General features: G+C 63.9%; 114 protein-coding genes, 1 pseudogene and 1 riboswitch (2 of these 116 only partly in view). Of the genes and pseudogenes, 59 read left to right on the top strand and 56 right to left on the bottom strand.

All coding sequences use genetic code 11. From position 1 onward, the window contains the following. A protein-coding gene (locus tag HU738_RS09860) for an asparaginase (RefSeq protein WP_176507002.1) crosses the window boundary here: on the bottom strand, positions 1-458 show its start. It extends 529 nt beyond the left edge of the window; only the first 458 of its 987 coding nucleotides appear in the window; its start codon is at positions 456-458; its stop codon lies beyond the left edge, outside the window. Positions 459-530: 72 nt separating this feature from the next. After that, a complete protein-coding gene (locus HU738_RS09865; protein ID WP_176507004.1) occupies positions 531-1,973 on the bottom strand; it encodes an alanine/glycine:cation symporter family protein in 1,443 nt (480 codons plus the stop codon). 179 nt (positions 1,974-2,152) lie between these two features. Between HU738_RS09865 and HU738_RS09870 the strand changes: the two genes are divergently transcribed. Further along, positions 2,153-2,962: a helix-turn-helix domain-containing protein gene (locus HU738_RS09870; protein WP_176507006.1), complete on the top strand. Its 810-nt coding sequence runs from the start codon at positions 2,153-2,155 to the stop codon at positions 2,960-2,962. A 5-nt stretch (positions 2,963-2,967) separates the two neighbouring features. Here HU738_RS09870 and HU738_RS09875 read toward each other — a convergent pair. Continuing rightward, a pseudogene (locus HU738_RS09875) lies at positions 2,968-3,765 on the bottom strand (TSUP family transporter). A gap of 415 nt (positions 3,766-4,180) precedes the next feature. Between HU738_RS09875 and HU738_RS09880 the strand changes: the two are divergent. Together HU738_RS09880 and HU738_RS09885 are read left to right on the top strand one after the other, a co-directional pair. Further along, positions 4,181-5,065, top strand: a complete 885-nt coding sequence (locus HU738_RS09880) for a sugar nucleotide-binding protein (protein ID WP_176507009.1) — start codon at positions 4,181-4,183, stop codon at positions 5,063-5,065. After that, positions 5,058-5,990 (top strand): NAD-dependent epimerase/dehydratase family protein, encoded by a 933-nt coding sequence (locus tag HU738_RS09885; RefSeq protein WP_176507011.1) that lies wholly within the window; start codon positions 5,058-5,060, stop codon positions 5,988-5,990. Before HU738_RS09880 ends, HU738_RS09885 begins: the two co-directional genes overlap by 8 nt. Before the next feature lie 29 nt (positions 5,991-6,019). Here the strand turns inward: HU738_RS09885 and HU738_RS09890 are convergent, their stop codons facing one another. Continuing rightward, a complete protein-coding gene (locus tag HU738_RS09890; protein WP_186603354.1) occupies positions 6,020-6,463 on the bottom strand; it encodes a winged helix-turn-helix transcriptional regulator in 444 nt (147 codons plus the stop codon). Between the two features lie 102 nt (positions 6,464-6,565). On the opposite strand from HU738_RS09890, the gene HU738_RS09895 reads away from it, so the two are divergent. Then, the gene (locus HU738_RS09895) at positions 6,566-7,759 is read left to right on the top strand and encodes an MFS transporter (RefSeq protein ID WP_186603355.1); all 1,194 of its coding nucleotides are present in this window, start codon (positions 6,566-6,568) and stop codon (positions 7,757-7,759) included. On the opposite strand, the gene HU738_RS09900 is transcribed toward HU738_RS09895, so the two are convergent. The 5 genes from HU738_RS09900 to HU738_RS09920 all read right to left on the bottom strand — a co-directional run bounded on the left by HU738_RS09900 (position 7,747) and on the right by HU738_RS09920 (position 11,616). Next, entirely contained in the window at positions 7,747-8,430 is a 684-nt protein-coding gene (locus HU738_RS09900) for an OmpW/AlkL family protein (protein WP_054886541.1), read from the bottom strand. The genes HU738_RS09895 and HU738_RS09900 overlap by 13 nt on opposite strands. Positions 8,431-8,539: 109 nt before the next feature. Then, positions 8,540-9,055: a DUF3299 domain-containing protein gene (locus HU738_RS09905; RefSeq protein ID WP_186603356.1), complete on the bottom strand. Its 516-nt coding sequence runs from the start codon at positions 9,053-9,055 to the stop codon at positions 8,540-8,542. Between the two features lie 8 nt (positions 9,056-9,063). Continuing rightward, a complete protein-coding gene (locus HU738_RS09910; protein ID WP_186603357.1) occupies positions 9,064-10,329 on the bottom strand; it encodes an ABC transporter permease in 1,266 nt (421 codons plus the stop codon). Next, the gene (locus tag HU738_RS09915) at positions 10,329-11,039 is read right to left on the bottom strand and encodes an ABC transporter ATP-binding protein (RefSeq protein WP_176507018.1); all 711 of its coding nucleotides are present in this window, start codon (positions 11,037-11,039) and stop codon (positions 10,329-10,331) included. The genes HU738_RS09910 and HU738_RS09915 overlap by 1 nt, the downstream gene beginning before the upstream one ends. 1 nt (position 11,040) lies before the next feature. After that, positions 11,041-11,616 (bottom strand): DUF2796 domain-containing protein, encoded by a 576-nt coding sequence (locus HU738_RS09920; RefSeq protein ID WP_186603358.1) that lies wholly within the window; start codon positions 11,614-11,616, stop codon positions 11,041-11,043. Positions 11,617-11,747: 131 nt separating this feature from the next. Between HU738_RS09920 and HU738_RS09925 the strand changes: the two genes are divergently transcribed. Next, entirely contained in the window at positions 11,748-12,083 is a 336-nt protein-coding gene (locus HU738_RS09925; protein ID WP_186603359.1) for a hypothetical protein, read from the top strand. 132 nt (positions 12,084-12,215) lie between these two features. Here HU738_RS09925 and trxA read toward each other — a convergent pair whose 3' ends face one another. Genes trxA through HU738_RS09940 form a run of 3 tightly spaced genes read right to left on the bottom strand, consistent with a single transcriptional unit; the run spans position 12,216 to position 14,232 of the window. Beyond that, positions 12,216-13,088 carry a thioredoxin gene (trxA, locus tag HU738_RS09930; RefSeq protein ID WP_176507023.1) on the bottom strand — a complete coding sequence of 291 codons (873 nt, stop codon included), beginning with the start codon at positions 13,086-13,088 and terminating at the stop codon, positions 12,216-12,218. Between the two features lie 31 nt (positions 13,089-13,119). Beyond that, on the bottom strand, positions 13,120-13,779 hold the full coding sequence (locus HU738_RS09935) for a class I SAM-dependent methyltransferase (RefSeq protein ID WP_186603360.1): 660 nt from the start codon (positions 13,777-13,779) through the stop codon (positions 13,120-13,122). Continuing rightward, complete coding sequence (locus HU738_RS09940; RefSeq protein ID WP_186603362.1) at positions 13,780-14,232, bottom strand: YbaY family lipoprotein; 453 nt, start codon at positions 14,230-14,232, stop codon at positions 13,780-13,782. 106 nt (positions 14,233-14,338) lie between these two features. On the opposite strand from HU738_RS09940, the gene nrdR reads away from it, so the two are divergent. The 12 genes from nrdR (at position 14,339) to HU738_RS10000 (ending at position 23,034) form a co-directional block, all read left to right on the top strand. Continuing rightward, a complete protein-coding gene (gene nrdR / locus HU738_RS09945; RefSeq protein ID WP_054886565.1) occupies positions 14,339-14,803 on the top strand; it encodes a transcriptional regulator NrdR in 465 nt (154 codons plus the stop codon). 2 nt (positions 14,804-14,805) lie between these two features. Continuing rightward, positions 14,806-15,936 carry a bifunctional diaminohydroxyphosphoribosylaminopyrimidine deaminase/5-amino-6-(5-phosphoribosylamino)uracil reductase RibD gene (gene ribD / locus HU738_RS09950; RefSeq protein ID WP_176507028.1) on the top strand — a complete coding sequence of 377 codons (1,131 nt, stop codon included), beginning with the start codon at positions 14,806-14,808 and terminating at the stop codon, positions 15,934-15,936. 42 nt (positions 15,937-15,978) lie between these two features. After that, on the top strand, positions 15,979-16,644 hold the full coding sequence (locus HU738_RS09955; RefSeq protein WP_176507029.1) for a riboflavin synthase: 666 nt from the start codon (positions 15,979-15,981) through the stop codon (positions 16,642-16,644). Positions 16,645-16,662: 18 nt separating this feature from the next. Next, the gene (gene ribBA / locus HU738_RS09960) at positions 16,663-17,754 is read left to right on the top strand and encodes a bifunctional 3,4-dihydroxy-2-butanone-4-phosphate synthase/GTP cyclohydrolase II (RefSeq protein ID WP_054886550.1); all 1,092 of its coding nucleotides are present in this window, start codon (positions 16,663-16,665) and stop codon (positions 17,752-17,754) included. 91 nt (positions 17,755-17,845) lie between these two features. Further along, a complete protein-coding gene (ribH, locus tag HU738_RS09965; protein ID WP_027917814.1) occupies positions 17,846-18,322 on the top strand; it encodes a 6,7-dimethyl-8-ribityllumazine synthase in 477 nt (158 codons plus the stop codon). Continuing rightward, positions 18,319-18,819 carry a transcription antitermination factor NusB gene (gene nusB, locus HU738_RS09970; RefSeq protein ID WP_054886551.1) on the top strand — a complete coding sequence of 167 codons (501 nt, stop codon included), beginning with the start codon at positions 18,319-18,321 and terminating at the stop codon, positions 18,817-18,819. Before ribH ends, nusB begins: the two co-directional genes overlap by 4 nt. A gap of 18 nt (positions 18,820-18,837) precedes the next feature. Further along, positions 18,838-19,806 carry a thiamine-phosphate kinase gene (gene thiL / locus HU738_RS09975; RefSeq protein ID WP_186603364.1) on the top strand — a complete coding sequence of 323 codons (969 nt, stop codon included), beginning with the start codon at positions 18,838-18,840 and terminating at the stop codon, positions 19,804-19,806. Then, positions 19,803-20,306, top strand: a complete 504-nt coding sequence (locus HU738_RS09980) for a phosphatidylglycerophosphatase A family protein (RefSeq protein WP_054886553.1) — start codon at positions 19,803-19,805, stop codon at positions 20,304-20,306. The genes thiL and HU738_RS09980 overlap by 4 nt, the downstream gene beginning before the upstream one ends. A gap of 16 nt (positions 20,307-20,322) precedes the next feature. Then, a complete protein-coding gene (locus HU738_RS09985) occupies positions 20,323-21,066 on the top strand; it encodes a substrate-binding periplasmic protein (RefSeq protein ID WP_186603365.1) in 744 nt (247 codons plus the stop codon). A 122-nt stretch (positions 21,067-21,188) separates the two neighbouring features. Then, positions 21,189-21,806, top strand: a complete 618-nt coding sequence (gene ribA / locus HU738_RS09990; protein ID WP_054886555.1) for a GTP cyclohydrolase II — start codon at positions 21,189-21,191, stop codon at positions 21,804-21,806. Beyond that, positions 21,803-22,222: an MFS transporter gene (locus tag HU738_RS09995; RefSeq protein WP_186603366.1), complete on the top strand. Its 420-nt coding sequence runs from the start codon at positions 21,803-21,805 to the stop codon at positions 22,220-22,222. The genes ribA and HU738_RS09995 overlap by 4 nt, the downstream gene beginning before the upstream one ends. Continuing rightward, positions 22,222-23,034: a cobalamin-binding protein gene (locus HU738_RS10000; RefSeq protein WP_186603367.1), complete on the top strand. Its 813-nt coding sequence runs from the start codon at positions 22,222-22,224 to the stop codon at positions 23,032-23,034. Before HU738_RS09995 ends, HU738_RS10000 begins: the two co-directional genes overlap by 1 nt. Here the strand turns inward: HU738_RS10000 and HU738_RS10005 are convergent. The 8 genes from HU738_RS10005 to HU738_RS10040 all read right to left on the bottom strand — a co-directional run bounded on the left by HU738_RS10005 (position 23,012) and on the right by HU738_RS10040 (position 32,374). After that, positions 23,012-24,853 (bottom strand): TonB-dependent receptor plug domain-containing protein, encoded by a 1,842-nt coding sequence (locus HU738_RS10005; protein ID WP_186603368.1) that lies wholly within the window; start codon positions 24,851-24,853, stop codon positions 23,012-23,014. The genes HU738_RS10000 and HU738_RS10005 overlap by 23 nt on opposite strands. A 56-nt stretch (positions 24,854-24,909) precedes the next feature. Next, positions 24,910-26,805, bottom strand: a complete 1,896-nt coding sequence (dxs, locus tag HU738_RS10010) for a 1-deoxy-D-xylulose-5-phosphate synthase (RefSeq protein WP_176507035.1) — start codon at positions 26,803-26,805, stop codon at positions 24,910-24,912. Positions 26,806-26,960: 155 nt separating this feature from the next. Next, positions 26,961-27,848, bottom strand: coding sequence for a (2E,6E)-farnesyl diphosphate synthase (gene ispA, locus HU738_RS10015; RefSeq protein ID WP_186603369.1), 888 nt, complete (start codon positions 27,846-27,848; stop codon positions 26,961-26,963). Further along, the gene (locus HU738_RS10020) at positions 27,845-28,087 is read right to left on the bottom strand and encodes an exodeoxyribonuclease VII small subunit (protein WP_008092375.1); all 243 of its coding nucleotides are present in this window, start codon (positions 28,085-28,087) and stop codon (positions 27,845-27,847) included. Before HU738_RS10020 ends, ispA begins: the two co-directional genes overlap by 4 nt. A gap of 213 nt (positions 28,088-28,300) precedes the next feature. Then, on the bottom strand, positions 28,301-28,951 hold the full coding sequence (ribB, locus tag HU738_RS10025) for a 3,4-dihydroxy-2-butanone-4-phosphate synthase (RefSeq protein ID WP_186603370.1): 651 nt from the start codon (positions 28,949-28,951) through the stop codon (positions 28,301-28,303). An 80-nt stretch (positions 28,952-29,031) separates the two neighbouring features. After that, a riboswitch (FMN riboswitch) is annotated at positions 29,032-29,173 on the bottom strand. A 190-nt stretch (positions 29,174-29,363) separates the two neighbouring features. Beyond that, positions 29,364-30,254, bottom strand: coding sequence for an alpha/beta hydrolase (locus HU738_RS10030; protein WP_186603372.1), 891 nt, complete (start codon positions 30,252-30,254; stop codon positions 29,364-29,366). A gap of 81 nt (positions 30,255-30,335) precedes the next feature. After that, positions 30,336-31,682, bottom strand: a complete 1,347-nt coding sequence (locus HU738_RS10035; protein ID WP_186603373.1) for a HAMP domain-containing sensor histidine kinase — start codon at positions 31,680-31,682, stop codon at positions 30,336-30,338. After that, entirely contained in the window at positions 31,682-32,374 is a 693-nt protein-coding gene (locus HU738_RS10040; protein ID WP_186603374.1) for a response regulator transcription factor, read from the bottom strand. Before HU738_RS10040 ends, HU738_RS10035 begins: the two co-directional genes overlap by 1 nt. A 193-nt stretch (positions 32,375-32,567) precedes the next feature. Between HU738_RS10040 and HU738_RS10045 the strand changes: the two genes are divergently transcribed. The 3 genes from HU738_RS10045 (at position 32,568) to HU738_RS10055 (ending at position 35,735) form a co-directional block, all read left to right on the top strand. Beyond that, the gene (locus tag HU738_RS10045; RefSeq protein WP_186603375.1) at positions 32,568-34,745 is read left to right on the top strand and encodes a TonB-dependent siderophore receptor; all 2,178 of its coding nucleotides are present in this window, start codon (positions 32,568-32,570) and stop codon (positions 34,743-34,745) included. A gap of 321 nt (positions 34,746-35,066) precedes the next feature. Next, complete coding sequence (locus HU738_RS10050) at positions 35,067-35,309, top strand: hypothetical protein (RefSeq protein WP_186603376.1); 243 nt, start codon at positions 35,067-35,069, stop codon at positions 35,307-35,309. A gap of 162 nt (positions 35,310-35,471) precedes the next feature. Then, entirely contained in the window at positions 35,472-35,735 is a 264-nt protein-coding gene (locus HU738_RS10055; RefSeq protein ID WP_186603377.1) for a DUF3077 domain-containing protein, read from the top strand. Between the two features lie 238 nt (positions 35,736-35,973). On the opposite strand, the gene HU738_RS10060 is transcribed toward HU738_RS10055, so the two are convergent. The 9 genes from HU738_RS10060 to exaC all read right to left on the bottom strand — a co-directional run bounded on the left by HU738_RS10060 (position 35,974) and on the right by exaC (position 45,093). After that, positions 35,974-36,672, bottom strand: coding sequence for a LexA family transcriptional regulator (locus HU738_RS10060; RefSeq protein WP_186603378.1), 699 nt, complete (start codon positions 36,670-36,672; stop codon positions 35,974-35,976). A gap of 177 nt (positions 36,673-36,849) precedes the next feature. Continuing rightward, on the bottom strand, positions 36,850-37,377 hold the full coding sequence (ppa, locus tag HU738_RS10065; protein ID WP_003255365.1) for an inorganic diphosphatase: 528 nt from the start codon (positions 37,375-37,377) through the stop codon (positions 36,850-36,852). A gap of 93 nt (positions 37,378-37,470) precedes the next feature. Then, entirely contained in the window at positions 37,471-38,286 is an 816-nt protein-coding gene (locus HU738_RS10070) for a M90 family metallopeptidase (RefSeq protein WP_054886185.1), read from the bottom strand. Positions 38,287-38,294: 8 nt separating this feature from the next. Beyond that, complete coding sequence (locus HU738_RS10075; protein WP_186603379.1) at positions 38,295-38,942, bottom strand: DedA family protein; 648 nt, start codon at positions 38,940-38,942, stop codon at positions 38,295-38,297. 228 nt (positions 38,943-39,170) lie between these two features. Beyond that, positions 39,171-39,629, bottom strand: a complete 459-nt coding sequence (locus HU738_RS10080) for a GNAT family N-acetyltransferase (RefSeq protein ID WP_054886183.1) — start codon at positions 39,627-39,629, stop codon at positions 39,171-39,173. 109 nt (positions 39,630-39,738) lie between these two features. Further along, positions 39,739-40,557, bottom strand: coding sequence for an ethanolamine ammonia-lyase subunit EutC (eutC, locus tag HU738_RS10085; RefSeq protein ID WP_186603380.1), 819 nt, complete (start codon positions 40,555-40,557; stop codon positions 39,739-39,741). 8 nt (positions 40,558-40,565) lie between these two features. Then, a complete protein-coding gene (locus tag HU738_RS10090) occupies positions 40,566-41,960 on the bottom strand; it encodes an ethanolamine ammonia-lyase subunit EutB (RefSeq protein WP_186603381.1) in 1,395 nt (464 codons plus the stop codon). Between the two features lie 46 nt (positions 41,961-42,006). Next, positions 42,007-43,455: an ethanolamine permease gene (gene eat, locus HU738_RS10095; protein WP_176507053.1), complete on the bottom strand. Its 1,449-nt coding sequence runs from the start codon at positions 43,453-43,455 to the stop codon at positions 42,007-42,009. Positions 43,456-43,572: 117 nt separating this feature from the next. Beyond that, positions 43,573-45,093 carry an acetaldehyde dehydrogenase ExaC gene (gene exaC, locus HU738_RS10100; protein WP_186603382.1) on the bottom strand — a complete coding sequence of 507 codons (1,521 nt, stop codon included), beginning with the start codon at positions 45,091-45,093 and terminating at the stop codon, positions 43,573-43,575. A 256-nt stretch (positions 45,094-45,349) separates the two neighbouring features. Between exaC and HU738_RS10105 the strand changes: the two genes are divergently transcribed. The 4 genes from HU738_RS10105 (at position 45,350) to HU738_RS10120 (ending at position 49,589) form a co-directional block, all read left to right on the top strand. Continuing rightward, the gene (locus HU738_RS10105; protein ID WP_186603383.1) at positions 45,350-47,260 is read left to right on the top strand and encodes a sigma-54-dependent Fis family transcriptional regulator; all 1,911 of its coding nucleotides are present in this window, start codon (positions 45,350-45,352) and stop codon (positions 47,258-47,260) included. A 69-nt stretch (positions 47,261-47,329) separates the two neighbouring features. Beyond that, positions 47,330-48,679 carry a UDP-N-acetylmuramate:L-alanyl-gamma-D-glutamyl-meso-diaminopimelate ligase gene (gene mpl, locus HU738_RS10110; RefSeq protein ID WP_186603384.1) on the top strand — a complete coding sequence of 450 codons (1,350 nt, stop codon included), beginning with the start codon at positions 47,330-47,332 and terminating at the stop codon, positions 48,677-48,679. Beyond that, a complete protein-coding gene (gene ubiX / locus HU738_RS10115) occupies positions 48,676-49,305 on the top strand; it encodes a flavin prenyltransferase UbiX (RefSeq protein WP_176507059.1) in 630 nt (209 codons plus the stop codon). Before mpl ends, ubiX begins: the two co-directional genes overlap by 4 nt. Beyond that, on the top strand, positions 49,302-49,589 hold the full coding sequence (locus tag HU738_RS10120; protein ID WP_186603385.1) for a YceK/YidQ family lipoprotein: 288 nt from the start codon (positions 49,302-49,304) through the stop codon (positions 49,587-49,589). Before ubiX ends, HU738_RS10120 begins: the two co-directional genes overlap by 4 nt. 3 nt (positions 49,590-49,592) lie before the next feature. Here the strand turns inward: HU738_RS10120 and HU738_RS10125 are convergent, their stop codons facing one another. The 3 genes from HU738_RS10125 to HU738_RS10135 form a co-directional block, all read right to left on the bottom strand. Further along, positions 49,593-50,237 (bottom strand): oxidoreductase, encoded by a 645-nt coding sequence (locus tag HU738_RS10125; protein ID WP_176507061.1) that lies wholly within the window; start codon positions 50,235-50,237, stop codon positions 49,593-49,595. A gap of 27 nt (positions 50,238-50,264) precedes the next feature. Further along, positions 50,265-51,998, bottom strand: coding sequence for a C13 family peptidase (locus tag HU738_RS10130; RefSeq protein ID WP_176507062.1), 1,734 nt, complete (start codon positions 51,996-51,998; stop codon positions 50,265-50,267). A gap of 178 nt (positions 51,999-52,176) precedes the next feature. Beyond that, positions 52,177-52,632, bottom strand: a complete 456-nt coding sequence (locus HU738_RS10135; protein ID WP_186603386.1) for a MaoC family dehydratase — start codon at positions 52,630-52,632, stop codon at positions 52,177-52,179. Positions 52,633-52,776: 144 nt separating this feature from the next. On the opposite strand from HU738_RS10135, the gene HU738_RS10140 reads away from it, so the two are divergent. From HU738_RS10140 to HU738_RS10150, 3 genes are read left to right on the top strand one after another with little or no spacing between them, the layout of a single operon-like run. Beyond that, positions 52,777-53,142: a CidA/LrgA family protein gene (locus tag HU738_RS10140; RefSeq protein WP_176507063.1), complete on the top strand. Its 366-nt coding sequence runs from the start codon at positions 52,777-52,779 to the stop codon at positions 53,140-53,142. Continuing rightward, positions 53,139-53,855 (top strand): LrgB family protein, encoded by a 717-nt coding sequence (locus tag HU738_RS10145; protein ID WP_176507064.1) that lies wholly within the window; start codon positions 53,139-53,141, stop codon positions 53,853-53,855. The genes HU738_RS10140 and HU738_RS10145 overlap by 4 nt, the downstream gene beginning before the upstream one ends. Positions 53,856-53,864: 9 nt before the next feature. After that, positions 53,865-54,455 (top strand): LON peptidase substrate-binding domain-containing protein, encoded by a 591-nt coding sequence (locus tag HU738_RS10150; RefSeq protein ID WP_054886169.1) that lies wholly within the window; start codon positions 53,865-53,867, stop codon positions 54,453-54,455. A 96-nt stretch (positions 54,456-54,551) separates the two neighbouring features. Here the strand turns inward: HU738_RS10150 and HU738_RS10155 are convergent, their stop codons facing one another. After that, entirely contained in the window at positions 54,552-55,868 is a 1,317-nt protein-coding gene (locus tag HU738_RS10155) for a bifunctional DedA family/phosphatase PAP2 family protein (RefSeq protein WP_176507065.1), read from the bottom strand. Positions 55,869-55,871: 3 nt separating this feature from the next. Continuing rightward, positions 55,872-56,564 carry a DNA-3-methyladenine glycosylase gene (locus HU738_RS10160; protein WP_186603387.1) on the bottom strand — a complete coding sequence of 231 codons (693 nt, stop codon included), beginning with the start codon at positions 56,562-56,564 and terminating at the stop codon, positions 55,872-55,874. 204 nt (positions 56,565-56,768) lie between these two features. Between HU738_RS10160 and HU738_RS10165 the strand changes: the two genes are divergently transcribed. The 13 genes from HU738_RS10165 to HU738_RS10225 all read left to right on the top strand — a co-directional run bounded on the left by HU738_RS10165 (position 56,769) and on the right by HU738_RS10225 (position 69,130). Beyond that, positions 56,769-58,040: a glutamate-5-semialdehyde dehydrogenase gene (locus HU738_RS10165; protein WP_176507067.1), complete on the top strand. Its 1,272-nt coding sequence runs from the start codon at positions 56,769-56,771 to the stop codon at positions 58,038-58,040. A gap of 1 nt (position 58,041) precedes the next feature. Beyond that, a complete protein-coding gene (nadD, locus tag HU738_RS10170; RefSeq protein ID WP_176507068.1) occupies positions 58,042-58,701 on the top strand; it encodes a nicotinate-nucleotide adenylyltransferase in 660 nt (219 codons plus the stop codon). 45 nt (positions 58,702-58,746) lie between these two features. Continuing rightward, positions 58,747-59,169, top strand: a complete 423-nt coding sequence (gene rsfS / locus HU738_RS10175; RefSeq protein ID WP_176507069.1) for a ribosome silencing factor — start codon at positions 58,747-58,749, stop codon at positions 59,167-59,169. Between the two features lie 9 nt (positions 59,170-59,178). After that, entirely contained in the window at positions 59,179-59,646 is a 468-nt protein-coding gene (gene rlmH / locus HU738_RS10180) for a 23S rRNA (pseudouridine(1915)-N(3))-methyltransferase RlmH (RefSeq protein WP_008090421.1), read from the top strand. 16 nt (positions 59,647-59,662) lie between these two features. Then, the gene (mrdA, locus tag HU738_RS10185; RefSeq protein ID WP_054886163.1) at positions 59,663-61,552 is read left to right on the top strand and encodes a penicillin-binding protein 2; all 1,890 of its coding nucleotides are present in this window, start codon (positions 59,663-59,665) and stop codon (positions 61,550-61,552) included. Between the two features lie 38 nt (positions 61,553-61,590). Beyond that, a complete protein-coding gene (rodA, locus tag HU738_RS10190) occupies positions 61,591-62,694 on the top strand; it encodes a rod shape-determining protein RodA (protein WP_054886191.1) in 1,104 nt (367 codons plus the stop codon). A 17-nt stretch (positions 62,695-62,711) separates the two neighbouring features. Then, positions 62,712-63,722: a lytic murein transglycosylase B gene (mltB, locus tag HU738_RS10195; protein WP_186603388.1), complete on the top strand. Its 1,011-nt coding sequence runs from the start codon at positions 62,712-62,714 to the stop codon at positions 63,720-63,722. Further along, positions 63,722-64,723 (top strand): septal ring lytic transglycosylase RlpA family protein, encoded by a 1,002-nt coding sequence (locus HU738_RS10200; protein ID WP_054886162.1) that lies wholly within the window; start codon positions 63,722-63,724, stop codon positions 64,721-64,723. The genes mltB and HU738_RS10200 overlap by 1 nt, the downstream gene beginning before the upstream one ends. A gap of 209 nt (positions 64,724-64,932) precedes the next feature. Further along, positions 64,933-66,093, top strand: a complete 1,161-nt coding sequence (locus HU738_RS10205; RefSeq protein WP_176507072.1) for a D-alanyl-D-alanine carboxypeptidase family protein — start codon at positions 64,933-64,935, stop codon at positions 66,091-66,093. 74 nt (positions 66,094-66,167) lie between these two features. Continuing rightward, positions 66,168-66,443, top strand: a complete 276-nt coding sequence (locus tag HU738_RS10210) for a DUF493 domain-containing protein (RefSeq protein WP_003249736.1) — start codon at positions 66,168-66,170, stop codon at positions 66,441-66,443. Beyond that, positions 66,443-67,090: a lipoyl(octanoyl) transferase LipB gene (gene lipB, locus HU738_RS10215; RefSeq protein WP_176507073.1), complete on the top strand. Its 648-nt coding sequence runs from the start codon at positions 66,443-66,445 to the stop codon at positions 67,088-67,090. Before HU738_RS10210 ends, lipB begins: the two co-directional genes overlap by 1 nt. A 2-nt stretch (positions 67,091-67,092) precedes the next feature. After that, positions 67,093-68,109 (top strand): lipoyl synthase, encoded by a 1,017-nt coding sequence (gene lipA / locus HU738_RS10220; protein WP_054886158.1) that lies wholly within the window; start codon positions 67,093-67,095, stop codon positions 68,107-68,109. Between the two features lie 82 nt (positions 68,110-68,191). Then, the gene (locus HU738_RS10225; protein ID WP_186603389.1) at positions 68,192-69,130 is read left to right on the top strand and encodes a S66 peptidase family protein; all 939 of its coding nucleotides are present in this window, start codon (positions 68,192-68,194) and stop codon (positions 69,128-69,130) included. A 33-nt stretch (positions 69,131-69,163) separates the two neighbouring features. Here HU738_RS10225 and HU738_RS10230 read toward each other — a convergent pair whose 3' ends face one another. The 5 genes from HU738_RS10230 to leuS form a co-directional block, all read right to left on the bottom strand. Next, complete coding sequence (locus HU738_RS10230) at positions 69,164-70,480, bottom strand: lytic murein transglycosylase (protein WP_186603390.1); 1,317 nt, start codon at positions 70,478-70,480, stop codon at positions 69,164-69,166. Between the two features lie 60 nt (positions 70,481-70,540). Next, positions 70,541-70,705 carry an alternative ribosome rescue factor ArfA gene (gene arfA, locus HU738_RS10235; RefSeq protein WP_186603391.1) on the bottom strand — a complete coding sequence of 55 codons (165 nt, stop codon included), beginning with the start codon at positions 70,703-70,705 and terminating at the stop codon, positions 70,541-70,543. 113 nt (positions 70,706-70,818) lie between these two features. Then, the gene (gene holA / locus HU738_RS10240) at positions 70,819-71,856 is read right to left on the bottom strand and encodes a DNA polymerase III subunit delta (protein ID WP_186603392.1); all 1,038 of its coding nucleotides are present in this window, start codon (positions 71,854-71,856) and stop codon (positions 70,819-70,821) included. A 36-nt stretch (positions 71,857-71,892) separates the two neighbouring features. After that, positions 71,893-72,498, bottom strand: coding sequence for an LPS-assembly lipoprotein LptE (locus HU738_RS10245; RefSeq protein WP_054886153.1), 606 nt, complete (start codon positions 72,496-72,498; stop codon positions 71,893-71,895). Positions 72,499-72,559: 61 nt separating this feature from the next. Further along, positions 72,560-75,166 (bottom strand): leucine--tRNA ligase, encoded by a 2,607-nt coding sequence (gene leuS, locus HU738_RS10250; RefSeq protein ID WP_186603393.1) that lies wholly within the window; start codon positions 75,164-75,166, stop codon positions 72,560-72,562. 229 nt (positions 75,167-75,395) lie between these two features. On the opposite strand from leuS, the gene HU738_RS10255 reads away from it, so the two are divergent. Together HU738_RS10255 and HU738_RS10260 are read left to right on the top strand one after the other, a co-directional pair. After that, positions 75,396-75,710, top strand: coding sequence for a hypothetical protein (locus HU738_RS10255; protein WP_085677143.1), 315 nt, complete (start codon positions 75,396-75,398; stop codon positions 75,708-75,710). Between the two features lie 131 nt (positions 75,711-75,841). Continuing rightward, positions 75,842-76,603 (top strand): YdcF family protein, encoded by a 762-nt coding sequence (locus HU738_RS10260; RefSeq protein WP_186603394.1) that lies wholly within the window; start codon positions 75,842-75,844, stop codon positions 76,601-76,603. 126 nt (positions 76,604-76,729) lie between these two features. Here HU738_RS10260 and lnt read toward each other — a convergent pair whose 3' ends face one another. The 4 genes from lnt to HU738_RS10280 are packed head-to-tail and all read right to left on the bottom strand — an operon-like array spanning position 76,730 to position 80,585. Continuing rightward, the gene (lnt, locus tag HU738_RS10265; protein ID WP_186603395.1) at positions 76,730-78,247 is read right to left on the bottom strand and encodes an apolipoprotein N-acyltransferase; all 1,518 of its coding nucleotides are present in this window, start codon (positions 78,245-78,247) and stop codon (positions 76,730-76,732) included. Between the two features lie 8 nt (positions 78,248-78,255). Further along, positions 78,256-79,095 (bottom strand): CorC family transporter, encoded by an 840-nt coding sequence (locus HU738_RS10270; protein WP_027917759.1) that lies wholly within the window; start codon positions 79,093-79,095, stop codon positions 78,256-78,258. Between the two features lie 25 nt (positions 79,096-79,120). Beyond that, positions 79,121-79,594, bottom strand: coding sequence for an rRNA maturation RNase YbeY (ybeY, locus tag HU738_RS10275; RefSeq protein ID WP_176507082.1), 474 nt, complete (start codon positions 79,592-79,594; stop codon positions 79,121-79,123). Then, positions 79,587-80,585 carry a PhoH family protein gene (locus tag HU738_RS10280; RefSeq protein ID WP_054886147.1) on the bottom strand — a complete coding sequence of 333 codons (999 nt, stop codon included), beginning with the start codon at positions 80,583-80,585 and terminating at the stop codon, positions 79,587-79,589. Before HU738_RS10280 ends, ybeY begins: the two co-directional genes overlap by 8 nt. 174 nt (positions 80,586-80,759) lie before the next feature. Between HU738_RS10280 and HU738_RS10285 the strand changes: the two genes are divergently transcribed. Then, positions 80,760-81,086, top strand: coding sequence for a DUF1820 family protein (locus HU738_RS10285; RefSeq protein WP_176507084.1), 327 nt, complete (start codon positions 80,760-80,762; stop codon positions 81,084-81,086). A 3-nt stretch (positions 81,087-81,089) separates the two neighbouring features. Here the strand turns inward: HU738_RS10285 and HU738_RS10290 are convergent, their stop codons facing one another. The 4 genes from HU738_RS10290 to HU738_RS10305 form a co-directional block, all read right to left on the bottom strand. After that, positions 81,090-81,635: a tetratricopeptide repeat protein gene (locus tag HU738_RS10290; RefSeq protein ID WP_176507085.1), complete on the bottom strand. Its 546-nt coding sequence runs from the start codon at positions 81,633-81,635 to the stop codon at positions 81,090-81,092. A 236-nt stretch (positions 81,636-81,871) separates the two neighbouring features. Then, positions 81,872-83,155 carry a glutamate-1-semialdehyde 2,1-aminomutase gene (gene hemL / locus HU738_RS10295; protein WP_176507086.1) on the bottom strand — a complete coding sequence of 428 codons (1,284 nt, stop codon included), beginning with the start codon at positions 83,153-83,155 and terminating at the stop codon, positions 81,872-81,874. Between the two features lie 16 nt (positions 83,156-83,171). Then, entirely contained in the window at positions 83,172-83,795 is a 624-nt protein-coding gene (thiE, locus tag HU738_RS10300) for a thiamine phosphate synthase (protein WP_176507087.1), read from the bottom strand. A 13-nt stretch (positions 83,796-83,808) separates the two neighbouring features. Then, complete coding sequence (locus HU738_RS10305; RefSeq protein ID WP_186601092.1) at positions 83,809-84,606, bottom strand: hydroxymethylpyrimidine/phosphomethylpyrimidine kinase; 798 nt, start codon at positions 84,604-84,606, stop codon at positions 83,809-83,811. Positions 84,607-84,871: 265 nt separating this feature from the next. On the opposite strand from HU738_RS10305, the gene HU738_RS10310 reads away from it, so the two are divergent. The 4 genes from HU738_RS10310 (at position 84,872) to HU738_RS10325 (ending at position 90,842) form a co-directional block, all read left to right on the top strand. Continuing rightward, complete coding sequence (locus HU738_RS10310) at positions 84,872-86,863, top strand: sensor histidine kinase (RefSeq protein ID WP_186601093.1); 1,992 nt, start codon at positions 84,872-84,874, stop codon at positions 86,861-86,863. A gap of 142 nt (positions 86,864-87,005) precedes the next feature. Continuing rightward, complete coding sequence (locus HU738_RS10315; RefSeq protein ID WP_186601094.1) at positions 87,006-88,658, top strand: acyl-CoA dehydrogenase family protein; 1,653 nt, start codon at positions 87,006-87,008, stop codon at positions 88,656-88,658. 84 nt (positions 88,659-88,742) lie between these two features. Then, positions 88,743-90,206 carry an AMP nucleosidase gene (amn, locus tag HU738_RS10320; protein ID WP_176507091.1) on the top strand — a complete coding sequence of 488 codons (1,464 nt, stop codon included), beginning with the start codon at positions 88,743-88,745 and terminating at the stop codon, positions 90,204-90,206. Positions 90,207-90,212: 6 nt separating this feature from the next. After that, complete coding sequence (locus HU738_RS10325) at positions 90,213-90,842, top strand: pseudouridine synthase (RefSeq protein WP_225923426.1); 630 nt, start codon at positions 90,213-90,215, stop codon at positions 90,840-90,842. Between the two features lie 102 nt (positions 90,843-90,944). Here the strand turns inward: HU738_RS10325 and HU738_RS10330 are convergent, their stop codons facing one another. Then, positions 90,945-91,148 carry a DUF2788 domain-containing protein gene (locus HU738_RS10330; protein ID WP_027917747.1) on the bottom strand — a complete coding sequence of 68 codons (204 nt, stop codon included), beginning with the start codon at positions 91,146-91,148 and terminating at the stop codon, positions 90,945-90,947. Between the two features lie 52 nt (positions 91,149-91,200). Continuing rightward, on the bottom strand, positions 91,201-91,677 hold the full coding sequence (locus tag HU738_RS10335) for an Lrp/AsnC family transcriptional regulator (protein ID WP_003249795.1): 477 nt from the start codon (positions 91,675-91,677) through the stop codon (positions 91,201-91,203). Between the two features lie 391 nt (positions 91,678-92,068). Here HU738_RS10335 and HU738_RS10340 point away from each other — a divergent pair, with 391 nt between their 5' ends. Continuing rightward, positions 92,069-92,887: a DUF6515 family protein gene (locus HU738_RS10340; protein ID WP_186601095.1), complete on the top strand. Its 819-nt coding sequence runs from the start codon at positions 92,069-92,071 to the stop codon at positions 92,885-92,887. Between the two features lies 1 nt (position 92,888). On the opposite strand, the gene HU738_RS10345 is transcribed toward HU738_RS10340, so the two are convergent. Continuing rightward, positions 92,889-93,758 (bottom strand): cation diffusion facilitator family transporter, encoded by an 870-nt coding sequence (locus HU738_RS10345; RefSeq protein ID WP_186601096.1) that lies wholly within the window; start codon positions 93,756-93,758, stop codon positions 92,889-92,891. A 25-nt stretch (positions 93,759-93,783) separates the two neighbouring features. Then, positions 93,784-94,203, bottom strand: coding sequence for a periplasmic Zn2+ metallochaperone PmcY (gene pmcY / locus HU738_RS10350; RefSeq protein WP_060509604.1), 420 nt, complete (start codon positions 94,201-94,203; stop codon positions 93,784-93,786). Between the two features lie 115 nt (positions 94,204-94,318). Between pmcY and hrpB the strand changes: the two genes are divergently transcribed. Then, on the top strand, positions 94,319-96,847 hold the full coding sequence (hrpB, locus tag HU738_RS10355; RefSeq protein WP_186601097.1) for an ATP-dependent helicase HrpB: 2,529 nt from the start codon (positions 94,319-94,321) through the stop codon (positions 96,845-96,847). 16 nt (positions 96,848-96,863) lie between these two features. On the opposite strand, the gene HU738_RS10360 is transcribed toward hrpB, so the two are convergent. Next, positions 96,864-97,514, bottom strand: coding sequence for a YciC family protein (locus HU738_RS10360; RefSeq protein WP_176507095.1), 651 nt, complete (start codon positions 97,512-97,514; stop codon positions 96,864-96,866). A 155-nt stretch (positions 97,515-97,669) separates the two neighbouring features. On the opposite strand from HU738_RS10360, the gene HU738_RS10365 reads away from it, so the two are divergent. From HU738_RS10365 to rhlE1, 5 genes are all read left to right on the top strand, one after another. Beyond that, a complete protein-coding gene (locus HU738_RS10365) occupies positions 97,670-98,437 on the top strand; it encodes a DUF2076 domain-containing protein (RefSeq protein WP_186601098.1) in 768 nt (255 codons plus the stop codon). Between the two features lie 67 nt (positions 98,438-98,504). Beyond that, complete coding sequence (locus HU738_RS10370; protein WP_176507097.1) at positions 98,505-98,984, top strand: LabA-like NYN domain-containing protein; 480 nt, start codon at positions 98,505-98,507, stop codon at positions 98,982-98,984. 8 nt (positions 98,985-98,992) lie between these two features. Further along, the gene (locus tag HU738_RS10375) at positions 98,993-99,598 is read left to right on the top strand and encodes a 3'-5' exonuclease (RefSeq protein WP_186601099.1); all 606 of its coding nucleotides are present in this window, start codon (positions 98,993-98,995) and stop codon (positions 99,596-99,598) included. A 109-nt stretch (positions 99,599-99,707) separates the two neighbouring features. Beyond that, the gene (yedA, locus tag HU738_RS10380) at positions 99,708-100,625 is read left to right on the top strand and encodes a drug/metabolite exporter YedA (RefSeq protein WP_176507099.1); all 918 of its coding nucleotides are present in this window, start codon (positions 99,708-99,710) and stop codon (positions 100,623-100,625) included. A 55-nt stretch (positions 100,626-100,680) separates the two neighbouring features. Then, a complete protein-coding gene (gene rhlE1, locus HU738_RS10385) occupies positions 100,681-102,012 on the top strand; it encodes an RNA helicase RhlE1 (protein ID WP_186601100.1) in 1,332 nt (443 codons plus the stop codon). Positions 102,013-102,033: 21 nt separating this feature from the next. Here rhlE1 and HU738_RS10390 read toward each other — a convergent pair whose 3' ends face one another. From HU738_RS10390 to pmrG, 3 genes are all read right to left on the bottom strand, one after another. Next, positions 102,034-103,275 carry a TIGR03862 family flavoprotein gene (locus HU738_RS10390; protein WP_186601101.1) on the bottom strand — a complete coding sequence of 414 codons (1,242 nt, stop codon included), beginning with the start codon at positions 103,273-103,275 and terminating at the stop codon, positions 102,034-102,036. A gap of 149 nt (positions 103,276-103,424) precedes the next feature. Then, positions 103,425-104,339: a histone deacetylase family protein gene (locus HU738_RS10395; protein ID WP_176507102.1), complete on the bottom strand. Its 915-nt coding sequence runs from the start codon at positions 104,337-104,339 to the stop codon at positions 103,425-103,427. A 38-nt stretch (positions 104,340-104,377) separates the two neighbouring features. After that, positions 104,378-105,064, bottom strand: a complete 687-nt coding sequence (gene pmrG / locus HU738_RS10400; RefSeq protein WP_176507103.1) for a lipopolysaccharide core heptose(II)-phosphate phosphatase PmrG — start codon at positions 105,062-105,064, stop codon at positions 104,378-104,380. A 167-nt stretch (positions 105,065-105,231) separates the two neighbouring features. Between pmrG and HU738_RS10405 the strand changes: the two genes are divergently transcribed. From HU738_RS10405 to HU738_RS10420, 4 genes are all read left to right on the top strand, one after another. After that, entirely contained in the window at positions 105,232-105,804 is a 573-nt protein-coding gene (locus HU738_RS10405) for a GNAT family N-acetyltransferase (protein WP_186601102.1), read from the top strand. Between the two features lie 146 nt (positions 105,805-105,950). Beyond that, positions 105,951-106,820: an acyl-CoA thioesterase II gene (gene tesB, locus HU738_RS10410; RefSeq protein WP_176507105.1), complete on the top strand. Its 870-nt coding sequence runs from the start codon at positions 105,951-105,953 to the stop codon at positions 106,818-106,820. Then, a complete protein-coding gene (locus HU738_RS10415; protein ID WP_186601103.1) occupies positions 106,817-107,407 on the top strand; it encodes an HAD family hydrolase in 591 nt (196 codons plus the stop codon). Before tesB ends, HU738_RS10415 begins: the two co-directional genes overlap by 4 nt. A 100-nt stretch (positions 107,408-107,507) precedes the next feature. After that, entirely contained in the window at positions 107,508-108,518 is a 1,011-nt protein-coding gene (locus HU738_RS10420) for a zinc-dependent alcohol dehydrogenase family protein (protein ID WP_186601104.1), read from the top strand. A 149-nt stretch (positions 108,519-108,667) separates the two neighbouring features. Here HU738_RS10420 and HU738_RS10425 read toward each other — a convergent pair whose 3' ends face one another. Further along, positions 108,668-109,363: a FadR/GntR family transcriptional regulator gene (locus HU738_RS10425; protein WP_186601105.1), complete on the bottom strand. Its 696-nt coding sequence runs from the start codon at positions 109,361-109,363 to the stop codon at positions 108,668-108,670. Between the two features lie 259 nt (positions 109,364-109,622). Between HU738_RS10425 and HU738_RS10430 the strand changes: the two genes are divergently transcribed. Continuing rightward, positions 109,623-110,645, top strand: the 5' portion of a protein-coding gene (locus HU738_RS10430; RefSeq protein ID WP_186601106.1) for an MFS transporter. 330 nt of this gene lie beyond the right edge of the window; the window shows 1,023 of its 1,353 coding nt (coding positions 1-1,023); the start codon lies at positions 109,623-109,625; the stop codon falls past the right edge of the window.

Here is a 110,645-nt window from a genome sequence, read left to right on the forward strand (position 1 = left end):
AAGTACAGCTGCACGCCAGCCTCCAGGCCCTGTTCGAGCAAGCGCAAGGCCCCGCACAGGTTGCCCCAGGCATCGCTGCCCGGCGCGCCAGCCGGCAGCATCGAGCCGGTCAGCAGTACCGGCACCGGCAGGCCCAGCAACAGGAACGACAGCGCTGCGGCGCTATAGGCCAGGCTGTCGGTACCGTGCAGCAGCAGCACGCCGTCATGGCCGGCGTCCACCGCCGCGACGATGGCATCGCGCATCGCCAGCCAGTTGTGCTGCTGCATGTTGGCGCTATCGAGCAGCGGGTTCATTTCCTGCAGTGTCCATTGCACCTGGGGTGCGTCGGTCAACTGGGCCAGGTGTTCGCGCATCCGCGCGTCGAAGCCGCCAGCCGGCGCCAGGCCCTCGGCGGTTTCGAGCATGCCGATGGTGCCACCGGTGTAGAGCACGAGAAGATTCTTGACAGCACGCATGGAAAGCATCCGTAGCGGTGAGCGGAGGTGAAGCAGCCGCCCACGGACGGGGCGGCCAGGCAGGGGAGGATATCAGCGCTGCGTCTGAACTTGGCCAGCGGCCGCGTCAGTGGCGGTTTCCGCCTGCGGATTGGCAGGCCAGGCGTTACGGTCCAAATCCAGGTCGGCGAATTTCGACGAATCGAACACCGGCTGCTGGATACCAGCCTTGCGCTGTTCGTCGTAGTCGCGCATTACCCGCAGGCCGACTTTGAACAGCAGCGCCAGGGCCACCAGGTTGACGAAGGCCAGGCAGGTCATGGTGATGTCGGCGAAGGCGAATACGGTCGACAGGTCCTGCATCGAACCCCATACCACCAGCGCCAGCACCAGGGCGCGGAATACCAGCAGCACTACGCGGTTGCGGCTGAGGAACTGCAGGCTGTTTTCACCCAGGTAGTAGTTGTAGAGGATGCAGGTGAACACGAACAGCGACAGTGCCACGCTGACGAACAGGCGGCCCCAGTCACCGACCACGGCGGCCAGCGAGTTCTGGGTCAGGACGATGCCGTCACCTTCGAAGCCCGGGGTGTAGAAGCCCGACAGCAGGATCAGCAGCGCGGTGCAGGTGCAGATCACAAAGGTGTCGAGGAACACGCTGAACGCCTGGACCACGCCCTGGGCGCCCGGGTGTTTCACGGCCGCCACGGCAGCCACGTTTGGCGCACTGCCCAGGCCCGCTTCGTTGGCGAACACGCCACGCTTGACGCCCATGACGATGGCGCTGCCGAGCAGGCCACCGAACGCCGGGTCGAGGCCGAATGCGCTCTTGAAGATGGTTTCCAGCATGGCCGGCACGTGTTCGATCTGGGTGCCGATCACGTACAGGGTCACGCCGATGTAGGCCAGGGTCTTGACCGGTACCAGCAGGTCGGACACTGCGGCAATGCGCTTGATGCCACCGATGAAGGTGATGGCCAGCAGCACGGCAAGGACGATGCCGGTGTGCTTGGGGTCGAAGGCGAAGGCATTCTGCAGCGAGTGGGTCACGGTGTACGACTGCAGGCCGATGAAGGCGAAGCCATAGGTGACCAGCAGCAGGATCGAGAACACGATGGCCATGCTCTTGAGCTTCAGGCCGTGCTGGATGTAGTAGGCCGGGCCGCCACGGTACAAGCCGTCGCCGTCAGCGCGCTTGTAGACCTGGGCCAGGGTGCATTCGAAGAAACTGCTGGCCATGCCGACCAGGGCAGTGACCCACATCCAGAACACCGCGCCTGGGCCACCCAGGGTCACGGCGATACCGACACCGGCGATGTTACCGGCGCCAACGCGGCCGGCGAGGCTCAGCATCAGGGCCTGGAAGGAGCTCAGCTGGCCTGCCTGGCCACGCAGCGATTCCTTGAATACAGCAAACATGTGGCCGAAGTGGCGGAACTGGACGAACCGCGAACGGATGGTGAAGTAACCGCCGAGACCGACGATCAGCACGATGAGGAGTTTTCCCGAAAGGAAATCGTTAAGTGCTTCGAGCATTGGAAAATGACCTCGATTCTTATTCTTCGCATGGAATGAACAGCGGACGGCAGGCGTATCGCTATTCGTTGGCGCGCATGGTTGGCCATGACAAAGGTGGTTACAATTTCGCGGGTTGCTCTAATTTGGTGCGACTTGATGCTACACTGGCGTCAATCGCGTCACCCGAGCCTCTAAGCATGAGCGATCATTTCGCTACCAACCTCAAACTGGCCTGCAGCCATTACCGCTCTATCTCCGAAGTTTGCCGCCAGCTTTCGATAAACCGCGCGCAATTCAACAAGTACCTGAGCGGGCAGAGCCGTCCGACGGCTTACAACCTCAAGCGCATCGGTGATTTCTTCGGCGTTGAAGATTACGAGCTGAACTTGCCGCCTGAGCAGTTCAGCCGCCTGATCGGTGCGCGTGCGGCGACACCGGCCGAGCAGAGCGGTGACCCGATCAGCGAACTGTTCCGCCCGCTGCACGATCACGCGGGTAACCTGTCGCGTTATTGCGGCTACTACCTGGAATACTCCAACTGCATGTCCGTCCCGGGCACCATCCTGGTCTCGTTGGTGCACCTGTGGGAGGAGCGTGGCCGCTATCTGTTCGAGCGCCAGGAACGCCAGGAGCGCTCCAGTGCCACCGACCCCCATGCCGAGGTGCGTTGCCGCTACCTGGGGGCGGCGTTCCAGTTGCAGGACCGAATGTTCCTGGTCGACTACGAATCCTTGACCTTCAACGAGATGAGCCAGACCATCCTCATCCCCAGCTTCAAGAGCCGCATCACCCGCCTGAACGGCCTGAAGGCCGGGGTCTCCAGCGGCGACCGGCGCAACCCGGCCTGCACCCGGGTGGTGTGGGAGTATCTGGGGGAGGAGATCAACCGCATCAATGCCTATCGGCAGGTGAGGTTGTACCAGCCGGATGATCCACGGATCGATGACGATGTGCGTGAGCGGTTGAGTGTGGGGCCGTTGCGTAACAGCTTGTTTGAGATTGAGTGAAACATCTAGCGCAGCGCTGTGTAAGTGCGCAGCCATTCAGCTACCGGATGACCATCACCCAGCAACAACTTCACTGCCATCAGGCAACACACTGTGATCAGCAGTGGTTTGATCAGTTGCGGCCCGAAGTAGAGGGCGCAACGAGCGCCGAGTTAAGCGCCGAGGATGGCGCAGGCTGCCATGGCCAGCGCCAAAGGCCATATGATGGCCCCACCGAAGGCAAACACCGACAACGCTCCAAGGTTGCAAGATGCATTGAGCAGTTTGCTGCTGCAGATTGCCTGCATGAGAGGCTGCCCCAGCAGCAGTGTGAAGGCGACCATGAAGAATGAACCGGTACCCGGGCCAAAGATCCCGTCATAGAACCCAATGCCTGGAGCAACCACGAGCGTAAAGTAGAAATACGACAGCCGCCGCTTGCGGTCCTGATCTTCAAGCTTGGGGCTGAGTGCAAAGTAGGCAGCGACTGCTATCAGCAAGAACGGTGCAGTTGCTTCCAGGACCGCTCTGTCGAGCAAGCTGATCGACAAGGCCCCTGCCGCACCACCTGCGAATGACAGCAAAGCTATTGGCCAGTCTGTTCGCCATTGGATCATTCGCTTGCGGGCGAACGCCCAGACTGCTGAAGAACTGGCCGAGGAGGCCTGGAACTTGTTGGTAGCCATTGCTGCCAGCGGATCGACTCCAGCAATGAATAACGCCGGAAGCGTGAGTAAACCACCGCCGCCTGCGATGGCGTCGAAGAAGCCTGCCAGCAATGCAGTGGCGGCAAGGATCAACAAAGTTGAAGTTTCGATTTCCATACTTGGTTATCCAGCCTTGTCCGCGAATGACGAGTGGGTCTGATTGAAGCACCAGAGGCTCCGTGTGTGGTGCATATGCAAACAGCCGAACCAGAACTCCTGTGATCAAGAATGGTGTCCCGAGAATGCAAGCTGAAATGAGCAACATCGTTTAATGCTTCGCTATAGCTCCCTGTCATTGTTATGTCCTTGTCTGCAGGGATTCGGTGAAACTTTCGAAGATACGGAAGCTATTTAGGCAACTTTTTTTGATGTTGGATGCAGGACCTGGCCACTCGAAGGTGTAGGAACTTTCCTGCGAGGTGGTGGCTCCGAGGCGCATTAGTAGCAGCGCACCCTGGGGTTGGACTTCCCCGCCCGGAAACCGCAAAATGACTCCTTTCCTTCTATCAACCTGTTCGGATCTGCTGACTCTATGCGTATGCGCCTGATGCTGTTGGGTGGTGGCAATGCCCTTGGGCAAGCGCTGATTCGTCTCGGGGCCGAGGAGGACATCGCATTCCTGGCACCGCGCCCGCCGGAGAGCGGCTGGGCGCCAGCCAGCCTCACTCAGCTGCTTGACGATCATCGCCCCGATGCCTTGGTCAACCTGGCCTATTACTTCGACTGGTTCCAGGCCGAGTCGGTCAGCGACCAGCGCCTGGCCCAGCAGGAGCGGGCGGTAGAGCGGCTGGCGGAGTTGTGCCAGCACCACCAGATCACCCTGGTGCAGCCTTCCAGCTACCGGGTGTTCGACGGTTCGCGGGCCACGGCCTACAGCGAAAAGGACGAACCGGTCCCCCTGGGCCAGCGGGGCCAGGCCTTGTGGCGTATCGAGCAGAGCGTGCGTGCGGCGTGCCCGCAGCATGTGCTGCTGCGCTTCGGCTGGTTGCTGGACGAAAGCATTGACGGTGCCTTGGGCCGCTTCCTGACCCGCGCCGAGCAACCCCAGGAACTGCTGCTGGCCGATGACCGCCGCGGCAACCCGACACCGGTCGACGACGCCGCGCGGGTGATCCTGTCGGTGCTCAAGCAGCTCGATTGCAGCGCGCCGCTGTGGGGCACCTACCACTACGCCGGCAACGAGGCGACCACGCCGCTGGCACTGGGCCAGGCGATTCTCAGCGAGGCCGGGCAGTACCGTCAGCTGGCCGTGCAGGCCCCGACCGCGCAGGCTCATGCCGCACGGCCGGATGCCAGCGAGGAGCCGCAGCACGCGGTACTGGCCTGCAAGAAAATTCTTCACACCTTCGGCATCAAGCCGCGTGCCTGGCGCGCTGGCTTGCCGCCACTATTGGATCGATTCTACCGCCATGGCTGATGCCCCCATCCTGATCACCGGCGGTGCCGGCTTCATTGGCTCCCACCTGTGCGATGCGTTGCTGGCCAAGGGCTATGCCGTACGTATTCTCGACGACCTTTCCACCGGCAAGCGCGAAAACCTGCAACTGGGCAACCCGCGCCTCGAGCTGATCGAAGGTGATGTGGCAGACGCCGCGCTGGTTCAGCGTGCCGCCGCCGGTTGCCGGGCCGTGGTTCACCTGGCCGCGGTGGCGTCGGTGCAGGCCTCGGTCGAAGATCCGGTGAAGACCCACCAGAGCAACTTCATCGGCACGCTCAACGTCGCCGAGGCCATGCGCGTGCATGGCGTGCGCCGCGTGCTTTTTGCATCGAGCGCAGCGGTATATGGCAACAATGGCGAAGGCGAGTCGATTGCCGAGGACACGCCCAAGGCGCCGCTGACGCCCTATGCCGTGGACAAGCTGGCCAGCGAGCAGTACCTGGATTTCTACCGCCGCCAGCATGGCCTGGAACCGGTGATTTTCCGCTTCTTCAACATCTTCGGCCCGCGCCAGGACCCTTCCTCGCCGTATTCCGGGGTGATCAGCATCTTCAGCGAGCGGGCGGCCCAAGGCTTGCCGATCACTGTGTTCGGTGATGGCGAGCAGACCCGTGACTTCCTCTACGTCGGCGACCTGGTGCAGGTGATGGTGCAGGCGCTGGAGCAGCCGCAGGTGGAAGAGGGCGCGGTGAATGTCGGCCTGAACCAGGCGACTTCGCTGAACCAGATGCTCAAGGCGCTGGAGCAGGTGGTGGGCAGCTTGCCGGCGATCAGCTACGGCCAGGCGCGTTCGGGTGACATTCGCCATTCCCGGGCGGACAACCAGCGTTTGCTGGCGCGCTTCGACTTCCCGCAGCCGACCCCGATGGTCCAGGGCTTGGCCAAGCTGCTCGGCAAGGCCTGAGAGAGCCGGGGCCGCAGAGCGGCCCCAGCCTACGTATGCCGGACAACCTTGCGTAGGCAATCCTCCGCCGTGAGCAGCCGGCCATCTTCTGCTCGCACCTGCAGAATCCCGACTGGCCGCCCCTTGGCACTGTCCACCAGTTCAGACCGCGCTTCCCCCGGCTCGAACAGAAAGCGCTCCCCCCACTGGCGCAACCCCACCACGATCGGAAACACCGAGCGCCCTTTCTCGGTCAGCACATATTCCTTGTAGGCACTGCCATCCGACGCCGGCTGCAAAGCCAACAGCCCACTCTCCACCAGCCATTTCAGCCGTGACGCCAGGATGTTCTTCGCCAGCCCCAGGTTCTTCTGGAACTCGCTGAAACGGCGAAGGCCATCGAAGGCATCGCGCAGGATCATCAGCGCCCAGCGGTCACCCAGCACTTCCAGCGCCCGGGCCACGGGGCATTGAGCGTTCACTTCATCGAGCATGGCGGCACCTGCGTTGTTTATCTGGTTGCAGATTAAAACCACATTTGCTAAATATCCATCATGTGGTTTCAATTTGAAACCAGGCATGAAGGAGTCAGCCTGATGAATCGCTGGATAACCCTGTTGCTTGCCGCCACCTGTGCCATGGCCGTGGCCACGGTCTATTTCGCCCAACCTTTGCTCGATTCGATAGCCAGTGATCTGGGTGTGGCGCAGCAGCAGATCGGTTGGGTGGTCGGCGCAACGCAGGTGGGTTATGCCCTTGGGCTGATCCTGATCGTGCCCCTTGGCGACCTTGTCGAACGCAAGCGCCTGCTGCTGGGGCAGCTGCTGGTTGCAGCCCTGGCCCTGATCGGTGTCAGCCTGGCGCAGCAATGGCTGATTCTGCTGGCTGCTCTGGCCTTGGTCGGGCTTATGGCCGTCATGGTGCAAGTGATGGTCGCCCACGCCGCCACCCTGGCCACCCCGGCCAGTCAGGGGCAAGTGGTGGGCACGGTCACCAGCGGGGTGGTGCTGGGCATTCTGCTCGCGCGTCTGGTTTCCGGCGCACTCGCCGACCTGGCCGGATGGCGCAACGTGTACTTCGTGGCAGCAGCTGTGCTCACGCTGATGGCCGTGGTCCTCTGGCGCTGCCTGCCAGCCAGCCGGGTACCCGGGCAACGGCCAGGCTACCGGCAAGTGCTCGGTTCGTTGTTCACCTTGTACCGGCACGACAGCTTGCTGCGTCGGCGCGGCTTGTTCGGTTTGTTGATCTTCGCTGCCTTCAGTGTGCTGTGGAGTGCCATGGTGCTGCCCCTGAGTGCACCACCCAGGGCGCTCAGCCATACCGAGATCGGCCTCTTCGGCCTGGCAGGTATCGCCGGCACCCTGGCAGCGTCGAGGGCCGGGCGGCTGGCTGATCTAGGGCAGGGCGAGCGCACCACTGGCCTGGCGCTGGCCTTGTTGACGCTGTCATGGCTGCCGACAGCCTTTCTCGGGCAATCGCTGACGGCGTTCGTGCTGGGTGTGCTGATGCTGGATTTCGCCGTGCAGGCGGTGCATGTCACCAACCAGAGCCTGTTGCTGGCGGGGCGTGGCGCGATGGCCAGCCGCTTGATCGGCGCTTACATGTGTTGCTACTCGGTCGGCAGCGGTTCAGGGGCGGTGCTGGCGAGCTGGGTGTATGCGCGCTGGGGCTGGACGGCGGTATGCGGGCTGGGGATGGTGATCAGTGCGCTGGCGCTGGGGTACTGGGCGTGGGGGCAACGAAGAAGGGCGACCGAAGCCGCCCTGCCGTGTTCAGGTCAGAATTTGTAGCCAAGGCCGACCATGTACACCCATGGGTCGACATCGACGTCGACCTTGGTCTTGCTGTAGCCCAATGCGGTTGGGCCGTTGACGCTGGCTTTGGTGTCGATGTCGACGTACCAGACCGAGGCGTTCACCAGCAGGTTGTCGGTGATCATGTAGTCCATGCCCAACTGGCCGGCGATACCGACCGAATCCTGCAGCTTGAGGTTGCTGAAGCCCTGCTGCTTGCGTTCACTGGTCAGGTCTTCGTCGAAGAACAGGGTGTAGTTGATGCCGACGCCGGCATAGGGCTGGAACTTGGAGTTAGGCTCCATCGGGTAGTACTGCACGGACAGGGTCGGTGGCAGCTGCTTGATGTCGGCCAGTTTACCGTCCAGCCCACCGCCCAGGCCCTTGACGCCTACGCTGTGCTTGAACGGGGTGGCGGCCAGCAGCTCCAGGCCGATGTGGTCGGTGAGCATGTAGGCGAAAGTCAGGCCCAGCTGGGTGTCACTGTCCAGGGTCGCCTTGGTGCCCGACACCTTGTTGCCGTCGAATTTCAGGTCGCCGCTGCTCTCGTTCGGTGCGGTGGTGATGGCACCGGCGCGGACGATGACATCACCCGCCTGGTGGGCGTGGGCAACAGGGGCGGCGAGCGCAAGGGCCACAAGCGAGGCGCCGAGCAAGGACTTGTTCATGGAAGCTCCCAAAGGACGTGAGTAATCGAGTAGTCCAATGGTACGGAGCTGGCTAAACGGAATGTTTGACCCAGCTCAAAGAAGCGTCGTCATGAATCCGACACAGTTCTCACTTGAGAACATAAGCGTATATTTTCTCCGCTTCCATCTGGTATCCGGCGTCGGCCAATTCGCTGCTGGAGGCTCTAACCTGCATCTTTCCCTCGATCCAGTAGGGCTGATAGAGGTCCTCCACGCGCACACCCATTTCGCTGAAAATGTGCACGATCTGGTTCGACGGTGGGGGAGGCACATGGATGCAGGCGCCGTAGTAAGGCACCAGCAAGAATTCCGTGGTGCGGCCTTCTTCACTCACCTCCAGCGGGACGATGTAGCCCGGGATCTTCACCTGCTGGCCATCGAGGCTTTTCACCACCGGGGCGTCGGGCGCCTGCTGGCGTGCCGGCGGGGCCGATTCGGCTGATAGCGCATTGCTCAGCTGCGACATGTCGTGCAGCGGTGCCAGTTGTGGCGGGATGACGGGTGCGCCTTCGGGGATCAGCGCAGGCCAGTCCAGTTCGCGCACCTCGTCCGCCCACACAGGGGCGGCGAGGAACAGGATCGATAACAGCAGTACGCGGAGCATGATGCCTCTCACAGATGAATGGACAGGCCATCGGCCAGCGACTGCCGATAGGCGCGCCAGGCCGGCACGCTGCCCATCAGCAGCGCTGCGCCAAGTATGATAGCCAGCAGCGTCCATTCATGTGCGCTGGGCAAGGCGAGTGGCAGGTACAGGCCGTAGTTGGCCTGGACGTAGCCCTGGGCCAGCGCGATGCCCGCATACAGCAACCCAAGCCCCGCCGCGATACCCGTCACCGCCAGCGCCAGCGCTTCGAGCACCAGCAGCCCGGCGATATGCCACGGCCGTGCGCCCACCGAGCGCAGGATCGCCATTTCCCGGCGGCGTTCGTTGAGGCTGGTGAGAATCGCCGTGAGCATGCCGATCAGGCCGGTCAGCACCACGAACAACGAGACCACGAACAACGCCTGCTCGGCAGTGCCCATCAGGCTCCACAGCTCCTGCAAGGCCACCCCGGGCAGGATCGCCAGCAACGGTTCGCTGCGGTACTCGTTGATCTCGCGCTGCAGGCTGAAGGTGGCGATCTTGTTGTTGAGCCCGAGCATGAAGGCGGTGATGGCTGCTGGCTGCAGGTCCATGGTTCGCGCCTGTTCGGCACTGATACGCCCGGCACCACGAGCCGGCACGCCGTTGTGCCAGTCGATGTGGATGGCCTCCATGCCGCCGAGGCTGATGTGCAGGGTGCGGTCGACCGGCGTGCCGGTGCGCTTGAGCACGCCGACCACGGTGAACGGCTTGTCGTCATGCTTGACCAGGCTGATCGCGGCGACACCGTGCGCCAATACCAGCTTGTCACCGAGCTTGTAGTGCAGCGCGTCGGCCACTTCCGCGCCGAGTACCACTTCGAACGGGTCGCTGGCGAATTCACGGCCCTGGCTCAGCTCCAGGTGCTGCTTGCGGCCGTACTGGTAATGGCTGAAGTAATCGGTGGTGGTACCCATCACCCGATAGCCACGGTGCGAATCACCCAGCGAGATAGGGATTGCCCACTTGACCCGTGGGTCCTGGGCGTAGTGCTGGAAGCTGTCCCAGCGGATGTTGTTGGTGGCGTTGCCGATGCGGAACACCGAGTACAGCAGCAGGTTCACCGACCCCGAGCGGGCACCGACGATCAGGTCGGTGCCGCTGATGGTGCTGGCGAAGCTGGCGCGCGCTTCGGTGCGCACCCGTTCGACCGCCAGCAGCAGGCATACCGACAGGGCGATGGCGAAGGCGGTGAGGAAGGCGGTGAAGCGGCGGTTGGCCAGGCTGGCCAGGGCAAGGCGGAGCAGGTACATCAGGCCTCCCGGGGCTTGGCGGCGCGGTTGAGTTCGGCCAGGGACAGGTGACGGTCGAACAGCGGTGCCAGGCTCTGGTCATGGCTGACGAACAGCAGGCTGGAACCGGCCGCGCGGCATTCGTCGAACAGCAGGCGGATGAAGGCCTCACGGGTGTCGGCATCCAGTGCCGAGGTCGGCTCGTCGGCGATCACCAGTTCCGGCTGGCCGATCAGTGCGCGAGCAGCCGCAACGCGCTGCTGCTGGCCGATCGACAGGCTGTCGGCACGCCGTGCGAGCAGTGCCGGGTCACCCAGGCCCAGGTGCGCGAGCAGCTCGCTGGCGGCCTGGTCGACGCTGCCGTGGCGCTGAATGGCTCGTTCGGCGCGGCTGCGCGAAAAGCGGCAGGGCAGCTCGACATTCTCGCGCACCGAGAGGAACGGCAGCAGGTTGAACTGCTGGAAGATGTAGCCGGTGTGGTCGACCCGGAAGCGGTCACGCGCGCCCTGGCCGAGCACGGCGAGGTCCTGCCCGAGCAACTGGATGCGCCCCTGTCCCGGCCGGTTGACCCCGCCGAGCAGGCCCAGCAGGGTGGTCTTGCCACTGCCGCTGGGGCCTTTGAGGAACAGTGCTTCGCCGGCTTCCAGGCGGAATGCCGGGATATCCAGCAGTGGCGCCTGGCCAGGCCAGGCGAACACCAGGCCTTGCAGATCAATCAACGCCTGGCGCATTTCAGAATGCGACCACGGCCTTGGCGGGCGAAGTCTCGACGCCTTTCTGGCCGTTCGGGCCGATCAGTTGCACGTTGATCTTCTGGGTGGCCGGGAAGGCCTTGTACAGCGGGGCAAGGTCGATCTGGGCCAGTTTTTCCGGGGTGGCGCAGGTCAGTTGGTAGTGGGCATTGATGTCGCTGTGCACGTGGCCTTTCTCATGCTCGTCACCGTCGTCGTCAGCTTTGGCTGCGTCGCCGAACAGTGGGCTTTCCAGCTCTTGCTGGTCTTCCTTGCAGCCGGCGGCCGAGGCCAGAGCGAACAGCTTCAGCGGCTGTTCGAGCTGCTGGCGCACGGCGGCGACCTTGGCCTTGTCAGCATCGCTGCTCGCCATGTGCTCGAAACCGACCAGGTTCATTGCCGGGCTGTCCAGCTCCAGCTCCAGGGTGTTGCCATCGAGCACGGCATTGAGCTTGGCCACGCCATGCTCGTGGGCGGCGAGAGTGCCGTGGGCGTGATCATGGTCGTGATCGTCGTGGGCATGGGCCACGGCCAGGGGCAGCAGGGCGAAGGGCAGGGCGAGCAGCAGACGACGCATGGACGACTCCGGGGGCGGGCTGGAATATTCGGTTATGTTATAACAACTTTTCTTCGCGCCGCCAGCCTGAGTGGCGCAGGTTTCATGTTGCGGTAGCATGGCGGCATTGACCTGAGCTCAAGGAACGCATCGTGAGAATTCGTGGACAGATTGGTGACTGGCCGGTGGACCTGACCATCGAGCTGGAGCCGCAGGAGTGGGCGCAGTTGGGGCGGCAGATCGAGGTGCCGGCGGTTCAGCCGGTAGCCACGGCAGCGGCAACGCGCCAGGACGATGGGCAATGGAATGCGGCGCGTGAGGTGTTGCGCCTGGCAGGGCGGATGAACGGGCCGGAATTGCTCGACCGGCTGGAAGGGCTGGCCGGCAGTACGGTGGCGGGCAAGCGGCTGCTGGTGCGCTTGCGGCACAGCAGTGAGGTGAAGGTAGAGAGTGGCGTGGATGCGCCGGTGTATCACTGGGTAGGGTGAGGTTACCCATGCGGGCATCCTCGCGGGTAAACCCGCTTCCACAGCTACTGCACAGCGCTCAAGTGCTGCGCGATCCCTGTAGGAGCGGGTTTACCCGCGAACGAGGGCGAAGCCCTCGCAAAGATTGGCAGGTCAGAACATGGCCGAAGACAGCCGGCGGCGGTAAACACCTACCAGCGGGTGATCACTGCCCAGCAGTTCGAACACCTGCAGCATCGCCTTCTGCGGCAACCCGTTCTCATAGCCACGATTGCGCTGGAACAGCTTCAGCAACCCGTCCAGCGCCGCTTCATACTGCTGACGCGCCAGCTGCTGAACGCTCAGCTGGTAAGCCGCCTCATCATCCTGCGGGTTCTGCGCCAGGCGGCTCTTCAGGTCGGCAACTTCCGGCAGGCTGGCGGCCTGGCGCAGGAAGGTCAGCTGGGCCTTGGCGCCGGCCAGTGCCGCCTTGTGCTCGTCGGTCTTGACCGCATCCAGCACCACTTGGGCCTCGCCCAGTTCGCCACGTTCGGCCAGGCAACGGGCATAGAAGATCAGCGCTTCAGCATTGCTGTTGTCTTCACCCAGCAGTGCCTTCAGCGCAGCCTCGGCCTCGGCGAAGCGGCTTTCGCTGAACAGTACCTTGGCCTGCTCCAGCGGCGAAGCGGTTGGGGCGGGCGGCAATTGCACATGCGGCTCGAGCATGGCACGGATCGCCGACTCCGGCTGCGCACCGGCAAAGCCGTCAACCGGCTGGCCATCCTTGAACAGCACCACGGTCGGCAGGCTGCGGATGCCGAATTGGGCGACTACCTGCTGTTCGACGTCGCAGTTGATCTTGGCCAGCAGCAGTTCGCCCTGGTAACCCTCGGCGATCTTTGCCAGCAGCGGCATCAGCGCCTTGCATGGCGCGCACCACTCGGCCCAGAAGTCCACCAGCACCGGCTTGTGGAAGGAGTTCTCGATCACCAGTTGCTGGAAGGTGGCATCGGTGGCATCGAAGATATAGGGGGTGTCCTGGCTCATCGCGACTCTCGCAAATCCGTGAATGGCACCACTATAAAGGCTCGCGGCTGGCGTGGTACAGGCTGACCCGGCGGAATTCGTGCGGTTCGGCCAGGTCTGGCAGGGTCAGGGCTTCCAGCACGCCAAGCTGCTGGTACAGCGGGTGACTGAAATCACGGACACGTGAGTCGGCCACCAGTGCCTGGCGGCCACGGCCAAGGAAGGCATCGAGCAGCGGCAGGTTGGCGCGGTCATAGAGCACGTCGGCGACCAGGATCAGGTCGAAGCGGTCGGCTTCGGCGAAGAAATCGCTGCTATAGCCCAGCTCGACATGGTTGAGCATGGCGTTGGCACGGCAGGCTTCCAAGGCCAGCGGGTCAAGGTCACAAGCGACCACTTCCAGCGCCCCGGCCCGGGCTGCCGCGATCCCGGCAATGCCGGAGCCGGCACCGAAGTCCAGCACGCGCTTGCCGGCGACCCACTCGGGGTGCGCCGCCAGGTAGCGGGCCATGGCCAGGCCGCTGGCCCAGCAGAAGCTCCAGTACGGTGGTTCTTCGAGGATGCGCCGGGTTTCTTCGCTGCTGAAGGCGCGGTCCATGTTCTGATCATCGATCAGCCACAGCTTCAGCGCACACTCAGGCAGATGGCTGACGACCAGCCGCGCTTCACCGATCAGGCCGCTGAGGGCCTGTTGCAGGGCAAGCGGCGCCACTTACGGCATCTTCTCGAAACGCAGCGGGCCGGTGGCCTGGGTCTGGGCCTGGAGGATCCGCACGGGGGACAGATGCATGATCAACTGGCCGGAACTGCTGGCGCGGCCGCGCAGCTCGACGCGGGCGCCGGCCGGGAAGGCCTCGGGGTTGAAACGCAGGTGATAGGGCAGGGCCTGGCCGGTGCCGGTCAGGTTGCTGCTGGCCAACAGCTGTTGCGGGCGGTCGCGGTCGTCGATGACCAGCAGCGCCAGCTCCACGTCGGCGCCGGCGGGGATTTCCAGCAAGGTGCCGCTCAATTCACGCTGATAGGCCGGCAGCGGCCCAAGCGGTTCGGCGTTTTTCGCCACCTTGGCCGCTGCTGGTGCGGGGGCTGCTTCAGGCTTGGGGCGGTCACTGCCGCAGGCGGCGAGCAGGGAAGCGCAGCACAGCACGACGAGCGCACGAAAATGCATGGGTGGGGTCCTTCACGGGCAGAATTGTATGGATGTTAACCCCTTTGGCTTGTCTTGCCAGTGCAATGCGCTACCATGGCCCTCCCTTTTTTTGTTGCCTGCCACCATGCACTGTCCCTTTTGCGGTGCCAACGACACCAAGGTCATCGACTCGCGTCTGGTCGCCGAGGGCGAACAGGTGCGCCGCCGCCGCGAATGCGTCGCCTGCGGCGAGCGCTTCACCACCTTCGAAACCGCCGAGCTGGTGCTGCCCCGGCTGATCAAGCAGGACGGCACGCGCCAGCCTTTCGATGAAGAGAAGCTGCGTGCCGGCATGCAGCGAGCGCTGGAGAAGCGCCCGGTCAGCATCGAGCGCCTGGAAGCGGCGCTGGCGCATATCAAGAGCCGCCTGCGCGCCACCGGCGAGCGCGAGGTCAAGTCCCTGGTGGTAGGCGAAATGGTCATGGCCGAGCTGCGCAAGCTCGACGAAGTGGCCTATATCCGCTTTGCCTCGGTGTACCGGCGCTTCCAGGACCTCGACGAATTCCGCGAAGAAATCGACCGCCTGGCCCGCGAGCCGGCTAAAGAGTGAGCATGCCCAGCCAGACCGCGATCCTCGACGCCCATTACATGGCCCGCGCGCTGGAGCTGGCGCGCAAGGGTGTGTACACCACCCACCCCAACCCGCGAGTGGGTTGCGTGATCGTCCGCGATGGCGAGGTGGTCGGTGAAGGCTGGCACGTGCGTGCCGGCGAGCCGCATGCCGAAGTGCATGCCCTGCGTCAGGCCGGCGAACGGGCCCGTGGCGCCTGCGCCTACGTGACCCTGGAGCCGTGCAGCCACCATGGCCGCACGCCGCCGTGCGCCGAGGCGCTGGTCAAGGCCGGCGTAGCCCGGGTGGTCGCGGCCATGCAGGACCCCAATCCGCAAGTCGCAGGGCAAGGCCTGCGGCGCCTGGCAGAAGCCGGCATCATCGTGGCCAGCGGCGTGCTCGAAGCCGAAGCCCGCGCCCTCAACCCTGGCTTCCTCAAACGCATGGAACACGGCCTGCCATTCGTCCGCGCCAAGCTGGCCATGAGCCTGGATGGCCGCACCGCCATGGCCAGCGGCGAAAGCCAGTGGATCACCGGGCCGGCTGCCCGCTCGGCAGTGCAGCGCCTGCGCGCCCGTTCCAGCGTGGTGCTGACCAGTGCGGCCAGCGTGCTGGCCGATAACGCGCGGATGACCGTGCGGGGCAGCGAACTGGGGCTGGACGCCGAAACCACCGCCCTGGCACTGAGCCGCACGCCGTTGCGCGTTTTGGTCGACGGCCGGCTGCGTTTGCCGCTGGACGCGCCGTTCTTCCAGGCCGGCCCGGCGCTGGTGGTCACTGCCGTCGCAGATGACGTGCGCTATGCCGCTGCCGGCCATGAGCTGCTCAGCCTGCCGGGCGACAATGGCCAGGTAGACTTGCCGGCGCTGCTACAGGCGCTGGCCGCCCGCGGCGTCAATGAGATCCTCCTGGAGGCCGGTGCCAGCCTGGTCGGCGCCTTTGCCCAGCGGGGCCTGATCGACGAATACCAGCTGTTCGTCGCCGGCACGTTCCTCGGTTCCCAGGCCCGGCCGTTGCTGGACTGGCCGCTGCAGAAGATGAGCCAGGCACCACGGCTGAAAATCACCGAAATGCGCGCAGTGGGCGATGACTGGCGGGTCACGGCCATCCCTCTGCCGGCGCCCGGCGTATAATGCCGGGCTTGCCCCGCGCGACCCGTTTCTGAGGAAGTCCCCATGTTCACCGGCATCATCGAATCCATCGGCACCATCCGCAGCCTGACCCCCAAGGGCGGTGACGTGCGCGTCTACGTCGAAACCGGCAAGCTCGACCTGGGTGACGTCAAGCTCGGCGACAGCATCGCCGTCAATGGCGTGTGCCTGACCGCCGTCGAACTGCCGGGCAACGGGTTCTGGGCCGACGTCAGTGTCGAGACCCTCAAGCGCACCGCGTTCATCGACCTCAAGAGCGGCAGCAAGGTCAACCTGGAAAAAGCCCTGACCCCGACCACCCGCCTGGGCGGCCACCTGGTCAGCGGCCACGTCGACGGCGTCGGCGAAATCATCTCGCGCAGCGATAGCGCCCGCGCCATCCAGTTCCGGGTGCGTGCGCCCAGGGAGCTGGCCAAGTACATCGCCCACAAGGGTTCGATCACCGTCGACGGCACCAGCCTGACGGTCAACGAGGTCAATGGCGCCGAATTCGAGCTGACCATTGTCCCGCACACCCTGTCCGAAACCATCATGGCCGACTACCGAGCAGGGCGTCGGGTCAACCTTGAGGTCGACTTGCTGGCCCGTTACCTGGAGCGTCTGCTGCTGGGCGACAAGGCTGCCGAACCGAGCAAGGGCAGTGGCATCACCGAAAGCTTCCTGGCCGCCAACGGCTTCTTGAAATCCTGATTGAGAAGGGGGTGCCGAGTGGCGCTCAACAGCATCGAAGAACTGGTCGAAGACATCCGCCAGGGCAAAATGGTCATCCTCATGGATGACGAAGACCGCGAGAACGAAGGCGACATCATCATGGCGGCCGAGTGCTGCCTGCCTGAGCACATCAACTTCATGGCCAAGCACGCCCGCGGCCTGATCTGCATGCCGATGACCCGCGAGCGCTGCGAAACCCTGAAACTGCCGCTGATGGCGCCGCGCAACGGTTCAGGCTTCGGCACCAAGTTCACCGTGTCGATCGAAGCCGCCGAAGGCGTCACCACCGGCATCTCCGCTGCTGACCGCGCACGTACCGTGCAGGCGGCCGCTGCCAAGGACGCCAAGGCCGAAGACATCGTCAGCCCAGGCCACATCTTCCCGCTGATGGCCCAGCCAGGTGGCACCCTGGCCCGCGCCGGCCATACCGAAGCGGCTTGCGACCTGGCGCGCATGGCCGGCTTCGAGCCGAGCGGCGTGATCTGCGAAGTGATGAACGACGATGGCACCATGTCGCGTCGCGCCGAACTGGAAGTGTTCGCCGCTGAACACGGCCTGAAGATCGGCACCATCGCCGACCTGATCCATTACCGCATGATCCACGAACGCACCGTGCAGCGCGTCTCCGAGCAGCCGATCGAGAGCGAGCTGGGCGAGTTCAACCTGGTCACCTACCGTGACTCGGTGGAAGGCGACGTGCACATGGCCCTGACCCTGGGGAACATCTGCGCCGAAGAGCCGACCCTGGTGCGCGTGCACAACATGGACCCACTGCGCGACCTGCTGCTGGTCAAGCAGCCTGGCCGCTGGAGCCTGCGCGCGGCCATGGCCGCCGTGGCCGAGGCGGGCAGCGGCGTGGTGCTGCTGCTGGGCCACCCGCTGGACGGTGACGTGCTGCTGGCGCACATCCGCGAAAGTGCGGGTGATGCACCGACCAAGGCGCCGACTACTTACAGCACCGTCGGTGCCGGTTCGCAGATCCTGCGCGACCTTGGCGTGCGCAAGATGCGCCTGATGAGTTCGCCGATGAAGTTCAATGCGATATCCGGATTCGATCTGGAAGTTGTAGAATACGTGCCCTCCGAGTGACTTGAGGCGGCATTGACGCCCAGAGCTCGAGTCCAGACCCCTGTCGAGGCCGCTTGCAAGCGGCCTCGCTCTTGAAGATGAGAATATCGGAATGACCCTGAAGACCATCGAAGGTACCTTCATCGCCCCCAAAGGTCGCTATGCTTTGGTGGTTGGCCGCTTCAACAGCTTCGTTGTCGAAAGCCTGGTGAGCGGCGCTGTTGATACCCTGGTACGCCACGGTGTCAGCGAAAGCGACATCACCATCATCCGTGCCCCGGGCGCCTTCGAAATCCCGCTGGTGGCACAGAAAGTCGCCCAGCAAGGCGAATACGACGCGATCATCGCCCTGGGCGCCGTGATCCGTGGCGGTACCCCGCACTTCGAATACGTGGCGGGCGAATGCACCAAGGGCCTGGCCCAGGTGTCCATGGAGTTCGGCGTACCGGTGGCCTTCGGCGTTCTGACCGTCGACTCCATCGAACAAGCCATCGAACGCTCCGGCACCAAGGCTGGCAACAAAGGCGGTGAAGCTGCCCTGTCCGCTCTGGAAATGGTCAGCCTGCTGGCGCAGTTGGAGGCCAAGTGATTAGCGACGAAAGCGATCGTTTCAACCCGCGCGATCCAAAACCTGCGGATGCCGGCAAGCCCTCGAAAAGCGCCAAGCGCCGCGAAGCCCGCAAGCTCGCGACCCAGGCCCTGTATCAGTGGCACATGGCCCAGCATTCGCTGAACGAGATCGAAGCGCAGTTCCGGGTCGATAACGATTTTACCGATGTCGACGGTGCCTATTTCCGCGAGATCCTCCACGGGGTCCCGGCGATCAAGGGCGAAATCGACAAGGCGCTGGTGCCATGCATGGCCATCGCCCTGGAAGAGCTCGACCCGGTCGAGCTGGCAGTGCTGCGCCTGTCCACCTGGGAACTGATCAAGCGCGTCGACGTACCGTACCGCGTGGTGATCAACGAAGGCGTGGAACTGGCCAAGGTCTTCGGCGCCACCGATGGCCACAAGTTCGTCAACGGTGTGCTGGACAAGCTCGCCCCGGCCCTGCGTGAAGCAGAAGTCAAGGCGAACAAGCGCTGATCCTGGCGCTGCCTGCCCATGGGTGAGTTCGAGCTGATCAACCATTACTTCGCCGCCGCGCCTTGTGCGCAGGGCGGCGAGGGCGTGGCCCTGGGTATCGGCGACGACTGTGCCCTGCTGGACCTTCCACCCGGTGAACAACTGGCGGTGTCGACCGACACCCTGGTCGCCGGGGTGCATTTCCCTGCTGTCTGCGATCCGCTGCTGCTTGGCCAGCGCTCGTTGGCTGTGGCGGCCAGTGACCTGGCAGCCATGGGCGCGACCGCGATCGGCTTTACCCTCGCCCTGACCCTGCCTGATGTCGGCGCCGACTGGCTGGCGGCCTATGCCGACGGCCTCAGCCGCATGGCCCAGCGTTGCCGCATGAGCCTGATCGGCGGTGACACCACCCGTGGTCCGCTGAGCATCACCATCACCGTGTTCGGCCGCGTGCCGGCCGGGCAGGCGTTGCGCCGCAACGGCGCACGGCCGGGCGACCTGCTTTGTGTCGGCGGTTTGCTGGGCAATGCCGCAGGGGCATTGCCGCTGGTACTGGGTGAGCGCGAGGCAGCGGCCGAACTGGGCAAACCACTGCTCGACCACTACTGGTCACCGATGCCTCAGCTCCACCTTGGCCAACGCTTGCGTGGCCGGGCTACCGCGGCGCTGGATATTTCCGATGGCCTGCTCGCTGACTGTGGGCATATCGCCAAGGCATCCGGGGTCGCACTCGAGGTGAACCTGGCCCAGGTGCCAGTGTCTGCTGCTCTGGAAGCCTTCCTTGGCCACGATGCGGCTCGGCAGGCAGCGTTGACCGGCGGCGACGACTACGTACTGGTTTTCACCCTGCCGCCTGCCGCGCTCGCTCCGCTGGCCGACCTCGATCTTGCCGAGGTGCACGTCATCGGCCGCGTACTCGAAGGCCAGGGTGTGACCCTGCGCGACCCGCAGGGCCAGGACATCACCCCGGTTGAACGGGGCTATCAACACTTTAGGGAGACACCGTGACCGACCACCCCAACCAGGTGCCTGCGGAGTTCGTTCCGCCATCGGTCTGGCGCAACCCGTGGCACTTCATCGCTTTCGGCTTCGGCTCCGGCACCCTGCCCAAGGCGCCTGGCACCTGGGGCTCGATGGTAGCGATCCCGTTCATCCCGCTGTGGCAGATGCTGCCTGACTGGGGCTACTGGCTGTTGCTGGGCGTGACCATGCTGTTCGGCTTCTGGCTGTGCGGCAAGGTCGCCAACGACTTGCGTGTGCACGACCATGAAGGCATTGTCTGGGACGAAATGGTCGGCATGTGGATCACCCTGTGGCTGGTGCCGGAAGGGTGGCAGTGGCTTCTCGCGGGGTTCCTGATGTTCCGCTTCTTCGACATCCTCAAGCCATGGCCGATTCGCTGGATCGATCGCCATGTGCACGGGGGTGTCGGGATCATGCTCGACGATATCCTGGCCGGTGTATTTGCCTGGCTGGGCATGCAGATTCTGGTGTGGGCGGTGGGCTGAAGCAGGGAGCGTTTCGATGGCCATAAGGACTGTGCTGCTGGCAATGATGCTGTGCTTCGCCCCCTGGGCGGTGGCGGCCGATGCATTACCCAAGCAGATTCATCTGGTCAGCGAAGAGTGGATCGACTACACCAATGCCGATGGCAGCGGTATGGCCTGGGATGTGTTGCGCAAGGTGTTCGAGCCTGCAGGGGTCAAGGTGTTGACCCAGAGTGCGCCGTACAGCCGTGCGGTTGGCCTGGTCAAACGTGGCGAGGCGGACGCCTGGGTCGGGTCTTACAAGGAAGAAATCGACGACAACCTGTACCCGCGCTGGCATTTCGACATGGACCACATCTATGCCCTGGGCCTGGCCAGCAAGCCGGTGCCGACCTTGGCCACTGTCGGCCGTTACCGCCTGGCCTGGGTGCGCGGCTATGACTACGGCAGTTACCTGCCCAACGCGCACAACTTCCGCGAAATCCAGCGCCGCGAAGGCATCCTGCCGATGCTCGAGCACGGGCGGGTGGATTTCTACATCGATGCGCAGACCGAAGTCGATTATGTGCTCGGGCAGACCTCGCAGCCGGAGCGTTTTCGCAGCACCCATGTGGCCGAACTGCCCTTGTACCTGGCGTTTGCCAAGACCGAACACGCCAAGGCGTTGCGCGACCTGTTCGATAAACGTATGGCCGAGCTGGTGCACAGCGGCGAGCTGAAGCCGATCTTCGAGCACTGGAAGCAACCCTATCCCTTCACTGCGGACAGTAAACCGCAGTAGGTCCGTATGACTAAGCATCGAACTTTTCGATCTTAAGCCACGGTATTCAACGAGCGCACACGCAGCGACCTGCTGATACAATCGGCTCACGAGAAATTTCCTACTTAATCCAGGAGCACAACGTGCCCGTCGTCTTTGTTGCCGCCTCGAAACTCCCGACTCCCTTTGCGATCTTCACCATGCATGGCTTCCTCGACGAAGCCACAGGCCGTGAGCACGTCGTGCTCAGCCTGGGTGATATCGCCGACGGCGAGCCGGTGCTGGGGCGCCTGCACTCCGAGTGCCTGACCGGCGATGCCCTGTTCAGCCAGCGCTGCGACTGCGGTTCGCAGCTGGAAGCCGCGCTGCAGGCGATCGCCCGGGAAGGCCGTGGCGTGCTGCTGTACCTGCGTCAGGAAGGCCGCGGCATCGGCCTTCTGAACAAGATCCGTGCCTATGAGCTGCAGGATGGTGGTGCCGACACCGTCGAGGCCAACGAGCGCCTGGGCTTTGCCGCGGACCAGCGCGACTACGCCATGTGCCTGCCGATGCTGGAGCACCTGGGTGTGAAATCGCTGCGCCTGATGACCAACAACCCGCGCAAGGTCAAAGCGCTGACCGACATGGGTATCAAGGTCGCCGAGCGCGTGCCGCTGCACACCGGGCACAACCCGCACAACCGTTACTACCTGGCGACCAAGGCCGGCAAGCTTGGCCACATGCTCGGTAATGAACACCAGGGCGAGGCGCCCCAGGCGTGACCCGGAGTGAGGTCAAGCGGCGCCTGGCGCTGGCCTGGTGGCAATACCTGGCAGTCGGCCTGGTGCCGCTGCCAGTGATGGCCTGGGCCTTTGGCGGTGGTGATGCTTTGATTCCGGTGCTGGCGATGCCCCTGTTCATCGCCGGCGCCGCAACCATGTTCCTCAGCCTGCCGCGCTTTGGCGCCTACAAGCGGGCACTGATCGCCACCTCCAAGGTGCTGGGCACGGCTGAAGAGCCGGCCGCCTGGATCGCCCTGGCGCGAGTGCGGCGCATGGCCATGCTGTTCGCCTGCTTCCCGGCCTGGGTTGCTGCGCTGTCCGTGCTGGTCGGGTTGGAGGCAGTGCCGCAGATTCTTCTGGCGCTGTCGACCGTGGTGCTGCTTTACCTCTACCGTATTCCGCGTCAGCTGGGCTGATGCGCGTCCTGCTCTGGCTGATGGCGCTGCTCGCCCTTGCCGCAAGGGCAGACGAGCCTTTGCGCGTGGTCAGCCTTGCGCCGTCGATGAGCGAAATCATGCTCGAATTGCACGCCGATGACCTGCTGGTGGGGGTGCTCGATGGCGGCGAGCGGCCGCCAGCCTTGCAGCGGCTGCCTTCGGTCGGCCGCCAGGGCCAGCTGGACGTGGAAACCCTGCTCAGCCTCAAGCCCGACCTGCTACTGCTCTGGCCCGGCAGCGTGGCGCCGGCCCAGCGCGACCAGCTCAAGCGCCTGGGCATTGCCACTTACAGCGCCGAACCCCGCGACCTGAACCAGCTGCTCGACCAGCTCGAGGCCATTGCCATGCGCATCGGGCGGGGTGGGCAAGGCCGGCCCTACGTGCAAGCCCTGCGCGCGCGCCTGCAGCAACTGCGCCAGCAATACCGGCGCGAGCAACCACTGCGGGTGTTCTACCAGGTATGGGACCGGCCGCTGTACACACTGGGCGGACGGCAGGTGGTCAGCGATGCCCTGGCAGTGTGTGGGGCGCGCAATGTCTTTGCCGATCTGGACCAGCCGGCACCGCAGGTGAATGTCGAGTCGGTACTGATCCGCGACCCACAAGTGATCCTGGCGGGTGACGAGGCGCAGCTGGCGAGCTGGAAGGCCTGGCCACGGCTGAGCGCGGTGGCAGGCAAGGGCTTGCTGGTCGTGCCGGACAAGGGCCTGGAGCGGCCCAGCGGGCAAATGATCGAGGCTACTGCCCGCCTGTGCGCGTTGCTGGCGGCTAGTGTGCCGGCGTCCAGGTGACGCTGAACAGCGCGGTGCGGCCTTCTTCGCGGTAGCCGTAATTGTTACCCAGGTAGCTGTAATAGGTGCGGCTGTACTGTCGGTCCAATAAGTTATCCAGTTTCAAATCGAATTTCAGTTCTTGGCTTGCAGCCCAGCTGCCACGGAGGCCGATGACGCCGTAGCCACCGATTGGGTCGGTATTAGCTTCGTCGTTGTAGCTGCTGCTGGCGGCCTGCCAACTAGCCCCTAGGCTGAAACGGTCGAACTGACGGTCGATATCAAGGCTCAAGGTGCGTCTGGCCCGTCGAGAAAGGGTGTGGCCGTTTTCGCGGTTGCGTGGATCGATCAGTGCCATGCCCAGTCGCGACATCCAACCGTTCCACTCCTGGCTCAGCGCTACTTCAACGCCGTTGATTCGGGCGGAGCCGACGTTCTCAGGCTGATCGCTGTATTCGATCGCGTCACGCAGATCTGTGCGATAAAGCGATGTTTCCAACCTGCTGCTTTCGCTCAACTGGCTGCGCCACTGCAGCTCGTAGCTTTTCGAGTGTTCAGGCTTCAAATCCGGGTTGTTGTAACCGGGGAAGTACAAGTCGTTGAAAGTGGGGGCGCGGAAACCTTCGCTGTACGACAGCAGTACATCGTTGGCCTGGTTGAGCGGTACAGTCAGGCTGCCGCTCCAAGTGGTCTGTCCGCCGAACTGCTGGTTCTTGTCGTGGCGCAGGCCAAGTTCGGTGGAGAAATGCTCCCCACGGAAGCGATGCTGGGCGAATACCGCGCGATTCCAGCGGCTGTCTTCGGTGAAATCGGTGCTCGCGTGGACGCGGTCTTCATACCAGTCGCCGCCGAGCATCAAACTGTTGCTGTCGTCCAGTGTGAGGGTGTTCTGCCAGGTTGCCTGGTCACGGTATGTCGTGAACGGAAAGCTTGAATGGCTGATTTTGTCTCGGCTTTCATCGCGATTCTCACTGTGGGCCAGCTCGAGGCGAGTGTTCCATTGCTCGGCTACTTGCGCATCCAGATAACTGCCTAGGCTGCTGACAGCGAAGTTCGAATAGGGTTCTTGTGGGCTGGATCCTCGTGGTTCGTCGTACTCGTGTCGCCCGCGGCTGTCGAGCAGGTTCAGGCCGGCTTCGAAGCGCTCGCCAAAGGTATGGCTCAGGCTCAGGTTGAGCGACTTGTTGCGGTAGGCGTCGTGGTCGCCGTCACTGGCGAACGACGGACCCGTCGAGTCGATACCCGCTGTTTCATCCAGGCTGGCGCCGAGATTGAAGCGGGTGGCATCGTCACCGCCAGACAGCCCGAGGCTGCGCTGGAACGTCTGGTTGCTGCCCGCAGCTAGGCGCAGGCGGGGTTGCAGGCCGGCACCGCTGCTGCGGCGGGTGAAGATCTGGATCACCCCGCCAATGGCATCGCTGCCATACACGGCCGAGCGCGAACCGCGCAGCACTTCGACGCGTTCGATCTGGTCGACATCAAGAAACTGCAGGCCGCTGTCGCCGGAGGTGGCATTGGCGATACGCACGCCATCGACCAGCACCAGGCTCTGGGCGGCCTTGGTGCCGCGGATGAAGATGCCAGGCAGGCTGCCGCGGCCTCCGGTGGGCGCGACTTGCACGCCCGGCACACGGGTGAGCAGGTCGGTGACGCTGCTGGGTTGCAGGCGGTCGATGTCGGCGCGGGTGAAGACGGTATTGGCGGCGCTGGTGGCGCTGCGCGATTCGACCTGGCGGTTGGCGCTGATCAGGATGTCGGGGAGCTTGAGGGCGTCGTCGCGTTCAGCAGCCAGAAGGGGCAGAGGGAGGCAGAGCAGCGGTGCAAAGGTCGGGATTCTCATGGGCAACACACTCGTATTCGCGGCGGTTCGGGGCGCCGAACCGCCGCGAACAGGCCCTAGAGGCCGAGCCTGGCCATGCGGGCTTTCACCGAGGCCTCGATGCCAGCGGCATCCAGCCCGCACTCGGCCAGCATCTGCGCCGGTTTGGCATGCTCGACATAGATATCCGGCAACCCCAGGTGCAGCAGCGGCTTGACCACGCCTGCATGGGCCAGGAACTCGCCCACGGCCGCTCCGGCGCCGCCCATGATGCTGTTCTCTTCAACGGTCACCAGCAGCTCATGGCTGGCAGCCAGTTCCAGCACCAGGGCCTCGTCCAGCGGTTTGACGAAGCGCATGTCGACCACGGTGGCATTGATTTGCTCGGCCACTTGCAGCGCCTCGGCCAACTGCACGCCGAACACCAGCAGGGCGACTTTCTCGCCACGGCGGCGCACCACGCCTTTGCCGATTTCCAACGGTTCGAGGTCGCCACTGATCGGTGCATTCGGGCCGGTGCCGCGCGGGTAGCGCACAGCGGCCGGGCCGTTGTACAGGTGGCCGGTGCTGAGCATCTTGCGCAGTTCGTTCTCGTCGCTCGGGGCCATCACCAGCATGCCGGGGATGCAGCGCAGGTACGACAGGTCGTAGGCGCCAGCGTGAGTCGGGCCGTCTTCGCCGACCAGGCCGGCACGGTCGATGGCGAACAGCACGTCGAGGTTCTGCACCGCCACGTCGTGGATCAGCTGATCGTAACCGCGCTGCAGGAAGGTGGAGTAGATCGCCACCACTGGCTTGCTGCCTTCGCAGGCCATGCCTGCGGCCAGGGTGACCGCGTGCTGTTCGGCGATCGCCACGTCGAAGTAGCGCTCGGGGTAGCGTTCGCTGAAATCGACCAGGTCGGAGCCTTCCTTCATCGCCGGGGTGATGCCCACCAGGCGGTTGTCGGCGGCGGCCATGTCGCACAGCCACTGGCCGAACACTGCAGAGTACTTCGGCCCGCTGACCTTTTTCGGCGCAGCCGGCTTGTCGGCGGGTTCGAGCTTGGTGATGGCGTGGTAGCCGATCGGATCGACCTCGGCCGGGGCGAAGCCTTTGCCCTTCTTGGTCACCACGTGCAGGAACTGCGGGCCCTTGAGGTCACGCATGTTGCGCAGGGTGGCGATCATGGTCGGCAGGTCATGGCCGTCGATCGGGCCGATGTAGTTCCAGCCCAGCTCTTCGAACAGCGTGCCCGGCACCAGCATGCCTTTGGCGTATTCCTCGGTGCGACGGGCGATTTCCCAGGCACCGGGCAGGCGCGACAGCACCTTCTTGCTGCCCTCGCGCATGCTCGCGTAGGTGCGGCTGGAGAGGATCTTGGCCAGGTAGTTGGACAGGCCACCGACATTGCGCGAAATCGACATGTCGTTGTCGTTGAGGATCACCAGCATGTCGGCGTTGACTTCCTGGGCGTGGTTCAACGCTTCGAAGGCCATGCCGGCAGTAAGGGCACCATCGCCGATCACGGCGATCGACTTGCGGGCGCTGTTTTGCAGACGGGCGGCTATGGCCATGCCCAGCGCAGCGCTGATCGACGTGCTCGAGTGGCCGACGCCAAAGGTGTCGTATTCGCTTTCGCTGCGACGCGGGAAGGCGGCGATGCCGTCTTTCTGGCGCAGGCTGAGCATGCGGTTGCGGCGCCCAGTGAGGATCTTGTGCGGGTAGGCCTGATGGCCGACGTCCCACACCAGCCGGTCATCCGGGGTGTCGAAGACGTAATGCAGCGCGATCGTCAGCTCGATGACGCCCAGGCCGGCGCCAAAATGCCCACCGGTCTGACCAACGGTATAGAGCAACTCCTGGCGCAACTCGTCGGCCAGGGTCTCCAGGTCGGCTTCGGCCAGCCGGCGCAGGCCGGCAGGCGTGTCAGCGCGGTCGAGCAACGGCGTGACCGGGCGTTCGCGGGGGATCTCTTGAAACGTCGTGGGCATCAGGCGAGTCGTTATAGGTGTGTGAAGACGCGGCAGTTTACCCCATTGTGGGAAAAGTGCCCATTCGACCACGGGTTACGCGGACCCTGTGGAAGCGGGTTTACCCGCGAATGCTCGCGGGTAAACCCGCTCCCACAGGGCATTGGTATCAAGCCTTAATGGCGGCGTTCGACGATATAGCGCGCCAACGCCCGCAGCGGTTCGGCGGCTTCGCCAAAGCCTTGCAAGGCGATCAGCGCCTGGTCGCGCAGTTCGAATGCGTAGGCCTTGGCCGCTTCCAGCCCCAGCAGCGCCGGGTAGGTCGGTTTGTCCCGGGCGATATCGGCACCTTGGCGCTTGCCGAGGGTCGCGGTATCGCTTTCCACGTCAAGGATATCGTCCTGCACCTGAAATGCCAGGCCGATCGCCTGTGCATAAGTCTGCAGCGCATCCAGTTGTGCCTGCTCGGCGCGGGCACTGGCCAGGGCGCCGAGGCGCACGCTGGCTTCGATCAGGGCGCCGGTCTTGTGCCGGTGCATGAATTCCAGGGCCTGCTGGTCCAGCTTCAGGCCGACCGAGCCGAGGTCGATGGCCTGGCCGCCGACCATGCCCGCAGGGCCTGCTGCCTTGGCCAGGGCCTGGACCATGGCCAGGCGGGTGCTGTCGGCTTGCGGGCTCAGGCGTGGGTCGAGCAGGGCGCTGAACGCCAGGCTCTGCAAACCGTCACCGGCAAGAATCGCGCAGGCTTCGTCGAAGGCCTTGTGGGTAGTCGGCTGGCCACGGCGCAAGTCGTCGTCGTCCATGGCCGGCAGGTCGTCATGCACCAGCGAATAGGCGTGGATCAGTTCCACCGCACAGGCCGCACCGTTGGCGTGCTCGGCTGGGGCGCCAAGGGCTTCGCAGGCGGCATAGGCGAGCAGCGGGCGCACGCGCTTGCCGCCGTTCATCACGCTGTAGCGCATGGCGGCGTAAAGCCGCTCCAGCTCCTTGGTCGGGGCGACGAACAGCGGTTCGAGGGCGGCGTCGACACGGGCCTGGCAGCTGGCCTGGTAAGCAGTGATCATGCCTCTGGCTCCGCATCGAATGGCTGCGCGGCCAGTTCGCCGTCACGTTCCAGCAGGATCTGCACTTTCTGTTCGGCCTGGGCCAGGGCGCCCTGGCAGTCGCGGGTCAGGGCGATGCCTTGCTCGAACGCGGCCAGCGAGTCTTCCAGCGACAGTTCGCCGTTCTCCAGGCGCTCAACCAGGGCTTGCAGGTCGGCGAGGGATTGTTCGAAATCGATGGAGGCTTTTTTGCGGGCCATGGCGACAGTCTCGTTGGCGGGTCAGAACCGCGCGACGTTAGCAGAGCGGGGCTAGGGGAGCAAACTTCCGCTGGGTTCACTGGCTTTTTCGCGGGTGCACTCGCGCCTACAGGTTGTGCACCGGGTTCAGCATTGGCGCCGTCATTGTGGGAGCGGGTTCATCGGGGCGCCGAACCGCCGCGAATGGGCCGCAAAGCGGCCCGGTGCGATGGCTCAGGCGAGCTCGGCTTCCAGCTCGACCATGGCCTCACGGCACCGCGCCAGCTCTTCGATCGTCAGCACCGGCAGGTTGTACTGCCGCGCATACACTGCCACCTGTTCACCCCGCGCCATGCTGCCATCAGGGTTCATCAGTTCGCACAGCACCGCCGCCGGCCGCAGCCCGGCCAGGCGCGCCAGGTCCACCGAGCCTTCGGTGTGGCCACGACGGGTCAGCACGCCACCCTCACGCGCGCGCAGCGGGAACACATGGCCCGGGCTGACGATATGGCGCTGCTCGGCGGTCGAGCGTAGCGCCGCTTCGATGGTGGTGATGCGGTCCTGGGCGGAAACGCCGGTGCTCACGCCTTCGGCTGCCTCGATGGTGACGGTGAAGCCGGTGCCGTGACGAGCCTGATTGTTTTGCACCATCGGCGCCAGTTGCAGGGCATCGACAGTGGCTTCGTCCAGGCACAGGCAGACGATGCCGCTGCAATCGCGGATCATCATGGCCATGGTCTGCAGCGACAGGTTTTCGGCGGCGGCGACGATATCGGCTTCGTCCTCGCGGTCGTCATCGTCGAGCAGCAGCACAGGGCGCCCGGCCTGGAAGGCGGCGATGGCGGCGGACACATTGGGAAATTGTTTTTGCAGCAAAGGGGACATGAAACGCTCCTCGTGATTGATCGATGAACGTCTCGGGGCGAACAAAATGCGCGCACAGGGGCGCCCGAATGGCCCCTGCCTGACGCCTTCTTTCATCCGGACTATGACCGTCGGCTCTGGAGTCGCACCAGATCTGCTGACCCCCGGCATGGCCGGGGCGCTCGCGGGCTCATCTTTCGATTTACCGCCGGTGGGGACTTTCACCCCGCCCTGAAGACCGGCCAAGCATACAGCACTGTGCCACCTTGCTGGCAAGCCGCCGTTCTACGACCTTCGGCGATAGGTTGTGTGCATGTCTTGGGATGTTTGGCGCTTGAGAGATCGAGCGCCGCGCGGGCGGCGCTCGGTCACATAGGCGCTGAAAAATGTTGCGACGAACCCCGCTTCGCCCCGACCCGGCCTTGAAAAAATCCTACCGCGACATTTCTTCAATCACCTTACCCAGCGAAGCTGGCAGCATCTGCCCATGCCCCAACCCTTCGAATCGCTCGTAACGCACCTGCAACCCCTGCACCTTTGCCAGATCAGCTGCCAACTCCCTAGCTGGCCGCTCCACATCGCCCTTCACCGGCATCCGCGGATTCGCCGGTTCCTCACTCCCGCGCATCAGCAACAACCGCGGCCGGCTGTCACCCAGGCGCTGCTGCAACCCCTGCGCCTCACGCACGATCGCCCCATCGTTCCACCACAGCGATGGGCTGGCCGCCGCATAGTCACTGAACGCTGCCGGCCGGGTGAACAGTGCATGCAACACCGCCAGGCCACCATAGGAATGCCCCCACAACGTCTGCCGCTGCGGGTTGATCGGCGCCACACCCGCCACCAGCGGGCGCATCTTCTGGGTCAGCAGATCAAGGAACGCATCTACCCCACCGCTGGGCTCGCCGGTCAGCGGATCACGCTGCGCGGCCTGCCCTGGCACTGCCGGGGTGTAGTCGAAGGTGCGCCCGGCTCGCTCGATGCGATGGTCAGTCTGGTAGCCCACGGCCACCAGCAGCGGCGCCTGGCCGGCGGCGAGCTGGCTCAGTTGCTGGCTATTCAGTGCGCCCAGCGCGGCATTGCCGTCGAGCATCCACAGCACCGGATAACCGGCGGCAGGCGCCGGGCGATCAGGTTTGCCGACCCACAGGCGGTAGTGGCGCTGGCCGTCGGCCGAGTCCAGGTCGAGGTGGCTGAAGCGGTAGGCCAGGTCCTGGCGCTGCAGCAGCGAGGTGTCCATCTTCTGCTCACGCGCTGGCTGCGCCACGGCAACCGGGGCGGCCAGCGCCAGCGCCATGATCAGGGGCAGGGTCATCTTGCTCATCAGGCGTCTCGTCAGGGCTTTGCGAGGCGCGCAAAGCTGAAAGACCAGATGATAATCAGTGCTGTTTGGGCGTAAAGCGCATTAACTTTCTAAACATTCCTCGCCGATCGGCAGCACCACGTGCAGGCACAAGCCAGGGTGACCATTGCTGGCCCACAACCGACCGCCTTGCAGTTCGACGGCGCGGCGGGCGATAGCCAGCCCCAGGCCAAAGCCTTCGCCACTGTCGGGCAAGCGTTGGTAAGGCTTGAAGATGCGTTCGAGGTCAGCTTGCGGCACACCGGGGCCCTGGTCGCTCAGGCGCAGGTGCCAGCAGTCGTCCTCACGCCATCCATCAAGGCTGACCCGGCCGTCGTCGGGCGAATGGCGGATGGCATTGCGCATCAGGTTTTCCAGGGCCTGGGCCAGGCTGTCCAGATGCACCTGCACCCGGCAATCGGTGCCCAGCGAGCAGGGCAGGCGCGAGCGATCCCAGCCACTTTCGAAGCAGATGTCCTGGCACAGCGCTTCCCACACGGAGAGCATCAGCACCGGCTCGGTGGGTAACTGCGGCTGTTCGGTGTCCATCCAGGCCAGGTCCAGGGTGTCCTCTAACAGCTTCTGCATGACGTTGACCTCGTGCTCCAAGCGCTCACGCAGTTGCGCCGGCGGCAAGTCGCTGTCGTGGGCGATGCGTAGCCGCGCCAGAGGGGTGCGCAATTCGTGGGACAGCGTGCGCAGCAGCAGGCGCTGCTGCTCCAGGCTTTGCCGCAAGCGCCCGGCCATGTGTTCGAAGGCCTGCGCCAGTTCGCCCAGTTCATCGCGCCGTTCCTGCAGGGGCAGACCAGGGCTTTCCAGATCGTCGGCGCGCAGGGCATCGGCACGGTCGCGCAGGCGGTTGAGCGGCACCACCAGCTGTCGATAGATCGCCAGGCCCAGCAGCAGGGCGAGCAGTGTGGGCGCGACGCCATGGGTGATGACATGGGTCCAGGGTGTGAGGCCGGTGGGCAGCAGGCGTTCCGGCAGTTGCATCACCAGGCGGCCGTTCGCGGGGTGTTGCGGGAACTCGATGCTGACATAGGGCAGTTCATCCTGCAGGCGCCGGCTCATCGGCCAGTCGAGCTTGCGCATGAAGGTCAGGTGGCTGGCCTCTTCGGCGTCCAGCGGCGTGGTGCCAAGGCTTTGCAGGTGCGGCCCGAGCAGTACCGCCCAGGTGTCTTCGGCGTGTTCGAGCTGACGACGGAAGGCCTCGGCGCCTGTCGCCCCCGTTTGCTGCCAGGCCTGTTCGGCCTGCTGCGCGTAGCGGGCGAGGTAGGCCTGGTCGGCCTGGGAGAGAAAATAGGTGCTGCGCTCCACCGACAGGCCCCAGGTCCAGATCAGCCAGGTCAGCAACAGGCAGAAGCTGACCTGCATGGCGGCCAGCTTCCACAGCAAGGGGTGTCGGCGCATCAGGCGTGTTCCGTGTCGACCAGCAGGTAACCTTGGCCGCGCACGGCCTGGATCTGCAGGTGCTGGGCACCGATATCGGCCAGCTTGCGGCGCAGGTTGCACACGTGCACATCGAGGCCGCGGTCCAGGCGGGTGTAGGCCCGGTGTAGCACGGCCTGGTACAGGAACGGCTTGCTCAGGGCCTCGCCGGGGTGGGCGTTCAACGTGGCCAGCAAGCGGAATTCAGAGGCAGTCAGGCCGGCGGCCTTGCCGTGGTGAAGTACGTCCTGCAGGTACTGGTCGTAGACCAGCGGGCCGGCTTCGCTGGGCGGCAGCGAATTACGGCCGAACGCCACGCGCCGCAGCAGGGCATCCACCCGTGCGTCCAGCTCGGCCAGGCTGAAGGGCTTGGGCAGGTAATCGTCTGCGCCCCGGGTAAAGCCGCTGATACGGTCCTGCTCGGCGCCCAGCGCCGACATCAGCATCACCGGCACGGCCTGCTGGCGGCGCAGTTCGTCGAGCAGGCTGAGGCCATCGATGCCTGGCAGCATGATGTCCAGCAGCACCAGGTCGAATCGGCTGTGCTGCACGGCATTCAGCGCCTGGGTGCCGCTGGCGCAGGCGTTGACCTGGAAACCGCGGTTGAGAAAGTGGCGCTGCAGATCCTCACGCAGGCGTGCGTCATCTTCGGCGAGGAGGAGTGTGGTGGGCATCGGTTGTCTTTAATGAGAATTCATATCAGTTAGCAATCATCCCACTGCCAGCAGGCAAAGGGCAATCATCCCGTGATGCCGTCATGTGTTAAGAAGGTTAATCCTGCTGCACCTCGGTTTTTCGTCCGGTATCGTTCGCAAAAAGCAAATTTTTTCATTTGCGATTAAATATCAATTGGGCGAAGGGTGTGTCATGAGCGGTTTCAAAGGTGTGGGGAGCCCACGACGGGTGCGGGGATGGCTGGTGCTGGGGCTGCTGGCGCCGTTTTCGTTGTCGGCACTGGCTGAAACAGTGGCAAACCAGGCGGTTGCGGACGACACGTCGCTCGACCTGCCGGCCCTGACCATCGAAGGCAACCGCCTCTACGACATGCTGCCCTCGGAACAGACTGGTGGTTACAGCGTCGATGCCGCCACCGTGGGCACCAAGACCCCGGCGGCACTCAAGGACATCCCGCAATCAATTACCGTGTACACCCAGGACTACGTCAAGGACCGCCAGTTCGTGCACCTGGATGACCTGGCCAAGTACACCGCAGGCCTGCGCACCCTGACCAACGACAGCGGCCGTTCGTCTATCTACGCCCGTGGCTACGAGTACAGCGAATTCAACATCGACGGACTGCCGGCGCCCATGGCCAGCATCTTCGGCACCGTGCCGTCGCTGGCGGCCTTCGACCGGGTCGAGATCATGCGCGGCCCGGCCGGCCTGTTCAGCAGCACCAGCGAGCTGGGCGGCATCGTCAACATGGTGCGCAAGCGCCCGACCGCCGAATTCCAGGGCCATGTCGAAGGCAGTTATGGCACCTGGGACACCAACCACGAAGAAATCGACCTGAGCGGGCCGCTGGATGAGGCCGGCCGGGTGCGTGGGCGCTTCATTGCCTCGCGTGACGACACCAACGGTGAAGTCGATTACAACGCCAACACCAGCAACAGCTACTACGGCGCGCTGGACATCGACCTGGACGACGACACCACACTGTCGTTCGGCCTGATCCACGAAGTGAAGAACATCACGCCGCACAACGGCTACCCGGCGACGCTGTCGGGCGAGGTGCCTGATTTCAGCCATTCGAAGTTCCTCGGCGCCGACTGGAACTACTTCGACGGCAAAACCACCGACCTGGTCGCCGAGCTGACCCACCACTTCGACAACGGTGGCTATGGCCGCGTCGCCGCCCGCGGCTCGCACCGCGACACCAACTACCTGTATGCCTTCACCGCGACCAACGCGACCACCGGGGCCAACTCCGAACGTGCCAGCGCCCGCGACTTCACCCAGGACACCTACTCGCTGGACGCCAGCTACAGCCAGCCGTTCGAAACCTTCGGCCAGGTCAGCGAATTCGTGGTCGGCACCGACTACAAGAACTACGACACCGAGTACCTCAACGGCACCACCAATCTGGGTAGCATCAACGTCAACACCTACACACCGACGCGCTTCGCCAAGCCGTCGCCGAACTACAGCACCGAGACCGGCATGCAGGAAGAGGAATACGGCCTGTATTCCAAGGTCACCTTCCGCCCGGTCGAGCGCCTGGCGCTGATTGCCGGTGGCCGCTTCAGCTGGTATCGCGGTGATTTCTACACCACCACCCTGAACAGCGGCTCGACAGTCGACGACAACAAGCGCGTCGATGGCCGCTTCACGCCCTATGGCGGCCTGGTCTACGACCTCACCGAAAACCACGCGCTGTACGCCAGCTATTCGCAGGTGTTCAAGCCCCAGTCGGACACCGACGGCAACGGCCGGGTGCTCAAGCCGCGCCAGGGCGAGCAGTACGAATTCGGCCTGAAAAGCAGCTACTTCGGTGGCGACCTGAATACCCGCTTCTCGGTGTTCCGCCTGACCGACAAGAACCGCGCCAGCACCGAGTACGATGCCGATGGCGTGGACACCGGGTTCTCGGTCGCCTCCGGCAAGACCCGGGTCAAGGGCGCGGAAGTGGAAGTCAGCGGCAAGCTCACGCCGAACTGGGAGCTGCTGGCGGGCTACACCTGGATGGAAACCGACACTGTCAAGGGCGATGCCGAAACCACCTTCTTCATCATGCCGCGTAATCAGGCGTCGCTGTGGAGCAAGTACACCATCAGCCAAGGCCCGTTGAACGGGCTGGCCATTGGTGGCGGCGTGTCGGCGATGAGCAACTTCTACTCCGAGAACGGCGGCGTGCGCATTGATGCGCCGGGCTATGCCACAGTGGATGCGATGCTGTCGTACCCGGTGACCTCGAAGCTGACGGCGACCTTCAACGTCAACAACCTGTTCGACCGGGATTACCTGTCGCGGGTGGGCTCGACCTCGACGTTCAACTTCTATGGGCCATCGCGGAGCATGATGGTCGGGGCGCGATATGACTTCTGAAGTTCAGAAAATTCCCGTTGTTTGTAGTCCATTTCTGAATTAGCTTCCTAGCGCCCTTGGGCCATTGCGGTGGTGTTTCTGGCGGCTTAGTGTGGCCCAGTCGTTGTCAACGCAGCGACCGGGCCTGCAAGCCCGTACAGACATCAGTACCGCTTTCCGAATTGCTGCTTGCCAGCACATTCGGTCAATGGTGGCTGCGTGCGGGAGATCTTCGGATCTGCCGGTTCTCGTCTGTCCGGTCTTGCAGACCCGTGCGTAGCCGCCACCCATCAAATGCAAGTGATGACGTGGTGGTCCCTTCGAATACAGACGAGGTTCACCATGCTTAAGATTGTCCCTGATCCACCCCACGATATTCACTCCCTCGAAGACACCCTGATCCAGGCCACCGACTACGCGCTGTGCGCGACTACCGTGGTGCATCAGGCGTTGCTGCTGCAGCCCAAGTCACCAGCGTCGATCCTGATGATGGCCTCGATGCATGAGCTGGAGGCGCTGCGGGCTTTGCTCGAATCCGCTTTGATCCAGGTGCAGATGCCTACTGGGCCTCGGACATTACACTAAGACGCAGGTGATGCGTTGCCTGAGCCTGCCAAACGCGGATAAATCCGCTCCTACAGGTTGAGGTGCGTCACAGACCTCGGGTAATGCGCGGTCTTTGTAGGAGCGGATTTATCCGCGATGAGGCCCGCCCAGGCATTCGAGAATTTTCAGGGAGATTGACCAGTGACCACAGACAACACCCAATGCACCGTCGGCAAGACGACCTTCTTCCAAGGTGAAAACCAGACCCACCCATTGTTCCGCATCGAACCCGGCATCCCTTGTCGCGATGCCCGCGAACAGGCCTCTGAACTGATGGGCTACGTGCGCGAACTGACCATACTCGGCCTGATGGAAGAGAAACCGATGATGATCTGGGCCTCGCATTACCTGAGCGCGATGGCCAAGGCGCTGATGGATGATGCCGAGTTGGGCATGTTGCATTGACAGCGGGCATTAAAAAGCCGGCTTGTGGCCGGCTTCTCGGGGACGCTTCCGACTAATTTATGGTAAGTCGCAACCGCCTTAACTGTGTGGCCAGCAAGGGCCTGAAAGAGATGGCAAACGGTCGTGTGGAGCGTCGCCGAGCCCTCTGCAACGCGGCTTGCGCCGGCCGGGGCTGAATGTGCCGCGTAGCATACAAGGGCTGGCGCAGTATGCCCAGCAAAAAATGGCATAGCGTGTGTCAGTCGGGGCGTCGCTGGCGGTAATGCGACCAGTGGAACACCCAGCCCAGTACCTCAAGCTTCTGCGCCTTGCATTGTAGCGGTGTATAGCGCTCCACCACCTCGCGCCGATTGTGGCTATGGAGGCACAGCGTGCCTTGATGGCCGAGGCTCAGGCTGTTCACCCTGAGCCTGCCGTTGTGCAGCAGGGCATAGATCTCGCCATCCACCACCCGGGTGTAGCTGAGGTCGATCGCCAGGATGGCATCGCGCGGGATCCACGGCGCCATGTTGGCGGCAGGCATGGTCATGCAGATGGCTTGGTCCACGGGCACGGCCAATGCCTCCAGCGCAGGTGCCGGCATTGCCATGTGGTGGCCGTCGAGCGCTATGAGCTGGCCGTTGCGCAGTTCGTGAAAGGGCACGTGCACCAAGGCAGCAGGCGACTCCGATGGCAAACCGGCATTGTGCGTCGGAATGGTCTGGGGCGCGTACATGCGCAGCAACGAATGCGGGTGCTTGGGGCCTTCGCCGGTTTGCAACCAGCGGCGCTGCACACAGAACAACTCGGCCATTTCATCGAGCCGGGCAATCGGGATGCCCCGGGTGAACCAGTTGTTGATGTGCTGCGACGAGACGCGGCGTTGGGCAGCGAATTCTGAAGGGGTCAGGCCACATTCCCGAAGGAGTGCCTTGAGGCGGTCACCGGATCTGTTCATAGCGCCGAGTGTAGCGGCCGATTGCTAGTAGCGAAATGAACGTGATGTTGATGTGAACGGTGTGAAAAATGCCGGGATGTAGGGCAAAGGCGTAGGACAGGGTAGGATTTTTTACCGACCTCCAGCGTGACCCATAAAAAAACCCCGCCGAGGCGGGGTTTTTTCAGTAAAGCGGTATCAGCCTTTGTAGGCAGCGACCGATTTGGTGATCGCGGCGCGGGCGGCGTCGGCGCCTTCCCAGCCTTCGATCTTGACCCACTTGCCCTTCTCCAGATCCTTGTAGTTGGCGAAGAAGTGCTCGATCTGCTGGATCAGCAGGGCTGGCAGGTCGGTGTATTCCTTCACGTCGACGTACAGCTGGCTCAGCTTGTCGTGAGGCACGGCGATGACCTTGGCGTCGCCGCCGCCGTCGTCGGTCATGTTCAGCACGCCGACCGGACGGGCACGGATAACCGAGCCAGGAGCAACCGGGTATGGGGTTACGACCAGCACGTCCAGCGGATCACCGTCGTCGGCCAGGGTGTTCGGGATGAAACCGTAGTTGGCCGGGTAGAACATCGGGGTGGCCATGAAGCGATCGACGAACAGGGTGTCGCTGTCCTTGTCGATTTCGTACTTGATCGGCGCGTGGTTGGCCGGGATCTCGATGGCGACGTAGATGTCGTTCGGCAGGTCTTTGCCAGCCGGAATCTTGCTGTAGCTCATTGGGCAGTGCCCCCGTGTTTGATCAAAAAAGTGGCGGCGATTATAGGCACATTCTGCCAGGCCATGCCACGTGTGGACGGATGTGCGGCCGCATCAGGCGTGGCTTTCGCGGTAATCCGGGTGACCGGCCTGCAGCTTCAGCAGGCGCTCGAGCGGGTTCTGCCGGTAGAACAGCGACAGCTGCTGGTACACCTGTGGATAAGCCTGCTGCAGCAGGTCGGGAGCGCTGAAGAAATACTCACTGGTGACGGCGAAGAATTCCGCCGGGTTTTCCGCCGCGTAGGGGTCGATGGCGGTTTCAGCGTCGGGGTCGGCGTCGAGCTGGCGGTTGAGGTCGTCGTAGGCCTGCTGCATGGCCGCTGCCCAGTCTTCCACGCGCATGCCGGGGTGCAGCGGCGGCAGGCCGTTGGCATCGCCATTGAGCATGTCGAGCTTGTGTGCCAGCTCGTGAATCACCAGGTTGTAGGCCTCCCAGCCGCCACTGGCCAGCACCCCGGCCCAGGCCAGGATGATCGGCCCTTGCTGCCAGGCTTCGCCGCTGTGTTCGGCATCCCACGCGTGCTCCACGCCAGTGGCATCGCGGTGGCGCTGCGGGCTCTTGAAGTCATCGGGGTAGAGAATGATCTCGTGGAAGCCCTGGTACCAGTTCAACTCGCCCAGGTGCAGCAGTGGTAGCTGTGCCTGGGCGGCGAGAAACAGGCGCTGCTCGTCGTCCAGCTCGACCCCGGGGAGGGTGGTCAGGTGCTTGTCGAGCAGGAACAGGATGCAGGCTTCGCGCAGCCACTGGTCTTCGGCATCGGTGATGCCATCGAGCATCGGCAGGCGATCACGGATCACCTGCCATTGCTGTGGGTCGATCGGGTAGCGTGCGAGTGTGCGCTTGCGCCGCCAGGCGCTGAAGGACCACATGCCTGCTGTCAGTGGGCCTTGGCGGTGCGGCCCAGGCGGCTGCGCAGCAGGCCGAGGATCATCGGTACCAGCGACAGCAGGATGATAGCGACCACCATCAGCGACAGGTGCTGCTTGATGAACGGCACATTGCCGAAGAAGTAGCCCAGGGTCACCAGGCCACCGACCCACAGCAGCGAACCGGCCACGCTGAAGCCCAGGAAACGCGGGTAGTGCATGTGCGCGATACCGGCCACGAACGGCGCGAAGGTGCGCAGGATCGGCAGGAAGCGCGCCATGGTTACGGTCTTGCCGCCATGGCGTTCATAGAAGTCGTGGGTCCGCTGCAGGTAGTCGCGGCGGAAGATCTTCGAATTGGGGTTGCTGAACAGTTTTTCGCCTGTGGTGCGACCGATGATGTAGTTGGTGCTGTCGCCGAGGATGGCCGCGGCCATCAGCAGGCCTGCCAGCAGGACCGGGTCCATGCCGCCCCCTGCGGCTACGGCGCCGGCGATGAACAGCAGCGAGTCGCCCGGCAGGAACGGCATTACCACCAGGCCGGTTTCGCAGAAGATCACAGCAAACAGGATCGCGTAGATCCAGGGGCCGTAGTTGGTGACCAGCAGATCGAGGTAGGTATCGAGATGCAGGATTAAGTCCAGCGGGTTGAATTCCATGTACAGCACCTGTGTTCTTGACCCGCCTATACGGGCACGCGATGACGGACAATGCCCTGGGCGTCGGCATGACTACCTGTGAGTGGGTAAAATTTCACACATGACAGGTCGAAGCATTATACGGCCAAGTAGGAAACCTGCCCGTAGAGTTTGTAGCGAGGGGTTACCGTGCAAGCCTGTCCGGGCCTCTCCGTGGGAGCGGGTTTACCCGCGAAGAGGCCGGTATGGTCAGTCCTGGCTGATCGGCAAGATGTAGTTCTCGAACTCGGTGTCCTTGCGAAAGCCGATCGACTCATAGGTCTTGCGCGCCACCTCGTTGTTGGCGCTGGTCGATACCCGCATGCGCACGGCCTGGGTCTGCTTGGCCATTTTCTTGGCCTCGCGCATCAGATGGTCGGCCACCAGCATGCGCCGCGAGTCTTCGGCGACAAAGATGTCGTTGAGGATCCATACGCGTTTCAGCGAAAGCGATGAAAAGCTCGGGTACAGTTGACAGAAACCGAGCAATTTACCGTCATCGTCATCCGCCAAGGCCAGGTAGATCACCGATTCGTCGCGTTTGAGGCGTTTCTCGAGAAAGGCACGCGAGCTGTCGGGGAAAGGGAGCTGCCCGTAGAACTCGCGGTATCTGACGAACAGCGGGGTGAGCAGGTCGAGGTGTTCCAGGGTTGCCTTGATGATGCGCATGTGCGGCCCTCAGAGTCCATTTGGGGAAACGGCGGAATGCCTGCAGCTTTCATGGGCATGCTGCCCCAATGCTGGCCGTCAGTGCAATCCGCCTTCCGTTACAGGTTCTTTAACCTTCACCGAGCAGAAAGTTGCCGCGCTGGTTGGGGGTATTTTCACTGTCGATGCTATGGACCTCGGCTTCGTCCTTCAGATTCACACCGGAAAGCTGCCGCCGGCAGGCTTCGCGCATCAGGTATAGCAGGCGGTGGGCCGCCATGCCGTAACTCAGGCCCTCCAGGCGGATGTTGGAGATGCAGTTGCGGTAGGCATCGGTCAGGCCGACCTTTGGGGCGTAGGTGAAATACAGGCCCAGGCTGTCTGGCGAGCTCAGCCCTGGGCGCTCGCCGATCAGCATCACGGTCATGCGTGCCCCGAGCAACTGGCCCACTTCGTCCGCCACGGCAACCCGGCCTTGCTCGACCAGCACCACCGGGGCGCTGGTCCAGCCATCGGCTGCGGCCTGCTCTTCGAAGCGGGCCAGGAATGGCAGGGTATGGCGGTGCACGGCCAGGGCCGAAAGGCCGTCGGCGACCACGATGGCCAGGTCGACGCCTTCAGGGTTGGTCTGGGCATGCTGGCGCAAGCGCTCGGCCGAGTCTTGGTTCAGCCGCCGACCCAGGTCGGGGCGTTGCAGGTATTGGTGGCGGTCAGTGGCGGCGCTGTGCAGCACCAGGCAATCGCGGCCACGGTCCTTGAGCTGTTCACTCAGGGTGGCGTGGTCGAAGGCCAGGTGCACGGCGTCGCGGGCCTGGGCGTGGGCGAACTGGAAGTCCAGTTGCGCACCGGTGGGCAGGCTGGTACCGCAACGGCCCAGGGCGATGCGTGCCGGGGTCAGGTTGCGCAGGGCCAGCCAAGGGTTGTCCGGGGTGGGGGATCGGTCTGCCATGGTCACCTCTAAGCCAGCTGTGCCAAGGCCTGGCGGAATGCCGGCGGCAGGTTGTCGCCAAAGCGCACGCGGCCATCGGCCTGGGTGAAGATGCCGGTGCGTTGCAGCCAGGCTTCGAATTCCGGCCCGGGCTTCAGGCCCAGGGTCTGGCGCGCATACAGCGCATCGTGGAACGACGTGGTCTGGTAGTTGAGCATGATGTCGTCGGAGCCTGGGATGCCCATGATGAAATTGATCCCGGCCACGCCCAGCAGGGTCAGTAGGGTGTCCATGTCGTCCTGGTCGGCTTCGGCGTGGTTGGTGTAGCAGATGTCGCAGCCCATCGGCACGCCGAGCAGCTTGCCGCAGAAGTGGTCTTCGAGGCCGGCGCGGATGATCTGCTTGCCGTTGTACAGGTATTCGGGGCCGATGAAGCCGACCACGGTGTTGACCAGGAACGGCTTGAAGTGGCGGGCCACGGCGTAGGCGCGGGTCTCACAGGTTTGCTGGTCGACGCCGTGGTGGGCATTGGCCGACAGCGCGCTGCCTTGGCCGGTTTCGAAGTACATCAGGTTCTGCCCGAGGGTGCCGCGCTTGAGCGACAGGCCGGCCTCGTAGCCTTCCTGCAGCACGTTAAGGTTGATGCCGAAGCCGGCGTTGGCCGCCTCGGTGCCAGCGATCGACTGGAACACCAGGTCCAGCGGCACGCCGCGGTTGATCGCTTCGATCGAGGTGGTGACGTGGGTCAGCACGCAGGCCTGGGTGGGAATGTCATAGCGCTGGATGATGGCGTCGAGCATTTCCAGCAGGGCGCAGATCGAGGCGATGCTGTCGGTGGCCGGGTTGATGCCGATCATGGCGTCGCCGTTGCCGTAGAGCAGGCCGTCGAGGATGCTGGCGGCGATACCGGCCGGCTCGTCGGTCGGGTGGTTGGGTTGCAGGCGGGTCGACAGGCGCCCGCGCAGGCCCATGGTGCCGCGGAACCGGGTGACCACGCGGATCTTCTGCGCCACCAGCACCAGGTCCTGCACACGCATGATCTTCGACACGGCGGCGGCCATTTCCGGGGTCAGCCCCGGGGCGAGGGCGCTCAGGCTCCGCTCATCAGCTTCTTCGCTGAGCAGCCAGTCGCGCAGGCCGCCAACGGTCAGGTGGCTGACCGGGGCGAAGGCCTGGGCGTCGTGGGTGTCGACGATCAGCCGGGTGATCTCGTCCTGTTCATAGGGGATCAAAGCTTCATTCAGAAAATGCGTCAGCGGGATGTTGGCCAAGGCCATCTGCGCGGCCACCCGTTCGCCGTCGTTGCTGGCGGCGACGCCGGCCAGAAAGTCTCCGGAACGGGCCGGGCTGGCCTTGGCCATCACGTCCTTGAGGCTGTCGAAGCGATAGACCAGGTGGCCCACCGTGTGTACGAAACTTGCCATACAGAATCTCCAGAGCCGCGGGCTGGCCCGCGGCAGGTGGCGGCGATCAGTGCAGTGCCTCTTCGGCCTTCTGGATCGCGGCGAATTCCTCTTCCGGTGTGCCGGCAACCAGGTGGTGGCGGCTGTACAACGCAAAATAGGCGATGAATACCGCGTAGATCACGGCAGCGCCAATCACCACCCGTGGGTCGACCAGGAAGCCCGCGACCACGGCGATACAGGCCAGCACCAGGGCCAGGCCCGAGGTGAAGATGCCGCCGGGGGTGCGGTAAGGGCGTTCCATTTTTGGCCGACGGATACGCAGGGTGATGTGCGCGGCCATCATCAGCACATACGACAGTGTGGCACCGAATACCGCCACCAGGATCAGCAGGTCACCCTGGCCGGTCAGCGACAGGGCGAAACCGATGATCCCGGGGATCACCAGCGCCATGACCGGGGCCTTGCTCTGGTTGGTTTCCGACAGCTTGCGCGGCAGGTAGCCCGCGCGAGAAAGGGCGAAGATCTGCCGCGAATAGGCGTAGATGATCGAGAAGAAACTGGCGATCAGGCCGGCCAGGCCTACCAGGTTGACGAAACTGCCCATCCAGGTGGAGCCGCCGTAGGCCTTGGCCAGTGCTTCGACCAGCGGGTTGCCCGAGGCCTTCAGGGCTTCGGAGCCTGCGCCGCCAGGGCCGACCACCAGGATCAGCAGGGCGAACGCCAGCAGTACCAGCATTGCGCCGATCAGGCCGCGTGGCAGGTCGCGCTTGGGGTTCTTGGTTTCTTCAGCGGCCAGTGGCACCCCTTCGACGGCGAGGAAGAACCAGATGGCATAGGGGATCGCGGCCCACACGCCGACATAGCCGAATGGCAGGAAGCTGCTGGCGCCCGCGGCGTCCGTTTTGGCGATGTCGAACAGGTTGGCTGCATCAAAATGGGGCACCATGGCCACCAGGAATACGGCCAGGGCAATGGCTGCGACTGCGGTGATGATGAACATCAGTTTCAGCGCTTCACCCACGCCGAAGATGTGAATGCCGATAAACACCACATAGAAGGCCAGGTAAATCATCCAGCCGCCGATGCCGAACAATGACTGGCAGTAGGCGCCGATGAACGTGGCGATGGCGGCAGGGGCGATGGCGTACTCGATGAGGATCGCCGTGCCGGTCAAAAAGCCGCCCCACGGGCCGAAGGCGCTGCGGGCAAAACCGTAGCCGCCGCCAGCGGTGGGGATCATCGAGGAGAGCTCGGCCAGCGAGAAGCACATGCACAGGTACATGGTCGCCATCAGCAAGGTGGCGAGGAACATGCCGCCCCAGCCGCCCTGAGCGAGGCCGAAGTTCCAGCCGGCGTAGTCGCCGGAAATCACGTAAGCAACGCCCAGGCCCACCAGCAGTACCCAGCCGGCGGCGCCTTTTTTCAGTTCACGTTGCTGGAAATAGTCCGAACCGACTTTTTCGAAGTCGACGGAAGAACCTGCCGGCACGCCGGCGGAATGATCGCTTGGCATAGATTCACCTGTTCTTTTTCTTGATGGCCGGAAGGGCTCCGGGCCGATGGTGATAGGTACTGCAGGAAGCGAGCCAGAGCGGTTGGGGCCGCCAGTCGGCGGCCCCAGTGCACTGTTTTAGAAGAAGCCCAGCGGGTTGATGTCGTAGCTCACCAGCAGGTTCTTGGTCTGCTGATAGTGGTCGAGCATCATCTTGTGGGTTTCACGGCCGACGCCGGACTTCTTGTAGCCACCGAATGCAGCATGCGCCGGGTACAGGTGGTAGCAGTTGGTCCACACGCGGCCCGCCTTGATGCCACGGCCCATGCGGTAGGCGCGGTTGATGTCGCGGGTCCACACGCCGGCACCGAGGCCGAACTCGGTGTCGTTGGCAATGGCCAGGGCTTCGGCTTCGTCCTTGAAGGTGGTGACGCTGACCACCGGGCCGAAGATTTCTTCCTGGAACACGCGCATGCGGTTGTTGCCTTTGAGCAGGGTCGGCTGGATGTAGTAACCGGTGGCCAGCGAGCCTTCGAGTTTTTCCACCTTGCCGCCGGTCAGCAGCTCGGCGCCTTCCTGCTGGGCGATGTCGAGGTACGAGAGGATCTTCTCGAACTGCTGCTGGGAGGCCTGGGCGCCGACCATGGTGTCGGTGTCGAGCGGGTCGCCGCGCTTGATTTGCAGGACCTTCTTCATCACCACTTCCATGAACTGCGGGTAGATCGACTCCTGCACCAGCGCGCGCGATGGGCAGGTGCACACCTCGCCCTGGTTGAAGAACGCCAGCACCATGCCTTCGGCGGCCTTGTCGATGAAGCTCGGCTCGGCCTGCATGATGTCTTCGAAGTACACGTTCGGCGACTTGCCACCCAGCTCGACGGTGGACGGGATGATGTTCTCGGCCGCGCATTTCATGATGTGCGAGCCGACCGGGGTGGAGCCGGTGAAGGCGATCTTGGCGATACGCTTGCTGGTGGCCAGTGCTTCACCGGCCTCGCGGCCATAGCCTTGCACCACGTTGAGCACGCCTTTGGGCAGCAGGTCGCCAATCAGCTCGACCAGCACGGTGATGCCCAGTGGTGTCTGTTCGGCCGGCTTGAGCACCACGCAGTTGCCGGCGGCCAGGGCTGGGGCAAGCTTCCAGGCGGCCATCAGGATCGGGAAGTTCCACGGGATGATCTGCCCGACCACACCCAGTGGCTCATGGATGTGATAGGCCACGGTGTTTTCGTTGATTTCGGCAGCGCCGCCTTCCTGGGCGCGGATGCAGCCGGCAAAGTAGCGGAAGTGGTCGACGGCCAGCGGGATATCGGCGTTGAGGGTTTCGCGGATCGGCTTGCCGTTGTCCCAGGTTTCGGTAATGGCCAGGATTTCCAGGTTCTGCTCGATACGGTCGGCAATCTTCAGCAGGATGTTGGAGCGGTCCTGTACCGAGGTGCGGCCCCAGGCGTCGGCGGCGGCATGGGCGGCATCCAGGGCTTTCTCGATGTCTTCGGCAGTGGAACGCGGGAATTCGGCGATCAGCTGGCCGTTCACCGGGGAAGTGTTGTCGAAGTACTGGCCTTTGACGGGGGCCACGAATTCGCCACCGATGAAGTTGCCGTAGCGCTTCTTGAAGGAAACCTTCGCGCCCTCGGTACCGGGATGTGCGTAACGCATGGTGTGTCTCCTGGCTGTTATGTTTGTTGAGGAGTTGGAAAGCGTAGAGCAAAGGTTGGGCCAGCGTGGTGCAAGCCAGTGGAATCAATGACTTGGGTCAAGCTGCAATGCGGGCGGGAAGCGGCCCTGTGCCAAGCCTGGCACGCCCGGGGTGACACTTTGTACCGTTTGCGACACGTTGCCGGTGGGCACGTTGCAAACCCTGCCCGGGTGGAGGATGCTGGCGTGAATCTCTATCTGCGGAGAACAACAACAAATGCAGAGCAACTCATTCAGCCGCCATGCCCAGCAGGTGCATACCGTCGCCCGTGGTGAAGCTGGCAGCGACCCGTCGATTGCCCGCTCCTGGTTGCGCTGCCTGGACGACTATCATCTCGACCCGTCAGTGATCGAGGCGCCGGTGGTGCTGGAACACGGCCGCCTGCTCGAGAGCCGCGAGCGCCTGCGCCAGGTGCTGAAGATCGCCGACAGCGAGATGAACAGCCTGCACCAGCAGCTCTCCGGTGCCGGCCATGCGGTGCTGCTGACCGATGCCCGAGGGGTGATCCTCAACTGTGTCACCGCGCCCAGCGAGCGGCGCAACTTCGAGCGTGCCGGGCTGTGGCTGGGCGCGGACTGGAGCGAGGCGCGCGAGGGTACCAATGGCATCGGCACCTGCCTGGTCGAGCGCCAGGCCCTGACCATTCACCAGAATGAACACTTTCGCGGCCGCCATACCGGGCTGACCTGCTCGGCGAGCCCGGTGTTCGACCCGCACGGTGAGCTGCTGGCGGTGCTCGATGTGTCCTCGGCGCGGCCGGACGTGTCGCGCCAGAGCCAGTTCCACACCATGGCGCTGGTCAACCTTTCGGCGAAGATGATCGAGAGCTGCTATTTCCTGCGTCATTTCGAGCAGCAGTGGTTGCTGCGCATCCACGTGCAGGCGGAGTCGGTCGGCCAGTTCAGTGAAGGGTTGCTGGCGTTCGACGGCGATGGTCGGATCTGCGCCGCCAACCAGAGTGCCCTGAACCTGCTCGGCACCATTCGCGGGGGCGTGTTGGGCAAACCGCTGGAGATGTTCTTCGCCTGCAGCCACGACGAGCTGTTCAGCCGCGCTACGCCAGGCGGCGGTACGGTCTGGCCGTTGCGCACCCGTGATGGACGCCAGGTGTTCGCCAGCCTGCGCGGCCAGGCGCAGGCGCCGCGATGGACGGTGCCGGCCAGCCTGCCCCAGGCCAGGCCTGCCGCAGCGCCGGGCATCTGCCTGCTGGACCCGGCCCTGCAACACGATTTTCAACGTGCCGTGCGCGTGTTCGAGCGCGATGTGCCGCTGCTGCTGCGCGGCGAGACCGGTTGCGGTAAAGAAGCCTTTGCCCAGGCCGTGCACCAGGCCAGCCAGCGCCGTGGCAAGCCGTTCGTGGCGGTCAACTGTGCGTCGATCCCCGAGAGCCTGATCGAAAGTGAGCTGTTCGGCTACCGCGGTGGCAGCTTTACCGGAGCACGCAAAGAGGGCATGCGTGGCAAGCTGCTGCAGGCTGATGGCGGTACCTTGTTGCTGGACGAGATAGGCGACATGCCGCTGGCGTTGCAGACCCGCCTGTTGCGGGTGCTGGAAGAGCGCCAGGTGGTGCCGATTGGTGGTGAGCCGCAGGCGGTGGATGTGCGGATCGTCAGCGCCACCCACCGCGACTTGCTGGAACGGGTGGAGCAGGGCAGTTTCCGCGAAGACCTGTACTACCGGCTCAATGGCCTGGAGGTGGCGCTGCCAGCGGTGCGCGAGCGTAGTGACAAGGAGCAGTTGCTGGATTTCCTGCTGCATCAAGAGGCACAGGGGCAGGTGGTCCGATTGGCGCCCGAGGCGCGTCAGGCACTGCTTGGCTTTGCCTGGCCGGGGAACGTCCGGCAGATGCGCAACGTGCTACGGACCTTGGTGGCGCTGTGCGAAGACACCATCATCCACTTCCTGGACCTTCCCGCCATCATCAAGACGTACGCGCCCTCTGTGGGAGCGGCTGTCGAGCCTGAAGTTTCGGAGGGCGTCGATGTATTGCAGAGTGCTGAACATCAGGCGCTGATGGAAGTGCTGGAAGCAAAACACTGGCACCTGACCCGGGTCGCCGAGCACCTGGGCATCAGCCGCAATACCTTATATCGAAAACTTCGAAAACACGGCATCAGCCGCGTGTAATAACCGAAACAGCGTGTGCGATTTTTCTCGCCCTAGGCTACCCTGCCTCGAAGTTTTGCGAGGTCGACCATGCATATTCATATTCTCGGTATTTGCGGCACTTTCATGGGTTCGCTGGCCGTGCTGGCCAAAGAGCTCGGCCACCGCGTCACCGGCTCCGACGCCAACGTCTATCCGCCCATGAGCACCCAGCTCGAAGCCCAGGGCATCGAGCTGACCCAGGGCTACGACCCGGCTCAGCTGGACCCTGCACCAGACCTGGTAGTGATCGGCAACGCCATGTCGCGGGGCAACCCGGCGGTGGAGTATGTGCTGAACAAGGGCTTGCCTTATGTGTCCGGCCCGCAGTGGCTGGCCGACCATGTGCTGCAGGGCCGCTGGGTGCTGGCCGTGGCGGGCACCCACGGCAAGACCACCACCAGCAGCATGCTGGCCTGGGTGCTGGAGCACGCCGGCATGAGCCCGGGCTTCCTGATCGGCGGCGTGCCGCAGAACTTCTCGGTGTCGGCGCGCCTGGGCGGCACACCGTTCTTCGTGGTCGAGGCCGACGAATACGACAGCGCCTTCTTCGACAAGCGTTCGAAGTTTGTGCATTACCACCCGCGCACCGCGATCCTCAACAACCTTGAGTTCGACCACGCGGACATCTTTCCTGACCTGGCGTCCATCGAGCGGCAGTTCCATCACCTGGTACGGACCATCCCGAGCGAAGGCCTGGTCATTCACCCGACCACCGAGCAGGCGCTGGAGCGGGTGATCGGCATGGGCTGCTGGACCCCGGTGCAGACCACCGGTGAAGGTGGCGAGTGGCAGGCTCGCCTGCTCAGTGCCGACGGATCGCGTTTCGAGGTGCTGTTCGAGGGTGAGGTGCAGGGTGTGGTGGACTGGGCACTGACCGGTCAGCACAACGTCGCCAACGCCCTCGCCACGCTGGCCGCCGCCCGTCATGTTGGCGTTGTGCCGGCAATGGGTATCGAAGGCCTGAGTGCGTTCAAGAGCGTCAAGCGGCGCATGGAAAAGGTGGCTGAGGTCCAGGGCGTGACCATCTACGATGATTTCGCCCACCATCCGACGGCCATTGCCACCACACTCGACGGCTTGCGCAAGCGGGTGGGTGAAGCGCCGGTCATCGCCATCATCGAGCCGCGCTCCAACTCCATGAAGCTGGGCGCCCATCGAGATGGCCTGCCGGAAAGCGTCAATGACGCCGACCAGGTGATCTGGTACGCGCCCGCCAACCTGGGTTGGGACCTGGCCGGCACTGCCGCGCAATGCAAGGTGCCCAGTGTGGTGGCCGACAGCCTTGACGCGATCATCGACCGGGTCAAGGGCCAGGCTCGCCCGGGTACCCATGTGGTGATCATGAGCAATGGCGGCTTCGGCGGCCTGCATGGCAAGTTGGCCGAGGCACTGCAGTGAGCGGCCCGGAACGCATCACCCTGGCCATGACTGGCGCCTCCGGCGTGCAATATGGCCTGCGCCTGCTCGATTGCCTGGTGCGCGAGGACCGCGAGGTGCATTTCCTCATCTCCAAGGCTGCGCAACTGGTGATGGCCACCGAGACCGACGTGCTCCTGCCGGCCAAGCCGCAGGCCATGCAGGCGTTTCTCACCGAATACACGGGTGCTGCCGATGGGCAGATCCGTGTCTATGGCAAGGAAGACTGGATGTCGCCGGTGGCTTCGGGCTCTGGGGCGCCAGCGGCGATGGTGGTGGTGCCGTGTTCAACCGGTACCTTGTCGGCAATCGCCACCGGCGCCTGCAACAACCTGATCGAGCGAGCCGCCGACGTCACCCTCAAGGAGCGTCGGCAGCTGATCCTGGTGCCACGCGAGGCACCGTTGTCGACCATTCACCTGGAGAACATGCTCAAGTTGTCACAGATGGGGGCAGTGATCCTGCCGGCGGCACCGGGGTTCTATCATCAGCCGCAGACCATCGATGACCTGATCGACTTCGTCGTGGCGCGCATTCTCAACCTGTTGAACATTCCACAGGACATGTTGCCGCGCTGGGGCGAGCATCACTTCGGGGCTGATGAGTGAGGCGCTTTCTGGCCGGCTTGCTGGCGGCAAGCCTGCTTGGCGGCTGCGCCACGGTGCGTACGCTGGACGCCAACAAGCCTGGGGCGCCAGTGGTGTATGCCGGGACCCGGCTGGATCTGTACGTGATCAAGGGTGGCTGCTGCCCCAAGGATCGCTTCGGGGCCGAGGCACCGGCGTATCCTCACCTGGACCTGCCTGGCAGCATGCTGCTGGACACGCTGTTCCTGCCGCTGTCATTGCTGACGGCGGCAGGCATAGGGTTTCAGGCTACGGGTGGCCTGTAGCGGCTAATTCTTGCCGAGCCTGCGTAACTCGTCGGACTCGACCACGCGGATTCCGTCCTCTTCTTCCAGCGCCAGGCGCCACAACGCCCGTGCCAGTGTGCATGCCTCGATCCCGCGATATTTACCTGGCATCAACTTCGAGAACGGCGAGGCCAGCTTCTCACCCAGGCGGGGTTCCACCCGTTCACCGAGCAGCAACGATGGCCGTACGATGGTCAGTTGTGGCCAGTCCTGCGCTTTGAGCGCTTCTTCCATTTCGCCTTTGACCCGGTTGTAGAAGATCGACGACTTGGGGTCTGCTCCAAGGGCGCTGACTACCAGCAGGTGACGCGCACCCATTTCCCGTGCGCGCTTGCTGAAGGCTACGACCATGTCCAGATCGACGGCGCGAAACGCTTGCTCAGAGCCCGCCTGCTTGAGGGTGGTGCCCAGGCAGCAATAGGCAATATCGACCCGGCCGGCCAGTTGCGGGAGAAACACTGCGGGGTCGCCCACCGGGTTTTCCAGGTGGGGGTGCTCGGCCAGTGGCCGACGGGTCGGGGCCAGCACGCGACTGATGGTGGGTTCGTTGAGCAGGCGGTCGAGCAGGTGCTCACCAGTAAGGCCGGTGGCACCGGCAAGCAGGACATGCTGAGGCGTCAAATACATGATGTCTCTCCCTTGTTACACACAAGCTTAGCGGCTGGCAGGCGTTTTTGCCTGTTCCTCCGGCTTGGCCTGTGCCGCATTACGCAAGGCTTCCTCGGCCTGGTGCTTACGCAGTTGTTGCCAGTGTGCCAGTACTGCGGGCGGCGCCCAGATCTGGGGTTCGGAGGCCTCGAAACCTTCCCTCCGTTCTCTTTCGGCAACACTGGCGCGCGCCAGTTCAAACGCTTGTTTCAGGTCATCGGTCTGGTTCAAGGCCTCGGCGAACAAGGCATCGCCGAAGTAGGTGAAGTCAGCTTCTTCCGAGCACCCGAACGACACCCGGTCGGCACGGGCGGCCGTCATGATCAGCGTACGGTCATCCTTGAGCGGGGGGATATAGCCACCTGAATAACAGGCGGAGATGACAATGATCTTGTCGCGGTCCTTGAGCGGGGCCAGGGCGCTGGCCAATTCGTCGGCGGACAGGTCGGCCAGCTGCAGGCGCGGTTGGTCGAGCACCAGCTGGTGGTCCTGGCTGCCGTGGCTGGTCAGGTAGATGAAGATCAAGTCTTCCGGGCCGCTGCGTTCGGCCAGGGTGCGGGCGGCGCGGCTGAGATTCTCGCGGGTGGCCATGGGGCGGGTGGTCATCTGGTCGCGGTGGTTGACCAAGGTGACCTGGCCACGGGCACCGAAACGCACATTGAGCATGTTGCTGACATAGTCGGCTTCGCGCAGGAACACGCTCTGCTGGCCATCACCGGCCACTACGAGGCTGTACAGCTGGACGGGCGGCGCCGAGCGCGGTACCCGCGCCAGGGCTTCATCGAGCAGGCGGCCCTGATTGAGCAGGGCCAGGTCCAGCGGGTCGGGCAGTAGCTTGCCTTTCTGGTCACGTACGCGCACACCATTGACCCAGAAGCCGCTTTCGACCTGGCCGCTGGCCAGCGTCAGCTTGCCGTGGCCCTGGTAGGCGTCGTTGTCGAAACCGCCGACGTACTGGCTGCCATCCGGCAACTGCAGGCTGCCTTGGCCAGACAGGTGCCAGTCGACGAAGGTGCCTTTGTAGTGGCTGCCGTCGCTGCCGAGCAATTCGCCTTCCCCGGTCAGCGAACCGTCCTTGAACTCGCCGATCCAGACGTCGCCGTCGGCGTTCTCGTAGCGGCCACGACCCTCCAGGCGGTTGTCCTTGAACTCACCGATGTATTGCTCGCCATCGACGCTGTCGTAGGTGCCGCTGCCCTGCAACTGGCCATCGACGAAGCGGCCGCTGAACTGGTTGCCGCTGGCATCGCTGCGCACGCCAGCGCCATTGGGTTTGCCTTTGGCGAACAAGCCTTGGTAGCGGCTGCCGTCGGCCATTTCCAGTTCGCCTGCGCCTTCGTACTGGTCATCCTTGAATTGGCCGCGGTAGGTCAGGTCGGCCTGCTTGAGCGTACCTTCACCGTCACGTCGGCCGTGGCTGAAGGTGCCGGCATAGTGGCTGCCGGGGGTGGTCAGGTCGCCCAGGCCGTGGAACAGCCCCTTGTCGAACTGGCCTCGGTAGATCTCGCCATTGCTGCCGTGCCACTCGCCCTGGCCGTGCCACTGGCCGTCCTTGAAGCTGCCGGCGTACCAGCTGCCGTTGGGGTAGTCGATGCGCCCCTCGCCCTGCAGCAACCCATCGACCACCTGCCCACGGTAGCGGCCACCGTCGGGCAGGCGCGCGTCAGGCGGGGACAACGATTCACCATCGCCACAGGCTGCGAGCATCAGGGTCAGTGCGAGGGGGAGCAGTGGACGCATGGCGGAATCCGGGCAAAAGGTCTGCCGAGTATGCCGCAGAATACGGGGCGCAGGTATCTGTGATCCAATCGGAATCGGTGTTGGATTGTTCGCGGGTGAGTCCGCTCGCGCAGGTACGGCACAAGGCCTTGCCGTGTGGCGATCCTATGGGAGCGGGTTCACCCGCAAATCGGCCCTGTCAGACGAAGCAGAGCGAGAGGGGTTCAGCGATATAGGCCGGCTTCTCTTCGCCTTCGATCTCCAGGGTAGCGGTCGCCTTGAGCAGCCACTGCCCGGGCTTCTTCTCGGTCACCTCACCCAGGTCCACCTTCAGTCGAACCTTGCTGTCGACCTTTACCGGCTGGATGAAACGCACGCTGTCGAGTCCATAATTGACCACCATCCTCAACCCCTCAGGCAGTACCAGGATGTCCATCATCAGCATGGGGATCAGCGACAAGGTCAGGAAACCGTGCGCGATGGTGGTGCCGAACGGGGTTTTCGCCGCTTTTTCAGGGTCGACATGGATGAACTGGAAATCGCCGGTGGCTTCGGCGAACAGGTTGATGCGCTGCTGGTCGATCTTCAGCCAGTCGGAACGTCCCAGCTCCTTTCCAACGTACTGCGATAGCTCGTTTACCGGTACATAGGGCATCGCGACTCTCCAGGTTGTCTTTTGGTACGAAAGTGCAAGATCAGCACGGCGAACCGTTTCAGTCAAGAAGCCCGCATTTCGGCGAATATCGGCTTATACGCAGCGCGTGCTTATAATGACGCGGCGTGCCTGAAGGAGATCCTTATGCTGTTGCGTGGTTTGACCTGGCTGGTGCTGTTTCAGCTGCTGGGTACGGCGCTCAATCACTTGTGTGTGCCGATTCTGCCGGGCCCGATCATCGGCCTGTTGTTGCTGCTGTTTTTCCTCATGGCTCGCGGCGAGGTCGGCAAGCCGCTGAGCGAGGCCGCCGGTAGCCTGCTGCGTTACCTGCCATTGCTGCTGGTGCCACCGGCGGTGGGGGTGATGGTCTACGCCAAGGACATTGCCGCAGACTTCTGGGCGATTGCCGGTGCGTTGCTGATTTCCTGCCTGGTCACCCTGGTGTTCGTCGGCCTGCTGATGCAGAAGCTCATCGACCGCCAACACGGCAAGCACGAGGAGTCGCCATGATCTTTGATTGGCAGGGCGCGCTCGACGCGGTCATCCACCATCCCTTGTTCGGTATCGGCATCACGTTGGGCGCGTACCAGATAGTGCTGGCCGCCTACGAAAAGACCCGCTGGCTGTTCCTGCAACCGGTATTGGTGTCGATGCTGCTGGTGATCGGCGTGCTGCTGACCTGCGGCATTGGCTACGCCGAATACCGCAAAAGCACCGAAATCATGAACATCCTCCTCGGCCCCGCCACCGTGGCCCTGGCGGTGCCGCTCTATCTCAACCTTCGGCGCATCCGGCAGCTGTTCTGGCCGACTTTTACTACGCTGGTAATCGGAGGCCTGTTCGCCACGGTCTGCTGCTTGCTGCTGGGCTGGTGGTTCGGTGCCGAACACATGATCCTGATGACCATGGCGCCGAAATCGGTCACTTCGCCGATCGCCATGCTGGTGGCGGAACAGATTGGTGGCGTGGCGGCGCTGGCGGCCGTGTTCGTGTTGATTACCGGGGTGATCGGGGCAATCTTCGGCCCGGCATTGCTGACCCGGCTGGGTGTGCACAGCCCGGAGGCGCGTGGCATGTCGCTAGGTGTGACGGCTCATGCCGTGGGCACTTCGGTGGCCTTGCAGGAAAGTGACGAGTGCGGCGCTTTTGCCGCACTGGCGATGAGCCTGATGGGGGTGGCCACGGCGGTGTTCCTGCCGTTGGCGGTCAGCCTGGTGGCTTGAGGAGTTGTGATGACGCTACCGCTGTTTCCCCTCAATACCGTGTTGTTTCCCGGTTGCCTGCTGGATCTGCAGATCTTCGAGGCGCGTTACCTGGACATGATTGGCCGCTGCATGAAGCAGGGCACTGGCTTTGGCGTGGTGTGCATCGTCGAAGGCGAGCAGGTCGGCAAGGCGCCGCCGGTGGTGGCTTCGATCGGTTGCGAGGCGATGATTCGTGACTTCGTCCAGCAGGACAACGGTTTGCTGGGTATTCGCGTGGAAGGTGTACGGCGCTTCGAGTTGAGCCAGACCGAAGTGCAGAAGGACCAATTGCTGGTCGGCGAGGTGCATTGGCTGGCGGAGCAACCGGACAGCCCGCTCACCGATCACGACGATGACTTGCTGGCGCTGTTGGTGGCCCTGGGCGAGCATCCGATGGTCGAGGCGCTGGACATGCCGCGGGACGTCGACGGGCGCCAGGCCCTGGCCAACCAACTGGCGTACCTGTTGCCGTTCATGGAAGAGGACAAGCTGGACTTGCTGGCGATCGACTCGCCGGCGCAGCGGCTGGAAGAGATCCAGAAGCTGCTGGAGCGCATTCAGGGTGAGTTGTTCGCCTGATTGAGCTCAGGCCTCTTCGCGGCTGAAGCCGTTCCCACAGGACCGAACAATACCTGTAGGTGCGGCTTGAGCCGCGAGAGGCCGGTGAAGGCAACATCAGTACTGGTAGCGAAGCAGGGCATGAGGCAGCGCGTGCATGGCAAAGAACGCCAGCAGCGCGATACACGCCGGCAGCACCAGCCACCAGACTTTTTGCGGCAGTGCTGTCAGCGGCTGCCGATGCTGTACCAGGGTCAGGCTCAGAGCGCACACGCAACAGGCCAGCAGGGCACCGGCCATGATGTCGGTCGGCCAATGGGCACCCAGGTACACCCGCGACAAGGCAATCGCCAGCGCCGGGATGCAGCCCAGCATCACCCAGGTCAGGCGCATGCGCGGCGGCATGCCGCGCCCGGCCAGCACCGCCAGGGTCAGGAAGAATGCGAACGATGCCGAACTGTGCCCGCTGGGCATGCTGTAGCTGGTCAACGGGTCGCTGAGTACTTCAGGGCGGGCTCGGGCGAACAGCCATTTGAGCGTGCCATTGGCCAGCGCCGTGCCAATCAGCGTACCGCCCGCGAACAGGGCATGGCGCCACTGACGCGCCAGGAGCAGCAAGCCGGTCAGCAAACCGCCCAGGAAAAACTGGGTCTTGAAGTCGCCCAAGCGGGTCACCAGCACCACGGTGCCGTCAATGGCTTTGCTACGGTGCTCCTGCACCAGCGTCATCACGCCTTGATCGAAGGCCTGCAGGTAGGGCCAGCCAAGAAACACCGCCGTCAGGGCGATGAAGCTGAGGCCGGCGATCAGCCGGGTACCATGACGCTGATCGCGCAGGCTGCTGTTCAGGCTCAGGCCGATCAGTACCGCCAGGGTCCCGGCGATGATGCCGGCATCCAGCCAGAAACCTTCCGGCAAGGGCAGGCGCATGGCCGCACCGGTGGCCCAGCCGGGCAGCAGATAGGCCACCGACCAACCGGCACCCGCCACAAGGCTGACGGCGATGAAGCGCGGCAGCGGCATATCGAACATCCCGGCCACCATGGGCAGCATCGGCCGCAGCGGGCCGATGAAGCGGCCGACCAGCAGGCTGGCGATGCCGTAGCGCTGGAAGTAGGCCTCGGCGCTGCCGATCCATTCGGGGTGATGGCGAAGCAGCGGCAGGCGGCGGATGTTCTGGTGGAAGTACTTGCCGACAGTGTATGACAGCGCGTCACCGAGCAGGCCGCCGAGGAACCCCAGCAGCAGGGTTTCACCCAGGCTGAATGCACCACTGCCGGCCAGCACGGCAACGGCAAACAGCAGTACCGTGCCCGGCACGATGATGCCGGCAATGGCCAGGCACTCGACGCACGCCACCAAAAAAATCGCCAGGCCAAGCCACTGGGGGTTGGCGCTGAGCCAGCCTGTCAGGCTGTCGAGCCATTGGCCCATGTTTCAGCTTCCTTGTTTGAGGGTGAAAAAGTCTTGCCCTTCGACTTGGCCCCGGCGCAGCGGGTTCCGGGTGCAGAAACGGGCGTATTCGGCATCGACGAAGCGGTACGGCAGGTGCTCGTCGCGCCCGTGGGGAATGCCCAACCGTGCCGTTTGGATCACCCTTGGCACGGCGATGCCGCAGTCTTCGACGTACAGGCGCTCGGGGTCGAAACGTTGTGCGTCCCAGTGCGGCACTTTCAGGCCCATGGCCTTGCACAACAGGGTCTGCCCGGCGCACAGGCGTTCAGGTGGGCGCAGGTTGCCGCTGGCGTCGGGGTTGTTCAGTTGCATCTGCGCCAGGCTGTTGGCATCGGAGACGGCGTCGATCCAGGGATAGGCGGACTTGATCAGCACGGCGTTGCCTGGGCCCTGGGCACTGAAGTTGAGCGAGTCGCCGCCGCGGGCGTAATACATGTAGATGTGCCCGCCGTCGAGGAACAGCGCCTTGCGTTTTTCGGTGTAGCCGAGCGACGCGTGGCTGCCTTTGTCGGTCAGGTAGTAGGCCTCGGTCTCGATGATCCGCGCGGCCAGCCACAGGTCGCCTTGGCGATGACGGATGACTTTGCCCAGCAACGCCTTGGCCAAGGTCTGGGCGTCGCGGTCGAAAAAGCTGTCAGGGAGGGTGCGTGCAGGGCAGGGGGCTGAGGCTGGCATGCTGGCGGTTCGTGGCAGTAAAGGCGGGGATGATAGCAATGAATAGCTTAATCGAGGCTGAACCGGGACAGTTCGATAAGCGCGGTTACATCTTTCCTATGGATTCTGCCGAGCCATTTTCGACCATCCGCCACCCGCCGCTGGGCGTATACCTGCGCGACAGTTATAATCAGCCGATTTCCCCTTCGCCAAGACACCGAACCCATGACTGAGTCCGTTCTTGACTACATGACCCGCCTGGGTCGCGCCGCACGCCAGGCTTCCCGCGTCATCGCACGTGCCAGCACCGCGCAGAAGAACCGCGCCCTGCAGGCCGCCGCCGATGCGCTGGATGCTGCGCGCGCCGAGCTTGCCGCAGCCAACGAGCTGGACCTGGCCGCCGGCCGTGCCAATGGCCTGGAGGCGGCGCTGCTTGACCGCCTGGCGCTGACCCCGGCGCGTATCGACGGCATGATCACCGGCCTGCGCCAGGTGGCAAGCCTGCCAGACCCGGTCGGCGCCATCCGCGACATGAGCTACCGGCCGTCGGGCATTCAGGTCGGCAAGATGCGCGTGCCGTTGGGGGTTATCGGGATCATCTACGAGTCGCGCCCGAACGTGACCATCGATGCCGCCAGCCTGTGCCTGAAATCGGGCAACGCCACCATTCTGCGTGGCGGTTCCGAGGCCATTCACTCCAACCGTGCCATCGCCACCTGCATCCAGCGTGGCCTGGCTGCGGCCGGCTTGCCGGCTGCCGTGGTGCAGGTGGTCGAGACCACCGACCGCGAGGCCGTTGGCGCGCTGATCAGCATGCCCGAGTTCGTCGACGTCATCGTGCCGCGCGGTGGCCGTGGCCTGATCGAGCGCATCAGCCGCGATGCCCGGGTGCCGGTCATCAAGCACCTGGACGGTATCTGCCACGTCTATGTGGCCGAGCACGCCGACCTGGACAAGGCCTGGCGAGTGGCATTCAACGCCAAGACCTACCGCTACGGCATCTGTGGTGCGATGGAAACCCTGCTGGTCGACCAGCGCGTGGCCGAAGGCTTCCTGCCGGAAATGGCCCGCCGCTTCCAGGAGAAGGGCGTCGAACTGCGTGGCTGCGAGCGTACCCGCGGGTTGATCGAGGCCAGGCCGGCCACTGAAGACGACTGGCACACCGAGTACCTCGACGCGATCCTGTCGATCCGCGTCGTCGACGGCCTGGACCAGGCCATCGAGCACATCAACCAGTACGGCTCGCACCACACCGACTCGATCATTACCGAACATCAAGGCCAGGCCCGCCAGTTCATGGCCGAGGTCGATTCGGCATCGGTGATGCTCAACACCCCGACCTGTTTCGCCGATGGCTTCGAGTACGGCCTGGGCGCTGAAATCGGCATTTCCACCGACAAGCTGCATGCCCGCGGCCCGGTCGGCCTGGAAGGCCTGACCTGCGAGAAGTATGTGGTGATCGGTGACGGCCAACTGCGCGGCCAGGAGTCCTGCTGAGTTGAGCAAGGCCCAGGCAGTCCGGCGCATCGGCATTCTTGGCGGTACCTTCGACCCCGTGCACATCGGCCACCTGCGCAGCGCGCTGGAAGTGGCCGAGTTCATGGCGCTCGATGAGCTGCGCCTGTTGCCCAATGCCCGCCCGCCACACCGCGATACCCCGCAGGTGGCGGCGCAGGACCGCCTGGCCATGGTTCGTCAAGCGGTGCAGGGCGTCGACTGCCTCAGCGTCGATGCCCGCGAACTCGAACGCGACAAACCGTCGTACACCATCGACACGCTGGAATCGATCCGCGCCGAGCTGGGCGTCGACGACCAGCTGTTCCTGGTGCTCGGCTGGGATGCCTTCTGTGGCCTGCCCACCTGGCACCGCTGGGAAGAACTGCTGCAACACTGTCACATCCTGGTGCTGCAACGCCCGGATGCGGACGTTGAACCCCCTGACGAGTTGCGCAACCTGCTGGCTGCGCGCTCGGAGAGCGATCCCACCGCCATGTCCGGCCCGGCGGGGAATATTTCGTTCGTCTGGCAGACGCCGCTTGCGGTGTCGGCTACACAGATCCGACAGCTGCTGGCCAGCGGCAAATCGGTGAGGTTCCTGGTGCCGGACGCCGTACTGGCCTACATCGAGGCGCACGAACTGTATCGTGCCCCTCACTGACGGTGCCCCCAGGGCGCCTCATCCAAACGAGTTGAAGAGTTTTTTATGAGCAAGCAGAAAATCAATGGCGAAGAACTGGTCAAGCTGACCATCAGCGCCCTGGAAGACGTCAAGGCCCAGGATATCCAGGTCATCGACGTGCGCGAAAAGCACAGCCTGACCGACTACATGATCATTGCCACCGGTACTTCCAACCGCCAGATCAACGCGATGCTGGAAAAGGTCCGTGAAGCGGTCAAGGCCAAGGGCGCACAGCCGCTGGGTGAAGAAGGCAAGGGCGACAGCGACTGGGTACTGCTGGACCTGAACGACGTCATCGTGCACATGATGACCGCCGCTGCCCGCCAGTTCTATGACCTGGAGCGCCTGTGGATGGGCGCCGAGCAGAGCCGTGCGGCCGATGCCAAGCACCACAGCCCGGAAAACGCCAGCGACTACTTCACCGACAAGCTGAAAGACCGTGAATAAGGAAGCGTCGTGCGCCTGCGTCTGATCGCGGTCGGCTCGCGTATGCCCAAGTGGGTCGAGGAAGGCTGGCATGAATATGCCAAGCGCCTGCCCCAGGAGCTGTCGCTGGAGCTGGTGGAAATCCCGCTGAACACCCGTGGCAAGAATGCCGACGTCGCCCGCCTGATCCGTCAGGAGGGCGAGGCCATGCTGAGCAAGGTTCAGCCTGGGGAACGCATTGTCACCCTCGAGGTCCATGGCAAGCCCTGGAGTACCGAGCAGCTGGCGACCGAGCTGGACCGCTGGCGCCTGGACTCGCGCACGGTGAATTTGATGGTGGGCGGTCCGGAGGGGCTGGCGCCTGAGGTCTGCGCACGCGCCGAGCAGCGCTGGTCGCTGTCGCCGCTGACCCTGCCGCACCCGTTGGTAAGGATACTCATCGGCGAACAGATCTACCGCGCCTGGACGGTATTGTCCGGGCACCCTTACCACAAATGAGCCTGTAAGCAGTCCGATGTCGCAGCCGATCCGTCTCAAGGACCACGAGAAAGACGCCCGCCTGGTGCGCAACCGCGTCGTTGTCGGCGCGGTGGCGGTCATGCTGCTCATTTGCGTGTTGGTCGCGCGGCTGTATTACCTGCAGATCATCCAGTACGACTATCACTCGACGCTTTCGGAAAACAACCGGGTGCATGTGCAGCCGATTCCGCCGACGCGCGGGTTGATCTTCGACCGCAACGGGGTGATCGTTGCCGACAACCGGCCCAGTTTCAGCCTGTCGATGACCCGTGAACGTGCGGGGAACTGGCAGGAAGTGCTGGATACGATCGTCGAAGTGCTGGACCTGACGGCGGACGACCGGGCGCTGTTCGAAAAGCGCATGAAGCAGGGGCGTCGGCCGTTCGAGCCGGTGCCGATCCTGTTCGAACTCAACGAAGAGCAGATCGCCCGCGTGGCGGTCAACCAGTTCCGCCTGCCTGGCGTCGAGGTCGTCGCCCAGCTGGTGCGCCATTACCCACAGGGTGCGCATTTCGCTCATTCGGTCGGTTATGTCGGGCGGATCAACGAAAAAGAGCTGAAAACCCTCGACCCGGTGAACTACAGCGGCACTCACCATATCGGCAAGACCGGCATCGAGCGCTTCTACGAGCCCGAGCTGCACGGCCAGGTCGGTTACGAGGAAGTCGAGACCAACGCGCGGGGCCGTGTGCTGCGGGTGCTCAAGCGCACCGACCCGAAGCCGGGCAAGGACATCGTGCTGAGCCTCGACATCAAGCTGCAGGAAGCTGCGGAGGCCGCCCTGGGTGGCCGGCGCGGCGCGGTGGTGGCGCTCGACCCGCGTACCGGCGAGGTGCTGGCGATGGTCAGCCAGCCGAGCTTCGACCCCAACCTGTTCGTCACCGGCATCAGCTTCAAGGCCTACGCCGAACTGCGCGACTCGATCGACCGGCCCCTGTTCAACCGCGTTCTGCGCGGCCTGTATCCGCCGGGTTCGACCATCAAGCCGGCGGTGGCCATTGCCGGCCTCGACAGTGGGGTGGTCAACGCCAGCAGCCGGGTGTTCGACCCGGGCTACTACCAGTTGCCCAATTACGATCACAAGTACCGTAACTGGAACCGCACCGGTGACGGCTGGGTCGACCTGGACACCGCGATCATGCGCTCCAACGACACCTACTTCTACGACCTTGCCCACAAGATGGGTATTGATCGGCTGTCCAGCTACATGAACAAGTTCGGCATCGGCCAGAAGGTCGCCCTCGACATGTTCGAGGAATCGCCCGGGCTGATGCCGTCGCGCGAATGGAAGCGCGCCACCCGCCGCCAGGCCTGGTTCCCGGGTGAAACGCTGATTCTCGGCATTGGCCAGGGCTACATGCAGGCCACGCCGCTGCAGTTGGCCCAGGCCACTGCATTGATCGCCAACAAGGGCGTGTGGAACCGTCCACACCTGGCCAAGACCATCGAAGGCCAGCCGCCGGTGGACCCTAACCCGATGGAAGACATCGTCCTGCGCGACAAGTCCGATTGGGCCAAGGTCACCCACGGCATGGAGCAGGTGATGCACAACGCCCGCGGTACCGCGCGCAAGGCGGCGACCGGCGCCCAGTACCGCATCGCCGGCAAGAGCGGTACCGCCCAGGTGGTGGCGATCAAGCAGGGCGAGAAATACGACCGCAACAAACTCCAGGAGCGCCACCGCGACCACGCGCTGTTCGTGGCCTTTGCCCCGGCCGACGACCCAAGGATCGTGGTCTCGGTGATGGTCGAGAACGGTGAGTCCGGCTCCGGCGTTGCCGCGCCCGTGGTGCGGCAGATCATGGATGCCTGGCTGCTCGACGAGAGCGGCCGGCTGAAAAGCGAATTCGCACCTGCCACCGTCGCCCAGGAAACGGCCCAGTGAAGAACAATTTCGATCGCATGCTCTCCAGCGAGGACGTGATGCGTCGACGCGCCAGCTTCCTGCAGCGCATCCACATCGACGGCCCCTTGCTGATCATCCTGCTGACCCTCGCTGCCGGCAGCCTGTTCGTCCTCTATTCGGCCAGCGGCAAGAACTGGGACCTGCTGCTCAAGCAGGCCACCTCGTTCGGTATTGGCCTGGTCTCGATGTTCGTCATCGCCCAGCTTGAGCCGCGCTTCATGGCCCGCTGGGTGCCACTGGCGTATCTGGTAGGGGTGTGCCTGCTGGTGGTGGTCGATGTCATGGGCCACAACGCCATGGGGGCCACGCGCTGGATCAATATCCCCGGGGTGATCCGTTTCCAGCCCTCGGAATTCCTCAAGATCATCATGCCGGCGACCATCGCCTGGTACCTCTCCAAGCGCACCTTGCCGCCGCACCTGAAACACGTGGCAATAAGCCTGGTGTTGATTGGCGTACCGTTCATTCTTATCGTCCGTCAGCCTGACCTGGGCACGGCGTTGCTGATTCTTGCCTCCGGCGCATTCGTGCTGTTCATGGGTGGGCTGCGCTGGCGCTGGATCCTCAGCGTGCTTGCAGCGACGGTACCGGTAGCGGTGGCGATGTGGTTCTTCGTGATGCACGACTACCAGAAGCAGCGCGTACTGACCTTCCTCGACCCGGAAAGCGATCCGCTGGGTACCGGCTGGAACATCATCCAGTCGAAGGCTGCCATCGGTTCTGGTGGTGTGTTCGGCAAGGGTTGGCTATTGGGTACCCAGTCGCACCTGGACTTCCTGCCGGAAAGCCACACCGACTTCATCATCGCGGTGCTTGGCGAGGAGTTCGGCCTGGTCGGCATCTGCCTGCTGCTGATCGTCTACCTGCTGCTGATCGGCCGCGGGCTGATGATCACCGCTCAGGCGCAGACCCTGTTCGGCAAGTTGCTGGCAGGCAGCCTGACCATGACCTTCTTTGTCTATGTGTTCGTCAATATCGGTATGGTCAGCGGCCTGTTGCCCGTGGTGGGGGTGCCGCTGCCCTTCATCAGCTATGGCGGAACTTCGTTGGTGACGCTGCTGTCAGCGTTTGGCGTTCTGATGTCGATCCACACGCACCGCAAATGGATCGCGCAAGTTTGAATAAGGTGAACAATTTCATGCAAGCAGTGCGTAACTGGGCTGCCCGTTGTGCGCCGTGGATCGGCGCGGTGGGCCTGTTCGGCGCTGTACAGCTGGCTCATGCCGGTGACTACGACGGCTCCCCGCAGGTGACCGAGTTCGTTCTCCAGATGAGCCGCGACTACGGGTTTGCTCCCGAGCAATTGAACGGTATGTTCCGCGAGGTGCAGCGCAAGCAGTCGATTCTCGACGCCATCTCGCGCCCGGCCGAACGGGTCAAGCCGTGGAAGGAATACCGGCCGATGTTCATCACCGACGCCCGCATTGCCCGGGGTGTGGACTTCTGGCGTCAGCACGAGGCGGTGCTGGCCCGGGCCGAGCAAACTTATGGTGTGCCGGCGCAATACATCGTCGCGATCATCGGGGTGGAGACCTTCTTTGGCCGCAACACCGGCAACTACCGGGTGATCGATGCCTTGTCCACCCTGGCCTTCGACTACCCGCCGCGAGCCGAATTCTTCCGCAAGGAGCTGCGCGAGTTCCTGCTGCTGGCCCGCGACGAACAGATCGACCCGCTCAACCTCAAGGGCTCCTACGCCGGCGCGATGGGCTTGCCGCAGTTCATGCCGAGCAGCTTCCGCAACTACGCGGTGGACTTCGACGGCGACGGCCACATCAACATCTGGAACAACCCCGACGATGCCATCGGCAGCGTGGCCAGCTACTTCAAGCGCCATGGCTGGGTGGCCGGCGAAGGCGTGGTCAGCCGCGCCCGGGTCAGTGGTACGCGGGTCGACGAAGGCGTCACCACGGGCATCGAGCCGGTCAAGACGGTCGGGGAGTTGCGGGCGTTGGGCTGGTCGAGCCATGATGCGCTGCGCGATGATCTGCCGGTGACGGCTTTCCGCCTGGAAGGCGAGAACGGCCCCGAGTACTGGATGGGCCTGAAGAACTTCTACGCGATCACTCGCTACAACCGCAGCGTGATGTATGCCATGGCGGTGCATCAGCTTGCGGAACAGCTGGTCCAAGTACGGGGCGTCAAGTAATGCGCGCAATCATCTCTGCCAATACCTTCAAGCTGCTGACCTGCATGACCGTCGGCATGTTGCTGGTCAGCTGTTCCTCCAGCCGCCCGACCTCCCAGGGCAGTGGCAATGTCGTCCGTTCGCAGCCTGGCCTGGATATCAACCGTGCCCACAAGGACGGTGCGCCGTGGTGGGATGTGGATGTCAACAAGATCCCTGATGCCACCCCGACCGTGCATACCGGTGCCTACAAGGCCAACCCGTATACCGTGCTGGGCAAGACCTACTACCCGATGCAGGACGCGCGCAACTACCGCGCCGAGGGCACTGCATCGTGGTATGGCACCAAGTTCCACGGCCAGAACACTGCCAACGGAGAACTCTACGACCTGTACGGCATGAGCGCGGCGCACAAGACCCTGCCGCTGCCGGCCTATGTCCGGGTGACCAACCTGGCCAACGGCCGTAGCGTGATCTTGCGGGTGAACGACCGTGGTCCGTTCTATTCCGATCGGATCATCGACCTGTCCTATGCGGCGGCGAAGAAACTCGGCTACGCCGAGATTGGCACCGCGCACGTGCGGGTCGAGGGTATCGACCCGCAGCAGTGGTGGGCACAGAAGGGCCAGAAGCCGCCACTGATGCTGAAAGAACCGCAGGTCGCGCAGACCCAGGCGATTCCGGCCAGCACCGGGCGGGTCGAGCAGTGGACCCCGCCACCGCAGCAGCACGCGGCGCCGGTGGTGCCGGTGCAGGTGGGCGGCGGCAACGTGCCAGCCGGCGCTGCTGGCAATGTCCTGCAGGTAGGTGCCTTCGCCAACCCGGATGCTGCCGAGCTGCTGCGTTCCAAGCTCAGTACCATGGTCAGCGCGCCGGTGTTCATCAGCTCCATCGTGCGCAACCAGCAAACCCTGCACCGCGTGCGCCTGGGGCCGTTCGGCAGCCAGGGCGAGATCCAGCAGGCACAGGACAGCATTCGCCTGGCGAATCTTGGCCAGGCCAAGCTGGTCACCGCTGACTGACCGTTCATGTGGGGGCCCGGGCCTCCACAAACTGTCGGTTTTGTCATGAATTGCCGGCCCCGGCCATGTACAATATCGGCTTTTGCCCGCAGCGACATAAAGCCGCAGTTCGCGGGCCAGGCCGAAGGCCACAAAAACTAGACTGACTGGCGCTGGGCACACGATGTGGCCCAGGGAACATCAGACCATTAGCGATTTTCGAGAGACGGATGAACATCACCAACCTTGCCAAACGACTTTGCCTGCCCGTACTGCTGATGCTCACGCCTGCTGCCTTCGCAGCAGAGCAGATGATGCCGGCGCCACCGCAACTGGCAGCCAAGTCCTACGTACTCATGGACGCGTCCAGCGGCAACGTGCTGGTCGAGAACAACGGTGACGAGCGCCTGCCGCCGGCCAGCCTGACCAAGCTCATGACCGCCTACATCGCCACCGTCGACATCCGTCGCGGCCAGATCGGCGAAAACGACCCGGTCACCGTCAGTGAAAACGCCTGGCGTACCGGCGGTTCGCGCATGTTCATCAAGGTCGGTAGCCAGGTCACCGTGAGCGACCTGCTGCACGGCATCATCATCCAGTCGGGCAACGATGCCTCGGTTGCCCTGGCCGAGCACATCGCCGGCAGCGAAGACGCCTTCGCCGACATGATGAACAAGACCGCTGCCGAACTGGGCATGTCCAACAGCCACTTCATGAACCCGACCGGCCTGCCGAACCCGGAGCACTACTCCTCGGCGCACGACATGGCCCTGCTGGCCCGCGCGATCATCAACATCGACCCGGCCCACTACGCCATCTACTCGCAAAAAGAGTTCTTCTGGAACAACATCAAGCAGCCGAACCGCAACCTGCTGCTGTGGCGTGACAAGACCGTCGACGGTCTGAAAACCGGCCACACCGAAGAAGCCGGCTATTGCATGGTGGCTTCGGCCGTTCGTGATGGCCAGCGCCTGATCGCCGTGGTGTTCGGCACCAACAGCGAGCAAGCCCGTGCTGCCGAGACCCAGAAGCTGCTGACCTACGGGTTCCGCTTCTTCGAAACCCAGACCTTCTACCAGAAGGGCACCGAGCTGACCCAGGCTCCGGTCTGGAAGGGTGCTACCAGCCAAGTCAAGGCTGGCCTGGCCGACGACCTGACCATGACTATGCCTAAAGGCCAATTGAAGCGCCTGCAGGCTTCGATGACCATGAACCCGCAGCTCACCGCACCCATCGCCAAAGGTGACGTGATCGGCAAAGTGGAAGTCAAACTGGACGAGAACGTGGTTCACAGCGCCGACCTGATCGCCCTCGATGGCGTCGAGGAAGGTGGTTTCTTCCGCCGTATGTGGGATAGCATCCGCCTATTCTTCTACGGGTTGTTCAACTGAATACGTGACCTGCACGCCCCCGCGTAAGCAGCGGGGGCGTTGTTGTTGCCACGGCTTACGAGGCCGTTTCCGCCATGAGCGAACCTGACGTCAAGTCGCACAAAATCGAATTCCCCTGCGACGATTACCCGATCAAGGTAATCGGCGACACCGTAGTCGGCTTCAAGGACACGGTGATCGAGATCCTGAGCAAGCACGCGAAGGTCGACCTTTCCACATTGGCCGAGCGCCAGAGCAAGGAAGGCAAGTACACCACCGTGCAACTGCACATCGTCGCCGAAAGCGAAAATCAGCTGCATGACATCAACAGTGCCCTGCGTGCCACCGGCATCGTGAAAATGGTGCTCTGATGTCGCTTTGCCTCGGTGTTCGCGAACTTGGCCTGCAGCCCTATGAACCGGTGCTGGAGGCCATGCGTCGCTTCACCGAGCAGCGTAGCCCGGACAGCCAGGACGAAATCTGGCTGGTCGAGCACCCCGCGGTCTTCACCCAGGGCCAGGCCGGCAAGGCCGAGCACCTGCTGGTTCCGGGAGACATCCCGGTGGTGCAGACCGACCGCGGCGGCCAGGTGACCTACCATGGCCCCGGGCAGCTGGTGGCCTACCTGCTGCTGGACGTGCGCCGTCTTGGCTTTGGCGTGCGCGAACTGGTCAGCCGCATCGAGCAGACCCTGATCGACCTGCTGGCCAGCTATGGCGTCAACGCCGTGGCCAAGCCCGATGCGCCGGGTGTCTATGTCGACGGAGCGAAAATCGCCTCCCTCGGCCTGCGAATCCGCAACGGCCGTTCTTTCCACGGCCTTGCTCTGAACGTGGACATGGACCTGGCTCCATTCCGCCGAATCAACCCCTGTGGGTATGCGGGGCTGGCCATGACCCAGCTGCGTGACCTGGCAGGTCCGATCGAACTCGACGAGGTCAGGACAAGGCTGCGCGGACAGCTGGTCAGGCACCTCGACTATGCTGAGCAGACGACCCTGACGGGCGGAATCGACTGAATATGACAACTGTGCAAGAAGCCGTGCCGAACCTGATACCCACCCAGGATGCCACCGCGCGCCCAGCGCCGAAAAAAGTGGAAGCCGGGGTAAAGCTGCGTGGCGCCGAAAAGGTCGCGCGTATCCCGGTGAAGATCATCCCCACCGATGAGCTGCCGAAAAAGCCTGACTGGATCCGCGTGCGCATCCCGGTCTCCCCTGAAGTCGACCGCATCAAGCAGCTGCTGCGCAAGCATAAGCTGCACAGCGTGTGCGAAGAAGCGTCTTGCCCGAACCTGGGCGAGTGCTTCTCCGGCGGCACCGCGACCTTCATGATCATGGGCGACATCTGCACCCGTCGTTGCCCGTTCTGCGACGTCGGCCATGGCCGGCCGAAGCCACTGGACCTGGACGAGCCGAAGAACCTGGCCGTTGCCATTGCCGACCTGCGCCTGAAGTACGTGGTGATCACCTCGGTGGACCGCGACGACCTGCGAGACGGCGGTGCCCAGCACTTCGCCGACTGCATTCGCGAAATCCGCGCCTTGTCGCCTGGCGTGCAGCTGGAAACCCTGGTACCGGACTACCGTGGCCGCATGGACGTTGCCCTGGAAATCACTGCGCAAACGCCGCCTGACGTGTTCAACCACAACCTCGAGACCGTACCACGCCTGTACAAGGCCGCGCGTCCGGGTTCGGACTACGACTGGTCGCTGGACCTGCTGCAAAAGTTCAAGCAGATGGTCCCGCACGTGCCGACCAAGTCGGGCCTGATGCTCGGCCTGGGCGAGACCGACGAGGAAGTGATCGAGGTGATGCAGCGCATGCGTGAGCACGATATCGACATGCTGACCCTCGGGCAGTACCTGCAGCCATCGCGCAGCCACCTGCCGGTGCAGCGCTTCGTCCACCCGGACACCTTCGCCTGGTTCGCCGAAGAAGGCTACAAGATGGGCTTCAAGAACGTCGCTTCCGGCCCGTTGGTGCGTTCGTCGTACCATGCCGACCAGCAGGCGCACGAAGCCAAGATCAAGCTCTGACCCGGGCTTGCGTCGAACATGCCGATGCACGCCGAGAGGCGGCATCGGCATTTTTGTCTTTGCTGTCCCGTAAGGAGCTGCGATGAATTGCGTTGAAACCACAGAGTCCCGTTTGCCTGCCGCGCTGGCGGAAAATGCCTGCTTTGCCATCGTTGCACCGGCAGGGCCGGCACGTCTGGATGCGCAGAAGGCCGGCCAGTGGTTCAGTGAGCGTGGCTACCGATGCCGGATCTACCCAGGCGTTTCCCAGGCCGAGGGTTACCTGGCCGGTAGCGACGAGCAGCGCCTGCAGGATCTGCATGCCGCTTTCGCCGACCCGCAGGTCGATGCGATCCTGTGCATGCGAGGTGGTTATGGCAGCATGCGCCTGCTCGATCGGCTCGATTTCGAGCTGATCCGCCGCAACCCCAAGCCGCTGATCGGCTACAGCGACATCACCGCGCTGCACACCGCCATTTACCAGCGTACCGGGTTGATCACCTTTCACGGTGCGATGCTCAATGCCGACCTGTTGGGCGCCAAGTTGCAACCGACCGAGTCATCGTTGCTGGCGCAGTTGGGCGGGCTTTTGCGGGAGGGCGATGAAATTGTCCATCCGGCCGCGTTCGCCTTGAATGGCGTGGTACCCGGTGTTGCCAGCGGGCGCCTGCTGGGTGGCAATCTGTCGATGCTGGGTGCCACCCTCGGGACGGTAGCGGAGATTGATACGCAGGGCTGCATCCTGTTCATCGAGGACGTCAATGAGCCGCTGTATCGGGTGGACCGGTTGCTGACCCAGTTGCGCCTGGCGGGCAAGCTGGAGGGCGTCCAGGGCGTGCTGGTGGGGGATTTTGCCGGGATTACCGTGGCAGCGCTGGCGCCGCTGCTGGAACAGACGTTCGGGCCGCTGGGTGTGCCGGTGCTGGCCGGGTGGCGCAGTGGGCATTGTGATCCGAATGTGTGCTTGCCGCTGGGGGCGCTGGTGAGGCTGGACAGTGACAAGCAGACACTGGTGCTGGGGCAGGGCCTGTTCAAGGCTTGAAATCGCCGGGGCCGCAAAGCGGCCCCAATGACTTCAGCGTTGACGCAAACTGTCGAGCAATTTGTGGGTCGGATAGCCATCCGCCGGCCACCCCAGCTGCTGCTGGGCATTACGAATCGCCTTGCGGGTGTTGGCCCCGATGATGCCGTCCGGGTTGCCCGCTTCATGGCCACTGGCATTCAGCAGATTCTGCAACTCCATGCGCTCGCTGCGGCTCAATGGCAGGTCTTCTTTCGGCCAGCTGCCGCTGATGAAGCCCCAGCCCGAGAAGCGATCACCGAGAAGGCTCACTGCCAGTGCGTAGGACGACGAATTGTTGTACTTGAGAATGGCGCGGAAGTTGTCCAGCACGAGGAATGCCGGACCGCGGGCGCCCGCAGGCAGCAGCAGGGCTGCCGACAGCTGATTGCTGCCCGCTGGCAGCTGGGTACCTGCCGGCAGTTTCACGCCCATCTGCAACCACTCGTACACCGGCTTTCGCAGCGAGCCGTCGGCTTGCCAGTAGTCGAAACCGGCCGGCACCTGCACTTCAAAGCCCCAAGGCTGGCCATGTTTCCAGCCAGAGCTCTGCAGGTAGTGCGCAGTCGATGCCAAGGCATCGGGCGTGCTGTTCCAGATATCCCGGCGACCATCACCGTCGAAATCCACCGCATGGGTGTTGTAGGTGGTCGGGATGAACTGGGTCTGGCCCATGGCGCCGGCCCACGAACCCCGCATGGCCTCAGGCTGGATATCGCCGTGCTGGATGATTTGCAGGGCGGCGATCAGCTGGTCCTGAGCGAACTGAGGGCGGCGCCCTTCATAGGCGAGGGTGGCCAGCGAACGGATTACCGACTTGCTGCCCTGGAACTGGCCAAAGTTGCTCTCCATGCCCCACACCGCAACCAGCGCCTGACGATCGACGCCATAGCGCTGCTCGATGCGGGTCAGCAGTTCGGCGTTCTGTTCCAGCAGTTTCTTGCCGTTGCGCACGCGCAGGGGCGACAGCGCGCCCTCCAGGTATTCCCACACCGGGCGGGTGAATTCGGGCTGGCTGCGGTCGGCCTTGATCACATCGAGGTCGGGGGTCACGCCGAGGAACGCTCGGTCGAAGGTGCTCGCTTCGATCCCGGCCTGAAGGGCCTGCTGGCGGAAGTTCGCCTGCCATTCGGTGAAGGACAGCAGGGGCTGGATTTCAGTGCTGACGTCAGCTGTGGCGCTGGGCAGGGTCACTGCCGGCGCGGGCTGGGCGGGGGCCAGCGGCAGGGCGTCGGCGGCGGTGGGTTTTTCCGCGCAGGCGACGAGCAGGATGAAGCTGGAGGCCGCGAGTAACTGGCGGGATTTCCAACGGGGGAGAAGACTCAAGAGCATGCACAGATCCAGAATTGCAGGTCAGGTGCCGACCATACCATGCCTGCGCCTGCGATGCTTTCATGCGGCCAAAAAGTAAGAAGCCTCCCAATCTCTCGATTGGAAGGCTTCGCGGCGGTAGCTGCCTTTGCCTTTTTCCGGTTGTTCCTGGCGGCAGCGGAACAAGGGTTGGGCGATGATCGATTTGGCCTTGTTGTGGCCGTGCTTTTTCGGCTTTTTGCTCATGGCGTGGATCCCGGCTAGGGTAGGTTTCGGGGCGGACTTTAGGGCTTGAGGCTGGGTGGGGCCAATTGATTGTCTTTATGGCTGAGCGCCTCGGGCCGCTCCGCGCGCACTGGCTATTGTGCAGGAAGCGCGAGTTTTTGCCCGGCCATCAACAGCACCAGGCGCGACAACCCGGTCCATGGCGAGCCCTCTGCCTGCCCCTTGATTTGCGCATCGATACGCTGGGCATCCTGCAGCAACTGCGCCCAGCGCTGCGCCGAGAGGCGCTGAAGCGCTTTGCTGACCAGCGGCCGGCGTTTGTCCCACACGGGTGGGCGCGCCTGGCTGAAGGCCTTGTCCAGCGGTACACCTTGGCTGAACTGCTGGGCCAGCCCGGCCAGCAGGCGCAGCTCACGCGCCAACGCCCAGAGAATCATCGGCGGTTCCACACCCTCGCCGCGCAGCCCTTCGAGCATGCGCAGTGCATGTGCGGCCTCACCATTGAGGATGGCGTCCACCAAGCCGAAGACATCGAAGCGCGCACTGTCGGCAACCGCAGCCTGTACCGTTTCGACGGTGATCTGGTTGCCCTCTGCCAGCAGCTTGAGCTTTTCGATCTCCTGGGCGGCGGCCAGCAAGTTGCCTTCTACCCGTGCGGCGATCAGATCGACGGCATCGCGTTGCGCCGACAGCCCGGCCTGGGACAGGCGCTGGTTGATCCACTGGGGTAGTTGCTGGGCATCCACCGGCCAGATCTGGATGAACTGACAGTGGGCACCTTCGATCAGTGCCTTGCCCCACTTGGTCTTTTGCGCGCTGCCGTCGAGCTTGGGCAGGCTGATCAGCAGCAGGGTGTCTTCGGCGGGCTTGGCGCAATATTCCATGAGCGCCGCAGCGCCCTTGTCACCGGGCTTGCCCGACGGCAGGCGCAGCTCCAGCAGGCGCCGCTGGGCGAATAGCGACAGGCTGGCACCTGCTTGCAGCAGGGTACCCCAGTCGAAGTTGGCGTCAGCGCTGAACACCTGGCGTTCGTCAAACCCCTGCTGGCGCGCCGCATTGCGGATGGCATCGGCGGCTTCCTGGCACAGCAGTGGGTCGTCGCCACTGACCACGTAGACCGGAGCCAGGCTACCTTGCAGGTGCTTGTTGAGTTGAGCGGGGGCGAGCTTCATGGGAGCAGGCGGGGCACCGGAGTGCCCCGTTCGGGCTTAGTTGCCCGGGATTTCCATAGGTGACTGCTGCGGCGTCTCGGCCTGTTGGCGGCGTGCAGCTTCCAGTGCATCGGCTTCGGCCTTGGCGCGTGCGTCGGCCTTGCGCTGCAACTCATCGAGCTGCGCAGGGCTCAGCTGTTGCAGGCGCGAAACCATCGACTGCACCAGGTCGCGGCGCATTTCTTCGCGTGCTCGCAGGGCTTCCTGGTCGGAGCCGGTGATATTGCCACCGTCACGCACGTACACCTTGCGTGCTTCTACCTTGTTGCTCAACAGTTCGAGGTTGTTCAGGCCGAGGATGCTGTAGCTGAGCGTGGTGGTGAGCTCGTACTCGGCCGTGCTGTTGCCTCCGGAGTAGCTCGCCGAGCGCGAGCTTTCCTGCTCGTTGGTCAGCACCAGGCGATAAGGCGCGCCCGCATGCACGTTGACGCCACTACGCTCAAGTACCTGGCGCAGTTGCACCACGGTCTGGCCGTAGGCGTTGCGCGCACTGACGTCCATCTCCTTGACGCGCAGGTCGTTGGTGCCGGTGCCGCGCAGCTGGAAACCGCAGGCGCTGAGCAGGACAGCCAGGCCCATTACCAGCAGATTGCGTTTGATCATGTTGTTGCTCCCTTGTGGGCCGATACCGCCCACCCGCACCGGATGCGGGTGGGCGTTGCCATCAGTTGGCGACGATGTTGACCAGTTTGCCCGGTACCACGATAACCTTGCGGATAGTCAGGCCATCGATGAAGCGCAGGACGTTTTCGTTGCTGCGGGCAGCGGCTTCGACTTCCTCGCGGCTGGCGGCGGCTGGCATTTCAACCTGGCCACGCAGCTTGCCGTTGACCTGCACCACCAGGGTGATGCTGTCCTGCACCAGGGCGCTCTCGTCGACTGCCGGCCAGCCTGCGTCGATGACAGCCTGGTCGTGGCCCAGCTGCTTCCACAGCTCGTGGGAAATGTGCGGAGTGATCGGTGCCAGCAGCAGGGTCACGGCCTCCAGGCCTTCCTGCAGCAGGGCGCGGTCCTGTTCGGTGGCCTGCGGGGCCTTTTCCAGCACGTTCATCACGGTCATCACCTGGGCGATGGCGGTGTTGAACTTGTGGAACTGGCCGACATCGGTGCTGGCCTGTTTGATCGCGGCGTGGATGGCGCGGCGGATGCCCTTCTGTGCGTCGTCCAGTGCGGCGATGTCCAGCTTGCCCGGCAGGCCTTGTGCGACGTGAGCCTGGGCCAGGCGCCAGACGCGGCGCAGGAAGCGGCTTGCACCTTCGACGCCGGAGTCGGACCACTCCAGGCTCGCGTCAGGTGGCGAGGCGAACATCATGAACAGGCGGCAGGTGTCGGCGCCGTACTGGTCGATCATCGACTGCGGGTCGACGCCGTTGTTCTTCGACTTCGACATCTTCTCGGTGCCGCCGATTTCCACCGGCAGGCCATCAGTCTTCAGGCGGGCACCGATGATCTTGGCCTTGGCATCGCGTTCGATTTCGACGTCGGCCGGGTTGAACCAGTCCTTGCCGCCATTGCTGGCTACGCGGTAGTAGGTCTCGGCGACCACCATGCCCTGGGTCAGCAGGTTCTTGAACGGCTCGTTGGAGGTCACCAGGCCCTCGTCGCGCATCAGCTTGTGGAAGAAGCGCGCGTACAGCAGGTGCAGGATCGCGTGTTCGATACCGCCGATGTACTGGTCGACCGGCAGCCAGTGGTTGGCTGCTTTCGGGTCGACCATGCCACCTTCGTAGTTCGGCGAAGCGTAGCGGGCGAAATACCAGGAAGACTCGACGAAGGTGTCCATGGTGTCGGTTTCGCGCTTGGCCGCAGCACCGCATTTGGGGCAGCTGCACTCATAGAACTCAGGCATGCGCGCCAGCGGCGAACCGGCACCGTCCGGCACCACGTTTTCCGGCAGGGTGACCGGCAGCTGGTCTTCCGGCACGGGTACGTCGCCGCACGATGGGCAGTGGATGATCGGGATCGGGCAGCCCCAGTAGCGCTGGCGGCTGATGCCCCAGTCGCGCAGGCGGAACTGGGTGCGAGACTTGCCCAGTTCCTTGCGGATCAGGGCGGCTTCGATGGCGTCGAAGGCGCCGGCGAAGTCCAGGCCGTCGAACTCGGCGGAGTTGATCAGCTGGCCATGCTCGCCATAGGCGGCCAGCCATTCGCTGCCGACGTCATCGCCGGCGCTGGTGCGCACCACGGCCTTGACCGGCAGGTTGTACTTGCGGGCGAACTCAAAGTCGCGCTCGTCGTGGGCCGGGACGGCCATCACGGCGCCATCGCCGTAGTGCATCAGCACGTAGTTGGCGACCCAGACCGGCAGCTTCTCGCCGGTCAGCGGGTGCTCGACGAACAGGGAAGTGGGCATGCCCTTCTTCTCCTGGGTGGCCATGTCGGCCTCGGCGACGCTGCCGCTCTTGCATTCGTCGATGAACGCCTGCAGGGCCGGGTTGCCCTGGGCGGCCTGGGTGGCCAGCGGGTGCTCGGCGGCAACGGCGACGTAAGTGGCGCCCATCAGGGTGTCTGGACGGGTGGTGAAGACCTTGAGGGTGCCTTCGTGGCCGATGCTGGCCTTGTCATACGGGAACTGCACTTCCATGCCACGCGACTTGCCGATCCAGTTGCGCTGCATGGTCTTGACCTGCTCTGGCCAGCCCGGCAGTTCGTCGAGGCTTTCCAGCAACTCGTCGGCGTAGTCGGTGATGCGGAAGTAGTACATCGGGATCTCGCGCTTCTCGATCAGCGCGCCCGAACGCCAGCCGCGGCCGTCGATGACCTGCTCGTTGGCCAGTACGGTCTGGTCGGCCGGGTCCCAGTTCACGGTCCCGTTCTTGCGGTAGATGATGCCTTTCTCGAACAGGCGGGTGAACAGCCACTGTTCCCAGCGGTAGTAATCCGGCTTGCAGGTGGTGACTTCACGCGCCCAATCGATGGCCAGGCCCAGGCTCTTGAGCTGGGTCTTCATGTAGTCGATGTTCTCGTACGTCCACTTGGCCGGGGCGACGTTGTTCTTCATTGCCGCGTTTTCCGCGGGCATGCCGAAGGCGTCCCAGCCCATCGGCTGCAGGACGTTCTTGCCCAGCATGCGCTGGTAACGGGCGATCACGTCACCAATGGTGTAGTTGCGCACGTGGCCCATGTGTAGCTTGCCGCTCGGGTACGGGAACATCGACAGGCAGTAGTACGTGTCTTTGCCTGGCTGTTCGGTAACAGCGAACGATTGTTGCTCGTCCCAGAATTTCTGGGCGGCGGCTTCGATATCACGGGGCGTGTATTGTTCGTGCATGGCTACTTTTTGCTGAGAGAGAAGAGACCTTGTTCCAGGCAGCGGAACCTCGCTGCGTCCGGCACTCCGGTGTCGTTTTAGAGTGAACGCCGTAGCATACAGCAGCGCCGCGCATCGTGGGAAACCTTGATTGCGAATGCCCGCTGGTCGCGGCATCCGGCTGCTTTTTACAGCGACGCTAAGCTCAGGTGTGGGGGGAGATAATCTTTATCTTCAATGAGGTGAACGGATGGGAGAGACGCAGCTACCCGCAATCAAACCGGAGCTTTACGAACGCCTGATCGACCGTCTTGGCCTGGCACTGGAAGTCGCCAGGACCTCGGTAAGATTACGCGACGAGATGCCAGCCGAGCTGGAGTTGCGTGGCTTGAGCCATGCAGAGTTCGAAGTGATCAAGGCTTACCTGGAGTCCCTCCCGGAACGCCGTAATGCCTGTGCCGGTACATTCCCGCAAGCGGAACCGGCCACGGCCAAGATCATCTGGCTCAAGGACAAGAAACGCCCCGCCAACTCGGCGAGATCCAGGACGCTGCCGCATCGCTAGCCGTTCAGGACGCCAGGCGCAGGCAATCGCGCGCCGGTTCTACAACACACTTCCCACGATCGACGCCGGCCCGGGCTTGTTGACCGGCGTCGATCCTTTATAGGCTGCACGCCTTCCATGGAGGTGTGTCGATGCCGATCCGGTTTTTCTTCAAGCAATGGCTGATGCCGCCTGGCGTCCTGTTTATGCTGCTGCTCGCGGCCTGGTGGTTACGCAGACGGCGGCCGCGGTTGGCAACGCTGTGTTTCGTCATGGGGCTGGGAGGCCTGTGGCTGATGAGTTTGCCGCTGGTGGTGCAGGAGTCTGCCCGTCTGCTGGAGACCGAGCCGCCCCTGGCGACAGCTGATTGGACCGGCCTGGCGAGCAGGGCCGACGCCATCGTCGTGCTTGGCGCGGGGCGTGAGCGGGGCGACCCGGCCTGGGGTGGCGTGGACCAGCCTGCGGCAACGGCCCTTGAGCGCATGCGTTTTGCCGCTCGGCTGGCGAAAGCCTCGGGGTTACCGGTACTGACCAGTGGTGGCTTGCACTATGGGACGCCACCGAGCGAAGCACAGTTGATGGCAGACCGCCTTCGTGAGGATTTCGCCGTCGAGGTGAAATGGCAGGAGGAGGCCAGCCGCACTACCTGGGAGAACGCCCGGCTGAGCGCCAGGATATTGCAACCGCTGGGCATACACCGGGTGGTGGTGGTGACTCAGGCGTGGCACATGCAACGCTCGCGCTGGAGCTTCGAGCGGGCCGGGTTCGAGGTGGTGCCGGCGCCGGTGGGGTTCCTCGGGCGCGATCATGCGCGGCCGTTCGGTGGCTTGCTGCCGGAGAGCCGGGCGATGTGGCAGAGCGGGCAGTTGCTCAATGAAGCGGTAGGGTTGGTGGGGTATCGGTTGTTCTATTGAGCCTTGTGTTGCTAGTGCTGGCCTCTTCGCGGGTAAACCCGCTCCTACAGGTGCTGCACAAGCCTCGAGGGCTGTGGAGGTTCTGTGGGAGCGGGTTAACCCGCGAAGAGGCCGGTGCAGTCTGAATCAGACTGTCTTGGCGATACGGCCCGCCAGCAGGGCCCAGCCCAGCAACAGCACGCAAAGCATCGCCAGCGGCCAGGACCGCCACTGCAGGTAAGGCGTCAGCTGCTGCATTGGCACCACTTCGCCATACAGCACCGCCCGCTGGAACTGCGGCACTTGTGCGGTGATCTTGCCAAACGGGTCGATCAGTGCGGTTACGCCGTTGTTGGTGGCGCGGATCATCCAGCGGCCGGCTTCCAGTGCACGCATCTGCGCCATCTGCAGGTGCTGCAGCGGGCCGATCGAGGTGCCGAACCAGGTGTCGTTGCTGATGGTCAGCAGCAGGTCACTGCGTGCCGCCAGGCCAGCGGCGAACTCGGGGTAGACCACTTCGTAGCAGATGAACGGGGCAATCTGGTAGCCCTTGGCTTGCAGCAGTGGCTGGTCCGCGGGGCCGCGGGCAAAGTCCGACATCGGCAGGTTGAAGAACTCGATCGCGCCGCGAAGCATGTCCTGCAACGGCACATACTCGCCAAACGGCACCAGTTTCTGCTTGAGGTAAGTACCGTCGCCTTCGCCGGTTGCGGTGACGCCGTTGTAATAGCGGCGCTGGTGATGCACCACTTCACGGACGGGGACACCGGTGATCAGCGCCGAGTGCCGGTCGGCAGCAAAGCGGCCCATCACATCGATATAGCCTTGAGCCTGGTCCTTGAGCACCGGCACGGCGGTTTCCGGCCACACCAGCAGGTCAACCGGTTTGGAGCTAAAGCTCATGTCGCGGTACAGCGCCAGTTGCGCGTCGATGTGGGCCGGGTCCCACTTCAGGTCCTGCTCGACGTTGCCCTGCAGGGCCGCGACCTTGAGCGGGTCGCCCGCCGGCGTGGTCCAGGCGTGGCCCTTGAGGGCCATGCCGATCACCCATGGCGCCAGCAGCAGTGCCGCGCCGATGGCCAGGAACGATGGGCGTTCGCGCAGGCGGTGCAGGTTGCACAGCAGCGCGGCGCTCAGCGCCAGGGCGAAGGAAATCAGCCACACGCCACCTAGCGGCGCAAGGCCCGACAGCGGGCCGTCGAGCTGGCTGTAACCGGCATACAGCCAAGGGAAGCCAGTCAGGAACCAGCCACGGAAGGCCTCTTGCAGCAGCCACAGGGCGGCGAAGCACAGGGCATCGGCCAGAGGCGCCTCGTTGCGCCTGAACCAGCGTGCCCACAGCCAGGTGGGCAGGGCGAAGAACCAGGCGAGGGCGGCGAAGAACGCCAGCAGCAAGACGATCGCCAACAACGGCGAGGCGCCGCCGTAGGTATTCATGCTGACGTAGATCCACCACGTGCCTGCGCCATAGAGGCCAAAGCCGAACCCCCAGCCACGCCACATGGCCTGGCGCGGGCTGAGCTCGCGCAGGCCAAGGTAGAGCAGGGCGATTGACAGCAGGGCCAGCGGCCAGATATCGAACGGCGCCAGGGCCAGGAGGGTCGATGCGCCGGCCGCCAGGGCCAGCAAATTACCGGGCCAGCCGGGGCGGGTGATCCAACGCATGTTTGTCCTTAGCGGGTGATCGGGGTCAGGCGCAGCAAGTGTATCCGCCGGCTGTCGGCATTGAGAATACGGAACTTGTAGGCGCCGATTTCGGTGGTCTCGTTGCGCTTGGGCAGGTGGCCGAAGGCGCTCATTACCAGGCCGCCGACGGTGTCGAACTCGTCATCCGAGAATTCGCTGTCGAAAAACTCGTTGAAGTTGTCGATCGGAGTCAGCGCCTTGACCAGGAAGTCACCGCTCGGTAGCGGCTTGATGTAGCTGTCTTCCTCGACGTCGTGCTCGTCCTCGATGTCACCGACGATCTGTTCCAGCACGTCCTCGATGGTCACCAGGCCCGCCACGCCGCCGTACTCGTCGATGACGATGGCCATGTGGTTATGGTTGGCGCGGAACTCGCGCAGCAGCACGTTCAGGCGCTTGGACTCCGGCACGAACGTGGCCGGGCGCAGCAGGTCCTTGATGTTGAAGCTGTCGCCGTTCTCCTTGAGGATCAGCGGCAGCAGGTCCTTGGCCAGCAGGATCCCGAGCACATCGTCGTGGCTTTCACCGATCACCGGGTAGCGCGAGTGGGCAGCGTCGATGACCGCCGGGAGGAACTCGCGCGGCGATTGGGTCGCCTTGATGCTGATCATTTGCGAACGCGGGACCATGATGTCGCGTACCTGCAGGTCGGCGACCTGGATGGCACCTTCGACGATGGTCAGCGCTTCGCTGTCGAGCAGCTTGTTCTGATGGGCTTCGCGCAGCAGCTCGAGGAGCTCCTGGCGGTTTTTCGGCTCATGGGCAAAAGCCTGGGTCAGTTTACCCAGCCAGGACTTCTGCCCGTTGCTCGATCGATCTTCGCTCATGGCGGTTCTCGTGATCCTTCGTGTATCAGTGTGTGAGAGGTTCGTTTTCATCGTCGGCGTACGGGTCAGGGTGACCCAGTTCCGCCAGCAATTCCCGTTCCAGCGCTTCCATTTCCTCGGCCTCATCGTCTTCGATGTGGTCGTAGCCGAGCAAGTGAAGGCAGCCGTGGATGACCAGGTGCGCCCAGTGCGCTTCCAGCGATTTGCCCTGTTCGGCCGCCTCGCGCTCGACTACTGGCACGCAGATCACCAGGTCGCCCAGCAGCGGGATATCGAGCAGGTCATCCGGCACATCGGCCGGGAACGACAGCACATTGGTCGCGTAGTCCTTGTGCCGGTAGGTGCGGTTGAGTTCGCGGCCTTCGCCTTCGTCGACCAGACGAATGGTCATTTCCGAGTCGGCCGTGCGCTGGCGCAAGGCCAGTTCGCACCAGCGGCGGAAGGCGGCGTCGTCAGGGGCGGCAGCATCCGTGGCCCGTTGCAGGTCAAGTTCAAGCATCTTTGCCGGGTGCCTCGGGCTTGGCCTGGCGGGCATCGAAGCGGTCATAAGCCTCGACGATACGCTGCACCAGTGGGTGACGAACCACATCTTTGGGTTGGAAGTGGGTAAAGCTGATCCCCGGTACGTCCCTGAGCACCTCGATCACATGGGCCAGGCCCGACTTGGTGCCACGGGGCAGGTCGACCTGGGTGATATCACCGGTGATCACCGCCGTCGAGCCGAAGCCGATACGGGTAAGGAACATCTTCATCTGTTCCAGCGTGGTGTTCTGGCTTTCGTCGAGGATGATGAAGCTATTGTTCAGGGTGCGGCCGCGCATGTAGGCCAGCGGGGCGATCTCGATCACCTGGCGCTCGATCAGCTTGGCCACATGCTCGAAGCCGAGCATCTCGTACAGCGCGTCGTACAGCGGGCGCAGGTACGGGTCGATCTTCTGGGCCAGGTCGCCAGGCAGGAAGCCGAGCTTTTCGCCCGCCTCGACCGCCGGGCGTACCAGCAGGATGCGGCGCACTTGCTCACGCTCCAGGGCGTCGACGGCGCAGGCCACGGCAAGGTAAGTCTTGCCGGTACCGGCGGGGCCGATGCCGAAGTTGATGTCGTTGCCCAGGATTTCCTTGACGTAGCGCTGCTGGTTGACGCCGCGCGGGCGAATATTGCCCTTGCGCGTGCGCAGCGAGACGCTGACTTCATTGACCGCGGGATTGTCGATGTTCTCTACCGTCGACTCCTGCAGGTACAGGTGCACGGTTTCCGGCGACAGGTCCGTGGCCTTGGTCTCGCGGTAGAGGCGGCGCAGCAGTTGCTCGGCAGCGGACGTGGTCTTGGGTTCGCCGATCAGCTCGAATTGGTTGCCGCGGTTGCGGATTTCGATGGCCAGGCGTTGTTCGATCAGGCGCAGGTGCTCGTCGAACTGGCCGCACAAGTTGGCGAAACGGTGGGCCTCGAAGGGTTCGAGGATGAAACGATGAGGTTGTATGGGTGCGTTCAAGGTCGTTTTTAGCCGCTCGACGGCAATGAATGTGAACTCAAGAATAACCCCTGAAGGGCAGTGGCGAAAGCACTGAAACGATCAAGGGTTGGTTCAGGCTGTGTACCCGCGCGGGCCGGGGCCTGCTCTGCTATGATGCGCGCCTTTTCTTACGCATGTGTTATCCCGCCGAACATGAGCAAACGCGAACCCGCCATCTACAAGGTGATCTTCCTCAACCAGGGGCAGGTCTTCGAGATGTATGCCAAGCAGATCTACCAGAGCGACCTGTGGGGCTTTCTGGAAATCGAGGAGTTCGTTTTCGGCGAACGCACCCAGGTGGTGGTCGACCCGAGCGAAGAGAAGCTCAAGAATCAGTTCGAAGGGGTGATCCGCAGTTTCGTGCCGATGCATTCGATCGTGCGCATCGATGAAGTGGAGCGCCTGGGCACGGCCAAGATCAGCGAGGCGAAGGCCAGCGGCAACGTCATGCCGTTCCCCATGCCGATGCCGGAGCGGTAAGCATCAGGGCAGTGGCGAGAACGGTGTGCGTCCTTCGGCGTTCTGCAGTTCCAGCAGGTACTTGCGGAAGATCTGGCCAAGTACCTGGGTGGCGTGCTCAAGCTCGTCGCGAGGCATCTGTTCGGTCACTTCGTCGGCCATGTCCAGCGCATCCTCGGCGCCGTTGACCGCGGCCATCTTCAGCAGGATATAGGCCTGCACGTTGTTGGCCTTGACCCCTTCGCCATGAAAGAACATGGCGCCAAGGCGGTACTGGGCTTCGGCGTGGCCTTGCAGCGAGGCCTTCTGGAACCAGTCCAGGGCCATCTTCAGGTTTTTCGGCGTCAGCGTGTAGTAGTACTCGCCTAGCTCGAACTGTGCCTGGGCGTCCCCGGTCGCCGCTGTTTCTTCGCAGGCTTTCAGCGCGTTCTGCAGGTCTTCTGGCTGAACATTGAGCGTGCAGCGCCCCGTTGCCGGGATCAGCAACGAGTTACCACCCTCCGCCAGGGCCAGCAGGGGCTGAAGAAGCAACAGGCAGCCCAAGGTCAGGGCGCGGCCGGTGCGGTTCATGGGGATCGACTTACCTCTGCAAAGCTGCGGCCAATGTCTCTGGTGGCACATTATGGGATAAGCAGCGCCAACCTTACAAAGTTTTACGCGAAATTCTGTAGAGAAGAAGGGTTTGCTGATTGGATTGGCGATTATTGCCTGTACCGGCCTCTTCGCGGGTAAACCCGCTCCTACAGGGTACACGCATAACCTGTGGGAGCGGGTTTACCCGCGAAGAGGCCGGCGCAGGCGGCCCGTCACTTCAGCGCGGCAAAGGCTTTTTCAGCCGCATCCAGGGTGATCTGCAGCTCTTTTTCACCGTGGGCGATCGATGTGAAGCCAGCCTCGAACGCGCTCGGCGCCAGGTACACGCCACCGTCGAGCATCAGGTGGAAGAAGCGCTTGAAGCGTTCGGCATCGCTGGCCATCACGTCGTCGAAGGTGACGATGTCGTCGGCGCCGCTGAAGTACAGGCCAAACATGGCACCCGCCTGGGTGGTGACGAAAGGCACGCCAGCGGCATCGGCGCGTTGTTGCAGGCCATCGAGCATGCGGCTGGTGAAGGCGGTCAATTCGTCATGGAAGCCAGGGCGGCTGATCAGTTTCAGGGTGGTCAGGCCAGCGGCCATGGCCAGCGGGTTGCCCGACAGCGTACCGGCCTGGTAGACCGGGCCCAGCGGGGCGATGCAGCCCATGATTTCGCGTTTGCCGCCGAAGCAGCCAACCGGCATGCCGCCGCCAACGATCTTGCCGAAGGTCGACAGGTCAGGCCTGATCCCGTAGTAACCCTGGGCGCCGCCGAGCGAGACGCGGAAACCGGTCATCACTTCGTCGAAGATCAACACCACACCGTGCTTGTCGCACTGCTCGCGCAGGCCTTCGAGGAAGCCGGGTGCCGGCGGTACGCAGTTCATGTTGCCGGCCACCGGTTCGACGATGATGCAGGCCACGGTCTGGCCGACTTCGGCGAGGGTCTTCTCGACCGCGGCGATGTCGTTGAACGGCAGGGTCAGGGTGTGCTTGGCGAAGTCTGCCGGTACGCCTGCCGAGCTGGGCACACCTTGGGTCAGCAGGCCGGAACCGGCCTTGACCAGCAGGCTGTCGGAGTGGCCGTGGTAGCAGCCTTCGAACTTGATGATGGCGTCGCGGCCGGTGTAGCCACGGGCCAGGCGAATGGCGCTCATCGTCGCTTCGGTGCCGGAGCTGACCATGCGCACCATTTCCATCGACGGCACCAGCGAGCAGACCAGATCGGCCATCTCGGTTTCCATCGCGGTCGGCGCGCCGTAAGACAGGCCGTGTTCCAGCTGGCGACGTACTGCATCGAGTACGTCCGGGTGGCCGTGGCCAAGGATCATCGGGCCCCACGAGCCGACGTAGTCGACGTAGCGCTTGTCATCTTCATCGACGACGTAGGCGCCTTCGGCATGCTTGAAGAACAGTGGGGTGCCTCCGACGCTTTTGAAAGCGCGGACCGGCGAGTTGACGCCGCCAGGGATGTGCTTCTGGGCTTGGGCGAACAGGGCTTCGGAACGGGACATGGGTCTTCTCTCGAAATCAGCAAGCGAACAGGGCGTTGAAGGCGCGGGCGCGGCGGGTAACTTCCTGCGCGCTGTCGGCACCGAACAAGCCGTGGATGACCGCCAGCAGATCGGCACCATGGGCGATCAGCGGGGCGGCGTTGTCGAGGGTGATGCCACCGATCACGGCGATCGGCAGTTTTACCTGGGCGCGGGCCTGCTCCAGCAGGTCGACGTTGGCAGCCGGCGCACCGGGCTTGGTGACGGAATTGAAAAAGCGGCCAAAGGCCACGTAGCTGGCACCTTCGTTGGCAGCCTGGGCGGCAAGCTCGAGGCTGGCGTGGCAGGTGGAGCCGATGATGGCCTGGCGGCCGAGCAGGGCGCGAGCGGGTGTCAGCGGGCCGTCGGTCTGGCCCAGGTGCACGCCGACGCCCAGGCGTGCGGCCAGTTCGGCGTCGTCGTTGATGATCAGCTGGGTGCCGTAGCGTTCGCAAAGCTTCATCAGTGCTTCGGCCTCGCGCAGGCGGCGGGCGGCGTCATCGCCCTTGTCGCGGTACTGCAGCAGGCACACACCGCCTTCCAGCGCGGCTTCGACGTGGGACAGGAAACGGCCGGCGAGCAGCTGGCTGTCGGTGATTGCATACAGACCGCGTAGCTTCATTGAACGCCTCGTCTCAGGAGCAGAAATCCAGGGGCAGGCGACGCGGAACGTACTGGCCTTTGCCCAGCTGTTCGGCGTCGCGCAGGGTGCGCCAGGTGTAATCCAGGGCGCTTTTCACCGCGCTTTGCAGTTGCTCGCCGAGGGCCAGGCGACCGGCCAGGGCGCTGGCCAGGGTGCAGCCCGAGCCGTGGTAGCTGCCCGGCAGGCGCTGGCAGGTCCAGGTATGGCGCTGGCCGTCGCGGCTGTACAGGCGATTGTGGATTTCTTCCTCGTCACCGTGCCCACCGGTAATCAGCAGGTTTTTGCAAAACGGCAACAGTTTCTCGGCACACTCGTCGGCGGTGCCTTCAGGGAGTTCGGCCAGGATGCGCGCTTCTGGCAAGTTCGGCGTGGCAATGGTCGCCAGCGGCAGCAGGCGTTCACGCAGGGCATAGCCGACTTCGTCCTTGCCCAGGCGGCCACCGCCACCGGCTCGCAGCACCGGGTCGCAGACCAGCGGCAGGTGCGGGTGGGCACTGAGCAGTTCGGCGACGGTGTCGACCATGCCGATCGAGCCGAGCATGCCCAGCTTCACGGCGGCGACGGTGGAGTCGGCCAGCACGGCATTGGCCTGGGCCAGGACCCATTCGCGGTCGAGCACGCGGAAGTCGGAAACGTTGACGGTATCCTGCACCGTCAGGGCGGTCACGGTCGGTGCGGCGTGACAGCCTTGGGCGAGCAGGGCTTCTATATCTGCCTGCAAGCCGGCGCCGCCACTTGGGTCGTGGCCGGAGAGACAGAGGACAACGGGGCGGGAGCTGTAGGTATTCATGGTCGGCGAGCTTACCACCAAACCCCTTTGTGCGGATCGTCCTACAAATGAGATTTGTTGATCGAATGGTCAGATTTAATGGCATGTTTGCGCTGAAACTATTGTCCTAGAGCCTTTTCTTTGAAAATTGGAGTGGCCCGTCGCCAGCTATGAAAGCTATGCTAGAGTGCTCGGATAACTCGACAAACGGGCTCTGCCGGATTTCGTCGTCTCAAAGGGATTGGAGGCCATCGCGACGCGACCGGACAGGCCATGCTGGGGCTGTATGCGCTATTTGCTGATTATGCTTCTGGGCTTGTTGCCCGTGCTGGCCGGAGCCGTCGAAATCGACGAGGCGACTCGGCATCTTCCCTTGGGCAAGATCATGCAGGTCTACGAAGACCGCGATGGCAGCGCGAGCATCGCCCAGGTCAGCGCACCTGTCTTTGCCAGCCGTTTCCGTACGCATCACCAGGACGTGCTGAACGCCGGTTACTCGCATTCGGTGTTCTGGCTCAAGGTCGAGCTGCATTATGTGGCTTCTGCCAATGCGCAACCGCGCCAGTGGCTGCTCGAGCTGGCATACCCCCCCATGGACCATATCGAGCTGTACCTGCCGGGCAGCGATGGCGAGTTCGTCCTGGCCCAGCGCACCGGCGACGCGTTGCCCTACGCCAGCCGCCAGATCCGCCAGAACAATTACCTGTTCGAACTGCCACTGCAGCCTGGGCAGTCGACCACCGCCTACCTGCGCTTGCACAGCCAGGGTTCGGTACAGGCACCGCTGTCGTTGTGGTCTGCCGAAGCCTACCTGGAAGACCAGCCGACCCGCCTCTATGTGCTGGGCATGATCTACGGCGTACTGCTGGTGATGGCGGTGTACAACCTGTTCATCTACCTCAGTGTGCGAGACGTCAGTTACCTCTACTACATCCTCTACATTGCCTCGTTCGGCTTGTATCAGGTGTCGGTGAACGGGGCAGGGGTTGCCTACTTCTGGCCGGACAGCCCGTGGTGGGCCAACGCCGCAACACCGCTGTTCATCGGCGCTGCGGGCTTGTTCGGGTGCCAGTTCGCCCGTCACTTCCTGCAGCTGGGCAAGATCAGCCGCGGCTTTGACCGCTTGCTGCAACTGCTGATGCTGGGTGGCGTACTGGTGATGGTGCTGTCGGTGAGCATGCGCTACGGCATCGCCTTGCGCATGGCCACGGTGCTGGCCTTGCTGTTCACCGTGAGCATCTTTGCCGCCGGCTTGTATGCCTGGGTGCGTGGCCTGCGTGTGGCGCGCTGGTTCATCATCGCCTGGACGGCATTCCTGCTCGGTGGGCTGGTCAATACCCTGATGGTGCTGGGTTACCTGCCTAACCAGTTCATCACCATGTATTCCAGCCAGCTGGGGTCGGCGCTGGAAGTAGCGTTGCTGTCGCTGGCCCTGGCCGACCGCATCAACAGCATGCGCGAACAGCAGGCACAGACCTTGCGTGATACCGGCGAGGCGCTGGAGCAGATGAACCAGCAACTGGCCAGGAGCAATCACCTGAAGGATGAATTCCTCGCCACCGTTACCCACGAACTGCGGACACCGATGAATGGTGTGATCGGCTCGCTGGAACTGATGCACACGCTGCCCATGACTGCCGAGATGGCCCAGTACCACCGCACGGCGGTCGGCTCGGCCCAGGACATGATGGACATGGTCGACGACATTCTCACGTTGACCGAACTGCAGGCCGGCCGCATGCGCCCGCAGGCGCTGCCGTTCAGCTTGCGGCGCACGCTGCAGGACCTGCGTGCCGGTTATGCCGGAACGGCCTTGGGCAAGGGTCTGTACCTGAGCCTGGACATCCCCGCCGAGCTGCCGGACGAGTTGCTGGGCGATGCGCAGAAAGTGGCCCGCTGCCTGGGCTGCCTGGTGGACAACGGCCTGAAGTTCACCCATCACGGTGGGGTGATGATGCAAGTCCGCGGGCGCCGCCTTGGCCCAGACAGCCTGGCGTTGACCTTTACCATCAGCGACAGCGGCATCGGTTTCGATGATCTGGACCAGGCGATTCTCTATCAGCGCTTCTTCCAGGTCGATGGCTCGATGACTCGCCGCTATGGCGGGCTCGGGATTGGATTGTCGATCTGCCGGCAACTGGCCGAACTGCTTGATGCCAAGCTGTCCCATGAGTCGACGCGGGGGCTTGGGAGCCGGTTCGAGCTGACCTTGAATGTCGCTATTGCCCAGGTGCAGATGCCGCCGGGACGGGCCGTGTCGGGGGCTACGCGGTTCTAGGGCCTGCCTTGCAGGCGCTGAGAATGTTGTGGCGAACCCTTGGCAGCCCTGAGCCACATGTTTAGTCATTATTGTCACTATTACTCACCGCCAGGGAGTGCTTCACTGGGCTTTCACGCATGCCCGGATCCAGGAGCTCCCGATGAACCTGCACCAGTACGCTGAAACCCACGAAGTCACCAACCAGCCACCGTCGCTCGACGGTGCCAACCTGTACCGCCTCGACCTGCCGCTGCAGGAATGGTCGCGGCGTTTCGGGGCCGGTTGGGCCGAAGCGCGGATCGACGCCTATGGTGCCTTGGCCGGCGGTCCGCTGATGGCCGCAGGCTTTCTGGCCAATGCGCACAAGCCGGAATTCAGCAGCCATGACCGCTACGGCCATCGTATCGACCTGGTCGAGTTCCACCCCGCCTACCACGAGTTGATGCGCACTGCCGTCGAACACGGCCTGCCATCATTGCCCTGGGCCGAACCTCGGCCCGGTGCCCACGTGGCGCGGGCGTCGATGACCTACCTGCACAGCCAGGCCGAAGCCGGTACCGGCTGCCCGCTGACCATGACCTTTGCGGCCGTGCCTGCGCTGCGGTTGCAGCCCGAGCTGGCCGAATACTGGCTACCGAAGATCCTCGCCCACGAATACGACCCGCGCAACGTCGGTGACCGTCACAAGGCCGGCGTGACCCTTGGCATGGCCATGACCGAGAAGCAGGGCGGCACCGACGTGCGCGCCAATACCACCCGTGCTTACCCGGTCGGCAGCCCCGGCCCCGGGCAGCCCTACGAGCTGGTCGGGCACAAGTGGTTCTGCTCGGCACCGATGTGCGATGCCTTCCTGACCCTGGCGCAGACCGACAAGGGCCTCAGCTGCTTCCTGCTGCCGCGCCATCGGCCCGACGACAGCCGCAACCAGTTCTACATCCAGCGCCTGAAGAACAAGCTGGGCAACAGCTCCAACGCTTCCAGCGAAGTCGAGTTCCGTGGCGCGCTGGCGTGGATGGTGGGCGAGGAGGGGCGCGGCGTGCCAACCATCATCGAGATGGTGGCCATGACCCGTTTCGATTGCATGGTCGGCTCCAGCGCGTTGATGCGCCAGGCGCTGACCCAGGCGGCGCATCACTGTGCCCATCGCAAGGTCGGCGGCCGGGTGCTGAACGAACAACCCTTGATGCAGAACGTGCTGGCCGACCTGGCGCTGGAAAGCGAGGCCGCGCTGGCCCTGAGCCTGCGCATGGGGCAGGCCCTGGAACAGCTCGACGACCCGCAGCAGGCGCACTTCGCACGGCTGGTCACGGCGGTGGGCAAGTACTGGATCTGCAAGCGGGCGCCGGCCATGATCAACGAGGCCGCCGAGTGCCTGGGCGGTGCCGGTTATGTCGAAGACAGCATCCTGCCGCGGTTGTATCGCGAAGCGCCGGTCAACTCGACCTGGGAGGGTTCCGGCAACGTGCAATGCCTGGACGTGCTGCGGGCGTTGTCCAAGGAGCCGGGGGTGCTCGATGCGCTGTTCGCCGAGCTGGGCGACGGGCATGGCGACCCGCGCCTGGCCGCGCATATCGGCAACCTCAAGGGGGCGTTCGCCGATACCAGCGATATCCAGTACCGGGCACGGCAGTTGACCGAAGACATTGCCTTGGCGTTGCAGGCCAAGCTGCTGCTGGAGGCAGGCAATGCCGTGGTCAGCGATGCATTCATCGGCAGCCGGCTGAGCGGTGGCGGGCGGGTGTATGGCGCATTGCCGCGAGGCATCGAGGTCGAGGCACTGGTGGCGCGGGCGACACCCGCCTGGCCCAGTTAAACACGGCGGCTGACCTTCGGGGATGTATTTAGTAACAAAGGCAGGCAAGATGGCTGACATGCATGTCCAGACAGGAAGCCCAGTGTGAGCCAAGCTTTTGTAGTCGTTGATACCCCCGAACAGGCCGTCGACCGTCTGGCGGCCCTGCATGAACAGGCCACCGGGGCCCTGAGCCAGGCCCTCAAGCGTTACCTGAAGGACCGTACCGAACCGAGTGCCGACGAGCGCGCCCTGTACCGCTACCCGGCACTGCGCCTGACCTATTACAGCCACGGTGAAGTGGCTGCCACCACTCGCGCCTATGCCAAGGTCCAGGTGGCGGGTACCTACAGCGTCACCGTCACCCAGCCGGCGGCATTCCGCGGTTACCTGCTGGAGCAGCTGCGACCGCTGATGCATGACTACACGGTGACTGTGGAAGTCGGCGTCAGCGAGCAGAACATCCCTTACCCCTATGTGGTTGACCAGGGCGATGAGCTGGCTGGCAGTGGCATTACCGCCGCCGAGCTGGCGCGGGTGTTCCCCAGCACCGACCTGTCGGCAGCCACCGACAATATCGCCGATGGCCTCTACGACTGGGGCAATGCCGAAACCCTGCCGCTGGCGCTGTTCGATGCCGCCCGCGTGGATTTCTCGCTGCGTCGCCTGGTGCATTACACCGGCAGTGACTGGCGCCATGTGCAGCCGTGGATCCTGCTGACCAACTATCACCGCTATGTCGACCAGTTCATCAGCCACGGCCTCGAGCAGCTGCGTGAAGACCCGCGCTTCGTGCGCATGGTGCTGCCGGGCAACGTGGTGATCGAAAAGGGCATGGACCACGGCGAAGCGCAGGCATTGGTCGCCAGCGTGGTCTGGCACCGCTACCAGATGCCGGCCTATCACCTGATCGCCGGTGACGGTGATGGCGTGACCCTGGTCAACATCGGCGTCGGCCCGTCCAACGCCAAGAACATCACCGACCACCTGGCGGTGCTGCGCCCGCACTGCTGGCTGATGATCGGCCACTGCGGCGGCCTGCGTCAGTCGCAGACCATCGGCGACTACGTGCTGGCCCACGCCTACATGCGCCGCGATGGGATCCTCGACCGCGTGGTGCCGCCGAACATTCCGATTCCGGCCTTGGCCGAAGTGCAGCTGGCACTGCAGGAAGCCGCGGCACAGGTGACCGGCGAGCGTGGCGAAGAGCTGAAGAAGCGCCTGCGCACCGGCACCGTGCTGACCTACGACGATCGCAACTGGGAGCTGCGCTGGGCCCAGGAGCGGCCGTTGATCAACCTGTCGCGTGCCGTGGCGGTGGACATGGAAAGCGGCACCATCGCCGCCCAAGGCTATCGCTTGCGGGTACCGTATGGCACCTTGCTGTGCGTGTCCGACAAACCCCTGCACAGCGAGATCAAGTTGCCCGGATCGGCCAATGCCTTCTACAACCGTGCGGTCAGCCAGCACCTGAAGATCGGCATCGCCGCTCTCGACCTGCTGCGCACCGAGCTCAATTCGTTGCACTCGCGTAAACTGCGCAGCTTCGATGAGCCGCCGTTCCGCTGAGGATCCATGCCACTGCCACCCCGTTCCAAGCCGCGCCGCCCCCAGGCGCGGCCTGCCGGTCCCCGTCGCCAGGCCAAGGCGCCACCGGCCGAGCCACGCCTGATCCTGTTCAACAAGCCATTCGACGTGCTGACCCAGTTCACTGACGGGGAAGGGCGCGCGACGCTCAAGGATTTCATCGACATCCCTGGCATCTACCCGGCCGGCCGGCTCGACCGTGACAGTGAAGGCTTGCTGCTGCTGACCAACGATGGCGGCCTGCAGGCGCGCATTGCCGACCCCAGGCACAAGTTGCCCAAGACCTATTGGGTGCAGGTGGAAGGCGAACCGAGCGACGAACAGATCCAGCGTTTGCGCGATGGCGTGGCGCTCAATGATGGCCCAACCCTGCCTGCCGAAGCGCGGCGCCTCGACGAGCCCGAGCTGTGGCCGCGCAATCCACCGGTACGGTTTCGCAAGAGCGTACCGACCAGCTGGCTGGAGCTGGTGATCCGCGAGGGGCGCAATCGCCAGGTGCGGCGGATGACTGCCGCAGTCGGCTTGCCGACGTTGCGCCTGGTACGGGTGCGGATCGGCGACTGGGCGCTGGATGGGCTGGAGCAGGGTTGCTGGCGCGAAGTGGCGGCAAAGCTCTAGGAGCATTCGCGGCTAAAGCCGTTCCGACAGGTACTGCACTGTTCTTGAGGGCGGCGAGTTACCGGTGGGAGCCGGTTTATCCGCGAAAAGGCCGTGGAATTTCTAAACGCCTTCGAGAAACGCCACCACCACGCTCTTGATGATGAAGGCCAGCACTCCCAGCCCGAGCACGAAGAACAGGATCATCGTGCCAAAGCGCCCGGCCTTGGATTTTTTTGCCAGGTCCCAGACGATGAAGCCCATGAAGCCGATCAGTACAGTGACCAGCACGATCATCATCCACTCTTCGAATACGGCAGGATCCATCTGTGTTCTCCAGGCAGGCTGAGCTTGCGATTATACGCGGGCGAGTGGGCGTTTAACGCAGGTGTGTCAGTGGCAGCTCGGTGCTTGCCAGAACCTGGTTGAGCACGAAGCTCGAACGCACGCTGGTCACCCCTTCGATACGGGTCAGGCTGCCCAGCAGCAGTTTCTGGTAGTGGTCCATGTCTGGCACCACCACCTTCAGCTGGTAGTCGGCATCCATGCCGGTGACCAGGCTGCACTCGAGCACCTGCGGCAGGTTGCGGATGGCGGCTTCGAATGTCTCGAAGCGCTCCGGGGTATGCCGGTCCATGCCGATCAGCACGTAGGCGGTGAGGCTCAGGCCGAGTTTCTTGCGATCGAGCAGGGCGACCTGGCGCGAGATATAGCCGTCGTCTTCCAGTTGCTTGACCCGACGCGAGCATGGCGATGGCGACAGGCCGATGCGTTCGGCCAGCTCCTGGTTGGAGATGCGCGCGTCGCGCTGCAATTCGGCGAGGATGCTCAGGTCGTAGCGGTCAAGTTTGCTCATGGAAAAGGCCTTTTCTGTTCGGATTGCGGTGAATTATCGATCCAGGGTTAAAAATTGCGCAAGTGCTATTTATCTGAGCAATCTTCGCAATCCTGTGCCGCAGCCGTTCCCGTATCGTTAACCCCAGAATCACTGCCCGGACATCAGTCCACGGCGACGCGCCCTAGGCGGGCGGTCGCGGCCAGCCATCCAACAGGATCTGCAGGCCCCCGGGCTACACAGCTTCCAGAAGACGCTGTGAGGTGAGCCGGCGCCACAAGTGCCGAGCACGGACGACAATTCTCAAAGGGAGGCCAATGGCCTCCCTTTTTTCATGGCCGCAATTTCATCTGCCCTTGGTGCCAGCGCGGTAGACTGGCAGCATGCCGCTTTCTTTACCGTGAGGAACAACATGAAGTCACGCATCTTGCAGTTGGCAGGTGTTGGTTTGCTGGGTTTGAGTATCAGCCTCGGGGCGATGGCCGAAGGTCCGGGCGAGGGGCACGGCAACGAGGGAACCCCTGGCCGCGCACTCAACTCGCGTGACGAAGTGCAGCAGACGCAGCCCGCGCGGCAGGGCTATTACCAGGATATCCCCCGGCACAACGGCGACAACCGCCACTGGCAAGCCGGCGGCCCAGGGCAACGGCCCGGCGGCGACTGGCAGGGGCGCCCGGATGGCCACGGTAACGGCTGGGGCCCCGGGCCGCAGTATCGCCCCGGGCACACCATCGATCATTTCCCGGACCGCTACTGGAAGGTGCCCTATCGCGGCGATGACTACTTCTACTCCGGCGGTTACTGGTATCGCCCGCATGGTGGCCGCTACGTGGTGGTGACCCCGCCCTACGGCGTGCGGGTCAACTACCTGCCTTCCTATGCGCGGGAAGTCTGGCTGGGTGGTGCATTGTTCTTCCTGGTGGCCGACACCTACTACCAGTACCTGGCCGACAGCCAGGAGTATGTCGTGGTCAACCCGCCCGCCCTGGCCCCGGCACCGTTGCCGGCGGCAGCGCCGGCCGGCAACAGCTACGACGTGATTGCCTATCCGATGTATGGCCAAGGGCAGGAGCAGCAGGACCAGGACCGTTACCAGTGTCATCGCTGGGCAGTTAGCCAGTCAGGCTTTGACCCGGCAACGGCACCCTATGCGCCACCGGTCGAAGTGGCGAGCAACTACCGACGGGCACTCAGTGCATGCTTCAGTGGCCGAGGCTACAGCGTCAACTGACTCACACAGGGTCGGCATGCACCATCACATCCGCCTGCGGGTAACGCTGGCGGATGACGTCCGATGCCTGCACGCACAAGTCGTGTGCCGCATTCAGTGGCAGCTGCCCAGGTAGCTCCAGGTGCAACTGCACGAACCACTGGTTACCTGACACCCGGGTGCGCAGGTCATGCACGCCTTCGACGCCGGGGATGCCCAGCACCAGTTCGACCATCCCTTCGCCGATGTCGCTTGGCAGTTCCTTGTCCATGAGAATCGCCGTGCTCTCGCGGGCGATCTGCAACGCACTCCAGAGGATGTACAAGGCGATGCCCAGGCCGAACAGCGCATCCATCTGCGCCCAACCCAGGCGTGCCAGCAGCAGGGCGAGCAGGATGCTGCCATTGAGCAGCAGGTCGGAGCGGTAGTGCAGCGAGTCGGCGCGCACCGCAGTCGAGCCGGTCAGGCGAATCACCTTGCGCTGCAAGGCCAGCAAGGCAACGGTGAGCACCAGCGACAACAGCATCACGCCGATGCCGATGGCCGTGTCACCCAGCGGTTGCGGGGCTCGCAGGCGTTCATAGGCCTGGATCCCGATCAGCACCGCGCTGACCCCGATGAACAGCGCCTGGGCCATGCCGGCCAGGGCCTCGGCCTTGCCGTGGCCGAAGCGATGGTCGTCGTCGGCCGGGCGCAGGGCGTAATGCACGGCAAGCAGGTTGAGGAACGAGGCGACGGCATCCAGTGCCGAGTCGGTCAGCCCGGCGAGCAGGCTGACCGAGCCGCTCAGCCACCAGGCGATGGTCTTGCTCAGGACCAGGATACTGGCCACCGCCAAAGAAGCGCGGGTGGCCAGGCGCAGCAGGCGTTGGTGTTCAGCCGGGGTAATCATGCTCGGGGCACTGTCCTTGTCGCTGTCAGGCTGCAGGTACCAGGCCCAGCGCCGCCAGCTGCTCGACGCTGCCGCGGTGCTGGATCAGCCGCGGGTCATCCAGCGGCAGGCGCTGGCCCAGCTCGCTTTCCAGGATGGCCTGCAGCTTGAGGTTGTCGACCTTGCCATCCGGGCTGACGGCGTCCCGCAGTTTTGCCGGGTCGACCTGGGCCGTGTGCCCGCCTTTGTAGTAGATGGCGCCCGTGGCGAAGTCGATGCCAAAGGCGATCAGGCCCGGGATGACATAGAACAGGATGCCGATGGCGTCCATTGCCGCCACGACGGGGTCGATCTTGCCGCCGATCTGGCCACGGCGCTCTGGATAGAAAATGGTGCCGCAGGCCGTCAGCTGGGTCAGCAGCGTGACGATCAGGGCGCCACCGATGACGCGGGATGGGATGCGCATGTAAATCTCCGAGAAGTATTCAGCAGGGCAAGCGAAGCGCCAGCACCTGAAGCTAAGACCATGATAGAGCAGGCTGGGTTCGCCGTTATACTCGCCAGACTGTTCGAGGACCACCATGATTTCTTTACCGATCGATGCTGTCTTGCCCGCCTTGCGCGAAGCCCTGCATAACCGCGATGAAGCCGTGCTCGAAGCGCCGCCTGGAGCGGGCAAGACCACCCGTGTACCGCTGGCGCTGCTCAACGAGTCGTGGCTGGCCGGGCAGACCATCCTCATGCTGGAGCCGCGCCGCCTGGCGGCGCGGGCGGCGGCCGAGCGCCTGGCCAGCGAACTGGGTGAAAAGGTCGGTGAAACCGTGGGCTACCGCATCCGCCTGGACAGCAAGGTCGGGCCGCACACACGCATTGAAGTGGTCACCGAAGGCATCCTGACCCGCCGGCTGCAGGCCGACCCCGCACTGGAAGGGGTCGGCCTGCTGATCTTCGACGAATTTCATGAGCGTAGCCTGGACGCCGACCTGGCCCTGGCGTTGAGCCTCAATGGCCGCGAACTGCTGCGTGACGAGCCTTCACTAAAAATCCTGCTGATGTCGGCGACCCTTGAAGGCGAGCGCCTCTCGCGGCTGCTGGGCGATGCGCCGGTGGTGCGCAGCGAAGGCCGCATGCATCCGGTGGATATCCGCTGGGGCCGACCGTTCCAGCCGGGCGAGTTCATCGAGCCGCGGGTGGTGGACAACGTGTTGCTGGCGTTGGCCGAACAGCCCGGCAGCGTGCTGGTGTTCCTGCCTGGCCAGGCCGAGATCCGCCGTGTGCATCAAAGCCTGCAGGACGCCCTGGGTGAGCGGCCAGATGTGCTGCTGTGCCCGCTGCATGGTGAGCTTGACCTCAATGCCCAGCGCGCCGCCATCGACCCGCCGGCCAAGGGCCTGCGCAAGGTGGTGCTGGCCACCAACATCGCCGAAACCAGCCTGACCATCGACGGCGTGCGCGTTGTCATCGATGCCGGCCTGGCGCGGGTGCCGCGCTTCGATCCGGGGAGCGGCATGACCCGCCTGGACACCCAGCGGATTTCCCGCGCCAGCGCCACCCAGCGCGCCGGCCGGGCAGGGCGACTGGAACCCGGGGTCTGCTACCGCCTGTGGTCCGAGGCCCAGCATGACCAACTGGCTGCCCACGGCAGCGCCGAAATCCTCCAGGCCGACCTTGCCGGCCTGGCCTTGCAGCTTGCGCGTTGGGGCGTCACTCCCGACCAGTTATGCTGGCTCGACCAGCCGCCGGCAGCGGCCTTCGCTCAAGCCCAGGACCTGCTGGCGCGGCTGGGCGCGTTCAAGCCGGGCAGCCGTGACAACCTCAGCGACCACGGCCAGGCCATGGCCGAACTGCCGACCCATCCGCGCATCGCCCACCTGCTGTTGCGCGGGCAGGACCTTGGCCTGGCCGCGATGGCCTGCGATGTCGCTGCCTTGCTTGGCGAGCGAGATATCCAGCGCGGTGGTGGTGCCGACCTGCACAGCCGCCTGGCGCTGGTCAGCGGTGAAAGCAAGGCCAGCCGCGGTGGCCAGGGCGGCGTGCAGCGTGCGCGGCAACTCGCTCGGCAATACCGTGGCCTGTTGCGCGGCAAGGCCACGGCGGCGGTTGCCGACCCCGACCATCCGCGCTGGCTTGGCGCATTGCTGGCGCTGGCCTATCCCGATCGGGTCGCCCAGCAGCGTCGCGAGGGTGGCGCTGAATATCGCCTGGCCAATGGCCGTGCGGCGTTGTTCGCCGAGGTCGACGCGTTGATGAAATGCCCGTGGTTGGTGATCGCTGACCTGGGTAGCCGCCAGGGCCAACGGGAAGAACGCATCTACCTGGCGGCCGAGTTCGACCCGACGCTGCTCGATGATGTGCTGGCCGAGCAGGTCGAGCACGTCGATATCCTCGATTGGGACGAGCGCGAGCAGGTGCTGCGTGCCGAGCGCCAGACCAAGGTCGGCGAGCTGGTCCTGGCGCGCGAGCCGTTGTCTGGGCTGGACGACCAGGCCCGCGCCAAGGCGTTGCTTGGCCTGGTGCGGCGCAAGGGCCTGAACCTGCTCACCTGGACCCCGGAGCTGCGCCAGTGGCAAGCACGGGTGGCGCTGTTGCGTCAGCTGGATCTGGACAAGGACGGGCAAAGCGAATGGCCCGATCTGGGGGACGAGGCGCTGTTGGCGACGCTGGAAGACTGGCTGCAGCCCTACCTGGGCAAGGTCTCGCGCCTGAGCCACTTCGCCGCGCTGGACCTGCCGTCGATCTTGCGCAATCTGCTGCCCTGGCCATTGCCCCAGCGCCTAGACGAATGGGCGCCGGCGCATCTGGCAGTGCCCTCTGGCTCGAACATCCGCCTGGACTACAGCGAACACCCGCCGATCCTTGCCGTGCGGCTGCAGGAACTGTTCGGCCTGGCCGATACGCCGCGCATCGCCCAGGGCCGCCAGCAGGTGAAACTGCATCTGTTGTCGCCAGCGCGACGGCCCGTGCAAGTGACCCAGGATCTGGCCAACTTCTGGCGCACGACCTATGCCGAGGTGAAGAAGGACTTGAAGGGGCGCTATCCCAAGCACTACTGGCCGGATGACCCTCTGGTGGCCGAAGCTACCGCGCGGGCCAAGCCGCGCGGTACCTGAGCAAGGCGGGAGCTGATCAGGCTTCAGCTTCCAGCAGCATGAACAGGCGATACAGCACCACGGTGCTGAACAACTGCAGGAAACCACTCAGGCTGTCCAGGGCCAGTTCGACGCCCGGCGCGGGCTCGGGGAAGGCCATCAGCAGCAGCCCGTCGATCAGCCAGATCGGCGCCAGCACGCCGAGCACGCAGATCATGATGCGCAGGAAGTGCCCGGTGGTCATGCGCGCACTTTCACGCATCGACTGCACCACCGGCAGGCCACGCAGCACCAGCAGGTATTCGGCGAACACCAGGTTGATCATGATCCACACGCCCGGGAACACCAGCAGCGCCAGGCCGGCCATGATCAGCAGCGAGCTGATCGTGATCAGCAGGGCCAACTGCGGCCACAGCTGCACGGCGCGGGCGAACAGGTCGCGTTTGCGGATCTGCTGGCCGTTGCTGCGGGTGTCCAGGTAGAGGATCAGCGCCGCGCTGTACAGCGGGTAGAACAACAGGCTGATCAGCATGCCGTAGGCCGGCGAGGCCTGCTCGCCCAGCTGGCGGTACAGCAGCTGGGTGGAAAAGGCTTCGAGCACCACCAGCGGCAGGCATAGCGGAATGATGCTGGCCAGGTGGCGGCGGAAGAAGTACAGGGAGTCGCGCAGAACGCTCAGCGGATTCATCAGTCAACATCGCAAGGCAGTAAAAGCAGGGGCCTAACTTTAGCCCAGAGCGGTCACTTGCTGAAAAAAGTTTCACCCGCGCGGTGATTGAATCCTTGGGCCGGGCGCCCCATCTTTGCCATGTCCGATGTCCTGCTAGCCCATGAGGTAGCCCCATGAACACTGATGAACAAACCCTGATCGACGGCCTGTTCGGTCGCATCAAGCAAGCCGAAGACCCAAACCAGCCGCGTGATGCGCAGGCGCAGGCACGAATCGAGGAGCATGTCCGCCAGCAGCCGGCAGCGCCTTACTACATGGCCCAGGCGATCCTGGTTCAGGAAGCCGCGATCAAGCGCCTGGACGAGCAGAACAAGCAGCTGGAGGCCGAACTGAAGCAGGCCCGGGCCCAGCTTGAGGCGACCCGTGCCAGCAGTGGCAATGGCGGCGGTGGGTTCCTCTCCAGCATCTTTGGTGCCGGTGCGCGCAATCCGGAGCCGGTTCAGCCGCAGCGCCCTAGTGCGCCGGTAGCATCGGGTGGCGGTTGGCGCGAGCCGAGTGCGCCAGGCTTCTCCCAGCCGCAGCCGCAGATGCAGGCTCAAGCACAGCCGCAACAGCCTGGCTTTGGCGCCGCGCCAGCGCGCAGCGGCGCCAGCAGCTTCCTCGGTGGTGCAATGCAGACCGCTGCGGGCGTCGCCGGGGGCGTGTTGCTGGCGCAAGGTATCAGCAGCCTGTTCCACCACAACTCGCAGCCTGAAGAGGTGGTCGAGGTGATCAAGGAAGAGCCGGCACCGGCCAGTGACAGCGGCGGCTGGCATGACCAGGGCGCACAGCAACAAGTCGCCGATAATGGCGGCTGGGGCAATGACCAGGGCGGCTGGGCCGATACCGACTACGGTAATGATGGGGGTGGCTTCTTCTCGGATGACGATACGTTCGTCTGACCGGTCTGGCATACTGCTGGCATTTCGAAGGGGCGCTTTGCGCCCCTTTTCATGTCGAGGGTATGTGGTGAAAAAGATCGCGCTGTTCGCCGATGTGCAGAACCTCTACTACACCGTGCGCCAGGCCCATGGTTGCCACTTCAACTACACCGCACTGTGGAAGCAGGTCAGCCGCGAAGGCGAGATCGTCGAGGCCGTGGCCTATGCCATCGATCGCGGTGACAGCAAGCAGCAGCAATTCCAGCAGATCCTGCGCAACCTCGGCTTCGATGTGCGCCTGAAGCCGTTCATCCAGCGCAGCGACGGTTCGGCCAAGGGCGACTGGGACGTGGGCATCACCCTCGATGTGATCGATGCCGCCAGCCGGGTCGACCAGGTGGTGCTAGCCTCCGGCGATGGTGACTTTGACCTGCTGCTGGAGCGAGTCATCCAGCGCCATGGCACCGAGGCGGTAGTCTATGGCGTCCCCGGACTGACGGCATTGTCGCTGATTCGTGCCGCCACCCGTTATGTGCCCATCGAGGGTGCGCTGTTGCTCAAGCACTAAGGTTTTTCATGGAACGTATTGCAGTCATCGACTTTGAAACCACCGGTATTTCCCCTGGCGCCGGTTGCCGTGCCACCGAAGTGGCGGTGGTGATGCTGGAGGGCGGGCGCATCGTCGAGCGCTATCAGAGCCTGATGAACGCTGGCGTGCCAGTCCCGGCCTTCGTCGCCGGGCTGACCGGCATCACCACCGCCATGTTGCGCACTGCACCACCGGTGGACAGGGTGATGAACGAGGTTGCCGAATTCGTCGGCGAGACCCCGCTGTTGGCGCACAACGCCGCCTTCGACCAGAAGTTCTGGGATTATGAGCTGAGCCGTATCGGCCGCAGCCGTCGCCAGGCCTTCGCCTGCTCACTGCTGCTGTCACGGCGTTTGCTGCCGGCGGCGCCCAACCACAAGTTGGGTACCCTGACCCGTTGGGCCGGGCTGCCGGATACCGGCACCGCGCACCGGGCCATGGCCGATGCCGAAATGGCTGCCAACCTGCTGCAACACCTCGCCGGCGTGCTACGCCAGGGCCATGGTGTCGAGCAACTCTCCCATGCGCTTCTATGCCGCCTGCAGAAAACCCCAGCAGCGAAAGTCCGCGACACCTTGTCCAGGCTGGTCTGATCGGCGCACTGAAAGTGTGCCGCTCATTTCGCGCGGTTTTGTAACTTATCTTTGCCTGGACGCAGCCCTAAACTCGGTCACCCGAAAACGGATTTCTGAGTTGCCTGCCATGCCTGCCTCCCGTCGCTTTCCGCTGTTGCTCATCGGCGCCTTCATTGCCCTGTACCTGGTCTGGGGTTCCACCTACCTGTTCATTCGCATCGGAGTCGAATCGTGGCCGCCGATGCTGATGGCCGGTGTGCGTTTCATCATCGCTGGCGGTTTGCTGTATGGCTTCCTGCGCTGGCGGGGTGTGCCGGCCCCGACCTGGCCGCAATGGCGTGCGGCCGGGGCGATCGGTTTCCTGTTGCTCAGCTGCGGCAATGGTGGGGTGACTGTGGCCGAGCATGCGGGTGTGGCCTCGGGCGTGGCCGCGCTGGCGGTGGCGACGGTGCCGTTGTTCACGTTGCTGTTCGGTTTGCTGTTCGGCCACCGCAACTCGCGGCTGGAGTGGGCCGGTATCCTGCTCGGGTTGCTGGGTATCGCCTTGCTCAACCTCGGTTCCAACCTGCAGGCCAGCCCAGTGGGGGCGGCGTTGGTGGTGTTCGCTGCGGCGTCGTGGGCGTTCGGTTCGGTGTGGAGCAAGAGCCTGCCATTGCCCCAAGGCCCGATGGCCAGTGCCGCCGAGATGCTGGTAGGCGGCGCGGTATTGCTGCTGGGCAGTGCACTGTCCGGTGAGCGCATGACGCAGATGCCGACCCTTGCCGGCTGGGGGGCGCTGGCTTACCTGGTGCTGTTCGGTTCGATCCTCGCCTTCAGTGCCTACATGTACCTGCTCAAGAACGTGCGGCCGGCAGCGGCCACCAGCTACGCCTACGTCAACCCGGCGGTGGCGGTGCTGCTGGGTATCCTCTTCGCCGGGGAACAGATCGGCACCGAGGAGTGCCTGGCCATGGCGGTGATCATCGGCGCGGTGGTGCTGATCGGCCTGCCGCAATGGCGCAAGGCGCCAGAGCAGCCGATGAAAGGCGAAATCTGCAGCAAGTAGCCAGGGGCGATGCGGTAAACTTGCCGCCTTCGCTGAACCCCCTGACGGTATTGCCATGAATTTCGCCAAACTCGGCCTGATCGAACCGCTGCTGCGCACCTTGCAGCAGCTGGACTACACCACCCCGACCCCCGTCCAGGCCAAGGCCATCCCCGCCGTGCTGGCCGGCCGCGACCTGATGGCCGCAGCCCAGACCGGCACTGGCAAGACCGCCGGCTTCGCCTTGCCGGTGCTGCAGCGCCTTGCCCTGGAAGGTGAGAAGGTTGCCAGTAACTCGATCCGTGCGCTGGTGCTGGTACCGACCCGCGAGCTGGCCGAGCAGGTGCACGACAACGTGCGCGAATATGCCGAAAACCTGCCACTGAGCACCTATGCCGTCTACGGCGGGGTCAGCATCAACCCGCAGATGATGCGCCTGCGCCGTGGCGTCGACCTGCTGGTGGCCACGCCCGGCCGACTGCTCGACCTGTTCCGCCAGAATGCGGTGAAGTTCAACCAGGTGCAGACACTGGTACTCGACGAAGCCGACCGCATGCTCGACCTGGGCTTTGCCGAAGAGCTGCAGTCGGTTTATGCCGCCTTGCCGCGCAAGCGTCAGACGCTGCTGTTCTCCGCCACCTTCTCCGAGCAGATCCGCATGCTCGCCGGCCTGGCCCTGAACGACCCGCTGAGCATCGAAGTCAGCCCGCGCAACGCCGCGGCGACCACGGTCAAGCAGTGGCTGGTGCCAGTGGACAAGAAGCGCAAGGCCGATTTGTTCATGCACCTGCTGCGCAAGCAGCGCTGGAAGCAGGTGCTGGTATTCGCCAAGACCCGCAATGGCGTCGATCAGTTGGTCGAGCGCTTGCTGGCCGACGGGGTGAATTCCGACGGTATCCACGGCGACCGCCCGCAGGCCACCCGCCAGCGTGCACTGGACAGCTTCAAGGCGCGGGAGATCCAGGTGCTGGTGGCCACCGATGTGGCGGCCCGAGGCCTGGACATCGACGACCTGCCGCTGGTGGTCAACCTCGACCTGCCGATCGTGGCCGAGGACTATGTGCACCGTATTGGCCGTACCGGCCGCGCCGGTAACAAGGGCGAGGCGATCTCGCTGGTGTGTGCCGATGAAGTGCAGATGCTGTCGGCGATTGAAGTGCTGACCCGGCAGACCCTGCCGCGCCATGAGGAACCGGACTTCATCCCTGAGCACCGGGTACCGATGACCGATGCCAGTGGCCAGGTGATCAAGAAGCCGAAAAAGCCGAAGAAACCAAAAGAGAACAGCGCCAAGCGCGGGCTGGGGCGCTGGATGGACAGTGCCGAGTCGGCAGTGGCGGAGCCCTCGGTGAAGGCCGTACGCAAGGTACCGAGCTTCAACAGCGGGCCGCGCAAGCGCAAACCGTAAGCAGACACTGTGGGAGCGGGGTCAGCCGCGAGATTTCAGCCAGTCTGCTGCAGCTCGCCCCGCGCGCAAACCACTGGCAAAGCACGCCGTCAGCAGATACCCCCCGGTCGGCGCCTCCCAGTCCAGCATTTCGCCCGCGCAGAACACCCCCGGCATCCGGCGAATCATCAACCCTTCATCCAGCCCTTCGAAACGCACGCCACCGGCGCTGCTGATCGCTTCGTCCAGCGGTCGCGTTCGTACCAGCGTGATCGGCAACGCCTTGATTGCACGTGCCAGCGCCTGAGGATCAGCGAACGTCGCCTGATCCGTCAGCTCCCGCAGCAGCGCTGCCTTGACCCCATCGATCCCCAGCTGACCCTGCAGGTGCTTGGCCATCGAGCGCGATCCGCGTGGTTTGGCCAACGCCTGGGCAATTTTGTCCACAGGCTTGTCCGGCAGCAGGTCGAGCAGTAGTTTGGCTTGGCCCTGGTGCTCGATGGCCTGGCGCAACTGCGCAGACCATGCATATACCAGGCTGCCCTCGACGCCCTGCGCGGTGAGGATGAACTCGCCTTTGCGCGGCGCCATGCCCGGTACGCTGAGGGCAATGTTCTTCAGCGGCGCCCCCGCGAACTTGTCCACAAGCAGCGCACTCCATCCCTCCACTTCGAAACCGCAGTTGCTCGGCCGCAGCGGCGAGATATCCACAGTGCGTTCGGCCAACAACGGCTGCCAGGCGCCGTCGGAGCCCAGCCTTGCCCAGCTGGCGCCACCCAGGGCCAGTACCACGGCATTGGCCTTGACCTGTAATTCACCCTGTGGATAAGCAATTCGCAAGCTACCGTCGGCATTCCAGCCCAGCCAGCGATGGCGGGTGTGGATAACCACATCATTGTCACGCAGGCGCTTCAGCCAGGCGCGCAGCAGCGGGGCCGCCTTCATGTCGGTGGGGAACACCCGGCCTGACGTACCGACAAACGTGTCGATACCCAACCCGTGGATCCACTGGCGCAGCGCATCGGCATCGAAGTCGCGGAGCAACCCGTCGATTTCAGCTTGCCGCTCGGCGTAGCGCGAAACGAACTGTGGATAAGCTTCCGAATGGGTGATGTTCATGCCGCCGACGCCGGCCAGCAGGAACTTGCGGCCCACCGAAGGCATGGCATCGAACACTTCCACCGCCAGGCCCGCCTGGGCCATGGCTTCAGCCGCCATCAGGCCAGCAGGGCCGCCGCCGATCACGACGGCCAGGGGAGGGGAAGCGGGTTTTTTATCGGGCATGATAGGCAGCAGGTTGTGGAAAAGATTGCGCATTCTAGCGCAGCCGGGCCAACCCACGTACTGAACAAAAAGTGATCAGTGTTCTACAGCCCACACCGGTTAAGGGCTGCAGCGCCTTTCCCGCAGGTTATCCACAAGCGGTTCCACAGTCATTGTGAACAACCTATGACACGCGCCGCACTGTGATGAAGAATGCCGTGGCGCCTGGCCAAGGCTTCGCGGTCCTTGCTGTAGCCGCCACCGATGACCCCGACCACCGGGATGTCACGGCCCAGGCAGTGGCGCATCACCAGCTCGTCACGCGCCGCCAGGCCATCGTCGGTGAGTTGCAGGTAGCCCAGGGCATCGTCCTTGTGCACATCGACACCGGCGTCGTACAGCACCAGGTCGGGTTGATAGAGCGGTAGCAGGTAGTTCAGCGCATCGTCCACCACCTTCAGGTATGCCGCATCGCCCATGCCGCGTGGCAGGGGAATGTCCCAGTCGCTGTGGGCCTTGCGTGCCGGGAAGTTCTGTTCGCAGTGCAGGGACACGGTGATGGCGTCCGGGGTGTCCTGGAGGATGCGTGCCGTGCCGTCGCCCTGGTGCACATCGCAGTCGAAGATCAGCACCCGGTGCACGCGCCCGGCTTCGAGCAGGTAGCGGCTGATCACCGCCAGGTCATTGAAGATGCAGAAACCGGCCGGATGGTCGTAGTGGGCGTGGTGGGTGCCACCGGCCAGGTGGCAGGCGATGCCATGCTGCAGGGCCATCTCGGCGGTCAGCAGCGAACCACCCACGGCACGCACGGTACGCCGGGCCAGGGCTTCGCTCCAGGGCAGGCCGAGGCGGCGCTGGTCCTCGCGAGACAGTTCGCCGTTCATGTAGCGCTCGATGTAGCCGCGGTCATGGGCCAGGGCGAGGATGTCGTTGGGGCAGATGTCCGGGCGCAGCAGGGCCTGGTCGGTGGTCAGGCCGCTGCCCACCAGGTGGTCGCGCAGCAGGCGGAACTTGTCCATGGGAAAGCGGTGCCCGGCAGGGAATTCCGGGCTGTAGTCGTCGTGGTAGATCAGCGGCAGCGGCATGGGACGTTCGCAATCGGGGCCAGCGCTGATCTTGCCAGTTATTTCCCCACGCTGGCCAATACCCGTTGCCAGTCTGGCTCGTTCAAGCGCCCAAGGATGCGCGCCTTGCCGTTGGCGTCCACCGAGACGAACAGTGCGCTGGCGTAGTTGCTCTCGCGCTCACCCCCGGCCACGCCCTGCTGGCGGGCGAAGTGGTCGATGCAGCCATTGTGGGTGACCAGCACCAGGTTGTGCCCGGCACGCTTGCGCGCCAGCGCTTCGCGGGCGAACTGGTTGTCGCAGCTTTCCAGCCAGGCTTCGCTGGCAACGGCCTGGCCAAGGATGAAGTGAGCCGTCTGCAGGGTACGTACTTTGGGGCTGGCGAGCACATCGGCATTGCCCAGGCCCAGTTGTTTCAAGCCTTGGCCGACCCGGGTGGCGGCCTCGCTGCCGGCCACGGTGATGCCTGTGGGGTCGTTCAGGCAAGGGCCGGGCGCGCTGTCGCAACGTTCGGCATGGCGGATCATCACGATCACTGCACCGTCGGCCCAGTCCTGCAGCAGGCCGCTTTCGTTCAACTGCCGCTCGTTGCCAAGGTCCACGATATGGGTCCTCGTTGACAGCCAGGTGGTGACCGCTGCGATGACCATGCACAAACCGAGAGCGGCACCAAGGGCTTTGCGTGACATGCGTCGCTTGCGACGGGCGTGGATGGCGGGATGGCCCAAGGTGTTGCTCGGCTGCATGCGTCACTCCAATGGCGCGGCGGTGGTGTAGGGGCATTGTGCTCAGCCGTCTGTCGGGGGCTGGTGAAGGGGTTGTGAAAATTGCATTCTGGTCGCTGCCGGTTGCGTGAGAATCCTGGCCGCGCCTACGCTGTAAAATGCCATCGCGTAAAACCGGAGCTGTTCCCATGACCCCCATCCTCCACCTGGAAAGCGCCCGCCTGGTGTTGCGCCAATGGCACGATGACGACCTGCGCGAATTTGCGGCGATGTGTGCCGACCCGCAGGTGATGCGTTATTTCCCGGCGCCCATGACGCGGCTCGAAGCGGCGGCGCTGATCGGCAGGATCCGCGGGCATTTCAACGAATACGGCTTCGGCCTGTGGGCGCTTGAGCGAAAAGACAGCGGGGCGTTCATCGGCATGACGGGCCTGCTCAATGTCAATTTCGACGCGCCGTTCGCCCCGGCGGTGGAGATTGGCTGGCGCCTGGCCCGGCGTCACTGGGGCCTGGGCTTTGCCAGCGAGGCGGCATGGACCTGCCTGCGTTGTGCTTTCGCCCAATTGCGCGTGGATGAGGTGGTGTCGTTCACTAGCGAGAGCAACTTGCCGTCGCAAAAAGTCATGCAGGCCATCGGCATGGTCCAGGACGTCAATGGCAGCTTCGACCACCCCCGCCTGCCCATCGGCCACCCGCTGCGCCCTCATGTGCTGTATCGCATCGACCGCGCGCATTGGGAGCAGACCCTGCGCACTGAATGAGCCGCCATGCACGGTGTCGGTGACAAACCTTGTATCATTTCCTCATCCCTGAAAGGTGCTCGCCGAAAGATGTTCAGCGCCTGTGAAACCGAGCGCCGCTCAGCGGCGCATCGCGAGCAAGGCTCGCTCCTACAAGGAGAACCCCGATGAGTCATGTGTTGGACGACCTGGTCGACCTGTTGAGCCTCGAGTCGATCGAGGAGAACCTGTTCCGTGGCCGCAGCCAGGACCTCGGCTTCCGTCAGCTGTACGGTGGCCAGGTGCTGGGCCAGTCGCTGTCGGCGGCCAGCCAGACGGTCGAGGATGCGCGCCATGTGCATTCGCTGCACGGCTACTTCCTGCGCCCGGGCGATGCCAGCTTGCCGGTGGTGTATTCGGTCGACCGCGTGCGTGATGGCGGCAGCTTCAGCACCCGGCGGGTGACGGCGATCCAGAAGGGCCAGCCGATCTTCACCTGCAGCGCGTCGTTCCAGTACGACGAGCAAGGTTTCGAGCACCAGGTGCAGATGCCCGACGTGGTCGGCCCGGAAAACCTGGCGACCGAAGTCGAGTTGGCCAGCGCCCATGCCGACAAGCTGCCCGAACGCATCCGCGACAAGGTGCTGTGCGCCAAGCCGATCGAGATCCGCCCGGTGACCGAGCGCGATCCGTTCAACCCCCAGCCCGGCGACCCGGTGAAGTACGCCTGGTTCCGCGCCGACGGCTCTTTGCCTGACGTGCCGGCGCTGCACAAGTACCTGCTGGCCTACGCTTCCGATTTCGGCCTGCTGACGACGTCGCTGCTGCCCCATGGCAAATCGGTGTGGCAGCGCGACATGCAGATCGCCAGCCTCGACCATTCGCTGTGGTTCCACCGTAACCTGCGCGCCGATGAGTGGCTGTTGTACGCCACCGACAGCCCGTGGGCTGGTAATGCCCGGGGTTTCTGCCGCGGCAGCATTTTCAACCGCGCCGGCCAGCTGGTGGCGTCGTCGACCCAGGAAGGCCTGATTCGCCACCGCAAGGACTGGGCATGAGCCTGGCCGAAATCCGCAATTGGGTGTTCGACATGGACGGCACCCTGACCGTGGCGGTGCACGATTTCGCCGCCATCCGCGTCGCCCTGGATATCCCGGCCGAGCACGACATTCTCACCCACCTGGCGGCGCTGCCGGCGGCGGAAGCGGCGGCCAAGCATGCCTGGCTGCTGGAGCATGAACGCGACCTGGCGATTGCCTCGACAGCGGCCGACGGGGCCGTGGAACTGGTGCGTGAGCTGGCCGAACGTGGCTGCCGGCTGGGCATCCTGACCCGCAATGCGCGGGAGCTGGCGCATGTGACGCTGGAGGCGATCGGCCTGGCGGATTGCTTCCAGGTGGAGCACATTCTCGGGCGCGATGAGGCCGCGCCGAAGCCGAGCCCGGATGGGCTGTTGAAGATCGCCAACAGCTGGGGCGTGGCGCCCGGCGAGTTGGTGATGGTTGGGGATTATCGCTTTGACCTGGACTGTGGGCGGGCCGCTGGCGCGCGCACGGTGCTGGTGAACCTGCCGGAAAACCCGTGGCCGGAGCTGGTGGATTGGCATGCAGCAGATTGCCGGGCCTTGCGGGTGATGCTGGGCTGAATTATCTGTCGCCAGTTCCGGCCCTTTCGCGGGCGAGCCCGCGAAGAGGCCCACACTGGCTATGCTGAACCCCAGTCTTTCTCTGAATGGAGCCTCAGTCATGACCAGCAAGGCCATCTATGTGCAACCCGGCGGCGGCTACGACAAGGTCGCAGTCGGCACCTGCGAGGCCCCAGCGCCCAAGGCCGGTGAGATCACCGTGCAACTGCATGCCAGCTCCCTCAACTACCACGACTTCGCCGTGGTCAGTGGTATGTGGGGCCCGAGCGAGCGGCGTATTCCCATGGCCGACGGCGCCGGCGAAGTGGTCGCGGTCGGCACAGGTGTGAGTGAATTCAAGATCGGCGACAACGTCGTCAGCACCTTTTTCCCGGACTGGCTCGACGGCCAGGCCAACGTCGAAGGCTTTGCCCGGGTGCCCGGCGATGGCATTGATGGTTATGCCCGCGAGCAGGTAACGGCCCCGGTCACTTCGTTCACGCTGGCACCCAAGGGGTTCAGCCACGCCGAGGCTGCAACCCTGACCACGGCCGGCCTCACCGCCTGGCGCAGCTTGATGAGCGATGATCACCTCAAGCCCGGTGACACGGTGCTGGTGCAGGGCACCGGCGGTGTGTCGATCTTCGCCCTGCAGTTCGCCAAGCTGGCCGGGGCCACGGTCATCGCCACGTCGTCCAGCGACGCCAAGCTCGAACGCCTGAAGGCCCTCGGCGCCGACCACCTGATCAACTACAAGAGCACCCCGGCCTGGGGCGAGAAGGCCCGTGAGCTGACTGGCAATCGCGGCGTCGATCATGTGATCGAAGTGGGTGGGCCGGCGACCCTGGAGCAGTCGATGATCGCCGCGCGCATTGGTGGGCATGTGTCGCTGATCGGCATTCTGACCGGTGTGGCCGGGCAACTGCCGCTGGTGCAGGCACTGGTACGGCAGATCCGCCTGCAAGGCGTGCTGGTGGGCAGCCGTGCGCAGCAGCAGGCGATGGTGCGGGCGATCGATGCCAACGGCTTGCGGCCAGTGGTGGACAAGCATTTCGAGCTGGAGCAGATCGTCGAGGCGTTCCGCTACCAGGAAAGCAACCGGCATTTCGGCAAGATCTGCCTGACTTGGTAGCCCTGATGCGATCTGCTTTTGTGGGAGCGGCCTTGCGTCGCGAAAGGGCTGCGCAGCAGCCCCAGCAATTTGTGCATCAACGCTGAGTCCCTGGGGCCGCTTCGCGGCCCTTTCGCGACGCAAGGCCGCTCCCACAGGCACCGCAGCAGCTAGTCCGGCAGCAGGCGGTCCCGGCTGTTGGACAGGTGCAGGCAGATCGCCGCCCGCGCCGCGTCCGGGTCTTGCCGACGGATGGCATTGAGGATCGCCTCATGCTCAAGGTTGGCCAGGTAGGCATGCCGCGCCAGGTTCGCGCCGGCGCGTTCGGCCAGGGCCATGCGGTTACGCGGGATCAACCCGTTGCCCAGTTGCGCCATCATCTCGCTGAAATACAGGTTGCCGGTGGCCTCGGCGATCAACAGGTGAAAGCGCCGGTCTGCCTCGATGCAGCTGTCACCGGCAGCCGCCAGGTCCTGGTAGTCATCCAGCGCCTTGCGCATGCGTGCCAGGTGCTCCTCGTTGCGGCGCACGGCAGCGAGCGCGGCCGCCTGGCCCTCCAGGCCGATGCGCAGCTCCAGCAGGTCGCGCACGCTCGCGGCATTTTCCGCCCCCACGCGCAGACCCGCCTGGCCCTGGCGCTCCATCACGAAGGTGCCGATGCCATGGCGTGGCTCCACCAGCCCTGAGGCCTGCAATTTCGACAGCGCTTCACGGACCACGGTGCGGCTGACGCCATGCTCGCGCACCAGGGTGTTCTCAGACGGCAGTTTGTCCCCCGGCTTGAAAGTGCCCAGCAGGATTTGCTGGGTCAGGCTCGACACCAGGTCGTGGGCGCGGCTGTGGCTGCGTTTGGCTGGAGTATCCATGAGGAGTCCGGAGCTGACTGGCTTGTATGACAAGTTAATCAATAAAAATATTTTTTGCCCGTATTTTCTCTGCACGGTGCAGGGCTGTTAATCGTTTTATAAGCATGTTCGGCGCTATTTGCTGGTTTATCAGCTTGTATTTTGCCATTTAGGCGCAATTCGACATCTTGTCGTACAACCTCGCTGCGCCTATGCTCCGTTCCACTGTCATGTCAGACAACCTCGACCCGCACAAAAACAATTAGTGGGAGATATACCTGTGAACGACACCCTCGCTCCGTCTGCCCGGAATGAAGGCGACGCTTTGGCCAGTGCCGTGGCCAAGGTCAAGCGCCACGTCCTGCCGCTGTTCGTCATCATGTTCATCGTCAACTACCTTGACCGCGTCAATATCGGCTTCGTCCGTCCGCACCTGGAAAGCGACCTGGGCATCAGTGCCGCCGCCTTCGGTTTCGGTGCCGGGCTGTTCTTCATCGGCTACGCGCTGTTCGAAGTGCCCTCGAACATGCTGTTGCAGAAAGTCGGTGCGCGGCTGTGGCTGACCCGCATCATGTTCACCTGGGGCCTGGTCGCCACCGCCATGGCCTTCGTCCAGAACGAAACCCAGTTCTACGTGCTGCGCTTCCTGTTGGGCGTGGCCGAGGCAGGTTTCTTCCCCGGTGTGATCTACTACTTCACGCGCTGGTTGCCGGCCGCCGAGCGCGGCAAGGCGATTGCCATCTTCCTCAGCGGCTCGGCCTTGGCATCGCTGATTTCCGGGCCGCTGGCCGGCGCGCTGATGCAGATCCAGGGCCTGGGCCTGCATGGCTGGCAGTGGATGCTGTTCATCGAAGGCATGGCCTCGGTGGCCCTGTGCTTCTTCGTGTTCTTCTGGCTCGACTCCAAACCGCAGGATGCCAGGTGGCTGAGCCCGGCCGAACAGGACGCGCTGGTGGCGACCATCGACCGCGAACAGCGTGAGCGTGAAGCCGTGGGCGCAGTGAAGCCATCGGCCTGGCGCCTGCTCCAGGACCGCCAGATCGTGCTGTTCTGCCTGATCTACTTCTGCATCCAGCTGACCATCTACGCCGCCACCTTCTGGCTGCCGAGCATCATCAAGCGCATGGGCGACCTCAGCGACCTGCAGGTCGGCTTCTTCAACTCGATCCCGTGGCTGATCTCGATCATCGCCATGTACGCCTTCGCTGCCGGTTCCGCGCGCTGGAAGTTCCAGCAGGCCTGGGTTGCCGGTGCCTTGCTTGTCGCGGCCATCGGCATGTTCATGTCCACCGCGGGCGGCCCG

Origin of the sequence: Pseudomonas vlassakiae (assembly GCF_014269035.2) — a bacterium.
Taxonomy (GTDB): Bacteria; Pseudomonadota; Gammaproteobacteria; order Pseudomonadales; family Pseudomonadaceae; genus Aquipseudomonas; species Aquipseudomonas vlassakiae.

What these genes read in the sequence shown, in the direction of transcription:
- HU738_RS10255 (WP_085677143.1), top strand. Translation starts at nt 75,396, where the DNA reads ATGGGAGAGACGCAGCTACCCGCAATCAAACCGGAGCTTTACGAACGC.
- HU738_RS10125 (WP_176507061.1), bottom strand. Translation starts at nt 50,237, where the DNA reads ATGTATTTGACGCCTCAGCATGTCCTGCTTGCCGGTGCCACCGGCCTT.
- lipB (WP_176507073.1), top strand. Translation starts at nt 66,443, where the DNA reads ATGTCGCTTTGCCTCGGTGTTCGCGAACTTGGCCTGCAGCCCTATGAA.
- pmcY (WP_060509604.1), bottom strand. Translation starts at nt 94,203, where the DNA reads ATGCGCATCCCATCCCGCGTCATCGGTGGCGCCCTGATCGTCACGCTG.
- HU738_RS10360 (WP_176507095.1), bottom strand. Translation starts at nt 97,514, where the DNA reads ATGAATCCGCTGAGCGTTCTGCGCGACTCCCTGTACTTCTTCCGCCGC.
- HU738_RS10245 (WP_054886153.1), bottom strand. Translation starts at nt 72,498, where the DNA reads ATGATCAAACGCAATCTGCTGGTAATGGGCCTGGCTGTCCTGCTCAGC.
- HU738_RS10035 (WP_186603373.1), bottom strand. Translation starts at nt 31,682, where the DNA reads ATGCGCCGACACCCCTTGCTGTGGAAGCTGGCCGCCATGCAGGTCAGC.
- HU738_RS09920 (WP_186603358.1), bottom strand. Translation starts at nt 11,616, where the DNA reads ATGCGTCGTCTGCTGCTCGCCCTGCCCTTCGCCCTGCTGCCCCTGGCC.
- HU738_RS09910 (WP_186603357.1), bottom strand. Translation starts at nt 10,329, where the DNA reads ATGTACCTGCTCCGCCTTGCCCTGGCCAGCCTGGCCAACCGCCGCTTC.
- rsfS (WP_176507069.1), top strand. Translation starts at nt 58,747, where the DNA reads ATGAGCAAGCAGAAAATCAATGGCGAAGAACTGGTCAAGCTGACCATC.
- HU738_RS10340 (WP_186601095.1), top strand. Translation starts at nt 92,069, where the DNA reads ATGAAGTCACGCATCTTGCAGTTGGCAGGTGTTGGTTTGCTGGGTTTG.
- HU738_RS10345 (WP_186601096.1), bottom strand. Translation starts at nt 93,758, where the DNA reads ATGATTACCCCGGCTGAACACCAACGCCTGCTGCGCCTGGCCACCCGC.
- HU738_RS10105 (WP_186603383.1), top strand. Translation starts at nt 45,350, where the DNA reads ATGCAGAGCAACTCATTCAGCCGCCATGCCCAGCAGGTGCATACCGTC.
- HU738_RS10135 (WP_186603386.1), bottom strand. Translation starts at nt 52,632, where the DNA reads ATGCCCTATGTACCGGTAAACGAGCTATCGCAGTACGTTGGAAAGGAG.
- hemL (WP_176507086.1), bottom strand. Translation starts at nt 83,155, where the DNA reads ATGTCCCGTTCCGAAGCCCTGTTCGCCCAAGCCCAGAAGCACATCCCT.
- HU738_RS10325 (WP_225923426.1), top strand. Translation starts at nt 90,213, where the DNA reads ATGCCACTGCCACCCCGTTCCAAGCCGCGCCGCCCCCAGGCGCGGCCT.
- trxA (WP_176507023.1), bottom strand. Translation starts at nt 13,088, where the DNA reads ATGAGCCAGGACACCCCCTATATCTTCGATGCCACCGATGCCACCTTC.
- HU738_RS10005 (WP_186603368.1), bottom strand. Translation starts at nt 24,853, where the DNA reads ATGAGAATCCCGACCTTTGCACCGCTGCTCTGCCTCCCTCTGCCCCTT.
- HU738_RS10145 (WP_176507064.1), top strand. Translation starts at nt 53,139, where the DNA reads ATGATCTTTGATTGGCAGGGCGCGCTCGACGCGGTCATCCACCATCCC.
- mrdA (WP_054886163.1), top strand. Translation starts at nt 59,663, where the DNA reads ATGTCGCAGCCGATCCGTCTCAAGGACCACGAGAAAGACGCCCGCCTG.
- leuS (WP_186603393.1), bottom strand. Translation starts at nt 75,166, where the DNA reads ATGCACGAACAATACACGCCCCGTGATATCGAAGCCGCCGCCCAGAAA.
- lnt (WP_186603395.1), bottom strand. Translation starts at nt 78,247, where the DNA reads ATGCGTTGGATCACCCGCCCCGGCTGGCCCGGTAATTTGCTGGCCCTG.
- rhlE1 (WP_186601100.1), top strand. Translation starts at nt 100,681, where the DNA reads ATGAATTTCGCCAAACTCGGCCTGATCGAACCGCTGCTGCGCACCTTG.
- HU738_RS09885 (WP_176507011.1), top strand. Translation starts at nt 5,058, where the DNA reads ATGGCTGATGCCCCCATCCTGATCACCGGCGGTGCCGGCTTCATTGGC.
- HU738_RS09865 (WP_176507004.1), bottom strand. Translation starts at nt 1,973, where the DNA reads ATGCTCGAAGCACTTAACGATTTCCTTTCGGGAAAACTCCTCATCGTG.
- HU738_RS10330 (WP_027917747.1), bottom strand. Translation starts at nt 91,148, where the DNA reads ATGGATCCTGCCGTATTCGAAGAGTGGATGATGATCGTGCTGGTCACT.
- HU738_RS10165 (WP_176507067.1), top strand. Translation starts at nt 56,769, where the DNA reads ATGACTGAGTCCGTTCTTGACTACATGACCCGCCTGGGTCGCGCCGCA.
- nrdR (WP_054886565.1), top strand. Translation starts at nt 14,339, where the DNA reads ATGCACTGTCCCTTTTGCGGTGCCAACGACACCAAGGTCATCGACTCG.
- ispA (WP_186603369.1), bottom strand. Translation starts at nt 27,848, where the DNA reads ATGATCACTGCTTACCAGGCCAGCTGCCAGGCCCGTGTCGACGCCGCC.
- HU738_RS10155 (WP_176507065.1), bottom strand. Translation starts at nt 55,868, where the DNA reads ATGGGCCAATGGCTCGACAGCCTGACAGGCTGGCTCAGCGCCAACCCC.
- HU738_RS10335 (WP_003249795.1), bottom strand. Translation starts at nt 91,677, where the DNA reads ATGAGCAAACTTGACCGCTACGACCTGAGCATCCTCGCCGAATTGCAG.
- HU738_RS10020 (WP_008092375.1), bottom strand. Translation starts at nt 28,087, where the DNA reads ATGGCCCGCAAAAAAGCCTCCATCGATTTCGAACAATCCCTCGCCGAC.
- HU738_RS09940 (WP_186603362.1), bottom strand. Translation starts at nt 14,232, where the DNA reads ATGCATTTTCGTGCGCTCGTCGTGCTGTGCTGCGCTTCCCTGCTCGCC.
- HU738_RS10075 (WP_186603379.1), bottom strand. Translation starts at nt 38,942, where the DNA reads ATGGAATTCAACCCGCTGGACTTAATCCTGCATCTCGATACCTACCTC.
- HU738_RS10290 (WP_176507085.1), bottom strand. Translation starts at nt 81,635, where the DNA reads ATGAACCGCACCGGCCGCGCCCTGACCTTGGGCTGCCTGTTGCTTCTT.
- hrpB (WP_186601097.1), top strand. Translation starts at nt 94,319, where the DNA reads ATGATTTCTTTACCGATCGATGCTGTCTTGCCCGCCTTGCGCGAAGCC.
- mltB (WP_186603388.1), top strand. Translation starts at nt 62,712, where the DNA reads ATGCAAGCAGTGCGTAACTGGGCTGCCCGTTGTGCGCCGTGGATCGGC.
- dxs (WP_176507035.1), bottom strand. Translation starts at nt 26,805, where the DNA reads ATGCCCACGACGTTTCAAGAGATCCCCCGCGAACGCCCGGTCACGCCG.
- HU738_RS10225 (WP_186603389.1), top strand. Translation starts at nt 68,192, where the DNA reads ATGAATTGCGTTGAAACCACAGAGTCCCGTTTGCCTGCCGCGCTGGCG.
- ppa (WP_003255365.1), bottom strand. Translation starts at nt 37,377, where the DNA reads ATGAGCTACAGCAAGATTCCGGCTGGCAAAGACCTGCCGAACGACATC.
- HU738_RS10160 (WP_186603387.1), bottom strand. Translation starts at nt 56,564, where the DNA reads ATGCCAGCCTCAGCCCCCTGCCCTGCACGCACCCTCCCTGACAGCTTT.
- HU738_RS10285 (WP_176507084.1), top strand. Translation starts at nt 80,760, where the DNA reads ATGAGCAAACGCGAACCCGCCATCTACAAGGTGATCTTCCTCAACCAG.
- HU738_RS10140 (WP_176507063.1), top strand. Translation starts at nt 52,777, where the DNA reads ATGCTGTTGCGTGGTTTGACCTGGCTGGTGCTGTTTCAGCTGCTGGGT.
- HU738_RS09895 (WP_186603355.1), top strand. Translation starts at nt 6,566, where the DNA reads ATGAATCGCTGGATAACCCTGTTGCTTGCCGCCACCTGTGCCATGGCC.
- HU738_RS09890 (WP_186603354.1), bottom strand. Translation starts at nt 6,463, where the DNA reads ATGCTCGATGAAGTGAACGCTCAATGCCCCGTGGCCCGGGCGCTGGAA.
- arfA (WP_186603391.1), bottom strand. Translation starts at nt 70,705, where the DNA reads ATGAGCAAAAAGCCGAAAAAGCACGGCCACAACAAGGCCAAATCGATC.
- HU738_RS10390 (WP_186601101.1), bottom strand. Translation starts at nt 103,275, where the DNA reads ATGCCCGATAAAAAACCCGCTTCCCCTCCCCTGGCCGTCGTGATCGGC.
- HU738_RS10150 (WP_054886169.1), top strand. Translation starts at nt 53,865, where the DNA reads ATGACGCTACCGCTGTTTCCCCTCAATACCGTGTTGTTTCCCGGTTGC.
- HU738_RS10425 (WP_186601105.1), bottom strand. Translation starts at nt 109,363, where the DNA reads ATGGATACTCCAGCCAAACGCAGCCACAGCCGCGCCCACGACCTGGTG.
- HU738_RS10270 (WP_027917759.1), bottom strand. Translation starts at nt 79,095, where the DNA reads ATGAGCGAAGATCGATCGAGCAACGGGCAGAAGTCCTGGCTGGGTAAA.
- lipA (WP_054886158.1), top strand. Translation starts at nt 67,093, where the DNA reads ATGACAACTGTGCAAGAAGCCGTGCCGAACCTGATACCCACCCAGGAT.
- HU738_RS09985 (WP_186603365.1), top strand. Translation starts at nt 20,323, where the DNA reads ATGGCCATAAGGACTGTGCTGCTGGCAATGATGCTGTGCTTCGCCCCC.
- HU738_RS10365 (WP_186601098.1), top strand. Translation starts at nt 97,670, where the DNA reads ATGAACACTGATGAACAAACCCTGATCGACGGCCTGTTCGGTCGCATC.
- HU738_RS09870 (WP_176507006.1), top strand. Translation starts at nt 2,153, where the DNA reads ATGAGCGATCATTTCGCTACCAACCTCAAACTGGCCTGCAGCCATTAC.
- HU738_RS10415 (WP_186601103.1), top strand. Translation starts at nt 106,817, where the DNA reads ATGAGCCTGGCCGAAATCCGCAATTGGGTGTTCGACATGGACGGCACC.
- ribH (WP_027917814.1), top strand. Translation starts at nt 17,846, where the DNA reads ATGACCCTGAAGACCATCGAAGGTACCTTCATCGCCCCCAAAGGTCGC.
- HU738_RS10060 (WP_186603378.1), bottom strand. Translation starts at nt 36,672, where the DNA reads ATGAACAGATCCGGTGACCGCCTCAAGGCACTCCTTCGGGAATGTGGC.
- HU738_RS10375 (WP_186601099.1), top strand. Translation starts at nt 98,993, where the DNA reads ATGGAACGTATTGCAGTCATCGACTTTGAAACCACCGGTATTTCCCCT.
- HU738_RS10315 (WP_186601094.1), top strand. Translation starts at nt 87,006, where the DNA reads ATGAACCTGCACCAGTACGCTGAAACCCACGAAGTCACCAACCAGCCA.
- HU738_RS09900 (WP_054886541.1), bottom strand. Translation starts at nt 8,430, where the DNA reads ATGAACAAGTCCTTGCTCGGCGCCTCGCTTGTGGCCCTTGCGCTCGCC.
- thiE (WP_176507087.1), bottom strand. Translation starts at nt 83,795, where the DNA reads ATGAAGCTACGCGGTCTGTATGCAATCACCGACAGCCAGCTGCTCGCC.
- HU738_RS10040 (WP_186603374.1), bottom strand. Translation starts at nt 32,374, where the DNA reads ATGCCCACCACACTCCTCCTCGCCGAAGATGACGCACGCCTGCGTGAG.
- HU738_RS10070 (WP_054886185.1), bottom strand. Translation starts at nt 38,286, where the DNA reads ATGTGGTCCTTCAGCGCCTGGCGGCGCAAGCGCACACTCGCACGCTAC.
- HU738_RS10405 (WP_186601102.1), top strand. Translation starts at nt 105,232, where the DNA reads ATGACCCCCATCCTCCACCTGGAAAGCGCCCGCCTGGTGTTGCGCCAA.
- HU738_RS10310 (WP_186601093.1), top strand. Translation starts at nt 84,872, where the DNA reads ATGCGCTATTTGCTGATTATGCTTCTGGGCTTGTTGCCCGTGCTGGCC.
- HU738_RS10080 (WP_054886183.1), bottom strand. Translation starts at nt 39,629, where the DNA reads ATGCGCATCATCAAGGCAACCCTGGAACACCTCGACCTGCTCACCCCG.
- ribD (WP_176507028.1), top strand. Translation starts at nt 14,806, where the DNA reads ATGCCCAGCCAGACCGCGATCCTCGACGCCCATTACATGGCCCGCGCG.
- HU738_RS10420 (WP_186601104.1), top strand. Translation starts at nt 107,508, where the DNA reads ATGACCAGCAAGGCCATCTATGTGCAACCCGGCGGCGGCTACGACAAG.
- yedA (WP_176507099.1), top strand. Translation starts at nt 99,708, where the DNA reads ATGCCTGCCTCCCGTCGCTTTCCGCTGTTGCTCATCGGCGCCTTCATT.
- tesB (WP_176507105.1), top strand. Translation starts at nt 105,951, where the DNA reads ATGAGTCATGTGTTGGACGACCTGGTCGACCTGTTGAGCCTCGAGTCG.
- mpl (WP_186603384.1), top strand. Translation starts at nt 47,330, where the DNA reads ATGCATATTCATATTCTCGGTATTTGCGGCACTTTCATGGGTTCGCTG.
- HU738_RS10050 (WP_186603376.1), top strand. Translation starts at nt 35,067, where the DNA reads ATGCTTAAGATTGTCCCTGATCCACCCCACGATATTCACTCCCTCGAA.
- HU738_RS10230 (WP_186603390.1), bottom strand. Translation starts at nt 70,480, where the DNA reads ATGCTCTTGAGTCTTCTCCCCCGTTGGAAATCCCGCCAGTTACTCGCG.
- HU738_RS09905 (WP_186603356.1), bottom strand. Translation starts at nt 9,055, where the DNA reads ATGCTCCGCGTACTGCTGTTATCGATCCTGTTCCTCGCCGCCCCTGTG.
- HU738_RS10305 (WP_186601092.1), bottom strand. Translation starts at nt 84,606, where the DNA reads ATGAATACCTACAGCTCCCGCCCCGTTGTCCTCTGTCTCTCCGGCCAC.
- HU738_RS10000 (WP_186603367.1), top strand. Translation starts at nt 22,222, where the DNA reads ATGCGCGTCCTGCTCTGGCTGATGGCGCTGCTCGCCCTTGCCGCAAGG.
- eutC (WP_186603380.1), bottom strand. Translation starts at nt 40,557, where the DNA reads ATGGCAGACCGATCCCCCACCCCGGACAACCCTTGGCTGGCCCTGCGC.
- eat (WP_176507053.1), bottom strand. Translation starts at nt 43,455, where the DNA reads ATGCCAAGCGATCATTCCGCCGGCGTGCCGGCAGGTTCTTCCGTCGAC.
- HU738_RS10395 (WP_176507102.1), bottom strand. Translation starts at nt 104,339, where the DNA reads ATGCCGCTGCCGCTGATCTACCACGACGACTACAGCCCGGAATTCCCT.
- ribB (WP_186603370.1), bottom strand. Translation starts at nt 28,951, where the DNA reads ATGTCCCCTTTGCTGCAAAAACAATTTCCCAATGTGTCCGCCGCCATC.
- rodA (WP_054886191.1), top strand. Translation starts at nt 61,591, where the DNA reads ATGCGTCGACGCGCCAGCTTCCTGCAGCGCATCCACATCGACGGCCCC.
- HU738_RS09880 (WP_176507009.1), top strand. Translation starts at nt 4,181, where the DNA reads ATGCGTATGCGCCTGATGCTGTTGGGTGGTGGCAATGCCCTTGGGCAA.
- holA (WP_186603392.1), bottom strand. Translation starts at nt 71,856, where the DNA reads ATGAAGCTCGCCCCCGCTCAACTCAACAAGCACCTGCAAGGTAGCCTG.
- ybeY (WP_176507082.1), bottom strand. Translation starts at nt 79,594, where the DNA reads ATGCTTGAACTTGACCTGCAACGGGCCACGGATGCTGCCGCCCCTGAC.
- HU738_RS10130 (WP_176507062.1), bottom strand. Translation starts at nt 51,998, where the DNA reads ATGCGTCCACTGCTCCCCCTCGCACTGACCCTGATGCTCGCAGCCTGT.
- HU738_RS09955 (WP_176507029.1), top strand. Translation starts at nt 15,979, where the DNA reads ATGTTCACCGGCATCATCGAATCCATCGGCACCATCCGCAGCCTGACC.
- HU738_RS09915 (WP_176507018.1), bottom strand. Translation starts at nt 11,039, where the DNA reads ATGCGCCAGGCGTTGATTGATCTGCAAGGCCTGGTGTTCGCCTGGCCT.
- HU738_RS10210 (WP_003249736.1), top strand. Translation starts at nt 66,168, where the DNA reads ATGAGCGAACCTGACGTCAAGTCGCACAAAATCGAATTCCCCTGCGAC.
- pmrG (WP_176507103.1), bottom strand. Translation starts at nt 105,064, where the DNA reads ATGCAGCCGAGCAACACCTTGGGCCATCCCGCCATCCACGCCCGTCGC.
- HU738_RS10260 (WP_186603394.1), top strand. Translation starts at nt 75,842, where the DNA reads ATGCCGATCCGGTTTTTCTTCAAGCAATGGCTGATGCCGCCTGGCGTC.
- HU738_RS10030 (WP_186603372.1), bottom strand. Translation starts at nt 30,254, where the DNA reads ATGAGCAAGATGACCCTGCCCCTGATCATGGCGCTGGCGCTGGCCGCC.
- exaC (WP_186603382.1), bottom strand. Translation starts at nt 45,093, where the DNA reads ATGCGTTACGCACATCCCGGTACCGAGGGCGCGAAGGTTTCCTTCAAG.
- thiL (WP_186603364.1), top strand. Translation starts at nt 18,838, where the DNA reads ATGGGTGAGTTCGAGCTGATCAACCATTACTTCGCCGCCGCGCCTTGT.
- HU738_RS10205 (WP_176507072.1), top strand. Translation starts at nt 64,933, where the DNA reads ATGAACATCACCAACCTTGCCAAACGACTTTGCCTGCCCGTACTGCTG.
- HU738_RS10090 (WP_186603381.1), bottom strand. Translation starts at nt 41,960, where the DNA reads ATGGCAAGTTTCGTACACACGGTGGGCCACCTGGTCTATCGCTTCGAC.
- HU738_RS10045 (WP_186603375.1), top strand. Translation starts at nt 32,568, where the DNA reads ATGAGCGGTTTCAAAGGTGTGGGGAGCCCACGACGGGTGCGGGGATGG.
- HU738_RS10200 (WP_054886162.1), top strand. Translation starts at nt 63,722, where the DNA reads ATGCGCGCAATCATCTCTGCCAATACCTTCAAGCTGCTGACCTGCATG.